The organism is Inquilinus ginsengisoli (genome assembly GCF_050434925.1).
Lineage (GTDB): Bacteria > Pseudomonadota > Alphaproteobacteria > DSM-16000 > Inquilinaceae > Inquilinus > Inquilinus ginsengisoli_B.
The window spans coordinates 4,751,235-4,864,469 of the sequence record NZ_JBNDJK010000001.1 but is presented as its reverse complement, the minus strand read 5'-3'; the positions used below and the strand labels follow the sequence as shown (position 1 = coordinate 4,864,469).

Here is a 113,235-nt window from a genome sequence, read left to right as displayed (position 1 = left end):
TTCATAGAGGATCGTGGTCGTGCCGGGGGTCATCGAGGCCCACTGGATATTGACGACCATCGGTGGTGTGTCGCCGGCGCCGACGCTTCGGATGGACAGCAATTGTCCTGTCGGCGGCGAGACCGGCTGGATGAACCACTGCATCAGGCCCGACGGCCCGCCGGCAGGCATGTCCTGGGTGAAGACAGGCTGCCAACTCCAGGGATTGCCCGCGGCCAGATATTGCTGGTTTCCCTTATTGCACAGCGTGCCCATCATCACGCCCTGACTGTCCTGGACCCACTTGAACTCCCATTGCTGACTGGCGTCGCCAGGCGAGCGCTGCACCAGGACGGCATTGGTTCCGTTGAGACCGAGGACGTAGTTGGGATTGAAGGCGCTGACGATCGAGCCGTCGCCGGCCAATTGCCACATTTGGTACATGCTCTGCAGCGAATACTGGACGCCATTTGTGCTGTCCATCATCATGTAGATGGGGGCGTTGTTCAGCCCAGAGTCATTCGTGCCTGGATTGGTATGGAAGTCGACCGAGAGGGCCTGTTGGGCGGCGACATCATCACCGGTAAGAATGCAAAACCACTGTGTCATAAAATTACCTTCCTCGCAGAATGATAGAATTAGCAATACTGACCAGAATCAATATTACTGAGATTCATCAGGCCACGGTTCTCTCACGAATCAAAATAAAAGAACTTTTCTTAAATTGACCCGAATTCAGATCTGAATACCGGCACGAATGGACCTCCCTACAGCCCCACCGCCCCCGGCGGGGCCAGGGACAGGCGGCGGGCGGCGGCGAGCAGGGTGTCGAGCAGCGCGCCCTGCCGCTCCGCCGGCGTGTCCAGCGGCGTGACCAGGCACAAGGTTGCCACCGCCCGCCCGTCGCGGTCCACCACCGGGGCCGCCAGGCAGCGGGTGAAGCGGTCGACCAGCTCCTGCGTCACCGCGTAGCCGCGCGCCCACGCCGCCCCGGTCTCGGCGACGAAGGTGGCCGGATCGATCCGCTCGCCCGAGGGCAGCGTGAAATCCTCGTACGGGATGAACTCGGCGATCCCGGCCGCGTCGAGATGCGCCACCAGCAGCCGGCCGGAGGCGGTCCAGGGGATCGGCAGCCGGATCCCGACTTCCGAGGTGATGCGGAAGGTGCGGCGCCCGGGCTCGTTCAGCATCACCACGTATTTGTCGCCGTCGAGCATGCAGAACTGCGCCGTCTCGCCGGTCTCGGTGGCCAGGCCCAGCACCTCGCGCCGGGCCCGGCTCAACAGGTCGACGCCGGCGACATAGGTCTGGGCGTAGTAATGCACGGCGCGGCCGAAGAACACCGCCCCGCCGTCGCCCACCGGCTCCAGGATCCCGGCCGCGGTCAGCCGGCCGACGATCTCGTAGAGAGTCGAGCGCGGGGCGCCGATCGCCTTCGCCAGCTCGCCCATCCGCACCGGCCCGCGCCGCGCCTGCAGATGCTCCAGGATCGCCACCGCCCGGTCGATGCCCCGCTCCCGGCTGGTTGCCATGACCGCCCCTTCGCTGCGTTCGATTGCATTCGCCTCAAGCCGAGCCTATCGTACCGGTTGTCCGACATACAAGATCATTGTCCAATATACCGGACGATAACATGGAGGCTGAGATGCGCATCGTGACCCGGACACTGCTCTCCGTCAGCGCCGCCGCCCTGCTGCTGGGCACCGCCGGCGGCGCCCTGGCGGCCGACAAGCTCCAGGAGGTGCTGAGCCGCGGCAAGCTGATCGTCGGCACCGGCAGCACCAACCCGCCCTGGCATTTCAAGACCGAGCAGGGCGACCTCGCCGGCTTCGACATCGACATGGCCAAGATCATCGCCAAGGGCCTGTTCAACGACCCGACCAAGGTCGAGTTCGTGGTCCAGTCCTCCGACGCCCGCATCCCGAACCTGACCACCGACAAGGTCGACATCACCTGCCAGTTCATCACCGTCACGGCCGCGCGGGCGCAGCAGGTGAACTTCACCATCCCCTACTATCGCGAGGGCGTCGGCCTGCTGCTGCTGAAGGATGGCCAGCGCAAGAGCTATGACGAGCTGAAGGCCGCCGGCAGCGGCGTCACCGTCGCGGTGCTGCAGAACGTCTATGCCGAGGACATGGTGCATGCGGCGCTGCCGGAGGCGGCGGTCGACCAGTATGAGAGCACCGACCTGATGTACGAGGCGCTGAACTCCGGCCGGGCCGAGGCCGCCGCCACCGACATGTCGTCGCTGCGCTGGTTCATGAAGCAGAACCCGGACCGCTATCTCGACGCCGGCTACGGCTGGAACCCGCAGACCTATTCCTGCGCCGTGAAGAAGGGCGACCAGGACTGGCTGAACTTCGTCAACACCGCGCTGCACGAGGCGATGACCGGGGTCGAGTACGACACCTACGCCGCCTCCTTCGAGCAGTGGTTCGGCCAGCGCCCGCCGGCCCCGGCCATCGGCTTCCCGACCGAGATGCGCTGAGACTCGGATCTCGGAGGCCTGCGCCGGCCCCCTCACCCTCCCGGCCCAAGCGGGCCGGGCCCCTCCCTCTCCCCGAGGAGAGGGAAAGGGGCGGCTGCCCTAAACCTCTCCCTGGGAAGAGGTCGAAATCGCAACGCGATTTCGGGTGAGGGGGTGGCGCCGGCCTCGCCGCTGAGGCACCAACGGAGACGCGGGTGAACTACCAGTTCAATTTCGGCGCGGTGTGGGCCAGCCGCGACCTGCTGCTCAGCGGACTGGCGCTCGGGCTCGGCCTGGCGGTGGTGTCGATCCTGATCGGCTGCGTTCTCGGCCTGGTCGGCGCCTTCGCCGCCACCTCGCGCAGCCGGGTCGCCCGCGGCCTGGCCTCCGGCTACGTCACCTTCTTCCGCAACCTGCCGATCCTGGTGATCCTGCTGTTCGTGTTCTTCGCCCTGCCGCGGGTGGGGATCCGGCTCGACAAGATCGACAGCTTCGTCGCCTCGCTCTCGGTCTATGCCGGGGCCTATCTGGTCGAGGTGTTCCGCGCCGGCATCCAGTCGGTGCCCAAGGGCGTGATCGAGGCCGGCACCGCGCTCGGCCTCCGGCCGATGCAGATCCGCCGGCTGCTGGTGGCGCCGCTGATGCTGCGCAACATCCTGCCGGCGCTGGGCAGCAACTTCATCTCGCTGTTCAAGGACACCTCGCTGGCCGCCGCCATCGCGGTGCCGGAGCTGACCTTCTATGCCCGCAAGATCAACACCGAGAGCTTCCGCGTGATCGAGACCTGGATGGTCACCAGCCTGCTCTACGTCGCCACCTGCACCGTCATCGCCCTCCTGCTGCGCCGGCTCGAGGCGCGGCTGCGGTTGCCGGGAGCCCGGTGATGGACGCTTTCCTGCAGCAGGTCTGGGTGGCGCGCTGGGCCCTGCTCGACGGCGCCTGGCTGACGGTGCAGATCTCGGCCGTGTCGATCGTGGCCGGCACCGTCTTCGGCGTTCTGGTCGGCCTGGCCCTGACCTATGGCGGCCGAGCCCTGCGCTGGCCGACCCGGCTGTATGTCGACTTCATCCGCGGCACGCCGGTGCTGGTCCTGGTGCTGGCCGCCTTCTACATCCTCTCCGTCATCGGCATCCAGCTGACCGCGGTGCAGGCCGGAACCTTCGCGCTGGCCGTGTTCTGCAGCTCGCATGTCGGCGAGATCGTGCGCGGCGCGCTGCAGGCGATCCCGCTGGGCCAGACCGAGGCGGCGAAGTCGCTCGGCCTGACCTTCCGCCAGACCGTCATCCTGGTCCTGCTGCCGCAGGCGCTGCGCCAGATCCTGCCGAGCTGGGTCAACACCGGCACCGAGATGGTCAAGGCGTCGACCCTCTTGTCGGTGATCGGCGTGACCGAGCTGCTGCTGGCGACCAAGGAGGTGATCAGCCGCAACTATATGAGCCTGCAATTCTATCTGCTGGCCGCGGCGGTCTATTTCGTCGTCAACTTCGCCATCGAGCGCCTCGGCAAGGCCCTCAGCCGCCGCGCCGCGCTGCGGTAAGGGCGCAGGGCCGGCGCTCATCGCCAAGATTTTCGACATTCCCTCCGCAATTGCGTTAAATAAATATTACTGATTTATGCACCGCCCCGCCGAAAATCCGTTGCCCATCATTTTCTTTAATTCCGCTATATTAGGAAATAGATTTCGCCGGAAAGAATCCGCTCCACATCCTGGCATGATCGAGTCTAAATAGACTTCGAATCGGTCACGACGTCAGACAGAATCCGGCGAAACCTTTAACGGCTCTCCGGCTTCGCCAGATTTCGCGGCCGTCCGGGGCCCTGCCTTCGGCGGGGCCGCGTCCCGGCCGGGCGAGCGGCGGCCTCCGGGCCCTGCCCCGCGACGGGCACCGACTTCGGACATCGCGTGTGACATGCAAGGGGGACATGGACATGACTGCGACCAACACCGGCACCAACGGCCCTGACATCATCATCGGCACGCCCGGCGACGACACCATCGACGGCGGCAACGGCAATGATGTGGTGAGCGGCGGCGGCGGCGGCGACACCATCGACGGCGGCAATGGCTTCGACGTGATCACCGGCGGCGCCGGCGACGACATCATCGACGGCAGCGAAGGCCTGGACGTTATCGACGGCGGCGCCGATGCCGACTGGTTGCGCGGCGGCAATGGCGGCGACGTCATCACCGGCGGTGAGGGCCGCGACAAGATCGCCGGCGGCAGCGGCGCCGATGCGCTGGATGGCGGCGCCGGCAACGACCTGCTGCGCGGTGGCGCCGGCGCCGACATCCTCAGCGGCGGCGACGGCATCGACATCGCCAGCTATGCCGAAAGCGACGCTGCCGTCTCGATCAACCTGGCGACCCATGTCAACCAGGGCGGCAGCGCCAATGGCGACGTCATCGCCGGCGACATCGAGACCATCCACGGCAGCCGCTTCGGCGACACGCTGACCGGGAACGCCGGCGGCAATATCCTGCGCGGCCTGGGCGGCGACGACACCCTGACCGGGGCCGGCGGCGACGATCGGCTGGTCGGCGGCAATGGCGACGACCGGATCGAAGGCGGCGCCGGCGCCGACACGCTGATCGGCGGCAGCGGCGCCGACCGCTTCGTCTTCGCCGCGGCCGGCGACACCGGCACCGGCCTCGACACCCGCGACGTCATCGCCGACTTCGCCGGCGGCGACAGGATCGACCTGGCCGGGATCGATGCCGACGGCGATGCCGGCAACGGCGACACCGCCTTCAGCTTCATCGGCGGCGCCGCCTTCTCCGGCCAGGCCGGCGAGTTGCGCTTCGATGCCGCCGGCGGCCTCGCCGTGATCGGCGCCGACATCGATGGCGACGGCCAGGCCGACCTGTCGATCGCACTGCTCGGCGGTCATGAGCCGGTCGCCGACGACTTCGTGCTGTAACCCCGGCAACGAGGCGGGACGGAACAAAGCACGGCACCACGGGTTGCCTGACCCGTCCCGTCCTGCCTCGAGTGCCCGATGACCCGCCGCCTTCTGCCGATCGCCCTTGCCGCCGCCCTGCTCGCCGCCGGCTGCACCAATATGAGCCGCGAGGCCCAGGGCACGCTCAGCGGCGCCGGCATCGGCGCGGCCGGCGGTGTCGCCCTGACCGCCCTGACCGGCGGCAGCCTGCTGGCGGGCGGCGTGATCGGCGCCGCGGCCGGCGGCGTCGCCGGCAACCTGAAGAGCAAGGGCTACTGGTGACGATCGGGTCCGGCCGCCTGGCCGGGCCGCTTCCCGATGCAGGGCCAGGGATAGGATCGAACTCCATCCTGCTGAAACCTGCCCTTGACGCGAAGTCCCTCGACGGCGATACAGAAGCCATGTCCGTCATCGCGCCCCGCATGGTTGTCAGATGCAGCCGCATCGCCGTCGGCGGGACGCCCGGACTCTGTGTGCGCTGACCCCGGTCGGCGCTCCGAACCCACGCAGCCCCGCCGGAAACGGACGGGGCTTTTTCTTGGCCGCATTCCCGGCCTGCCGCGCACCCGTCCGCCCTCTTCAGATGGAGTCCGCAGCATGACCCAGAACATCTACGACAACCCCGCCTTCTTCGCCGAATACAGCCGGCTGCGCCGGTCGGTCGAAGGCCTTGACGGCGCCCCGGAATGGCCCTCTTTGCGCGCCCTGGTGCCGGATCTTAAGGGCCGCCGCGTGATCGATCTCGGCTGCGGCTTCGGCTGGTTCTGCCGCTGGGCTCGGCAGGCGGGCGCCGCCGAGGTGCTCGGCCTCGACGTCTCGGAGAACATGCTGGCCCGCGCCCGGGTGACCGACCCGGACGATGCCGTCACCTACCGCCGCGAGGATCTGGAGCGGCTGGCGCTGCCGCCCGCATCCTTCGACCTGGCCTACAGCTCGCTGGCGCTGCACTACATCGCCGACCTGGAGGGGCTGCTGGCGCGGCTGCACCGGGCGCTGGCGCCGGGCGGCCGGCTGGTGGCGTCGGTCGAGCACCCGATCTACTCCGCCCCGTCCGATCCGAAATGGGTGCGGGACGAGGCCGGACGCGATGTCTGGCCGGTCGACCGCTACCTCGACGAAGGGCCGCGCGTCACCGACTGGCTGGCCAAGGGCGTGGTCAAGCGGCACCGCACCATCGGCAGCTATGCCGGGCTGCTGCTGCGGGCCGGCTTCACCCTGTCGCATCTCGAGGAATGGGGCCCGACCGCGGCGCAGATCGCGGAACACCCGGAATACGCCATCGAACGCGAGCGCCCGGCCTTCCTGCTGTTTGCCGCCGACCGCTGAGGGCCTGAGCGAGCCTGACCCGGGCCTGCGATACCCGCTTGACCGATTGTTCTTCCTATGTTCTTCTTGCCCTCACAAGAACACAAGAGGAACATCATGAGCGACTGGACCTTCATCCGCGAGACCGTGACCCTCACCCTGCTGTTCGGCATGTGCTACGGCCTGGCCGTGTTCGGTTACGCCTGGGGACTCTGAGCCCACTCACCCGATCGCGGTCGGCTCCGGCGGCAGGGGCCGGGACTTGCCGTCCGCATCGATCGCGACATAGGTGAAGGTGCCGTCGGTGACCTTGACCACGCTATGGTCAGTGCGCCGCTGCACGAAGGTCTCGATCCGCACCTTCATCGAGCTGCGCCCGTTCGCCACCAGCTCGGCATAGCAGGAGACGGTGTCACCGATCCGCACCGGGGCCAGGAAGCTCATCGCGTCCACCGCCACCGTAGCCGTGCGGCCCCGCGCCCGCTCATGCGCCACCACCGCGCCGGCCAGATCCATCTGCGACAGCAGCCAGCCGCCGAAGATATCGCCGTTCGGATTGGCATCCTTCGGCATGGCGATGGTGCGGAGGGCCGGCATCCCGGATGGCAGCAGCAGAGTGGTCACGGACAGAATCCTAGATTTGGTTACGCAGAAGGCCGGAAGCGTCTATATGATGGAGGCAGCCCGCAATTCCACGAGAAGACCCCGAATCCGGATCATGGCAGATCTGTTCGAGCCCGGCACCAACTCCAACGGCCGCTACACCGCCAGCGACATCGAGGTCCTGGAAGGGCTGGAACCGGTGCGTCGCCGGCCCGGCATGTATATCGGCGGCACCGACGACCGCGCCCTGCACCATCTGGTGGCGGAGGTGCTGGACAACGCCATGGACGAGGCGGTGGCCGGCCACGCCAACACGATCGACCTGTCGCTCGACGCCGACGGCTTCGTCACCGTCCGCGACAACGGCCGCGGCATCCCGGTCGACGACCATCCGAAATACCCCGGCAAGTCGGCGCTGGAGGTGATCCTCACCACGCTGCATTCCGGCGGCAAGTTCTCGAACAAGGTCTATGCCACCTCCGGCGGCCTGCACGGCGTCGGCCTCTCCGTGGTCAACGCCCTGTCGGACGAGCTGCGGATCGAGGTCGCGCGGGATCGGCAGCTCTATCTCCAGCGCTACTCCCGCGGCCTGCCGCTGGGCCCGCTGGAGCGTGGCGGCTCGGTGCAGAACCGGCGCGGCACCACGATCAGCTTCCACCCGGACCCGGAGATCTTCGGCGCCGACGCCCGGATGCAGCCCGGCCGGCTGTACCGCCTGGCCCGGTCCAAGGCCTATCTGTTCCGCGGCGTCGAGATCCGCTGGCGCTGCGACCCCGCGCTGGTCGCCGGCGACGACCGCACCCCGGCCGAGGCGGTGCTGCACTTCCCCGGCGGCCTGTCCGACTACCTCAAGGCGGCGCTGAACGACCGGCCGATGCGGACGCCGACCGCCTTTGCCGGCACCGCCACCTTTCCGGAGGGCGGCGGCCAGATCGAATGGGCCGTGGCCTGGCCAGAGGACGATGACGAGGGCTTCGTCCACACCTATTGCAACACCATCCCGACGCCGCAGGGCGGCACCCATGAACAGGGCCTGCGCAGCGGCCTGCTGCGCAGCCTGCGCGGCTTCGCCGAGCTCGCCAATCACAAGCGCGCCGGCCAGATCACCGCCGACGACATGATGGGCGGCGTGGCGGTGCTGCTGTCGATCTTCATCCCCAACCCGCAGTTCCAGAGCCAGACCAAGGACCGGCTGTCCTCGCCCGAGGCGACCAAGCTGGTCGAGGGCGCGATCAAGGACCATTTCGACCATTGGCTGTCGGCCGACCCGAAATCGGCGGAGGGGCTGCTGGAGTTCCTGACCGAGCGGGCCGAGGAGCGGCTGCGCCGCAAGCAGGCCAAGGAGAACGGGCGCAAGACCCCGACCGCCCGCATCCGCCTGCCCGGCAAGCTTTCCGATTGCAGCCGCAACGCGCCGGAGGGCACGGAGATCTTCCTGGTCGAGGGCGACAGCGCCGGCGGCTCGGCCAAGGCGGCGCGCAGCCGTGAGACCCAGGCGATCCTGCCGCTGCGCGGCAAGATCCTGAACGTCGCCAGCGCCTCGGCCGACAAGCTGGCCGGCAATCAGGAGATCGCCGACCTGACCCTGGCCCTGGGCTGCGGCACCCGCACCCACTATGCCAGCGACAAGCTGCGCTACGAGCGGGTCATCATCATGACCGACGCCGATGTCGACGGCGCCCATATCGCGTCGCTGCTGATGACCTTCTTCTACAAGGAGATGCGCGGCCTGATCGCCGAAGGCCATCTGTTCCTGGCGCAGCCGCCGCTGTACCGGGTGCAGGCCGGCACCACCACCGTCTATTGCCGCGACGACGCGCACAAGGATGAGGTTCTGGCCGGCCAGTTCGCCGGCAAGAAGGTCGAGATCAGCCGCTTCAAGGGCCTCGGCGAGATGATGCCGGCGCAACTGCGCGACACCACCATGGACCCGGCCAAGCGGACGCTGCTGCGGGTCGATCTGGTGGACGATCCGGAGGACGAGATCGACGGCCGCCGCACCGCCGACCTGGTGGAGCAGCTGATGGGCCGCAAGCCGGAGCTGCGGCTGCGCTTCATCCAGCAGAACGCCGACAAGGCGACCGAACTCGACATCTGAGCCTGGGGCATGCGGCCGCAGGTTGTGACCTGCGGCACAAGCCGGGCCGAACGGTCGGCGTAGAACGATGGAGCTCGCCGATTGGCGAGCCCAGCGCAGAGCCCTATCATCGGGACACGCCGCCGCATCGAGAACGGATATGATCCTGCATCGCCTCCCCTCCCTCGCCGCCCTCACTCTTGCCGCCCCGATCCTGGCCAGCTGCGCCAGCGACCGGGTGGTGGTCGACGACATCGGCATCCGCTATTCCCGGGCCGAGTTCTCGGCCGCCGCGGACGGCCGTGACCTGCGCACCGTGATCCAGGGCAACCCCTTCGGCACGCCGGGCTTCGACCAGGCGGTGCTCGGGGTCATGAACCGGACCTATGTCGGGCCGAAGACCAATTTCACCGGCACCCCCGGCCCGACGGCCAAGCGCGACTATTTCGTCTCGGTGGTGTTCAACCCGTCCCCGGACGTCACGCCCTTCGCACTGTGCAACAGCGCCCCGATCCCGACCGCACCGCCGAACCCGGGCCCGATCACCGCCCGGGCCGCCTTCTGCATCACCGGCGGCGAGGCCACGGCCGTCACCGGCTATGTCAGCAACGTCAAGGGGCCGGACGACCCGAATTTCGTCAGCATGATCCAGCACATGATGCTGGCGATGTTCCCGTACTGATCGTGTGGGGGCGCCGGCCGGCCCGGCGTCCCTCCCCGCGAGATCTGAAGAGGAAGCGCCATGAAGCTGCCCCGACGCGCCCTCGCATTCGCCGTCGCCGCGCTGGCGCTGGCCGCCTGCTCCGGGCCGCGGATCGTGCGCAGCGATCTCGGCATGATGTATTCGACCGGCGAGCTGTTCGCTGCCGCCGACGGCCGCGACCTGCGCACCGTGATCCAGGGCAACCTCTTCGGCACGCCGGGTTTCGACCAGCGGGTGACCGAGATCATGACCGGCACCTATATCGGGCCGCGCACCCGCTTCACCACCACGCCGGGGCCGACCGAGAACCGCAACTATTCCGTCTCCGTGGTGTTCAACGCCCAGCCCGCGGTGAACCCGTTCAATCTGTGCGACAGGAAGACCTGGACCACGGCGCCGGCGATGCGGCCGATCGTGGTGCGCGCCGCCTTCTGTATCCTCGGCCGCGAGCAGTCGGCCGTGACGGGCTATCTCGCCCAGGCGACCGGGCTGGACGACCCGAACTTCACCGCTTTGGTCCACGACCTCACCGTCCAGCTCTTCCCCTATGTCCTGCCTGTGCCCTTCGGCCGGCCGGATTTCCCCTAGAACATGATTTGGGTTGAATCGCGCCGGTCCGTCCGGGCTGGAGAATGATGCCGGACGGGCTCCGCGCGATCGCTTCGGCGTGATCCGATCACGCATCATCCCGTTGTTAACACATTGTTCTCTTGTATTAATTTGCGATCTTGTTCATGCTGTGTTCTATGGACACCGCGCAGACCGATTCGAACTCGGAAGCCCCGGCCGCTCCGGCGGCAGAGGGGGATCTGCGCGTGCTGGCGGAGCTGGTCGAGCTCCAGATGTCGATCGCCCGGGCGACGCAGCGGGAAGCGCTGCACGTGCCACAGCCCGGCGCCGACTATTGCCAGCGGATCGCCACGGTCGCGCGCTCGGTGCGGCTGACCCTGCTGCTCAAGGACAAGCTGTCCCGGCAGGTCGACGAGCGTCGCAAGGCCGCGGCGAAGCGCGAGGCGGCGCAGGAGGACTTCCACGATCTGCGGGTGAAGCTGGCGATGCTGGCGGCGGCCTACGAGGTGTCGAAGGACAATGAGGAGATCCAGCGCCGCGTCGCCGAGGTGCGCGAGCAGCTGGAGCGGCCGGAGGTGGTGGAGCTGATCGAAGCCAGCCGGACCCCGGTCGCGGTGGCGGCCTTGTGCCGGCGCTGGGGCTTGCCGGTGCGGGTGGAGCGCTGGCTGGAGATGGCCGACGAGGCCATGGAGCAGCTGGGCTTCATCCCGTCGAAGGATGGCGAGGACGATCCGCCTGCGGACCCGCCCAAGCCTCGCCCGACCTCCGGCCGCAAGCCCAGGCCGCCGGACACCGGGTAGGCTCCTACGAACTCACCCACTTCACCAACCTTCAGCATCCGCAAGCGCAGCCTTCCACTCTCCCCCCCTTGCGGGAGGGGTTGGGGAGGGGTCTGCGCGCGTCCGCGCGCGAATGCGCGGAGGCCAGGCCTCGCCGTCATGGCCGAGGCGTCAGGGTTCAGGCTGGCATTGACGGCGCCAAACCCCTCCCCCTAGCCCCCTTCCGCGAGGGGCTAGCGTGAGCACACATCTTTCAGTTGCCAGGTGGCCGAGGCTGAGCGAGGGCGAAGCCGATGGCGATAGCGTCGAAGCGTTGGAAGCCGTTGTGCATGGTAATGGGTCCTGGGGGACGCTCGGAGGCATACCCCTTCCAGCCTCCGAGGCGAGCGATCAGCCAGGAGGCCCAGGCGAGGGTTTCGGGCGGGAACGGGTTTTTCTGCTTCAGGGTCTTGCCTTCGAGGGATCGGACCAAGGCCTTCAGGACAGGCATGTCGGCTGGTCGGAACACTCGCGCGGCCGGGATGAGGGCGCCGGCCTGTCCGCGGGCGTGGACGCATTGCATGACGCGGATGGCGGCGATCAAGGCGGTGGCGGCGAGGTTCTCAAGGGCATCGCCATCGGCGATGAAGCTGTCCTCGATGGCGATGCCCCGGGATTTGAGGGTGCGGAACACCTGCTCGACGATCCAGCGCCGGCGGTAGAGCTCGACCACGGCGACGGCCTGGTCGAGGGTGGTCACGACATGGCTGGTGTAGAGCCGCCAGAGGATCGGTGTCTGGCCGGGCGGCGGGTCGATCTCGCTGACCTCGACCAGGTTGAGGGTGAGGTCGCGCGGGTCTTTGGGATCGGCGCCGGTGGCGGGCTGGCGCAGACGGACGGAGCCGAAGCGGACCGCCAGGGAGACATGGCGCGCCGGGCGGCCGGGCCGGGCGTCGAGGTCGAAGCCGATCCGCCCGGCCTCGGGCCAGGCGGCGACGGTGTCGTGCAGGCGCGGCCGCTTGCGCCCCTGGCCGGCGAGCGCCCGGTCATGATGGCAGCGCACCAGCAGATGGGTGTGCAGACCATCGGGGCCGGCCTCGGGAAGGCGGGCGAAGAGTTCGTAGATGTCGGCTTCGCGGTCGGCGACGACGGTGGCCAGCGGGGTCTCGGCCAAGACGGCGCGGGCGGTCCTGACGGTCGCGATCCAGCGGTGGCTTTCCTTGGTTTCGATGGGCTGCGCCTGATAGTCCTCGGCCTTGGCCTTGTGGCGCCGCCAAAGGGTCGCTCCGGCCAGCCCCAGCAGGGTGCCGTCGGCGGCATCGACGGCGATGGCGGGATGGACGAACAGGCCGACGTCGCGGCCGTTGCCGACCCGCCCGAGGCCGCGCTTGCGGCCGGCCTTGCCCTCGAAGTTGATCTCGGACGTGTCCTCGATCAGCAGGACGTGCCGGCCGGCAGCCGCCACCGCGGTCTGCGCCGCGGCGGTGGCGACGATCTCGGCCGCAGTCACCTTGGGATTGCGGAAGAACCGCGTGGTCGCGACCATTTCGGCGCGGTTGTCGGCGAGTTGGCGCATGGTCGCGGTGAGGCGCATGCAAAGGCGCTCCAGGATCCACCCCCCCTTTGCTCCAGGCGGTGGTCCCTGAAGTATCCCAGCCCCTCGCTCGCCATCGCCGACCCCTCCCGAATCAACAACAGCAGGGATAGAATCACAGACGATTCAGAGCGTTCAAGCCCCCACCTCCAGCCAGCACAACGCCTCGCCTGCTGCAACAAAAAGATGTGTGCGCACGCTAGCCGCGAGGGGAGAGGGAGGATAGAAGGGCTGGATCGGCTCGGACGGGGCGGCATTCTGAAAAGGCCTCGCCATTTGTCGAGGCCAGGCCCCGCCCCTGCCCGCCGACGCCGGCGACGCTCGACATCGGCCCCCGCCTGGATGCACTGACCCGACCTCGCTTCGGTCCGCTCTAACCCTCCAGCCGCCCGAGCCAGGCGGTCAGCGCGGCGTTGACCACCTCCGGCTGCTCCATGGTCGAGAGGTGGCCGCTGTCCTCGATCACGACGAGATCGGCGCCGGGGATCAGCCCGGCCATCTCCTGCGACACCGGCAGCGGCGTCAGCTCGTCCTGCCGGCCGCACACCACCACCGCCGGGCAGCCGATGCGCGGCAGGTCCGGCCGGCTGTCCGGCCGCCCCAGGATCGCGGTCTGCTGCCGAAGGAAGGCGTCACGGCCGATCCGCGCGGCCATCGCCATCACCCGCCCGGTCAGCACCGGATCCTCGAGCCGGGCGGGATGCAGCAGCAGCGGCAGCAGCCGCGGCGTCACCCCCTTGAACTTGCCGGTCCGGGCCAGCGCGATCAGGCCGCGCCGGCGGCGGCTCTGCTCCTCCGTGTCCGACCGGGCCGAGGTGTCGAGCAGCGCCAGCCCGGCCACCCGCTCCGGCGCCCGGCGCATGATCTCGAGCGCGACATAGCCGCCCATCGACAGCCCGGCCAAGGCGAAGCGCGGCGGCGCCGCTTCCAGGGCGGCCTCGGCAAGCCCGGCCACCGAGTCGCTGCCGGTCAGACTGGCCACCGCCACCGGCCGTCCGGCCGAGAAGGCATTGAGCTGCGCCGTCCACAGGTCGGCGTCGCACAAGAGGCCGGGCAGGAACAGGACCGGCAGGGTCATCGCAGGAAGGCGCTGACTTTGCGGAACTCGTCGGTCGCGGCCTCGCCCAGCCATTCGAAGCAGACCATCTCGGCGGTCACGATCTCGATGCCGCCCTGCACCAGCCGCAGTTCCGCCACCGCCGTGCTGCGCGGCGCCCGCGCCGTGGTGGCGTCGATCGCCACCACCGGCCGGAAGCCGGCATCGTGCAGGTCGAAGGCGGTCTGCAGCACGCAGACATGGCTCTCCAGCCCGCAGATCACGATGGTGCGACGGCCGATGCCCTCGAGATGGTCCAGCAGCGCCGGCTCGCCCACCGCGGAGAACCGGACCTTCGGCACCACCGGCGCGTCGGGCGCCAGCGCCACCAGGTCGGGCAGCGTCGGGCCCAGCCCCTTCGGATACTGCTCGGCGAACAGCACCGGCACGTCGAGCGCCACGGCGCTGCGGACCAGCGTCTCGATTCCCTTCCGCGCCGCCGCGAAATCATGCATCGCCGGCACCAGCTTCTCCTGCACGTCGACCACCAGGAGGACGCCATCATTCCGGTCGAGCAGCATTCGTCACCTCGCTTCATTCATCGCCGCGGCCGCATGACTCGCGCCGCGCTAGGGTGAGCCATGCCCGCATGTCTCGATAGTTTCAATTGACTTGACGAGGGTTTTTCCCATTTAAAGGGCCTGCGGCGGGCCGCTCGGCGCGCCCCCATTAGTAAAGATTCCTGTACGATGCTCTTTTCGGATCTTGGGCTGAAGCCCGAAATCCTGCGCGCCGTGGACGATGTCGGCTACACCACGCCGACCCCGATCCAGGCCCAGGCCATACCTTACGTGTTGATGGGCCGCGACGTCCTCGGCATCGCGCAGACCGGTACCGGCAAGACCGCCGGCTTCACCCTGCCGATGCTGGAGATCCTCGCTTCCGGCCGGGCTCGGGCGCGCATGCCGCGCTCGCTGATCCTGGAGCCGACTCGCGAGCTGGCCGCCCAGGTGGCCGAAAATTTCGAGCTGTACGGCAAGTACGAGAAGCTGTCCTACGCCCTCCTGATCGGCGGCGAGAGCTTCGAGGACCAGATCAAGAAGCTGGACCGCGGCGTCGACGTGCTGATCGCCACGCCCGGCCGCATGCTCGACCTGTTCGAGCGCGGCAAGGTCCTGCTGGCCGACGTCAAGATCCTGGTGATCGACGAGGCCGACCGCATGCTCGACATGGGCTTCATCCCGGACATCGAGCGTATCGTCGGCCTGCTGCCGCCGCTGCGGCAGACCCTGTTCTTCTCGGCCACCATGCCGCCGGAGATCCGGCGCCTGTCGGAGGCCTTCCTCAGCAACCCGAAGCAGATCTCGGTGGCGCCGCCGGCGACCACCGGCGAGTTGCTCGAGCAGAACATCGTCATCGTCGAGGCCGAGGACAAGCGCAAGGCGCTGCGTCACCTGCTGCGGGCGGAGGACGTCAAGAGCGCCTTCGTGTTCTGCAACCGCAAGCGCGACGTCTCGGTGGTGTTCAAATCGCTGCAGAGCCACGGCTTCAACGCCGCGCAGATGCATGGCGACCTGGTCCAGTCGATGCGTAACGAGACGCTGGACCGGTTTCGGCGTGGCGAGATCACCACGCTGGTGTGCAGCGATGTCGCCGCCCGCGGCCTCGATGTCAGCGACATCGGCCACGTCTTCAACTTCGACGTGCCGATCCATGCCGACGACTATGTCCACCGCGTCGGGCGCACCGGCCGGGCCGGCAAGACCGGCAAGGCCTATTCGATAGCGACGCCCGAAGAGGGCCGCTTCGTCAAGGCGATCGAAGGCCTGATCAAGAAGCAGATCCCCGTGCTGGTGCTGCCCGAGATCGGGATCGAGGGCTTCCTGTCCGAGGACGAAATCAAGCAGCGCGGCAAGGCCCGCCGGCGCGGCGAGCGTGCCGAGGCACCGAAGCGCAGAGGCCGCGACTCGGCGCCCGAACCGCGCCGTACGGAAGAGCCCCAGGCTGTCGCCGAGGAGGTCCGCGCTCCGGTCGAGGACCGGCCGCGCCGTGGCAGGCCGCGCCCCGCCGCCCCCCGTCAGGCCGACTCCCGTCGCGACGAGCTGCACCAGGCGGAGCCCGCTCCGGTCGCATCCCACCGCGGCGAAGACCGTCCACGGTCGGTGCCGGACCGTCCGCGCCGCGACGATCGCAGCGAGGATCGGGGCCGCGATCGGCGCCATTCGCCGCGCGAAGATCACGACGATACGCCGGTGCTCGGCCTCGGCGACCACGTCCCGGCCTTCCTGCTGCGCCCCGTGCCGCAGCGCAAGCGCAGTGCGGCGGAGGTCACTGAAACCGCCGCCTAGGTTCGCACTGCCGTGACCGGCGTTGACTTCGCCCCTTCGCTTTCGGCACAAGGGGCGACAGCTCGCGTCGGAGCATGGAAGCGGCAGTGAAGCGAATCAATCGGTTATCGACCTTTCTCGGCGCCGTTTCCGTGACCGCTATGCTCACGTCGATCGGCGCCTCCGCCCAGGACCAGGGCCAGCAGCAGCCGGCCACACCGGCCGCGGAGCAGCAGACGCAGCCTGCCGCACCGGCCGCGGAGATACCCTCGCGGCCCGATACGCCGGCCGGGCAGCAGCAGCCCCCGGTGATCAGCGCCGATGAGCTGATCTACGACCAGACCCTCGGTCTCGTCACCGCCCGCGGCAAGGTCGAGATTCACCAGAATCACCAGATCGTCCGGGCCGACCAGGTCACCTACAACCAGAAGACCCAGGTGGTCGCCGCCAGCGGCCACGTCACCATGGTGCAGCCGGGCGGCGAGGTCCTGTTCGGCGACTATGCCGAGCTGACCGACGACCTGAAGGACGGCTTCATCCAGCAGGTGTCGCTGATCCTGTCCGACAATTCGCGCATGGTCGGCAACAGCGCGGTGCGCGAGCGCGGCGAGATCACCACCATCGACCGCGCCGTCTATTCGCCCTGCAACCTGTGCAAGGACGATCCCACGGCGCCGCCGCTGTGGCAGATCCGCGCCGTGCGGGTGACCAACGACGCGGTGGCGAAGGACATCATCTACCACGACGCCTTCATCGACCTGTTCGGCGTGCCGCTGTTCTACACGCCGTATTTCTCGATGCCCGACCCCTCGGTCGACCGGCGTCAGGGCTTCCTGTTCCCGACCTTCGGCGCGACCTCAGATGTCGGGCCGTTCTTCGGGCTGCAGTACTATTTCGACATCTCGCCGGACCAGGACGCCACGGTCGGCACCATGGTCACGCGCGATGCCGGCACGCTGTTCAGCGGCGAGTACCGCAAGCGCTTCGACAAGGGCCTCGTCACCCTCAACGGCAGCATCAACCAGAGCGGCTACGACAAGATCCTGAACGACAATTCAGGCTTCAACGGCAGCAACCTGAACTTCCGCTCGCAACAGGTCCGCTGGCACCTCTTCGGCTCCGCCCGCTACGACTTCGACCAGAATTGGCGGTTCGGGACCGATATCCAGCGCACCTCGGACCGGACCTATCTCGACAACTTCGGCATCTCCGGCTCCGACGTGCTGCAGAGCCGCGCCTATGCCGAGGGCTTCTACGGACTGAGCTACATCTCGGTCGAGGCGCTGGACTGGCAGGACCTGCGCACCCCCGGCACCGGGATCGGCAGCAAGGGCTTCTCGCCCACCATCCTGCCCTGGGCCCAGGCCAACTACGTCAGCGAGCCGAACACCGTGTTCGGCGGCCAATGGTTCGTCAACGCCAGCGCCATCAGCCTGCTGCGCGACTATGATCCGGTGACCAGCGATCCTACCCGCGGCCTCGACACCCGCCGCCTGTCCAGCCAGGTCGGCTGGCAGCGCGACTTCTACACCGACAGCGGCATCGTGCTGAACGCACGCGGCTATCTGCGCGGCGACCTGTACCAGTCGAGCGACATGCCGGACGGGACCAAGGTGGTCGATGGCGGGCCCGACGAGGTGCTGACCCGGGACGCCAGCGCCGCCCGGCTCTTCCCGGTCGCCACGCTGACCGCGCGCTACCCCTTCGTCGGCCAGATCGGCACCTACCAGCAGCTGCTGGAGCCGATCGTCAGCTTCAGCGTCGCGCCGGAGATCAGCAACGGCAACAAGATCCCGAACAACGACAGCGCCGACATCGAGTTCGACGAGATCAACCTGTTCAGCGAGAATCGCTTCCCCGGCCTCGACCGGGTCGAGGGCGGCCAGCACGTCTCCTACGGCTTCCGCTACGGCCTCTACGCGCCGGACGGCGCCAACGCCACCTTCTTCCTGGGCCAGAGCTACCGGTTCGAGAAGGATGACGACTTCCCGGAGAGCTCCGGCCTGCGCGACAAGGTGTCGGATTATGTCGGCCGCGTCACCCTGCATCCGGCGCCGTATCTGAACCTCGACTGGCGGTTCCGGCTGGACAAGGACAATTTCTACAGCCGCCGGCAATTCGTCCAGGCCAGCACGACTCCCTTGGACTGGCTGAACCTGAACGTCAACTACAGCCTGCTGGACGACAAGGGCCCGGACGACGACGGCAACATCTTCAACCAGCAGCAGCTCGGCGCCGGCGGCACCGCCAAGGTCTCGGACTACTGGTCGGTGTCGACCGGGATGACCTACGACATCCAGAACATGCGGCCGTTTACCTACAATGTCGGCGCGCAGTACCAGGACGAATGCTTCACCTTCGGCGTCACCGCGCAACGCCGGTTCACCACCGCAGAGGATCAGAAGGAGGGCTATTCCTTCTTCCTGACGCTGAGTCTGAAGAATCTCGGCGAGGTGCCGGTGAAGCTGAGCGGCGAGCAGAGCCGCGCCGCGGGCACTTAGCGTCCCTGCTCCGGTGTCGCGATGCGGGTCCAGGGCAGGACATAGCCGATCCCGTCACGCTCGCCGCGCTGCACTTCCACCGCATAGGCGCGGCGCAGATGGTCGTCGATCAGCACCGCGTCCGGCGCGCCGTCGGCCAGCACGCGGCCGTCCTGCAGCAGCACCAGCCGGTCGCAGAACCGGCCGGCCAGCGCCAGGTCGTGCAGCACCACCAGCACGCCCGCCCCGGCCCGCGCCCGGGCCTGCAGCAGCTCCATGATCTGCAGCTGGTGAAACGGGGTCCAGCGCCGCCACCGGCTCGTCAGCGAACAGCATCGGTGCCTCGACCGCCAGCGCCCGGGCGAACAGCACCCGCATCCGCTCGCCGGCCGACAACGTGGCGACCGTGCGCAGCCGCAGATGCGCCGCATCCGCCGCTTCGAGGGCCCGCGCTACCGCGTCGTGATCCGTCGCCGACATGCCGCCCAGCGCCCGGCGATGCGGCAGCCGCCCCAGCGCCACCAGATGATCGGCCCGCAGCGGCCACTGCACCTCGTCGCCCTGCATCAGCACCGCCAGGGCCCGCGCCAGCCGGTCGTGACCGAGCTGTCGTGCCGCCAGGCCGTCATAACTTACCGTTCCCGAATCCGGCACCTGCAGCGCGGCCAGCACGCGCAGCAGCGTGGTCTTGCCGGCACCGTTCGGCCCGATCAGCCCGACCAGCTCGCCCGGCCCTAGCGCCAGATCGATCCCGGCGAGCACCGGGCGGCCGCCGAGCGCGAGGTGGAGCCCTGTGGCATCGATCCGCATCAGGCGCTCCGCCGCAGCCGCCAGATCAGGCTGAACAGGAAGGGCGCGCCGATCACCGCGGTGACGACGCCCAGCTTCAGCTCCGGCTGCACCCGCACCAGCCGCAGCCCGATGTCGGCCAGCAGCAGCAACACCGAACCGCCAAGGCCACTGACCAGCAGCAGCAGCCCCGGCCGGTGCCCGACCAGCGGCCGCAGCAGATGCGGCACCACCAGGCCGACGAAGCCGATCGCCCCGGTCACCGCCACGGCGCTGCCGACCGCCAGCGCCGTGCCGGCGATCAGCTGCAACCGCAGCCGGCCGAGGTCGAAGCCCAGGCTGGACGCGGTGTCCTCGCCCAGGGTCAGCGCATCCAGCGCCCGCGCCCCGGCCAGGATCAGGGCCCAGCCGATCGCCATCGGCGGCAGCACCAGCCAGACATGCTGCAGGCTGCGGTCGGCCAGCGATCCCATCAGCCAGAACACGATCTCCAGCGCCGCATAGGGGTTCGGCGACAGGTTCAGCGCCAGCGCGGTCAGGGCGCCGGCAGCGCTGCTGATGGCGACGCCGGCCAGGATCACCGTCATGGTGCCGGCGCCGCGCCGGGCCAGGGCCAGCAGCATCAGCGTCGCCAGCACCGCCCCGGCGATGCCGCCCAGCGGCAGAGCCAAAGCGAAGCTGCCGGCGAGGCCGGTGTAGAATACCAGCACGGCGCCGAGCGCCGCCGCGGCCGAGACGCCGATCACCCCCGGCTCGGCCAGTGGGTTGCGCAGCAGCCCCTGCATCGCGGCGCCGCCGAGACCGAGGCTGAACCCGACCAGCAGGCCCAGCAGCGCCCGCGGCAGCCGCAGCTCCAGCAGCACCAGCACCGGCAGGCTCTGCCGCCCGGCCAGCAGGTCGCCGGCCGCGGATGCGAGGTCCAGCGGCGCGTAGCCGATGGCGATCGACCCTGCCAAGCAGGCCAGAGCGGCCAGGGCGAGGCCGGCGACCAGGACCGCGTAGGGCGGCGCCGCGGCTTGGCGGGGTGTGGCGCCCAAGGTCACGGCCCCTCCTCCGCCCCGCGGGCGGCGGCGGCGATCAGGGCGGCGGCGTCAGCCACCTCCGGACCGCCGCAGGTCCACAGGCGTGCCGGCACCCGGACCAGGCGCAGCTCCGGCAGCGCGGACAGGATCGGATGGTCCAGCATCGCCTCGCCCAGCGACGGCGCCCGGTTCTCCGGCTGGTTCAGGATCAAGAGGCGTACCCCGGACAGCGCCACGCGCTCCAGCGGGATCTCACCATAATTCTCCAACCCCTGCTCGGCGGCGAAGTTGCGCACGCCGGCCCGGCGCAGGATCTCGTCGACCAGCGAGCCGCGACCGGCGGTGAAGCCGTTCGGGCGCAGCACCACCGCCAACGGCGGCGATGCCGGGCTGCGGATGGCCGCCAGCCGCTCGTCCATCGCCGCGATCATCCGCTCACCCCGCTCTGCCTGGCCCAGCGCCAACGCCACCTGGCGAATCTGGGCGCGGACGGCGTCCAGGTCCTTCGGCACGCCGAGCTCCAGGATCGGCATGTTCAGGCGGCGCAGCAGCGCCACCGTGCGGCGGGCGGTAAAGGCGCCGACCACGACCAGATCCGGCCGCAGTGCCGCCACCTCCTCCGCCTGCCCGTGATTGACCGGCACCGCGGCCGCCTCGGCCGCCACCACCGAATTCTCCGGGTCGCGCGCCAGCCAGCTCACCGACTGCACATCGGCACGGTCGGCAAGGCGCAGCACCAGCGCATCGGCGCAGAGGTTGAGCGAGACGACTCGATGCGGCCGGGCCATCGCGGGCATGGCTGCGAGGGCGATCACCAGAAGGAGCAGGACGGATCGGATCAGCCGCAAATCCAGGCCCCGGAATTGAACCTCGCTCTGCCCCGCGGCAGGGGCGACGCATTGCGGCGACGCTAGTGGGGCGCCGGCCGGGCGGTCAACAGCGCATCGAGGCCGAGCGCGGCGGCGTTGGCGCCGGAATCGGCGTAGGGCGGCAGCCGGTCCTCCTCGCGCAGCTGGCTGTCGCAGATCGCCACCATCCGCGGCACCCAGCGGACGACATGGTCGACCAAGGCCCGCACCGCCGGCACCAGGCCGCGGCGCGAGGCGAACACCGCCTGCACCTCGCCCTCCGGCACGCGCCAGTCCCACAGCACATGCTGCAGCAGTCCGGCCTCGATCGCCGGCCGGCAGATGTAGTCCGGCAGCAGCGCGGCGCCGAGCCCGTCGATCGCGGCCTGGCGCAGGGTGAACATGTCGTCGCTGGCCAGCCGCGGCACATGCGGCACCGATTGCGGCGCCCCCGCCGCGTCGAGCAGGGTCCAGACATGGCGGCCGTCGGCATGGTGCAGGTCGAGCGTGCCGAGCCGGATCAGGTCGACCGGCTCCATCGGGCGGCCGATGCGGTCCAGCAGCGCCGGGGCGGCGACCACCACGGCCCGGGTCTGGGACAGCACCCGCACCACGACGTCGGAGGGCTCGGTCGGCGGCCTGCGCACGCGGAAGGCCAGATCGACCCGCTCGTCGATCACGTCGACGCGGCGGCCGGTCAGCTCCATGGCGATGCGCACCGCCGGATGGGCGGCCAGGAAGCTGTTGATCAGCGGCGCGATCATGGTCTGCGCCAGGATTTGCGGGCAGGTGACGCGGATCAGCCCGCTCGGCTCCGACCGCGCCTGCGCCACCGCCTGCTCTGCCGCCTCGGCCTCGGCCAGCATGGTCTCGCAGTGGCGCAAGAAGGTCTCGCCGACATCGGTCAGCGACAGCCGGCGGGTAGAGCGCTGCAGCAGCCGGACGCCCAGCCCTTCCTCCAGCGCCGCGATCCGGCGGCTGAGCCGCGACTTGGGCAGGCCCAGCGCCCGGCCGGCGGCGGTGAAGCCGCCCAGCTGCGCCACCTTGGCGAAGAGGCGGAGGTCGTTGAGGTCGAGCATGGCCGTCACCCGGAATGAATTGTCTCACAGATAGAACGATCCATCGTGAAAATCCAGACTACAGGCGGATTGCCTCCATCCGTACATGCAATGGCACTGTCATTCGCACCCATGGAGGGGTCCATGAAGATTCTGCAGATCGATTCCAGCCCGCTCGGCGACGCCTCGGTATCGCGCCAACTGACGAAGGCGACCGTCGAGGCCTGGCGCGCCCGCTACCCGCAGGCCGAGCTAGTGTACCGCGACCTCGTCGCCGACGCGCCGGAGCACCTGACCGCCGAGCGCCTGGCGGTGATCAAGTTCGGCAAGGACAGCGAGCTGACGCCGGTTCAGGCCGAGGAACGGGCGCTGATCGACGCGATCGTCGGGGAGTTCCTGTCGGCCGATGTCGTGGTGATCGGCGCGCCGATGTACAATTTTGCGGTCCCGACCCAGCTGAAGGCCTGGATCGACCGGCTGGCCCAGGCCGGCCGCACCTTCCGCTACACCGAAACCGGCCCGGTCGGCCTGGCCGGCGGCCGGAAGGTGATCGTCGCCTCCTCGCGCGGCGGCATCTACACCGCGGGCCTGGAGGCGCTGGACCACCAGGAGGCCTATCTGCGCACCATCCTCGGCTTCATCGGCGTCACCGACATCGACTTCGTCCGCGCCGAGGGCCTGGGCTACGGGCCGGAGCACCGCGACCGCGCCGTCGCCGAGGCGCACCAGCAGGCCAAGGCGTCGCCAGGCTTGGCCGTCGCGGCCTGAGGCACCACCCCTGCCTGCAACGCAACGAGGCGAGCTTAGGCCCGCCTCGCCGCTTTGCTCGGAGCCATCTACCCCTTCCTGTCAAGCCTGGCGATGACAGGAAAATGGGTGGCGCCCGTTCAATCCTCAGGCCTCAGCGCATTACCGGCATGGTGAACTCGGCGCCGCCCTTGATGCCGGTTGGCCAGCGCTCGGTCACCGTCTTCAGCTTGGTGTAGAAGCGCACTCCGTCCGGCCCGTACATGCCGAGGTCGCCGAAGGCCGAGCGCTTCCAGCCGCCGAAGCTGTGGAACGCCATCGGCACCGGGATCGGCACGTTGACGCCGACCATGCCGACATTGCAGTTGCTGACGAAGGTCCGCGCCGCGTCGCCGTCGCGGGTGAAGATGGCGGTGCCGTTGCCGTATTCGTGCTTGTTCACGAGGTCCAGCGCGGTCGCGAAATCCGGCGTCCGCACCACCGACAGCACCGGGCCAAAGATCTCCTCCTGGTAGATCCTCATGTTCGGCTCGACATTGTCGAACAGGCAGCCGCCGACGAAATAGCCGTTCTCGTAGCCCTGCAGCTTCAGGCCGCGGCCGTCGACCACCAGCTTAGCGCCCTCCTGGACCCCGATGTCGACATAGCCGCGCACCTTGTCGTAGTGCTGCCTGGTCACCAGCGGCCCCAGCTCGGCCTCGGGGTCGGTGCCGGGGCCGACCTTCAGCGCCCGCACCTTCGGCTCCAGCTTGGCGATCAGCTTGTCGCCGACATCCCCGACCGCGACCGCCACCGAGATCGCCATGCAGCGCTCGCCGGCCGAGCCGTAGCCCGCGCCCATCAGCGCGTCGACCGCCTTGTCCAGGTCGGCGTCCGGCATCACCACCATGTGGTTCTTGGCGCCGCACAGCGCCTGCACCCGCTTCCCGTGGGCCGCCGCGGTCGCATAGATGTACTCGCCGATCGCGGTCGAGCCGACGAAGCTGACCGCCGCGACGCCCGGATGGGTCAGCAGCGTGTCGACCGCGACCTTGTCGCCATGCACCACGTTCAGTACGCCCGGAGGTGCGCCGGCCTCGAGCAGCTTGGCGGCCAGCCAGTTGGCGGCGGACGGATCCTTCTCCGACGGCTTCAGCACGAAGGTGTTGCCGCAGGCGATGGCGACCGAGAACATCCACAGCGGCACCATCACCGGGAAGTTGAACGGCGTGATGCCGGCGCAGACGCCGACCGGCTGGCGGATCGAGAAGCTGTCGATCTCGCGCCCGACATTCTCGCTGAACTCGCCCTTCAAGAGATGCGGGATGCCGCAGGCGAACTCGACCACTTCGAGGCCGCGCTGGATTGAGCCCTTGGCGTCGGACAGCACCTTGCCGTGCTCCGCCGTCACCAGCCGCGCCAGTTCCTCGATGTTCTCCTCGATCAGCTGCTTAAAGCGGAACATGACGCGGGCGCGGATCACCGTCGGCGTCGCCGCCCAGCCGGGCAGCGCCTTGCGGGCGGAGTCGATGGCGGCGGCGACCTCCTCGGCCGAGGCGAAGTCGACGCGGCCCGAGACCTCGCCGGTTGCCGGGTTGCACACGTCCCCGGCCCGGCCGCTGCGGCCGGGCGCGGCCTTGCCGTCGATGAAGTGATGGATCGAATCCACGCTGCGCTCCTCCAGAATTCTCTCTCGTCGACAGGTCGGACAGCCCACCGATTTGCCGCGCCCGTTGCGACGGGCTTGGCGGCCGGGGGCTCGCTGTCGTAACAGTCGGGCCATGCTACGGCGGCGGCGTCCGCCGGCAAAGGGTCAGGATAGGGTTCATGGGTCTCGGTCTCTACGATCCGGAGAGTCGCTACCGGCGGCGCGTCTGGGGCGCGATCATCCGCGTCTTCTTCTCGATCACCGTGCTGGTGGTGGTGGCGGCCTTCGCCTACCAGATCGGGGTCGAGCGGACTCGCGGCCAGATCGCGACGCTGCAAGGCCAGGTCGGCACGCTGTCCCAGGACAAGACTGGGCTGGAGCAGGATCGGGTGCGGCTGCAGGCGGCGGCGCAGACGGCACAGATCCAGTACCGCGAGCTGATGGCCCGATTCGAGCGCGAGGTGCCGACCGGCACCTATCGCGAGCTGGCCGATAAGGTGGCGCAGCGGCTGCAGACCGGGCTCGACCCGCAGCGCCTGGCCTTCTACATCGACCAGGCTGCGGCGCCGCGCGACTGTAAGCCGGGCGAGAGCAAGCGCTTCATCCTGCCGACCCAGAACGCCGCCGGATCCAACAGCTCGGTCGCCTTCGCCAACAACACCATCGCCGTGACCGGCCGCGGCGAAAGCGCGGTGGACGACAACGGCAAGGCGCAGTCCTGGTTCGACCCGGCCAAGAGCGTGACCGTCAACTTCCGCGGCATCGACGGCAAGCAGGCCACCGCCACCGGCGTGCTGCCGCTGTTCCAGACCATCGTGGCCGGCGACAAGGAGTACCGCTTCAGCCTGGTCGAGGGCGAGCGCAGCTTCGTCCGCGTCACCAACGAGGTCTGCGCCTTCCCCTGACCTCGAGGGGCCGGCTTCAGACGGCCTTCGCCCGATCCAGCAATGCCCGGCCGGCGTCGACGTAGAACCGCTGGTGCACCGCTGCATGCTGGGCGGCGGCATGCAGGTCGCGCAGCCGCCGCTGCAGGGGCGAGCTGTCATACAGCGCGGCGCCGCCGGCCAGGGCGAAGCAGGTGTCGGCGGCGTGGACGCAGGTGCTGGCGATCCAGATCCCGGCCTGTGTGCCCTCGGCGTGCAGGGCATCGTCCTTCAGCGTGCCGGCCAGGGCATGGCGCCAGTGGCTCTCCACCTGCGCCCGGTGATAGGCCCGCGCCGCCCCCACCTCGGCGGCGATGCGGCCGAGGTCGCTATGGAACACCTCCGAATCGCGCATCGGCACCGGCGCGCGCAGCTGCTGCCGGCCGGTGCCGGCGAGCGCGATCAGCTCAGCCAGCGCGGCCTCCGCCATGCCGACGCTGAAGGCGCCATGCAGCAGCGGCAGCAGTTGCCGCACCGCTTGGTACAGCGGGCCCGGCACGCAGGGTCGGCCATCCAGGAAGTCGAAGAACTGCTCCTCCGGCACCAGCGCGTCCTGCAGTGACACGTGGTGGCTACCGGTGCCCCTGAGCCCGGCGACATGCCAGGTGTCCTCGATCCGCCAGTCACGCGCCGGCAGCACGAAGCCGCGGATCAGCGGCGGCCCGGCCTCGCCGCCCCGCCCGGGGATCGGCCGCCCGTCGCGGATCATGACGCAGAAGCCGAGGATCCAGTCGGCGTGCTGGCAGCCGCTGGCGAAGGGCCAGCGGCCGCTGACCCGCCAGCCGCCGCCCGGCGCCGGCTCGGCCGTGCCGACGGGCGCGATCGAGCCGGCGCAGATCACATCCGGTCCGTCCCGGAGGATGCGGTCGTAGGTCTCGCCCGGCAGCAGTGGCAGGAACAGGCCGGAGGCGCCGCCGATCATCGCGTCCCAGCCGACCGAGCCGTCGATCCGGCTGAGCGCGGTGATGACATCCAGCGCCTTCGGCAGTTCCAATTCCAGGCCGCCATGGCTGCGGGGCGTGAAGATGCGGAAGACGCCGATCGACCGCAGCGTCTCCACCAGCTCCGGCGGAATTCGGCGCGCGTCCTCGAACTCCGCCGCCTGCGCGGTGATCTCCGGGGCTAGGTCGCGGATGTCGGCGAGCATCCGCTCGACCGCAGCGGCAGAGGCGAGACCGAAGGGGTTGGCGTCTCGAAGCGAGATCTGGGACCGCATGGCCGTCTCCCGGGTTGTTGACCCTTCGACGCTGCGGCGCACGGGTTGCGGCGGGATGTCGGATGCGGGAAATGAGGTTACGCTTGCAACCCTGCCCCGGCCTTCGGACCCCGCCCATGCCCCCCTTTCCACTCCGTCGCGTGGTCATCACCTATGAACCCGAGGCGGGGTGCCGCGCCCGGCTGGAGGCCGCCGGCTTCGATCCCGCCGCCGCTGCGGAAATCGCCTGCTATCTGGCTCAGGCGACGGACCTGGCCGCGATCCGGCCGGAGCTGACGGCAACGCTGGCCGAGGCCGGGCTGGAGGCCGAGTTCGTCGAGCTCGACGGGCTGATCGGCGCCCTGCCCGGCTTGGTCGCCCGGCGTGACGACACCATCCTGTGGTGCCAGACTGACGGCATCGCCTATTACCGCGGCAGCGCCGTCAGCGCTCTGGCGCGGCTGGCCGGGATCCCGACCTACGGCAGCCCGCCCCAGGCCCAGCACCTGTGCCAGGACAAGTTCAAATGCACCGCCCTGGCCGCGGCGGCGGCCGGCCTGCCGGTGCCGCCGACCGCCCTGGCCGAGGGGCGGCGGGTGATCGCCGGCGCCGCGGTGCTGGACGGGGCGGGACCGTTCTTCGTCAAGCCGAACACGCTCGGCGCCAAGATCGGCATCTTCGCCGATTCCGGGACCCCGGATGCAGCGACAGCGCTGGAACTCGCGGCGCGGCTGTGGGACCGCTACCGCGACTGGGCCGTGATCCAGCCCTTCCTGCCGGGCCACGATATCCGGGTCAGCTACATGGATGTCGGCCGCTCCCTGGCCGCGTCGCTGGGCATCGCCCGGCTCGGCAAGGATCCGGACAGCGAGACCGGCGGGGCCTTCATGACCATGCGCGACAATGCCAGCCTGTCCGGCAGCCGCGACACCGAGGGCGGCCGCACCGGCTTCGGCGGAGGGCAGCAGCGCGCCTTCATCCCGCAGCTGTCGGATCTGCGCGCCGAGGCTGGCCCGGCAGCGGCAAGGATCGTCGCCGCAGCCGAGATCCTGGTGCCCCGTCTGGCCGAGATCTTCGGCCTGCGCGACTACTTCTCGGTCGACCTCCGCGCCGGCGAGGACGGCAGCGTCCACATCCTCGAGTTCGAGACCTGCCCGGCGGTGACGATCTACGACTTCCAGACCTATTTGCGCGACGCCCACGGCCTCTGGGCGCCGCCCTCGCCCGCTCCCTGGCGCTGGCGCATCGCCGGCCGGCGGAGCCTTGAGCCGCCGGCTTTGACCGCCGCCGCGTCTGATTCAGGACGGGTCGGTGCCTGATCGCAGAAGGGGAGCAGACACATGGCCAACGAGACCGCCGCGCCGGCCAAGCCCATCTCGTCCAACGACGTGCCGTGGGAGGAATGGTCCGACATCCCGCGCTTCACCACGCGCTACCGGCACCTGACCCGCGCCGTGCTCGGCGACGACTACCATGTCGGCGTCGCCATCGAGGAGCTGGGGCCGGGCAAGCAGAGCGTGCCGGCGCACTACCACATCTTCGAGGAGGAGCATGTCTACATCCTCGAAGGCACGGTCACCGCGCGCCTCGGCGCCGACAGCTACGAGATGAAGGCCGGCGACTATATCTGCTACCCGGCCGGGCAGAAGGCCGGGCACTGCCTGGTCAACACCGGCGATGCCGTCTGCCGCTACGTCGTGGTGGGCGAGCGCAACCCGAACGAGATCTGCGTCTACACCGACACCAACAAGGTGCTGGTGCGGCCCCTGGGACGTCGGTTGATTCTCGACCTGGCGGCGACGCGCGCCTATTGGGACGGCGAGGATACCGGCCTGCCGCGCGGCGTCGCCCCGCCCGCCGATGCCGTGGCGCCCGAACCGCCCGCAGCGCCGAAGGGGCCGATCTCCTCGCATCAGTTGACATGGCGTGATGAGGGCCAGCCTGGAAGCACGCGGTTCGGCGGTCGCTCGAAGCATCTCACCGAGGCTGCCGTCGGACCGAATTATCACGTCGGCATGCTGATCGAAGCGCCGGCGCCGGGAATGCGCCTGTGCCCCAAGCACTACCACATGCTGGAGGAGGAACACGCCCTGATCCTCGAAGGCCAGGTGACACTCATCCTCGGCGATGAGCGATACGAGCTGACGGCGGGCGATTACGTCTGCTTCCCCGCCGGCCGGAAGGTCGGCCATTCCTTCCTGAACAGCGGCCAGGCCCCCTGCAGCTACCTAATGATCGGCGAGCACAACCCGTACGAGGTCTGCGTCTACCCGAATTCGAACAAGATGGCGGTCGGCGCTCTGCGCACGCGGGACGACATCTTCGACATGTCGGGGCTGCGGCGGTACTGGGACGGCGAGGAAACGACCGGCTAAGCTGTCTGCCCCCGGGCCGCGACGCCGAATGTAATTTGACCGCCGCAACCGAGGGCTACCGAGTCTGGGCAAGCCGCCTACAGATCCTCTCTACCCAGCGTCCCGCTCTCGTACCGTCACTGCTCGCAGACGGTGTGGCCTGCCGGCAACAACTCGCCACCACAAGGAAATATACATTTTTGTATGTATGTTACTTTTTTGCGCCCGCTTACGGTCCCTTTGTCTCAGGCACCGAGCAAGCGGCCACCCAGCCCCATCAGTGTGCCTTCGACGCCACAGTGCCCGGCCGTCAGGCGGGTATCTCGAGTGAATCGCCCCGCATCTGTGCGGGTAGAGGGAGGCAGAATGAAGCAGGTATTGCTGGGGGGCACGGCACTGGCCGCTGCCGCGTTGATCGGAGCGATGCCGGCATCGGCGGCCGACACGAATGTGACGTCCGGTCTGCAGCTGAAGATCAGCGGATTCATCGCCGCGCAGTCGGCGCTGGTGCTGACCGACACCGACCATTCGCAGTTCGACCGCGACTACGACTTCCAGACCAATGCGCGGTTGATCTTCGACGTCAAGAACGTCACCGATTCCGGCCTCGAATACGGCGGTCGCATCCGCTTCGACTCGATCAGCCGGCGGGACGGCGTCGACGTCACACGCGTCTACACCTATGTGAAGGGCAGCTTCGGCACGATCACCTTCGGCGACGCGCCGACGATCGCCGACGACTTCGGCTACGTCTACGCACATGACGAGCTGGCCGGAAACATCGGCGCCGGCGGCGGCGATTTCGGCGACCTTCTGGACGGCGATTTCCCGCTCGGCGGCGGAAACTTCTACTCGATCGATCCGACCTATCTTGGCGGCCTGACCAACCAGGACACCCGCATCAAATACACCTCGCCGACGATCGACGGCTTCAGCTTCGGCGCCGACTTCACCCCAGTGGTGGGCGGCGCGACTCATGCCGGCAACGGCGGCCGCAACGACCTGGTCAACGATGCCAGCACCCTGTACGAGAACGTCGTCACCGGCGGCGCGAACTGGGAGGGCGATATCGGCGGCGGCGTCGACCTGCGGGTCGCCGGCACGGCCGCCTACGGCAACGGCGTATCCACCGACAACAACCCGCAGCATCACGACCTCGAGGCCTATACCCTCGGCGCCCGGGTCAAGTCGGGCGGCATCGCCGCCAGCGTGGACTGGACCCACTATTCCACGTTGTTCCTGACCAGCAAGCCGGTGGACTCGATCGTCGGCGATGTGAGCTACACCTGGGGGCCGTTCCTGGCTTCAGTGTCCTATGCCTATACGTGGGCCGGCAACAACAACGACCTGACGCAGCCCAACACAGGCGCGACCGACCTCGAGGACAACCACATCGCCGGCGCGAACCTGACCTACACGATCGCACCGGGCCTGAACACCTATGCGGAAGTCATCTACGAGAAGCAGAACTTCCGCGAGGGCAAGGATTTCGAGAACGCCAACCTGCTGACCGGCATCAATCTGGCCTTCTGAGGCATCAGGTCGATCCGTCTCGGCGGTTCGCCCGAGAAGCCGGACCGCGACAGACCGCTCCTAACGGCCACTGTCTTGTCCCCTCCTAGACTGAAAGATCGCGTCCGGTGATGGGGATGCGCGGCGCTGCCGGCCGCGCATCCCTTTATCTTCTGAAGGCTCCATATCGCGTCACGGATCTTCCAGACCATCCGAGCGATTTCGGATCGGTCGACAGCCGCTGATCGGCCGTACCGATCATCGGGCCAGTTCGCAGGCCTCGACGACGATCGCCGCGGCGCCCGTCCAGAGCGCGGCGATGATGGACAGCAGGGCGATGGCGCGGGCGACCAGGATCAGATGCCGCGGATCGTCATCCCGCCGGTCGAGCCCGGCGAGCGCGGCCGGCCGGGCCGGCGCCCACGCCACCGGCAGGATCGCGGCCACCGCGGCGGCGGTGAGGATCGCGGCGAGCGCGGTGGTCGTCCCCGGGGAGGCGCCGAGGGCGCAGAACCAGGTGTGGCCGAAATAGATCGCGGTGAATTGCAGGCCCCACACGATCGGCCCCCACAGGAGGCAGACCAGGGTACCGGGAGTCGAGGGTTCGCGCCGTCGCATCATCCCGCCACCCTGGGGAAGCCGTGCACGAGCAGGAGGCCGAACAGGATCTGCCCGGCGGTGTAGGCGGAGAGCAGTGCGGCGACCTCGAAGCCGACCCTCCGCTCGCGGTCGAGGCGCCCGGTCGCGTGCCGGGCGATGGCGAAGCCGAAGAGCATGACCACGGCGACCGCCAGCTGGGCGTCGAGCACGCCCGCCATGTAGACCATCGCGCCATAGGCGTTGTCGCCAGGGCGCAGCCCGGTCTGCCAGTGGCTCCAGAGGGTGAGCGCGACCGCGCCGGCGAGGCAGGCGGCGGCCAGCGCGAACAGGATGGGGGCGCCGAACCCGCGACGGCCGGGGACGGGAAGCAGCCGGCCGGCGAAGAAGATCGCGGCCGCGCCTGCCAAAGCGAGACCGGCGGCGGCGAAGGCCCAGCCTGGGTGCGGCAGGTCCGGCGAGCCCCGCGGCGCCCAGACCTCGGGCGAGACGATCCAGAGGTACAGGTACGAGAAGACGAAGGCGAGGTAGAGCGAGCCGGCGACGAGGATCAGCACCACCGTCGCCCACCAGGGATGCGAGACCGGGCCGGTGCTGGTGGTCGGCAGCCGGATGCCGCCGCCGATGTCGGCCGGCGGGCCCGGCTTCTTGTCGAGCTCCCAGGCCCAGACCAGGCAGGCGCCGACGGCGACGACGCCGCAGGCGATCGCGATGGTGACCAGCTTGACGGTCAGCAGCAGGAAGAACGCCGCGGTGAACACGGCGGCGATCACATGGGCGAAGCCCGGCCCGGGCATGCGGATGACATATTGCGGCCGACCCTCGACGGCGCTGGTGACGATGGTCTCGCGACCGCCGGTCGGCGCGCTGGGCAGGAAGTGCCGGCCCCGCCGCACCTCCTCGGGCAGGTCCGGCTGGTCCCACAACGGCTCGCGGCCGGTCACCAGCGGGATGCTGCGGGTCGAGTAGACGTCGTTGGGCAGCCACTCCAGCGTGCCCGCGTCCCAGGGGTTTTCGGGACCGCCGAAGCCAGGCCGGAAATTGCGGCAGAGATCGATCACGAACAGCAGCACGCCGGCGGCGAGGATATAGGCGCCGACGGTGGAGACGAGGTTCAGCGTGTTCCAGCCGAGGTCGCCGGGATACGTCCAGACCCGCCGCGGCATGCCCAGCAGCCCGGCCAGATGCATCGGGAAGAAGGCGATGTGGAAGCCGGCGAACATCAGCCCGAAGACCCAGCGCCCGAGGCGCTCGGACAGCATCCTCCGGCTGACCATCGGCGCCCAGTGGTAGAAGGTCGCGAACAGCGGGAACACCATGCCGCCGATCAGGACGTAGTGGAGATGGGCGACGACGAAATAGGTGTCGTGCACCTGGAAGTCGACCGGCACCAGGGCGACCATGACGCCGGTCAGCCCGCCCATGGTGAAGATGACGAGGACGCCGAGCACGAACAGCGACGGCGTGGTGATCCGGAATCGGCCCCGGCTCGCTGCGATCGTCGCGATCCAGGCGAAGACCTGGATGCCCGACGGGACCGCCACCGCCATGCTGGCGGCGGAGAAGAAGGCGAGGCTGAGCGACGGGATGCCCGTGGTGAACATGTGGTGGACCCACAGGCCGAAGGAGAAGAAGCCGGTCCCGATCAGCGCGACCACGATCAGGTCGTGCCCCACCAGCGGCCGCCGGGCCATGGTCGACACGATCATCGACACCAGCCCCGCCGCGGGCAGGAAGATGATGTAGACTTCCGGATGGCCGAAGAACCAGAACAGATGCTGCCACAGCAGCGGGTCGCCGCCCTTGGCCGCGGTGAAGAACGGCCAGCCGAAGGATCGCTCGATCTCCAGCAGAATGGTGCCCAGGATCACGGCCGGGAAGGCGAAGATGATCATCGCGGCGAAGATCAGCATCGCCCAGGCGAAGATCGGCATCTTGGCCAGCGACATGCCCGGCGGCCGCGTCTTCAGCGTGCCGACGACGATCTCGACCGCGCCGGCGATCGCCGAGATCTCGATGAAGCCGATGCCGAGCAGCCAGAAATCGGCATTGTCGCCCGGCGAGAACTCCTTGAGCGTCAGCGGCGTGTACATGAACCAGCCGCCCGACGGCGCGAGATCGTAGAGGATGGTCGAAAAGAAGACCAGGCCGCCGACGACATAGGCCCAGATGGCGAAGGCGCTGAGCCGCGGAAACGGCAAGTCGCGGGCGGCGAGCATCTGCGGCAGCAGCATCACCCCCAGCGCCTCGACCGCCGGCACGGCGAACAGGAACATCATCGTCGTGCCGTGCACGGTGAAAATCTGGTTGTAGAGGTCCTGGCCGACAACATCGTTCCCGGGCACGGCGAGCTGGGTCCGGATCAGCAGCCCGAGAACACCGGCCAACAGGAAGAACAGGAAGGCCGCGCCCAGATAGGCGATGCCGACGACGGTGTTGTTGACGTCGGACAGGATCCGCCAGCCCCGGGGGCTCGCCCAGATCCGGATCAGTTCCTCCTCCTCGCCGGACGGACGCGGCGCTGGGTTCGGCAGCTGGGTTCGGGCGTTGTCGTCCACCTAGTCCAGCCCCTCCAGATAGGCGGCAATCGCGGCGAGCTCGTCGCGCGACAGGTTGCGGTAGGGCGGCATCAGGTTGCCCGGCTTCACGTGCTGGTTGTCGGCGATCCAGCGTGCGAAGGCGTCGGCATCGTTCGGCAGCGCCGCGGCACCCAAGGAGAGGCGGCCACCGACATGGGTCAGGTCGGGGCCGATCGTGCCGTCCGCCTCCGTCCCGCGCACGGCATGGCAGGCGCCGCAGCCATTTTGCAGGAACAACGCCATGCCGCGCCTCGCCGGCTCCGATGCAGGCTCCGAGGCCGGCGCGGCCTCCGCGGCCAGCCAGGCTTCATAGGCGTCCGGTTCGAGGGCGACGACATACATCGACATCAGCGCGTGGGCGCCGCCGCAATACTCGGCACATTGCGCCCGGCTGACGCCGGCTTCCGTGGCTTCGAGCGTCAGGGTGTTGCTGCGGCCGGGGATCATGTCGAGCTTGCCGCCCAGCTGCGGCGCCCAGAAGCTGTGGATCACGTCATCGGTCTCGAGCCGGATCGCGACCGGCCGGCCGACCGGAAGGCGCAGTTCGTTGGCGCTGACGATCTCGCGCCCGTCGCGATCCTCATAGACGACCTGCCACCACCAGCGCTTGCCGGTGATCGTCACCCCCAGGCCCTCGGCGTCCCGGGACCGGGCTGCGCCCACCTGCATCACCAGCAGGCCGTAGACCAGAAGGATGCTGAGCACCACGACCGGCAGGACGATGCCGCCGCCGACCACCATCCGGTCCGTCGCCAGAACCCGGCACCAGCCGTCCGGGCCGCGCAGGGCGATGGCGGTGACGACGAGGACGAGGATCGTCACCGCAGCCGAGACGCCGGTGACGGTCCAGAACAGCGCACCGATCTCCTGCGCCTCCGTCCCGCGCGGGGCGAGTGCGGACTGGATGCCGGCGCAGCCGCCGAGCGGCGCGGCGATCGCCGGAGCGGATGCCACCCTGCGGCTCATCGCGCCGCCTCGTCGGCATCGGCTGCTATCCCCGGTCCGACGCGGCTAGAGAAATAGGCCGCGGCGTCCTCGATCTGCCGGTCGGTCAGACGCCCGGCGATCGGCGCCATGATCGAGCCGTAGGGGGTGCCGCCCCGGACCCCGTCGCGGAACAGCCGCAGCTGGTTGCCGATGTATCCGGCGGACAGGCCCTCCAGCCGGGGGAATTGCGGCGACTTCCGCCCGGAATGGCAGGCGAGGCATGGCGGGACATTCTGCCGGGCCACGCCCTTGGCGGCGATCGTCGCTCCCCTCTCGACGGCGCCGGGATCCCGCTGCGCGGCGTCACCGGCGGCCGGGGGCGGCATGGCCGCGAAGTCGCGGGCGAGCCGTTCCCGCTCGGCGGGCAAAAGCCCTGCGGCGATCGCCTCCATCATGCCGCTCTGGCGCGTGCCGGAGGCATATTCCGCCAAGACACGCAGCAGATAGGCCTGGTTCTGGCCCTGCAGCGCCGGCGCCGGATCCGCCACCGGGGCCTGGCCGGCATCGCCGTCGCCGTGGCACAGGGCGCAGCCGGCGGCCACGGTCTGGGCGCCCTCGCGCCCGGTCAGCTCGGCATACTCGCCGGACGACATGCCGGGAAGGCGGCGGAGAAAGGCGACGACCGGCCAGACCTCGTCGTCCCGGCCGGCGCCGGGCCATTGCGGCATGCCGGTGAACTTGAAGCCGTGGCGCACGATCCAGAACAGCTCTTTCGCCTCCCAGCCCGCGACCCGGCCATCGAGTGGTGGGGGGGCCGGATACATCGCGGCGGCGACCGGGCTCTGGCGGAGTCCGGGGCCGGCATGGCATGGCTCGCAGCCGGCGGCGAAATGCCGGGCGCCGAGACGGGCAAGTCCGGGATCGTCGAGTTCCGGCACCTCGATGCCGGCGCTGTGCGTGTCGACGGAGCGCCGGAGCACCAGCTTGAGCAGCCGGTCGGTGATGGGAATATGCTCGACCGACGCGGCGACATTGTACACCCCCGAGAGCACGATTGCGGCGCCCAGCGCGGCCGCACCGGCCAAGGCGATCCCAACACCGAGCGCGAAGCCACGCCGGCGCCATATCGCCGGGAGCCTCATCTAGCCGGCCCTCTGGCCGAAGCTCCAGCCGCCGTCGCGGGCCAGCGCGGCGAGCCGGCGGCGCGCGATCGCGATCGCCGCAGTCACGTAGACCAGCGGGCAGGCAGCCAGCATCAGAAGCCCGGCAAGCTGCTGGTCCTCGACTAGCGGCCGCGGCGAGGCCGGATCGAAGCAGATCGGTGCCAGCGATCCGTAGATCGTCCGCGGCGAGAAGGTGAGGAGAACGCCGAAAAGGCAGAACAGCTTGCCGGTGGCCAGCAGCGCCGCCAGCGGCGTCCAGCTGCAGCGCCGGGCCCCGCGGATCACCGCGGACCAGAACCAGAAGGCGGACAGGAACAGCGAGGCATGCATCGCGGCCGTCAGTGTCGGGCTTCGGCAGGCGGCCGCGAACACGGCCGGGAGATGCCAACCCCAGATCAGTGCCACCTGGACAGCGGTTGCGGGAAGAACCCGGACGGCATTCGCCGCCGCCCGGCCGCCGGCGAAGCGATCCCATGCGGCCGCGCCGAGTGGTGCAAGCAAATTCATCGCGACGATATGCGCCGCCATATGTTCCGTCAGATCACCATCGGAAATGAACATGGAACGGGAACACGATCATCCGGATGACCGTTCCTGGAGCCCTGATCGTCTATGGCGTCCCCGTCCGAGCTTCGCCGCGCCTAAGGCAGCGCCGCCGGGTTCTTGCCGACCACCTTCTGCAGCTCGCGGTCGACCTGGACCTTGACGTCCTGCTCGACGCGGACGTTGAGGTTGATCTCGATCGGCTTGTCCGGCGCCTCGACCCGGATCACCGGCGAGCAGGCGCCGAGCAGCACGCAGAGGCCGGCGCAGACGGCGCGGGATCGGTCGGTCATCGGGCCCCTTCCCTTCAACACGACGGCTCGGTGCGGCGCCTCAGCCGCTCCACGTAATAGTCCCGGATGCGGTCGCCGATCCGTGCCAGCGCCAGACTGCGGCGGGCGATGACGTAGAGCTCGCCCGACAGGTTGACGTTGAGCGCGATCGGGAAGCCGCCATAGAGGTCGGGGTTGGAGCCGCGCACCGCCAGCCTGACATTGGCCTCGCCGTCGCTGCGGCCGTCCAGCGTCGCCCGCAGCGACTGATACTGGAAGTTGCGCAGCGCCGCCATCAGCGTGTCCATGCCCGGTTCGGCAGCCGCAGCCGCCTTGATCTCGTCCGGCGCCGCCGTGCCGCCATAGCGGATCTCGCCCGGGCCGCGCGTCGCCAGCACACCGTTCTCGACCACGATCGTGTCGCGGTCGAGGCGGAACGGGATGGTGCCGTCGACGATGCCGGTGGCCCGCACGTCGTCCAGCCCGGCCGCGGCCACGACGCGGGCGAGGTCGAGCCCCTCGATCTTCAGCACCGAAGGCCGGCGCCGGCCGGAGCCGCCCTCGACCCTGACCTTCGCCCCGGTCCAGTCCAGCGCCACCCGCCGCAGATCGACGCCGCCGGCCTGGCTCCAGCCGAAGCGGGCGTCGACATCGGTCAGGGGTGGCATCTCGCCGTCCAGGACGAACCGGCCGATCCGGACCCGCTGCCCGGCCGGCAGCCGCAGCGGCGCGAATTGGTCCAGCCGCAACTGGGCCGTCGCGCCCTCAGCCTGGCCCCAAGGCGTCTTGAAGGCGGCGTTGCGCAGCCGCAGATCCAGTGCCGTCTCCGCCGCGCTGCCCCAGGCGATCCGGCCGCTGCCTTCCATCCGGCCGTCGACGCAGGACAGCGGCAGCCCGGCCAGGGCCGGCACCACATCCTTCGGCTGCAGCCCGCGGCGGCGGAATCGCACCGGGTCCAGCACCAGGTCGAGGCCGCCATCGCCGGTCGTCAGGTCATGCTGGCCGGTTCCGGCGGCGCGGGCCCGGCCCTCCGGATCGGTCAGCTCGGCCTCCAGCGACAGGATGTCGGTGGCGGCGTCGAGCCGGCTGCGCAGCACCGCCTTCATCGGCACCACCGGATTGCCCTCGATCGCCAGCCGCGCGGCGGTGAGATTGGCGTCGAACGGAACCGCGGCGCCGGGGACGACCGCGACGTCGGCATCGACGTCCTCCACGGTCAGCCTCGCCCCCGGCAGCGCCAGCTTGCCGTCCGCCGCGGTCAGGCGGTAGCTGCCCTCGGGCTGCGCCGCCGGGGCGATGGCCAGGACCGGCGTAGTCGCGAGCAGCCGTGTCGCGCCGGCGCCGGCGCCGATCGACAGGTCCAGCGCCAGGGCCGGCACGGAGGCCCGCACCAGCGGCGGCCGGTCGCTTCCGAGATCGGTTTCCAGCAACGGCCGGCCTTCGGCATCCGGGCACAGCTGCGCCGCCGCCGGCTCGGCCAGGCGCAGCCGCGGCGTGAAATCCTGCGCCGGCACGGTCAGCGACAGGCATTCGCCATGCACCGGCCGCACCGTCAGATGCTGGCCGACGGTGTCGACCCGGACCGTGCCCTGAGCCGTGGCGTTGCCGCCCGTCTTGCCCGGCAGGCCGATCGCCGAGCTGCCAGACAGCGTCACCGTCCAGCCGCCGTCGGTGGTCTCGCCCGACGCCGTCATCGGGCCGGGGTCGATGGTCAGGCCGATCGCCTCGAACGGGTCGAGGTCCAGCACCGCCTTCGGCACCCGCACCTTGGCCTGGCCGGCATCGTTCAGCCCGAGCTCGGCGTCGACCGAGCCGGCCACGTCGTAACCGGCGACATTGCCCTTGGTGGCGCCGGCCAGCCGGGTCCACCAGGTGTCGGCCTCGCGGCTGAACTCCAGGCGCTGCGGCCCGCCGTCGCCGGGCAGCCAGTCGAGATCGACCGCCAGCTTGCCGGAGGCGAAGCGGCCCGCCACCTTCCACGGTTGGCTGCCGGCCAGGGTCAACGTGCCGCCGGAGAGGTCGATGGCGGCGCTGAGCTGGCCGGTCTGCAGCGCCACGCCGCTGCCGGCCTGGACACCGTCGGTCGAGACCCGGATGAAGCCGTCGGCCAGCAACTGCGGCAGCTCATCGAGGCTGGGCAGGCCGGGGGTGCGCAGGGTCAGCCAGGCGTTGAGATTGGCCTTGCCGGTCACGCCGCCCTCGAAGCCCAGGGCCGGCACCACCGCGGCAAGGTTGTTGGCGGCGACCTGCACCGCCACATCGGTGCCCTCGCCCTGCTTCGCCCCCTGCAACTGCAGGCCGAAGGTGCCCTCGCCGGTGCCGATCTTGGCGCCGATGATCAGTTGCTGCAGCCGCTGCAGCGTGCCATTGCCCTGCACGCCGAAATCGCGGAACCGCGCCGTGCCCCGCACGACCTCGGCGACCGTCAGCGCGCCCTGGATCTCGCCGCTGGCGTTGCGTTCGCCGCCATAGGCGATCCAGCCGCTGACTCCGTCCAGCGACAACTGGTCCGACCGGAAGCTGGCCCGCTCCAGCTGCACGCCGCCGAAGATCTGGCCCTCGGGCGTGTTGGTCAGGTCGAACTTGGCCTGGGCCGCGCCGCCGGCACCGGCCGCACGCAACTGCCCCTTCCACACCAGCCGGCCTTCCTCGTTCACCGCGCCTTTGGCCTCGACCGGGCTGCGAATCCGGCCCCAGGGGGTATCGAGCACGATCGTGCTGTCGCTGACCGAGATGGTCCGGAATGGAATGGCGCCCAGACTGCCACTGCCGCCACCGCCCTCCAGCGCCTCCATCCGCGGCAGGTCCAGCGCGCCGGAGCGGTCGACGCCGAGGCGGATCGAGACGCCGGACAGCGCGATCGAGGACAGGTGACCCTCGCGGATCAGGGTCCAGGGGTTGAAGCCGAGAGAGATGCGGTCGACCGTGATCCGCCCGTCCGCCACGGCAATGCCGCCGATCTCGGCCGAACCGAGATCGACGCTGGACACCGTCAGCCGCTCGACCGGCACGCCTTCGGCCCTCAGCCGGGAGATCGCCTCCGCCTCGACCCAGCCGGGCAGCACGCCACGCGCCGCGATCGCGAGCCCGACCAGGGTCACGAGCAGGGCGGAGAGGCCGATCGTCCAGCGGCGACGGGGAAGGAAACGCGCCATCCTGCCAGTCTAACCGAGCCGGAGCGCCAAAGCAGCGCGCGCGTTGGGGGCGCCGGCGCGAACCCGGCTACGGCCGCAACTCTTTCAACATGTAGCTGGTGTCCTCCAGCACGCCCGTCGGAGAACAGGCATGGCCGGGGACGATGCCGAACAGGCGGAAGCCGAGGCTCTGATACAGCGCCTCGCCGCCGTCCCCGCGCCGGGTGTCGAGCAGCAGCAGGGTGCGGCCGTGCCGGCGCGCCAGATCCTCGGCCGCCAGCATCAACGCCCGGGCGATGCCACGGCGCCGCGCGGCCGGATGCACCAGCAGCTTGGCGATCTCGGCCCGGTGGATGCCGTTGGCCGGCATGCCGAGCACCAGTTGCACCGTGCCGACCGTGCGCCCGTCCAGCCGCGCCACGATCAGCCGCCGGGCGCCGCTGCGGAAGGCGGGCTCCAGCCCCAGCCAGAACTCCCGCGCCGCCGCGACCGTGAAGGGCAGCACGAAGCCGACGCTGGCGCCGTCCAGCACACAGCCATGGAGCACCTCGGCGAGGTCGTCGAGAAGCCCGGCGAGGCCATCTGGGGTGACTTCCGACAGAGTGACGGGAGACAGGGCGGCGGTGTCGGGCATGGCGGCGCTCAGAGATCGTTTGGAAATGCGCTGGCGTGAGTCGGCTGGCGGTGGTGTCGAGAACCGGCGCGCAGCGGACGTTTGGGTCCGTGAGCACCGGAAGCTTCGAGTCCGCCGTCAGACGGCCGCGCCAGTAGCGTTTCCAAGCGGTCTCTCACGGCTTGCACAGGGCGATGACGTAGTGGGCCGGCCGCGGGCCGGGGCAATGGAAGCGGGTGGGCCCGAACAGCCGGTAGCGCAGGCAGTCCCCCGGGCCGAGCCGGTGGACGACATCGTCGACCATCAGGTCCAGCACCCCGTCCAGCATCCAGACATGCTGCTCGAGGCCGTGGATCGGCGGCGTGTCGTAGCTGACGACGGCGCCGGCCGGCAGCACGCCCTCGACCAGCTCGCCGCGGAAGCCGTTGGCGGGCGGCGAGACGCTGCGGCGGCGGAAGCCGGTTTCAGGATCGGTCCAGCCCGGCTGCTCTTCCCGGCGCAGCAGCTGCGGCGGGTCGGTCTCGACCTCGGCGATCAGGCCGGACATGGTGCGGCCGTAGGCGGTGCAGAGTCGGCCGAGCAGCGAGGCGGTCGGGCTGGTCTCACCCCGCTCCAGCCGCGACAGCGTCGCCCGGCTGACCCCGCTGCGCTCGGCCAGCACGTCCAGCGACCACCCCTGCTCCGCCCGCAGCGCCGCCAGGCGCGCGGCCAGCCGGGCGTCCACCGGCTCCAGTTCGTTGGCGAGACCACTTCTCATGATCGGGAGGCTATCCCGATCATGAGAAGTCGGCAAGAGTTGTTACGGTGTGGGCGGCGGTGCGAAGCGCAGGTCGCGCGGCGCGTCGTCCGGGAACGGCCGGGGCGATGACGTGATGACCTCGTTCGCCGGGTCGTCCAGCGTGAACAGCGCCACGCCGATGACGCCGATGTTGCGCGGGTCGCCCTGCGGCGTGTTCGCGGCATAGGCGTCGTCCGGCGCGGAGAAGCGGAAGGCCGCGACCTCGTCCTCGCTTTTGCGGAAGCCCTCGATCACCAGCCGCTCGCCCGGGCGCACCACATAGCCGCGGTTGGCGATGGTGCCGGGGCGGCCGTTCAGCACGTCGAGCCCGTCGACCGTGGCCACCACCTCGACCGTCCGGCGGCCCCGATTGCTGAAGGCCAGCCGGTAGAGGTCGCCGGACCGGCCCTGCAGGCGCAGGTCGCCGCCGCTGGTCGGCGTCAGCCGCAGCGGCGTGCCCCTGGCGCCGAGCACCGAGAATTCGACGGCGCCGTCCGCGACCGGCAGGCTGCGGATGGTACTGACCGGCCCCATCGCACTGCGGCGGCCATCATAGCGGATCGTCACCTGCGTCTCCGGCCGGTCCGGCCAGAAGCGGGGCAAGCTGACGAAGCGGATCGACGACCGGATCTCCTCCCCCCAGCGCGTGCCGAGCCGAGGTTCCGGTGCCGACTGGAGGCCTTGAGTGATATCGATCCTTTGGCCACCCCCGGGTGCAACCAGATGATTGGCCTGGGGAGACAATGTCTCCTGCCGCATCGTCACAGTCTCGGCCACCACGAGTGGTGGTGGCCGCGATGACACGCAGGCGACCAGGGTCAGCAGCAGCCCGGCCGTCAGGATCTTCGACAGAATGCGCATGATCTCTCCCCCGAGACGCCCAGCGCCGCATCATCGGTCCCGCTCTGCGGCGAAGCCGTGGCCGGGCGGAGGTGAATCGAAGGCCCGAGCAATCCCGGTACAATGGCGGGCCGGCGTCACTGCTACGGATCGGCGACACGCCTGCCCGCCCCCAGACGGAGACGACCATGCCGCTTCGCCGCGCCCTGCCCCTGCTCGCCCTGCTCGCCTCTCCCGCCACGGCCGCGGACGCGCCACCCGATTGCCGCACGCCAAAAATGCTGGACGATGGCTGGGCCGTCGCCGCGCCGGGGGACGAGGGCTTCGACCCCTTGCAGCTCTGCGCCCTCGGACCGGCGCTGGAGGCCTGGCCGGAGGGCAACGCCCATGCCGTGCTGGTCGTGCGGCATGGCCGGCTGGTCTATGAGCGCTACTTCGCCGGAGAGGACTCGCTGCTGGTCGGCATCGCCGTCGACTACGGGTGGATAAGGGACATCGACGCGCCGGTGCTGTCGCTGCTGCCGCAATACGCCGATCTGCGCTCGCCCGAGACCGACCGCATCACTCTGCAGCACCTGCTGACCATGTCGAGTGGCCTGGCCTGGAGCGAGGACCTGCCCTACAGCGACCCGCGCAACAGCGAGCGGCTGATGTCGGACGCGCCGGACCCGTATCGCTATGTGCTGGAGCAGCCCTTCGCCGTGGCGCCGGGCGAGCGCTGGACCTACAGCGGCGGGTCGACCGCCCTGCTCTCCGCCGTGCTGAAGCAGGTCTCCGGCCGGCCGCTCGACGTTCTGACGCAGGAGGTGCTGTTCGCGCCGCTCGGCATCGCCGATGTCGAATGGGTGCGCTACCCGAATGGCGACCCGGTCGCCGCCTCCGGCCTGCGGCTGCGGCCGCGCGACATCGCCAAGCTCGGCCAATTGGTGCTCGACCGCGGCATCTGGCAGGGCAAGCAGATCGTCTCGCCCGGCTGGATCGAGCAGTCCACGGCATCGCAGATCGCCGTCGAGGATCAGGTCGCGTACGGCTTCCAATGGTGGCTCGGCCGGTCGCTGATCGACGGCCGGGAGATCCGCTGGGCCGCCGGAATCGGCTGGGGCGGCCAGCGGCTGTTCCTGATGCCCGACCGCGACCTGCTGGTGGTGGTCACCGCCGGGCTCTATGACCGGCCCGATCTGCAGGACCAGCTCGGTCGGACCGTGCTGGACCGCTATGTCCTGCCGGCGCTGGCGCAGCCTTAGGGCGATGCCTGCGAGTGGTAGAAGGCGGCCGCATCGGCGGTGAAGGCGCTGCGGGACGATCCGTCGAAATAGAACATGTGCCCGCCTTTATAGAGCCTGATCGCCACGCGCTCCTCGCGCCCCAGTGGCGGCAGGTGATCGATCAGGTAGCGGCTGACCGAATAGGGCGTGACGATGTCGCTCCGGCCATGGGCCACCAGCACGTCGAGGTCGGGGTTGAGCGCCAGCAGCTCGCGCAGATCCGAATCGACGCTGGCAAGAAGGATGCCTCCGGCTTGCCATTTCCATTTCCGGGCGATCTCTCGGTTCAGCAGGTTGAACGTCAGCAAGGACTTGTAGCCAAGCGCATCGTGCGCATGGCCGACGAACAGCCCGCCGAGGGTCTGGGTATAGCCGTCGAGCACCGGGTCGGGGCCATCATCCGCGGCGGAATCCGGGAACGGGTCGGGCGACAGGAAGGCGGCGTCGTAAGCGCTGGCGACGCCGTCCGCGCCGGCCCGATCGAGATAGGCGTCTCCGATGAAGCCGCGCGACCGGGCCACGACATCGGTCGACACCCCGGTCAACTGGGCCACGCGGGCGTAGAAGGCATCCGCCGCCTCGCCTTCGGGCGGGCGGCCCGCCAGGGTCGTCAGGTAGTCGGTCAGGGCGAAGCGCTCGGCCGCCGCCAGCGCTTCGGGCGTGAAGGCATCGCGGCGGTCGAGCTCGGCGGCGGCGAGCGAGGGCAGCCGCAGCGCCGCCACCAGCGCGAAGCGGCCGGCGCCGAACATCAGGCGGCCTTCCACGAAGGGCGAAACCATGACGATGCCGTTGACCAGGACGCCCTGCTCCCGCTGCAGCGCGCGCGCCACCTTCACGCTGCGGTAGCCGCCATAGCTTTCGCCCAGGATGAATTTCGGCGAGCCGCTGCGCCGATTCTGCGCCAGGTAGAGCGCAATGATCTTGGCCAGCGATTGGGCATCGGCGCGTTCACTCCAGAAGTCCTCCGACTTGTCGGCCCAGACCGTGCGGCTCCATCCAGTTCCTACCGGGTCGATGAAGACCAGGTCGGTGAAGGCCAGCCAAGCGTCGGGATTGTCTTGCAGGCGGGCGTTGGCGGGATCCCGTGCGAAGTCTGGCCCGACAACCCGCGGCCCCGCCAGGCCGAGCTGCAGATAGGCCGAGGCCGCACCGGGCCCGCCATTGAACACGAAGGTGACCGGGCGGGTCTCGGCCGAGGCATCGTCGAGGACATAGGCGGTGTAGAAGACCGCGGCCGAGCGCTCGCCATTCCGGTCGAACAGCGGGATGGTCCCGGCGGTGGCGGTGTAGGCCAACGCGCGGCCGCCGAGCGTCAGCGTGTGATGGGTAACCGAATCGTCCGGCAGCAACGCCAGCACGCCGCCGGCCGGCTGCTGCGCCTGGGCGGCGGCGATCAGCAGCAGGACGACCAGTCCGGCGAGGAACGATCGGAACGAAATCCGGCGCAGCATGATCACCCATCCGGCTGAACATTCATCCGACTTTACCACCTCAATATCCCGATGAAATTCCACACAACCTCTGTTATAAATACATGAGCGGAACAAAGATAATCGAGCGTTTCTTGTTCTCTGCCATTGCGATTGTGCAGATCCGATGTCCGCGCGTTTCCTGCTTGCCGCCGCCCTGCTCCTGATCTCGGGATGCGATCGGCCGCCTCCCCCAAGCTCCACGGGGCCCGAAGCGGCGTCCATCGGATCGGCCGGCGAGGTCGCCCGCCTGCAGGCGGCGCTGGCGCGGGATGTGCCTGGCGGGATCACCGATGCGCCCGACGGCGAACAACGATGGGCGGCGCTGGCGCAAGCCGAGATCAAGGCCCGCGGCCACTCCATCAGCCGCCCGCAGCTGGTGGTGGTGGTCGACCGGAACCCCGCCGTTCAGGAGATGCGCATCCTGCTGGCACAGCCCTCCGATGGCTGGCGGAGCATCGGCGGCGTCAAGGTCTCGACCGGGCAGGAAGGCCGGAACGGCTATTTCATCACCCCGACCGGCGTGTTCCTGCACACCGACGAGATCCTCGACTGGCGCGCCGAAGGCACCTTCAACGCCAACGGCATCCGGGGCCTCGGCCTCGCGGGCATGCGGGTGTGGGATTTCGGCTGGCAGACCGCCGAGCGGGGCTGGGAGGCGGAAGGCCGGGAATCGACCATCCGGCTGCTGCTGCACGCCACCGATCCGGACGTCCTGGAGCAGCGCCTCGGCCGGCCGGCCTCGAAGGGCTGCATCCGCGTGCCGGGTCCGATGAACGTCTTCCTCGACCGCAACGGCGTCCTCGACGTCGATTACGAGGCGGCGGCGAAGTCCGACCCCCGCTACGACGCCGTGCTGCGCCCCGACCGCACCCCGACACCGCTGGCCGGCAACATGCTGGTGATCGTGGATTCGGGCCCCGGGGCCATGGCGCAGGCCCGGTAGCGACCTATCGATCCTGGAACGGATGCCTGCTCAGGATCTCGGCGAGCCTGGCCTCCTCCTTCTCGGCCCATGCCGGCGAAAGAACGTTCAGGAGCTCGAGCCGCCGGGAGAACATCTGACGTCGAACATCCTCGCCATGCCGCCGGTTCCGCAGCTCGAACCGGCCCGCCATCTCGCTCGCGACGCCCGAAAAGACCCAGTACAGCAGCTCGTCCAGATCCTCCGTGCTGGACCTGCGCAGCTCCGAACCACGCTCCACGACGACGTAATGATACTGGCTTCCCACCTCGATATGAGGCCTGGCGCCGTCCTCGGACCGGCCAAAGGTCGGGAGATCGGCAGGCGGCGCGTCGATCCGCCTGGCGAGATCCTCGAGGCGGCTTTGGATGTCCGCCAGGGAAAGGAGCATGTCGCGGACCAGTGATCTACTCGGTCTGCACCCCGCGCTCGCGCAGCATCGTCACCAGGGCGTCGCGCTGCGGCAGGTAGTCGTCGCGCAGCAGCCCCAGCAGATGGGCGTCGAGGAACTGCCCACCCTTGCGCACATGCTGGCGCAGCAGCCCCTCCTCCTGGAAGCCGAAGCGCCGGTGCATCCGCACCACGCCCGGATTGCTGGTCAGCACCTCGCAGCACAGCTTGTTCAGCTTCAGCTCGAGGAAGACGTGATCCAGCACCTTGAGCTCGACCCAGCTGCCGATACCCTTGCCGCGCAGGTCGCTGGCGCCGAGGTAGAACGCCCAGGAACACTTGCTGTTCTGCTGGTCGATGTCGACCAGGTTGGCGAGGCCGATCGGCTCGTCGTCGTCCTGGATGATCCAGTAGACCCGGCGCGGATCGGCGATGGCGCGGGCGAACCAGGCATCATGCTCCGGCCGCGTGATCTCGTGGTCGGTGTATTGGTGGACCGCGACATGCGGCAGGTTCCGCCAGGTGAACAGCCGGTCGGAATCCCCCGGCTCCACCCGCCTCAGGCTCAGCATTCCCGTGGTCCCCCGATCATTTTTTCCGTGCTGTGATAGGCCGGGCCACTCGCCGCTGCCAAGGGCCGCGGCGAGTGATCGGACCGACCGTCTCAGCCTAGGCCGCCAAAGCCCGCCGGCGCTCCTCCACCACCTGCTCGGCGATCCGCCCCATCAACTCCTGCAGATGGTCGAAGCGGGCGGTGAAGCTGCCGACGCCGAGCGTGACCGAGCGCAGCTCGACCGCCAGCCCGTGCATCTCCGATTCCGGCAGCTGGCAGTCGATCAGGTCCCAGCCGGTCCAGCCCTCGCGCGCGGTCATGCCGAGGATCTGGCCGCGCCGGCTGGAGACGATGGCATGCACCTTGGCGGTGTATTCCGCCGGCACCGCGATCGTCACCGCCTGGATCGGCTCCAGCAGCACCGGGTCGCAATTTGCCAGCCCCTCGGCCATCGCCATCTGCGCCACGGTGCGGAAAGCCTGGTCGGAGCTGTCGACCGCATGGTGCTGGCCGTCGGTCAGGGCCACCGCAAGATCGACCACCGGGAAGCCCAGCGGGCCGCGGTTCATCGCCTCGCGCGACCCCGCCTCCACCGCCGGGATGTAGTTCTTCGGCACCGACCCGCCGACCACCTTGTTCTCGAACACGAAGCCGGTGCCGCGCGGCATCGGCCGGATCTCCACCTGGATGTCGGCGAACTGGCCATGGCCGCCGGTCTGGCGCTTGAAGCGGGAATGCTGCTTGGTCGGCCGCCGGATCGTCTCGCGATAGGCGGTGCGGGTCGGCACCGTGGTCACCGAAACGTTGAACCGGCTCTTCAGTCGCTCCACCGCGATCTGCAGCTGGATGTCGCCCTGCCCGGCCAGCGTCAGCTCGCCGGTCGCGTCGATGTGATGCACCGACAGGGCCGTGTCCTCCTCGCACAGCTTGGCCAGCGAGGTGGTCAGCTTGACGTCGTCCTTGCGGTCCGACAGCGACAGCGCCACGGCGTGGACCGGCTCCGCCGGCTTCGGCCAGTTCCAGGTCGCCTCGGACGTGCCGTCGGCGCGCAGCGTCTGGCCGGTGGCGAGGTCGTCGAGCCGGGCGATGCCGACGATCTCGCCGGCCCAGGCCTCGGCCAGCTTCTGGTTCTCGCCGCCCTTCAGCCGGTACACGCCGGAGATGCGGCGGCTGCCGAGATTGCTGTTGTCGGACAGCCGGCCGCTCCACAGCCGCGCCAGGCTGAGCTTGCCGGTGTGCGGCTGATGCAGGGTCTTGAACACGGTGGCGGCGAAGCCGCCATGGGCGTCGTAGCCGAGCCGGGTGGCCGCCACCTCATGCGACGGGGCTTCGTGGCGCAGCGCCTTCCACAGCCGGGTGACGCCGTTGCCGTGCTCCGCCGAGCCGAAGAACACCGGCACGATCAGGTCTTGCTGCAGGTCGCGGGTGAGCTGGGTGTAGATCTCCTTCGGCGCCGGGATCTTATCCTCGAGCAGTTGCTCCAGCAGCGCATCGTCGAAATCGGCCAGGGATTCGAGCAGGGTCTGCCGCGCCTCGTCCTGGCGCGGCTTGATGTCGCCGGGCGCCTCGATCAGGTCGGATGACTGGTTCTCGCGCCATTTATAGGCACGGCCGCTGACCAGGTCGACATAGCCCGAGACGCTGTCGCCGTCGCGGATCGGAACCTCGCGCAGCAGCAGCGGGCGGGCCGAGACCTGCTGCAGCGCGGCCAGCAGGTCGCGCATGCGGATGCCGGACCGGTCCATCTTGTTGATGAACAGGACGTGCGGGATCTCGTGCTCGTCCAGGAAGCGCAGCAGCGGCGCCAGGATCACGGCGCGGTCCGGATCGGCCTCGGCCACCACCACGGCGATGTCGGTGACCATCAGCGCGGCCATCGCGTCCTGCGCCAGCTCGACCGAGCCGGAGCAGTCGATCAGGGTCCAGTCCTCGTCCAGATAGCGGCAGGAGGCCAGGTTCGGCTCGATCGTCATCTGCCGGGCGCGGGATTCGGGCGAGGCGTCGCCCACGGTATTGCCCTGGGCCACGCTGCCCTTGCGCGGGATCGCGCCGGCGCTGTGCAGCAGCGCCTCCATCAGCGTGGTCTTGCCGCTCGAATACGGCCCGACCAGGGCCGCGCTACGGAATCTGGGGGCAGGGCGTTCCTGCGGCATGCGCATCCTCCCTTGTGCACGGGCCTGCCATGCCGACCGGGACGATGCCCGATCACGCGGGCCCTTTTGGAGGGTCAGCATGACACTTCCGCGACGATCGGCACAGCCCCGATCTGAGGGTCTAGGAGTGTCGGGCGTCGCCGCTCAGTTCGTCGAAGAATCGCTTATCCGCCACGAGACAAGTCGCCGGACGGGACAAAACCTCGGCCCGCAGTTTGGCGATCCGGTCCTGCAACGGAACCGCCTCGTCCTCTCGGCACAATTCGTTTCGGACCGCCAGCTTCACCGCCTCGGTCAGGCCGATCTGCCGGCGGCGGGCCAACTCTCGAACCAACTCGTCCGTCTCGGCGTCTCGAGTGTGAAAGGGCATCTCCGCCTCCATGCATCCAGATGGATCGGCTGCCTGTAACACTGATCCGTCATGGCGAGCGAAGCGTGGCCATCCAGTCCTTCAGCTGTAGCACACGATGGCGGCAGTCTGGATGGCCACGCCCCTTCGGGGCTCGCCATGACGGATCCATATTTCGGCCTCAGCGATGCGATAACGTCAGCGCTATAGGCCACACGGCTTGGAAACGGCATCGGTCCACCGCATGATGCGAGTATGCGCATCGTACGGAGCACAGTCTCAACCTACTCCCTCGACACCCTTGAGGGTCTTATCGCTCTGTTTCGCGCCATCCCCGGTATCCACGAAAGGGGCCCGGGGATTTTCGCCGGCTCTGGCAAGCCGTGGCTTCAGATCCGTCAGGATACTGAAGGCCTCGTCACCGAGGTCCGCAGCGGCAAGGACTGGCAACGCTTCCGTATGTCGGAGCCCGAGGAGCGGGAGGCCTTCATGGCTCGGATCGGCCGCGTATTCTAGTCGCCGGCAAAGCCCTTAGCTGATCGACCCCGGCGTGAAGGTCGGAACCACCGTGACCGGGCGGCCCGGCAGGTCCAGCGCGGTCACCCGCTCCGGCGTGCGGGCGATCATCCGGCCGGCGCGCAGCACCAGGAGGCGGGTCGCCTTCAACCGCACCGCCTCGAACGGATCGGCGGCCTGCAGCAGCACCAGATCCGCCCGGCAGCCGGGCGCCAGGCCGTAGCCGTCGAGTTCCAGCACTTTCGCCGCCTCGGTGGTCACCGCGGCGAAGCAGCGGCCAATGGCGTCGAGCGACGTCATCTGCCCGACATGCACCGCCATATGCGCCACCTCCAGCATGTCGGCCGACCCCATCGAGTACCACGGGTCCATGACGCAGTCCTGGCCGAGGGCGACGGTGATGCCGGCCGCCATCAGCTCCGGCACCCGAGTCATGCCGCGGCGCTTCGGATAGCTGTCGTGCCGGCCCTGCAGGGTGATGTTGATCAGCGGGTTGGCGATCGCCGCCACGCCGGCCTCGCGCATCAGCGGGATCAGCTTCGAGACGTAGTAGTTGTCCATCGAATGCATCGAGGTCAGGTGCGACCCCGTCACCCGGCCACCGAGGCCGAGGCGATGGGTCTCCGCCGCCAGCGTCTCGATGTGGCGGGACTGCGGGTCGTCGCTCTCGTCGCAATGCAGGTCGACCGGCAGCCCCCGCTGCGCCGCGATCTCGCAGAGCCGCCGCACCGAGGCGGCGCCGTCGGCCATGGTTCGCTCGAAATGCGGGATGCCGCCGACCACGTCGACGCCGAGGTCGAGCGCGCGCAGCAGGTTCCGCTCGGCGGTGGCGGAACGGTACAGCCCGTCCTGCGGGAAGGCGACCAGTTGCAGGTCGAGATAGGGCGCAACCCGGCGTTTGACCTCGAGCAGCGCCTCGACCGCCAGCAGCCGGTCGTCGCAGACATCGACATGGCTGCGGATCGCCAGCAGCCCCTGCGCCACCGCCAGGTCGCAATAGGCCAGGGCCCGGGCGATCACCGCGTCCTGAGTCAGCTGCGGCTTCAGCTCGCCCCACAGCGCGATGCCCTCGAGCAGCGTGCCGGAGCGGTTCAGCCGCGGCAGGCCGAGCGACAGCGTGGCGTCGAGATGGAAATGGGAGTCGATGAAGGGCGGCGTCACCAGCCGGCCGCCGGCGTCGATCTCGTCGTCTGCCTGCGCCGCCAGATGCGGCTCGACCGCGACGATGCGGCCGTCCTTGACGCCGATGTCGATGCCGGTGCGGCCGTCCGGCAGGTTGGCATTGCGCAGGACAAGGTCCATGGCGGGTCTGGCCTTCGGGAATTTCAGTGAGAGAACGGCGCCCGGGACGATAGCATGCGGCCGTTGCATGGAAAGACGGGAGAGCACCCATGTTCCACACGACATGGGGCGAGATCCGCCGGGCGCGGCCCGACGAGGCCGAGGTGATCCGGACCCTGGTCCGGCGTGCCTATGCGAAATGGATCATCAGCGTCGGCGTCGAGCCGAAGCCGATGCGGGCCGACTATGTCCGCGCCCTGGTCGAGCATGAGATCTGGGCGATCGACGGCATCCATGGCTGCATCGCGTTGATCGAGCTGAAGCCCGAGCCAGACCACCTGCTGATCGTCAATGTCGCGGTCGATCCCGGCCATCAGGGCCGCGGCCTCGGCGGCCGGCTGCTGGATTTCGCCGAGCGCGAGGCGCGGCGCCGCAGCATCACCGAGCTGCGGCTCTACACCAACATCCGGATGTCGGAGAACCGCGCCCTCTACGCCGCCCGAGGCTACAGCGAGACGCATCAGGAGCAGCGGGGCGAGCACACCATCGTGCACATGGCGAAACCCGTCCCCGCCGTCTGATGCTCCTGCCGCCTACAGCACGAAATCGGCGGCGACGAGGCTGATCGCGCCGGTCAGCTGGATGTGGAAGTCCGAGGTGCCGTCGCCATTGACGTCGCCGGCGACGGTGGTGACCCCGGGAGCGGAGAGGGCGAAGCGCAGTTGGCCCGCCACGCCGGTGAAGAGAGCATTGCCGATGAAGCTGAAGGCTTGGTTGCCGGCAGCCATGGTGTTGGCATCGATCGCCGCCAGGTCGATGCGATCGGCCTGGGCGTGGCTGAAGTCGGTGATCAGATCGGCATTGGCCCCGACCACGCTGTCGCCGAGGGCGGTGTAGACGAAGCGATCGGCTCCGGCGCCCCCGGCGAGCGCATCCTTGCCGCCGGCCCCGGTGAGGACATCGTTGCCGCCCCAGCCCTGCAGCGTGTTCGCGCCGGCACTGCCGGTGAGGGTGTCGCTGCCCAGATTGCTGCCGGAGAGGGTCTCGATCCCGGCCAGGGTATCGCCCTGCGCGTCGCCGCCGATGCCGGTGCCGGCGGCGAGGCTGACCGTCACCCCGACCGCGCCGTCGTAGTAGCTGGCGGTGTCGATGCCGGCGCCGCCGTCCAGCGCGTCGGCCCCTGCCCCGCCGCGGAGCACGTCATTGCCGTTCCAGCCCTGCAGGTTGTTCGCGCCGGCGTTCCCGACCAGGGTGTCGCTGCCTTGGCTGCCATTGATGTTCTCGATCCCGATCAGGGTGTCGCCCTGGGCGTCGCCGCCGACGCCGGCGCCGCCGGCGAGGCTGACCGTGATCCCGATTGCGCCGTCGTAGTAGCTGGCGGTGTCGGTGCCGGCGCCGCCGTCCAGCGCGTCGGCCCCTGCCCCGCCGCGGAGCACGTCGTTGCCGTTCCAGCCCTGCAGCGTGTTGGCCCCGGCAGTCCCGGTGAGGCTGTCATTGCCCTGGCTGCCGGAGAGGTTCTCGATCTCGGTCAGGGTGTCGCCCTGGGCGTCGCCGCCGAGACCGGTGCCGGTGACCAGGCTGACCGTGACCCCGATTGCGCCGTCGTAGTAGCTGGCGGTGTCGGTGCCGGCGCCGCCCTCGAGGTCGTCGACTCCGGCGCCGCCCCGAAGCACGTCATTGCCGTTCAAGCCCCGCAGCGTGTTGGCTCCTGCGTTCCCGACCAGGGTATCGTTGAGCTGAGTGCCGATGATATTCTCGATCCCGATCAGGATATCGCCCTGGGCGTCGCCGCCGCTGCCGATGCCGGTGGCGAGGCTGACCGTGATCCCAGCCGCGCTGTCGGAATAGATCGCGGTATCGATGCCGGCGCCGCCGTCCAGCGTGTCGGCCCCGACCCCGCCGCGGAGCACGTCGACGCCGGCCAGGCCTTCGAGCCTGTCGTTGCCGGCCATGCCGATGAGCGTATCGGCGCCGCCATAGCCGGACAGCTCATTGGCCGCGGCCGAGCCGGTCAGGACGTCGTTGAAGCCGTCGGTGCCGGCGACATTCTCGACGTCGGCACCGATGACATCGCCCTGGGCGTCGCCGCCGGATGCCGTCAGGGTGGTCAGGTTGATCGTCACCCCGGCCGAGCCGTCATAGCTGATGGTGTCGATGCCGGCGCCACCGAACAGGTTGTCCGCACCGGCGCCGCCGGTGAGGAAATCGTTGCCGTCGCCGCCGCTGAGCGTGTCGTTCCCGTCCAGTCCGGCCAGCTCGTCGGCGCCGGCCAGTCCGGTCAGCTCATTGGCGACGGCGGAGCCGGTCAGCGTGTCGTTGAAGCCGGTGCCGCGGACGTTCTCGATATCGGTGCCGAAGATGTCGCCCTCGGCGTCCCCGCCCAGGGCGGTGAAGTCGCTCAGATCGATGGTGACCGCGGTCGAGCCGCCATAGGCGATGGTGTCGCTGCCGGCCCCGCCGAGCAGCCGGTCCGCCCCGATCCCGCCCTGGAGCACATCGTCGCCGGAGCCGCCGTCGAGCTGGTCGTCGCCGTCCAGGCCGCTGAGCGTGTCGTTGCCGGCGAGGCCGAACAGGAGGTTGCCCTGGACCGACCCGGTCAGGACGTCGTTGAACCCGTTCGTGCCCTGGATGTTCTCGATGTCGGTGCCGATGCTGTCGCCCTGGGCGTCGCCGCCGACGCCGGCCCCGCCGATGGTCACCGTCACCCCGGCCGGGCCGTTATAGACGATGGTGTCGACGCCAGCGCCGCCGTTCAGCGTGTCGGCGCCGGCGCCGCCTTCGAGCATGTCGTCGCCGCTGGCGCCGGTCAGGTCGCTGATCCCGCCATGGAGCACGTCGTTCCCGGCCCCTCCGAAGACGAAATCGTTGCCGGCGCCGCCATTGATGTTGTCGTCGCCGCCCAGGCCATCGATCGTGTCGCGGCCGCCCAGGCCGCGCATGACGTTGGCCCCGGCCGACCCGGTCAGGCCGTCGATTTGGTTCGAGCCTTCGACGTTCTCGATGTCCGCACCGATCACATCGCCCTGCGCGTCGCCCCCGGCCGCCGTCAGCGTCGAAAGGTCGATCGCCACGCCGTCCGTGCTGGAAGCATAGGTGATCTGGTCCGTGCCGGCGCCGCCGTTCAGCGTGTCCGCGCCGGCACCGCCCTGGAGGATGTCGTTCCCGCTGCCGCCGGTCAGGCTATCCGTGCCGTCGCCGGCGATGAGGGTGTCGTTGCCGGCGCCGCCGTCGAGCGTGTCATTGCCCTGGCCGGCGACATTGCCCGCGGTCAGCGTGTCGTCGCCGTCGAGGCCGAAGAGCGTGTTGTTGCCGGCCCCGCCGACCAGCCGGTTGGCGGACGCCGAGCCAGTCAGCGTGTCGTCGAAATCCGACCCGTCGATGTTCTCCACATCGGCGCCGACCGCGTCCCCCTCGGCGTCGCCGCCGCTGCCGATGCCGCCGATCGCGACCGTCACCCCGGCGGCGCTGTCGCGATAGTCGGCGGTGTCGACCCCGGCCCCGCCGTTCAGGAAATCCGCCCCGACCCCGCCGATGAGCCGGTCGTTCCCGTCGCCGCCGTTCAGGGTGTCCCGGCCGCCGAGACCGGTGAGCGTGTCGTTTCCGCCGAGGCCGTTGATGGTGTCGTTGAAGGTCGTGCCGTCGAGGAAATCGATGAACTCGGTGCCGTTGATGACCGCCATGATGAATCCCTGATCGGAAAACGAGATTTTCTGGGCCGATCCTGCCGGAAAAGGATGCTAATGACGGTTCGTTTTTCAGTTATTTTGTTGCGCGATGTTCGTCCGATCAGCCGCTGATCGCACCGCGGAGCAGCGCCACGGCGACCGCCTCGGCACGGCTGCCCGCCCCCAGCTTGCGCATGGCCGAGGCGACATACTCGTTGACGGTGTAGACCGACAGCGACAGCCGGCGCGCGGCCTCCTTGCTCGATGCGCCGCGGGCGATCCAGGTCAGGCAGTCGCATTCGCGCGGGGTCAGCAGCGACCGGGACGCTGGGGCCGTGGGCAGCGCCCTGGCGGGCGCGGATGTCCCCGCCGTAGCGAGCCCACGCTCGATCCGCAACGCCCGGCTGAGATGCGGCCCGATCGCGCGCAGCACCCGGACCTGCTCGTCATCCCAGTCGGGCCGGCGCCGCGGCCGCCAGACCGACAGCATCGCCGACAGGTTGCGCCGGTCGAAATCCACCCAGTACAGGCCGTGGTCCTTGCCCTGCGGCCGCATGAAGTCGTTGTAGAACTCGGTGCGGTGATAGTCCCGGTTCGGGATCAGCGCCGAATGGGCGAAGGTCGAGCCGGATTCCAGCCTGGGCAGCAGCGGCAACAGCGGCAGCAGCTTGTGGAAATGCGCCTGGTAGCGCTCGACATAATCGGGGTCGGTCTCGGACGCCATGGTCGCGGGGCACGACGCGGCCGGGCTGATCCGGCGCAGCACCACCGCCTCGCCGCCCAACGCCGCGCCGAGCACGCGCAGGACCGAGAGCCAGTCTTCGTCGCCGATGCCGGCGTCATAGATCTGGTCGATCAGCCCGAGGACCAAGTGGTCGTCCGCCCGGGCGAAGGACGGCGAAACATCGACCGCCGGCCGAGCCGCCGACCTGCCGATGGAACGGCCTTGCATGGTATCCCCTCTCTCTCGCACGCCGGGCGGGGCCTGGCGCTGCACATGCCGTGCATAAGACAATACTGGATCCGGCCGGATCTTGTCGCGCTGATGCAGCGCACAGCCTCGGAGTTCGACTCGAAAACCCTCCTTTTGGCGTGCCGGACTGCCGATTCAAACCTGCCTGACGATGCGTCCGATCACATTGACGAGAAGGCGCGCAGCCGTGAGCGCCGTGATGCCGTCGATATCGGCAGGCGTGTGGAATTCGATGAGGTCGAAGCCGGCAAGGCGTGCGCGCCGGCTCACCCCCTCGATCAGTCCGATCGCCTGCTGATAGGTCAGCCCGCCGGGCGTGCGGCCGGCCACGCCCGGCATCACACTGGGATCGAGCCCGTCGCAGTCGAGGGTCACGACGACGCGCGCGTCCGCGGGTATGTGCTTGAGGGCGGCTCCGATGCCGTCGGTGTGGATCTCCCGCGCCGTGACGAGGTGCGCGCCCCAGCGCCTGGCAGTCTCGACCTCCAGGGGCCGGGCACTGCCCACGCCCCGGATGCCCGCCTGCACGATGCCGGCGACATGCGGCATCTCGCTCGCCCGGCGCATGGTGCTGGAATAGCCCATGGGCTCGCCATGGCGCTCGTCGCGCCAGTCGATATGGGCATCGATCTGCAGGATCCAGATCGGGCCATGATCGGCAAAGCCGGCGATGAAGGGAATGGGCACGGAATCATCGCCGCCGATCATCAGCGGTACGGCGCCGGCGGCGAGGATGGCGCGCGTCTTCTGTTGGATCAGCTTGCGATTTCCGGACTTGTCGAGGGCCGAGGTCGGCAGGTCGCCGGCATCGACACAGCAGGGCTCGCGGCCTTCGAAGAGGGGGCCGCCAAGGTCGAAGTCCCAGCTGTCGAGGAATTGCGCGTCATCCCGGCTGGCGGCGCGGATGGCGGCCGCCGCGCCGGCGAAGCCCGAAGAATCGGCGCCGGGATAGGTCGTGCCATGTGGCGCGCCGAACAGCACGATGCGCGGTTGCACGCCGCCGGGCAGATGTGCGGGGAAATCGAGAAAGCCGGGATGCGGGGACATGTCGGAGGCCCTCGTTGCAGAGTTCGGCAGCGGCTCACGACGAATGAAGGTTCCCCGCGTCAGCCGATTCACAGCAATCGGCGCGCGAGATCCGCCGTCAGGCCAGAGTACAAGCGCCGCATCGCCGCCTCTTGCGCCCGGGATCCCGTCCGGGGGTATCGTTCTGACGTCGGGACTCGATGGCCGTCGTGGCGCCCGCATGGGCGGGGCCTCACGATAGACCGTGATGGCGAGAGACGGAATTCCGGAGCGGATGATGGATGTGACGATGCGCGCCGCCGAAGCGGCCGACCTGCCGGCGATCCTGCGGCTGCTGGCGGACGACCCGCTGGGCAAGAATCGCGAGACCGCGGTCGATGCGCCCTACCAGGCCGCCTTCGCCGCAATCACCGCCGACCCGAACCAGGAGGTGATGGTGGCCGAGCTGGACGGCCGGGTGGTCGGCTGCTTTCAGCTCAGCTTCATCCCCGGCCTGTCGCGCCGCGGCGCCTGGCGGGCGCAGATCGAATCCGTGCGCATCGATTCGGCGCTGCGCGGCCGCGGCGCGGGCCAGGCGATGATGGACTGGGCGATCGCCAGGGCCCGGGCGCGCGGCTGCGCCCTGGTCCAGCTGACCACCGACAAGCGCCGGCCCGACGCCCACCGCTTCTATGCCCGGCTCGGCTTCGTCGCCAGCCATGAAGGCATGAAGCTGGAGCTGTAGGTCAGGGCATGCCCTGCGCCGTTGCACCCTGCTGATAGGCGGCCTGGAAAGCCTGCAGCTCGGACAGGTCGATATCGGCCACCGCCCAGAACTCCAGCCCCGACCGCACCCAGTGCAGCAGGCGGTACCCCTCCTCCGTCTCCGTCGTCACCGCGGCGTCCGCGGCGCCCGGCTGCGGCCAGACGAACAGGTTGACGACGTGCCCGCCGCCATGCCGGTAGACCAGCGCCGCCACCACCCGGCGGTCGAGATAGTCGAGCCGCCCGCCCACCAGCGGGAAGCCCTGCGCCGCGAGATCGACCACCGGCGGGGCCGCGTCGATTTTGCCGACGAACCACGGCTTCACCGTGTGCCGGTCGGAGGACGGCACGTCGACCAGGTGCTCGGCCAGCAGCGACCGCACATGGCTGTCGACCAGCTGTCGGGTGAGGTCGTCGCCGCCGCGCGGCAGGACCAGGATCAGCATCAACGCCATGGCCAGCGCCGCCGCCCCGGCCCCGCCCCAGCGCCAGCCGGAGGCCAGGCGCCGCCACCACGGCTCGGTCGCAGGCTGCAGCGCCGCTTCGAGTTTCCGGCGCAGCGCGTCGGGCGCGCGGTCGCGCAGCTCCGGCCGGCGCAGCGCCGCCCGGATCGCCTGCTGCCGCCGGTATTCCGCGGCACAGGCCGGGCAGTCCTTGAGATGTGCCTCGAAGGCCAGGGCGCCGACGACATCGAGCTCGCCGTCGAGCATGCCGTGCAGCAGCACCGATTTGTCCGGGCAGCTCATCGCGCCTCCTCCGCCTGGCGGGCCAGCCAGGCGCGCTTGACCAGCAGCCGGGCCCGGGCCAGCCGCGACATCACCGTGCCGATCGGCACCTCCGTCACCTCGGCGATCTGCTGATAGGACAGGTCGTTCATCTCACGCAGCACCAGCACCTCGCGGAATGGCTCCGGCAGCGCCTCGACCAGCGCCCGCACCCCTTCCGCCTCGTCGATCCGGATCAGCGTCGCCTCCGGATCCTCCGGCGCCTGGCCCCAGGGATCCATCGTCGCCTCGGCCACCGCCTCCTCCGGGTCCGGCAGCGGCTCGCCCTGCTGCGCCCGCCGCGCCCGCAGCCAGGCGTAGAAGCAGTTGCGCAGGATCGCCAGCAGCCAGGGCCGCGGGTCACCGCCGGCGAAGCCGTCGAAATAGCGCAGGGCCCGGGCAAAGGCCTCCTGCACCAGATCGTCGGCATCCGTCGGGCTGCGGGTGAGATAGCGGGCGAGCATGTAGGCATCGTCCAGGCAGGGCAGGACGGTCTCCCGGAACCACTTCGCCGTATCCGTCCCGCGCATCGGCCGTCCCCCCGGGGGGCGGGCCGCGCGGTGCGGCCCGTCCCGGATTTCAGCATCCTCCCGCCCGGCTTCGGCGTCGAGCGGCCTGACGAGAGTGGGACGGGTCACGGCGTCACGGTGATCCGGCCCGTCATATGCGGATGCAGGCCGCAGAAATAGGCGAAGGTGCCGGGCTTCGCCAGGGCCGCGGTGAAGCTGTCGCCGGTGTCGAGAGCCTTGGAGCGGAAGCTCTTGTCCACCGCCACCACCGTATGCGGGATGTCGTCGCCATTGGTCCAGGTAACGGCGGTTCCGACGGGCACGGTGATGTCAGCCGGACTGAAGGTGAAGTTGTCGATCTTGATGGCGACCGGCTGCGGCGCCGCGGCCTGGGCACCGCCCAGGCCAAGCAGCAGGGCGATGGCGACCCCGGCGGCGGAGCGCCGGGCGGAAAGGAAGCTCATTCTCGGTCTCCGAATGTCGGGCATGTGCGCTCAGGACGCGGCGAGCGGCATGTCGGTGAGCGCGAGATGCTTGTCACCGTGCCGGATCTCGATGCTGGTGGTGCCGAGCAGCTTGCGCAGTTGGTCGTCCGGCACCTTCATCGGGCCGGCCGACGGTGCGGTGCCGGGTGCCGGCTGCGGGAAGGCGGTCGACATGGCGGTGTGGAAGGTGAGGTTGCCCTCGACCTTCTGCATGATCTGGTGGATATGCCCGTTCAGCACGGTGACCGAGCCGAAGCGCTTGAGGTAGGACAGGGCCTGGGCGCCGTCCTCCGTCCCCCAGCCCCAATCCTGGTAGACGAGCCAGAGCGGAATATGGGCGAAGACCACGATCGGTGTGCTGGCCGACTTGCCGCGCAGGTCGTCCTCGAGCCATTCCAGCTGGTCGTGGCCGAGATTGCCCAGGCCGCCGGCCTTGAGGTCCACGACATTCACCAGCCCGATGAAATGCACGCCGTTGGAGTCGAAGCTGTACCAGCCGGCGCCCTTGCTGCCGCGGCCGTAACGGTCGAGATAGGCTTGGCCCGTCCCGTCGTCGAGCAGGTCGTGCTCGCCGGGGACGTAGTGCACCGGCAGGCCGGCGCCGCCGATCACCTGGTCGGCGTCGTCGAACTCCTTCGGCTTGGACAGGTGGCTGATGTCGCCGGTGTGGATCAGGAATTGCGGCTTCTTCTGCAGCGTGCCGATGCGCGTCACCGCGTCCTGCAGGGTGCCCAGCGCGTTCGGGTTGGCCGGCTTGTCGAAGCCGACATGGCTGTCGCTGAGCTGCAGGAAGGTGAAGCCGGACGGCTCCGCCGCCATGGCGTCGCCGACCATGCCGAGCGAGCGCGGCACGCCGCCGCTCGACCCCCACAGCACGCCCATGCCGGCCCACAGCATGCATGTCAGGGCGCCGCGGCGGTCCATGCCGCCCGGCCGGTCGCCCTTGTCGCCATCGTTCATGACGGAATCTCCTGTGCGGACGGGATCGTCCGCTGGTGGAGATCGCGGGCCGGTCGGATTTATTCCCAGGTTACGCCGAATCGGAGTTCGGCCAGGATGTGCGCGGAGGGACTCACCATGACGTCGCCCAAGCTCGTGCCGGAGCTCTATGTCTCGGATATCGGCCGCAGCCGTCGGTTCTACACCGAGGTGCTGGGCTTCGCCGTGCTGTATGATCGACCGGAGGAGCGCTTCGCCTATCTGGTGCGCGAGGGCGCGGCGCTGATGCTGGACCAGCCGGCCGATCCCGGGCGCACCTGGCTGGCCGGGCCGCTGGAACACCCCTATGGCCGCGGCGTCAACTTGCAGATCGAGGTCGGGGACATCGACCCGCTGCACGCGGCAGTGCTGGCGGCGGAGGCGCTGCTGCTGCCGCTGGAGGAGCGCTGGTACCGCCGCAGCGATGCGCAGCTCGGCCAGCGCCAGTTCGTGGTCCAGGACCCGGACGGCTATCTCCTGCGCTTCTGCCAAGATCTCGGGTCGCGGCCCCTGCCGCGGGGCGGGGGCTGATGCTGTTCAAGCGCCCGGTGCTGGACCGCATCGCGGCCGGCACGGTCACCCTCGCCTTCCGCCGCTGGCGTCGGCCGACGGTGCGGGCCGGCGGGACCCTGACCACGCCGGCCGGAGTGCTGGCGATCGAGGCGGTCGATGTCGTCGCCGCCGGCCGGATCACCGAGGCGGAGGCCCGCTCGGCCGGCTTCACCGGGCGCGACGACCTGCTGGCCGGCCTGGGCGCGGCGGAGGGCGAGTCATACCGCATCGCCTTCCGGCTGCAGGGCGAGGCCCCACGCGCGGCGCTGAGGCAGCAGGACGATCTGGCGCCCGACGAGGTCGCAGCGCTGCAGGGGCGGCTGGACCGGCTCGACCGCTCGGCCCGCCACGGCGCCTGGACCCGTGCGGTGCTGCGGCTGTTCCTCGCCCTCGCCGGCATCGCTCACGACTATGTCGCGCTCGACCTCGCCGTGCCGCGGGCCGAGCGGCCGGAGCCGTTCCGCCGAGCCAGCCGGTTCGGCGAAGTGCCGGTGCTGGTCACGGACAGCGGAACGCTGTGCCAGTCCGACGCGATTCTGATCCATCTGGCCGAATGCAGCGGCCGCTTCGGCGCCGACAGCCCGGCCGGCTGGGACGAGATCCGGCAATGGCTGTTCTGGGAAGCGAACCGGATCGGCTTCTCGGTACCCAATCTGCGTTTCGCCCGGCGCGTCGCGTCCAACACGCCGGCCGACGTGCTGCGCTGGCTGGAGGCCCGGGCCCGGGGCGATCTCGACCGGCTCGAGGAAGAGCTGGCCCGGCGGGCCTTCCTCGCCGGCGAGTCGCCCAGCATCGCCGACATCGCCTGTGCCGCCTATCTCTGGTGGCTCGACGAAGCCGGTCTCGACCCCTTCGGCTGGCCCGCGGTGCAGGCCTGGCTGGGCCGCCTCGCCGCCATCCCCGGCTGGCGCCACCCGTCCGAGCTGATGGCGGGCTGAGTCGCCATCGGCCTCAGGCCACGGCCTTGACGCCCAAGTCTTGACGCCCTGGGGCCCCGCCCGCATGGTCGCGCCACTTCGGACGGAATCGGCAGGCCGCCTTGGACGACGCCAGCCCAGACACGGATCGGTCAGCCGGGCTGACGCTGCGGCCGGCCACGGATGCCGATGCCGGCACGCTGGCGGCGATCCACCGCAGGGCCCGCGAGTCGGCGGCCATCCCCAACCCGCACAGCCGCACCGCGATCCGCCGCTTCCTGCTGCGCACCATCCGGAATTCCCAGGTGATGATCGCCTGCCGCGACGGCGCGCCGGTGGGTTATGCCGCGCTCCACAACGGCTGGCTCGACCAGCTCTACATCCACCCCGAGCACCACCGCCGCGGCATCGGCACGGCCCTGCTGGGCTGGGCCCGGCGCGACACCCCCGGGCTGCGCCTCTACTGCTTCGCCCACAACGCCCGCGCCCTCGCCTTCTATCGGTCGCATGGCGGCGTGATTCTCAGCGAGGGCGACGGCTCCGACAACGAGGAAGGGTTGCCCGACCTGCTCCTCGGTTTCCCTGAAACCTAAGGATTCTCCGGCAACCCCGTGATTCCCATGCCGAATCCACATGCGGAACGCCCCCAGGCTGCGCAATTCGGCGCTTGCGCACGCCACCAAACTGACACAATATGTGGGGCCCTGATACGGGGAACCACCCACGGGTAGGGTCAGCCACAAGAATCGGATCAGTGGCGATTCTCTCGCGGACGGAACCGGATCGGGGTCCGGAAAGCCGCAGGCTGCTGCGGCTCACGGAAAATAACCACCGCTTCTTCACTGGGTATTCACTGGTCTATCCACCGGGTTATCCACAGAGAGAGCAAAATTTCCAATTTCAATACTTGTTTTCGACTTATGATGAAGGTTCTTTGACTGATCTGTGGCGGCTTGCTGACGCGAGTCGCTATTGGAGCTTCGGCGCGGGGATGTGGTCCCCGCTGGGTATCAGGCGGGGGTCGCGGGCAGCGCGACGGATGAAGGAGGATCGGGGACCATGCGGATCGAACGGCGCTTCACGGCCGAAGGGCACGACGCCTATGAGGGGATCGAGTTCCGGTCGGCGACCAGCGAGATCCGCAATCCGGACGGCTCGGTGGTGTTCCGCCAGACCGACATCGAGGTGCCGGCCGATTGGAGCCAGGTCGCGTCCGACATCCTGGCGCAGAAGTATTTCCGCAAGGCCGGCATCCCGGCCCGGCTGAAGCGCGTCCGCGAGAAGGGCGTGCCCGACTTCCTGTGGCGCAGCGTCCCCGACGAGAAGGCCCTGGCCGAGCTGCCCGAGGCCGAGCGCGTCGGCGCCGAGCGCACCGCGACCCAGGTGTTCGACCGCCTGGCCGGCACCTGGGCCTACTGGGGCTGGAAGGGCGGGCTGTTCGATTCGGCGGCCGACGCCCGCGCCTATTTCGACGAGATGCGCTACATGCTGGCGCAGCAGATGGCGGCGCCGAACAGCCCGCAATGGTTCAACACCGGCCTGCACTGGGCCTATGGCATCGACGGCCCGGCCCAGGGCCACTGGTATGTCGACGAGAAGACCGGCGAGCCGCGCCTGTCCGACAGCGCCTATGAGCGGCCGCAGCCGCATGCCTGCTTCATCCAGTCGGTGGCCGACGACCTGGTGAACGAGGGCGGCATCATGGACCTGTGGGTCCGCGAGGCGCGCCTGTTCAAATATGGCTCCGGCACCGGCTCGAACTTCTCCAAGCTGCGCGGCGAGGGCGAGAAGCTCTCCGGCGGCGGCCGCTCCTCCGGCCTGATGAGCTTCCTCAAGATCGGCGACCGCGCCGCCGGCGCCATCAAGTCGGGCGGCACCACCCGCCGCGCCGCCAAGATGGTGACGGTCGACATCGACCATCCGGATATCGAGACCTATATCGACTGGAAGGTGGTCGAGGAGCAGAAGGTCGCGGCCCTGGTCGCCGGCTCGAAGCTGGCGCGCAAGCACCTGAACGAGGTGATGGAGGCGTGCCACGGCACCTCCGACGCCGAGACGGGCGACCGCTTCGACCCGAAGCAGAACAAGGCGCTGAAGCGCGCCGTCATCGGCGCCCGCAAGGCGATGCTGCCGGAGAACTACGTCCAGCGCGTCATCCACTTCGCGCGCCAGGGCTATACCGGCATCGAGTTCCGGGTCTACGACACCGATTGGGATTCGGACGCCTACCTCACCGTCTCCGGCCAGAACTCGAACAACTCGGTCCGCCTGACCAACACCTTCCTCGAGGCGGTGCAGCAGGACGGCGAGTGGCAGTTGATCCGCCGCATCGACGGCAAGGTCTCCAAGACCCTCAAGGCCCGCGACCTGTGGGAAAAGATCGGCCACGCCGCCTGGGCCTCGGCCGACCCCGGGCTGCAGTTCGACACCACCATCAACGAGTGGCACACCTGCCCGGAATCGGGGCGGATCAACGCCTCGAACCCGTGCTCGGAATACATGTTCCTGGACGACACGGCGTGCAACCTGGCGTCCCTGAACCTGATGACCTTCCGCCGGGCGGACGGCTCCTTCGACATACCGGCCTTCGAGCATGGCTGCCGGCTGTGGACCATCACGCTGGAGATCGCGGTGATGATGGCGCAGTTCCCGAGCCGCGAGATCGCGCGCCTGTCCTACGAGTTCCGCACCCTCGGCCTGGGCTACGCCAATATCGGCGGCCTGCTGATGGCGTCCGGCATCCCCTATGACAGCGTCGACGGCCGCGAGCTGTGCGGCGCCATCACCGCCCTGATGACCGGCGTCGCCTATGCCACCTCGGCCGAGATGGCCAAGGCGGTCGGCCCCTTCCCTGGCTACGCCAAGAACGCGGCCGCGATGCTGCGGGTGATCCGCAACCACCGCCGCGCCGCCTATGGCGAGGCCGACGGCTATGAGGGCCTGTCGATCGCCCCGGTGCCGCTGGAGGCCGATGCCTGCCCGGACCAGGAGCTGGTCGCGGCCGCCCGCCGCGCCTGGGACCGCGCGCTCGGCCTCGGCGAGGCGCATGGCTACCGCAACGCCCAGGCGACGGTGATCGCGCCGACCGGCACGATCGGCCTGGTGATGGATTGCGACACCACCGGCATCGAGCCGGACTTCGCCCTGGTGAAGTTCAAGAAGCTGGCCGGTGGCGGCTACTTCAAGATCATCAACCGGGTGGTGCCGGAGGCGCTGCGCGTCCTCGGCTATGACGATGCCCAAATCGAGGCGATCATCCGCTACGCCGTCGGCCACGGCACGCTGGAGAATTCGCCGGCGATCGGCTGGGCCGCGCTGAAGGCCAAGGGCTTCACCCAGGCGGCGATCGACGCGGTCGAGCTCGGGCTGAAATCGGCCTTCGACATCAAGTTCGTGTTCAACCGCTACAGCCTCGGCGACGATTTCCTGACCGGGACGCTGAAGGTACCGGCGGCGGCGCTGGACGACGTCACCTTCGACCTGCTCGCCTTCCTCGGCTTCTCCAGGGCCGAGATCGAGGCCGCGAACACCTTCTGCTGCGGCGCCATGACCCTCGAAGGCGCGCCGGAGCTGAAGGACGAGCACCTGCCGGTGTTCGACTGCGCCAATCCGTGCGGTCGCATCGGCAAGCGCTTCCTGTCGGTCGAGAGCCACATCCGGATGATGGCGGCGGCGCAGCCCTTCATCTCGGGCGCGATCTCCAAGACCATCAACATGCCGAATGCGGCGACGGTCGAGGACTGCAAGGACGCCTATCTCCTGTCCTGGCAGCTCTGCCTCAAGGCCAACGCCCTCTACCGCGACGGCTCGAAGCTGAGCCAGCCGCTCAACGCCTCGCTGCTCGACGACGACGCCGAGGACGAGGAAGAGAGCTTGGTCGAGCGCATCATCGAGGCGCCGGCCGGGGCCCGCGCGCCGATGGTGGCGGAGCGGATCGTCGAGCGGGTGATCGAGCGGATCGTCGACAAGACCGGCATCCGGGGCAAGCTGCCACACCGCCGCAAGGGCTACACCCAGAAGGCGATCGTCGGCGGCCACAAGGTCTATCTCCGCACCGGCGAATACGATGACGGGCGGCTGGGAGAGATCTTCATCGACATGCACAAGGAAGGCGCCGCCTTCCGCAGCCTGATGAACAACTTCGCCATCGCCGTCTCGATCGGGCTGCAATACGGCGTGCCGCTGGAGGAGTTCGTCGAGGCCTTCACCTTCACCCGGTTCGAACCCTCGGGCCCGGTGCAGGGCAACGACGCCATCAAGATGGCGACCTCGATCATCGACTACATCTTCCGCGAGCTGGCGGTCTCCTATCTCGACCGCAGCGACCTGGCCCATGCCACGCCGGAGGACCTGACGCCGGACACGGTCGGCAAGGGCGTGACCTCGGACGACGGCAAGACCCCGGCGGTGGCCGAGGCGGCGACGCCGATCCGCAAGGTCGCCTCCACCGGCTTCGTCCGCGGCAACTTCCGGGTGTTCGAGGGCGGCAACGTCCGCGACGTCGCGGTCGCCCGGGTGGCCGAGATGCAGGAGCTGGTGAGCGGCGTGGCGACGGCGATGCACACCGAGGGCGCCACCGCGCTGGCGCCGGAGCCGGTCCAGCTGCGCAGCGCGGCCTTGAACGGTACGGCGGATGTCCGCCTGGCCAAGATCCGCGAGGCCCGGGCCAAGGGCTATGAGGGCGACCCCTGCCCCGAATGCCAGAACATGACCCTGGTGCGGAACGGTACCTGCCTTAAGTGCGAGACCTGCGGCGGGACCACCGGCTGCAGCTGAGGCCCGGAGGGGCGATAGGAAGCGAGAAGAAAAGACGCGAGGCCCGCCCCAGGCGGGCCTCGTTCCTTCTGAAGCCGTCAGCCCGGCTTCCGCCATTCCATGACGTAGCAGTACGGAGCGCGCCGATACCGCTCCTCCGTGGCCGGATCGGCGCCGGCCATCGGCTCCGGCTCGGCGAAGACGCTGAGGATCAGGCCCTGGGCGAGGAACGCCGCCATGTACCGGCCGAGCGGGCGGTGCCAGTTGTGGATGCGGATGCCGCGCCAGTCGGCCCAGTACATCCGCTCATCGAGATAGCGGTCGACCGGGAAGTGCAGCGGCCGGCCGGCATCGTCGCGGACCCAATGGGCGCGCTCGCCGGCAGCGGTGGTGAAGCCGGACAGGTTGGCGATCAGCAGCGTGCCGCCCGGGCGCAGCACCCGCGCCATCTCCGCTGCCGCGACGTCGAGGTCCGGGATGTCGATCAGGGTGAGGTAGCTGACCACCAGGTCGAAGGCGCCGGAGCCGAAGGGCAGTTGCTCGGCCCGGCCGTCGCGATAGTCCCCCTCGGGGTCCAGCTCACGCGCCCGCTGCAGCAGCGCCGCCGTCGGATCGATCCCGACCGGCCGGATCGCGTGGCCGCGCAGGATGCGGCAGAACCGGCCCTCGCCGCAGCCGACATCGAGCGCCGTGGCGAAGCCGCGCCCGGCGACCCGAGCGACCATCACCGGGTCGAGCACGAAGCGCCGCGTGAAGTCGCCATGCTCGCCCATATCGGCGATCCAGGCCTCCGCCGAATCGTCCCAGCCGTTGCTCATGCCGAAATCCCCTCTCCTCGCACGCCGCGACTTACCGCCGGGCGGGATCGGACTTTATGTCCGGCCGGAACCGCACAGTTCCACCGTCGGGCACCCTGCCCCGTTGCGCGAATGCTGGCGAGCCCGACTGTCTCGGGCGGAAACAGGAAGCCGAGGGAGCGGCCCGAACTGGATACACCATATTCGAAAGACAACGGCGCGTTCGCTGACCAGACTGAACACGTTCCCGCGGTTCGCCAAGCTACTCCGGCAATCCGGCGTCCCGCAGCGCGCCGCCGAGAGCGTCCGCGAGCGCTGACGCACAATTCACGCCGGCAAACTGGCGGCTGTAGCGAAAGGCCGGCTGAAGCTCGAGCACACGCGCGGCGGCCGCCCTCGCCTCGTCCACCCGGCCGAGTCTGGCCAGCGCAGCGGCCAATTGCACATAAGTGATGCGGTGTGCCGGATTGGCTTGAACGGACCTGTAGGCCGCTCGGCACGCTTCTTCGTAACGCCCGCGTAGCAAATGGCTCATGGCCTGCGCGTCAAACGCGGCCCAGGTCCATGAATCGAATGGGCTCAGCCGCAGACCCTGCTCGCTCCATTCGATCGCGCGCTCCGCTTCGCCGCCCCATCCGAGAATGACGCTGCCGAGAATGTAGGTCAGCGCCGATGACGGGCTGATGGCGAGGGCGGCCTCCAATGCCGTGAATGCAGCGGCGCGATCGTGCGCATCCATGCCGATGGAAAATCCCGCCCAGGTCAGGGCGAGCGCATCGTCCTGTCCATGGATGATGGCCGATCGGGCGTGGCGGATCGAAGCGGCACGGTTGACCTCCTGCAGTCCGGCGCGAAGGAACAGGCAATGGTGACACATCGCGGCGTTGCCATGCGCCAGCGCGTAAGCAGGCTCGAGGGCGATCGCACGCTCGAGCAGCGCCAGCGCTCTCGTCACTTGCACCGGCATCCCTGAATCGACGTCAGGCTGGGCTTGCAGCACGAGATCGTAGGCATCGAGACTGTCGGGGCGCTTCCGCCTGACACGTTCGATTTCCGCCTTCCGCACGCTCGGCGCGATCGCGCCCACCGCTGACAGCGCGATCTCGTCCTGGAGCGCGAATATGCTCTCGGAGCTGCGGTCATAGCGCTCGGCCCACACATGCGCGCCGGTAGATGCGTCGATCAACTGCCCGGTCACACGCACGCAGCCGCCGGCCTTGCGCACGCTGCCTTCGAGGACATAGCGCACGCCAAGCTCGCGGCCGACCTGCTTCACGTCCACGGCGCGGCCCTTATAGGCGAAGGTCGAGTTCCGCGCGATGACGAACAGCCACTTGATGCGTGCAAGGCCGTTGATGATGTCGTCGACCATCCCGTCGGCGAAATACTCCTGCTGCGGGTCGCCGCTCAGGTTCGAGAACGGCAGCACCGCGACCGAGGGCTTCTCAGGCAAGATCGGTGCCGACACGGCGCGGGCGGCGGCCGAACCATCGGGAACAGTCGTGGCAACAGCCGGTCCGACATAGCGATAGCCGCGGCGCGGCAGTGTTTCGATCCAGCTCTCGGCATCCGCCGCGTCGGCCAGTACCCGGCGCAAGGCGGCGATCTGTACCGTCAGATTGTTATCGGCAACCGCCAATCCGCCCCAGCCGGCCTCGACCAGGGCGTCCTTGGACACGAGGACGCCCGCGTTCTGGAGCAGCAGGCGCAGCAGCGCGACGGCGCGTTGCCCGAGCATGGTCGGCTCGGCCCCGTGGTAGAGTATGCGTCCCGCCGGATCGAGGCGGAACGGGCCGAACTGGTAGAGCTCGCCCCCGACAGTCATTCGGGCATTTTAGCAAATTTTTGGGAACGGTTTCACGACTTCCCGGCGCTGACGGCCGATGCTGCACGGGTGCTTGCGGGAGCAGACACCTGATGATGGATGGAGGGATCACATGAGCGCCGATGCCGTCATTCGCATGCCCCAGGAGAAGATGGGGGTCATGCTGCGCGGTCACCCTATGGTCTTCCTCGTCACCGACGAACATACCAAGCACACGAGCATGTTCGACTGGACGATCCCGGCGGGGTTCGCCACCGGGCGCCACGTTCACCGGGTGCAGGAGGAGACGTTCTACGTCCTCGAGGGTGAATGCGAGTGGCATGTCGGCGACAGGACGATCCGCGCCACGCCGGGAACCTATCTGTTCATCCCGCCGGGGGTGCCACACAACATCACGAATGTCAGCGAGACACCGGCCCGCGTGCTGATGACCGTCTCTCCGCCCGGCCACGAGCACTATTTCGAAGAGCTCGCGAAACTCGCAGCGCAAGGCGCGCCGGATCCTGCGGCGCTCGCCGATCTCAGAAACCGCTACGACACCGATCAGCTCTCAACTTTGACAACGCGCTCGTAAGCACCCGCCCAGCGTCTGCGAGAACGATGCCGCACCTGTCACCGCTCCGGGGCGGCACCGGCCCGCGCGCAGGTCACCGATGGTCTGCCGCGGCAGCCCAGTCTCACATGCGCGCGATGATCTCCACCTCCGGCGGGCGGGTGCTGCTCGGAGAGACCACGACCTGGTCGCCGATGCGCCGGAAGGTCAGGGTGACCTGCCGCTCGCCGACCGGCAACGCCTCGACCGTCAGGGTCTCGATGCCGATCGGCAGGCGCGGGCGGTCGATGCGGATGCGGTTGCGGGCGCCGTCGATCTTGAGGCCGAGACAGGCCTGCAGCATCATGAACACCGAGCCGGAGGCCCAGGCCTGCGGCAGGCAGGCGACCGGATAGGCGATCGGCCCCTCGCCGCGCACCCGCGGGAAGCCGCAGAACAGCTCCGGCAGTCGCATGTCGAAATGCACCGCCGTCTCGAACAGCTCGCTGAGCAGCCGGACCACGCCGGCGCGCTCGCCGTAGCGGGCCAGGCCGGCGGCGCTGAGCGCCCCGTCATGCGGCCAGACCGAGCCGTTGTGGTAGGACATCGGGTTGAAATTGGCCTCGCCGCGGGCCAGGGTGCGGATGCCCCAGCCCGAGTTGAACGGCGTGTCGAGCAGCTGCCGCGCGACGCTCGCCGCACGGTCCGGCGACGGCAGGCCGCAATACAGCAGGTGGCCGGCATTGGAGGCGCGGATCCGACAGGGCTGGCCGTGACCATCCAGCGCCAGGGCGTAGAAGCCCTTATCCTCCATCCAGAACCGGCTTTCGACCGCGACGCGCAGCGCCTCGGCCCGCACCCGCCACCGCGTCGCCTCGTCGTCCAGCCCGCGCTGGGCAGCCAGATCGCCCATGGTGCGCAGGGCGGCGAAGGCGTAGCCCTGCACCTCGACCAGCGCGATCGGCCCGTCCGGGAACCGGCCGTCGGCGTGGAAGACGGAATCGTGGCTGTCCTTCCAGCCCTGGTTCGACAGCCCCTTCTCCGAACTGCGGGCGTAATCGAGGAAGCCGCCGCTGTTGCCGTCAGCCACCCGCTCGACCCAGCCGATGGCGCGCAGCAGCGCCGGCCACAGCTCGTCGATCAGCGCCATGTCGCCGGTGCGGCTGGCATAGGCGCCGGCCAGCATGACGAACAGCGGCGTGGTGTCGACCCCGCCATAGTATTCGGCGAAGGGCAGCTCGCCGAGCGCGACCATCTCGCCCCGGCGCGCCTCGTGCATGATCTTGCCGGGCTGGGCGTCCTTGAAGGCGGACGCCTCGAGCGCCTGGCGCGACGCCAGGAACCGCAGCACGCCCCGGGCCAGCGCCGGGCTAAGCCACAGCGTCTGCAGCGCGGTGATGATCGCGTCGCGGCCGAAGGTGGTCGAGAACCAGGGGATGCCGGCATAAGGGTAAGGCCCGGTCGGCAGCTCGGTCACCAGCAGCGACAGGTCGGCCCGCGACTTGTCGATCCAGTCGTTGAACAGCCGGCCGGAGGTGCGCAGGACCGTGCCGTAGCGCGACAGCGCCCGCATCCGCCGCCTGGCCTGGGCGCAGGCGTGGCGGAACCGAGCCCGGCCGGGAGCCTCGGCCGCTTCTTCCGCCCCGACCTCGACAAACAGGTCGAAGGCACCGTGGCCCGGCAGGCGGAACAGGAACTCCGCCGTCTCGCCGTCGAGGCGCTGCGGCGCCTCCGAGAAGCGGATCACCGCCTGGCGCCCGACCTTGTCCAGCCCCTGGTAGCGCAGCACCGCAGTGTCGCCGCGCTGCTCCGGCGCGGCCAGCCGGCCACGCCGCAGCCGGGTGGCGCCGCGCACCTCGAACATGTCGTGGAAATCCGCGCCGAAGCGGATCGCGAGCGGGACCCGCACCTCGGCCTGGCCGAAATTCTCCACCCGGATCTGCTCGTACAGCCGGTCGTTCCACAGCAGCATCGAGCGCTGCAGATGGATCGCCCCGTTCGGCAGCCCCTCGTCGCCCAGCGGCGACGGGGTCCGGTTGGTCGAGTGGGTGGTGAAGATGGCGTTGTCCTGGCTCAGCCCGGCGCCGAGCAGCGACGGCAGCTCGCCGCCGAGCAGGACGATGAAGCGGGACAGGATCCGGGTGTCGTTGTGGAACAGCCCGTCATCGTCGCCGGCGATGTTGCCGAGGGCGTCGGCGACCAGGAAGGTGTCGCCATGCTTCAGCGAATACATCCGCAGCGGCACGCGCCGGGCCGAGAGGTCGGGCGGCGGGGCCTGGTCCGGAACTGGCTCCTCCGGAATCAGCTCGGGCCGGCTCACTCGGCGGCCAGCAGGGCTGGGGTCAGGCCGCTTTTGCCGACCAGGCGACCGTACAGCTCGAGATAGCGCTCGGCCATCACCCGGCTGGAGAAGCGCCGCTCGAAGCTCCGGCGGATCTCGCCGCGATCCAGCTCAGGCAGCCGCTCGACCGCCTCCACCGCCTCATCCATCGACCGGACGATGAAGCCGCTCACGCCATCATCGATCACCTCCGGCACCGAGCCGCAGTTCCAGGCGATCGCCGGCGTGCCGCAGGCCATGGCTTCGATCATCACCAGGCCGAAGGGTTCGGGCCAGTCGATCGGGAACAGCAGCCCGGCGGCGTTGCCGAGGAACTCCGCCTTGGCGTCGTCGCCGATCTCGCCGATGAACTCGACCAGCGGGTCGGACAGCAGCGGCTCGATCGCCTCCTTGAAGTAGATCCGGTCGGCATCGTCGACCTTGGCCGCGATCCGAAGGTGGCGGCCCGAGCGGCGGGCGATCTCGATCGCCCGGTCCGGCCGCTTCTCCGGCGAGATCCGGCCGAGGAAGGCGAGATAGTCGCCCCGCGGCGCGGGCGGCGGATGGAACAGGTCCTCCGCCAGGCCGTGATGCACCGTCGCCACCCAATTGGCGTCGGCCAGCGGCAGGCGCTGGGAGTCCGAGATCGAGACCAGCGGATAGTCCGGCCAGCGCCGGTACACCTCCGGCAGGTCCTTCAGGTCCAGCCTGCCGTGCAGGGTGGTCACGGTGCGCGAGGCGATCTTCTCGAACAGCGGGAAATGGATCAGGTCGACATGGAAATGGATGATGTCGAACTCGTCGGCCCGCCGCCGCAACTCGTGCAGCATCGACAGATGCGCGGCGTAGTCGGATTTCAGCGGGCTGGGGTCCAGCCGGAACGCCTGGTCGCGCACCGGCACCAGCCGGGCCATGGTTTGCGCATCGGCGCTGGAGAACAGCGTGACGTCATGGCCGAGATCGACCAGCGCGTCGGAGAGATGGGCGACGATCCGTTCGGTGCCCCCGTAGAGCTTGGGCGGCACGGCTTCATAGAGGGGAGCGATCTGGGCGATCTTCATCGTCGAACCTGTCCAAAATGCGCGTAGCCGATAGTGGCCGCAGAGCCCGCCTGCGGCCACGCCACCAGAAGAAGGCTATGAGTGCGGGCCGGCGCCGATCCCGGTCGAAGGCATGGCGCGCCGGAGCGCCGAGGCCGGCACCGATGGGCGCGCGACGCGATCGGGCGGATAGGCCTCCCGCAGCGCCTCGGAGACGAAGGTGTTGGCGAAATCGGCGGAGGCATCCGGGTGAACCCGGCGAAACACATCGAGCGCCTTCTCGCACGCGGTCCACTCGTCCGCCCCCGCCTCGCGGCTGGAGCGATAGGCAGCGACCACTCTTGCGCTGATGGATGATGCAGAACCGCTCATGCTGGTCCTTTCTCTTCCAGGGGCGGCCCCGTCACCGGGGCATGCTGATCGCGAGCGTCGCCGGGCGCCTTGACCGTGAGGGTCCGGGGCCTGCCGTCCCGCTCGCATGGATGAGGTCGACGCGCTTTCCAACCGGCGTGGGGCCGATCTTGTTCCGGCGTTCCGGCGAATTTCTCACCGGCGCCCCGTCGATGGCGGCGACGGGATCGTTCGCCTGCAGCCCGGCCCGCGCCCGGAACCGTCCTGAGCGGATGGTACGAACCATCGATGCCTCCGAAGCGATATCCATAGAATCGAAGGGAACCGACCGCCGATCGGCGGGGAGGTCCGCTGCCTCCCCGCCACCGGCTTGGCCTCAGTAGTCCATGCCCGCGCCGGGCGCCGGGGTCTCGGCCGCCTTCTTCGGCAGCTCGGCCACCATCGCCTCGGTGGTGATCAGGAGGCCGGCGACCGACGCCGCGTCCTGCAGGGCGGTGCGCACCACCTTGGCCGGGTCGATGATGCCCTTGGCGTACATGTCGCCGTATTCGCCGGCCTGGGCGTCGAAGCCGAAGGCATGCTCTCCGGACTCCAGCACCTTGCCGACGATCAGCGACCCGTCCTCGCCGGCGTTGAGCGCGATCTGCCGCGCCGGGGCCTGCAGCGCGCGGCGGACGATGTCGATGCCGGTGCGCTGGTCGTCATTGTCCCAGGTCAGGGTTTCCAGCGCCTTGGCCGCGCGCAGCAGGGCGACGCCGCCGCCGGGCAGGATGCCCTCCTCCACCGCGGCCTTGGTGGCGTGCATCGCGTCGTCGACGCGGTCCTTTCGCTCCTTCACCTCGACCTCGGTGGCGCCGCCGACGCGGATCACCGCGACGCCGCCCGCCAGCTTGGCCAGACGCTCCTGCAGCTTCTCGCGGTCGTAGTCGGAGGTGGTCTCCTCGATCTGCGCCCGGATCTGGGTGCAGCGGGCGTCGATCTGCTCCTTGGCGCCGGCGCCGTCGATGACCGTGGTGTTCTCCTTCTCGATCACCACCCGCTTGGCCCGGCCCAGCATGTCGAGCGTGACGTTCTCGAGCTTGATGCCGAGATCCTCGGAGATCGTGGTGCCGCCCGTGAGGACCGCGATGTCCTCGAGCATCGCCTTGCGGCGATCGCCGAAGCCCGGGGCCTTGACCGCCGCGACCTTCAGGCCGCCGCGCAGCTTGTTGACCACCAGCGTCGCCAGCGCCTCGCCCTCGACATCCTCGGCGATGACCAGCAGCGGCCGTCCGCTCTGCACCACGGATTCGAGCAGCGGCACCAGCGCCTGCAGCGACGCCAGCTTCTTCTCGTGGATCAGGATATAGGGGTCCTCGAGCTCGACCCGCATCTTCTCCGGATTGGTGACGAAGTAGGGCGAGACGTAGCCGCGGTCGAACTGCATGCCCTCGACCACTTCGAGCTCGGTGTCGAGGCTCTTCGCCTCCTCGACCGTGATCACGCCCTCATTGCCGACCTTCTCCATCGCCTCGGCCAGGAACCGGCCGATCTCGGCGTCGCCATTGGCCGAGATGGTGCCGACCTGGGCGATCTCGTCGTTGCGGGTGATCTTCCGCGCATTGCTCCTGAGCTCGGCGACCACCGCCTCGACGGCCTTGTCGATGCCGCGCTTCAGGTCCATCGGGTTCAGCCCGGCGGCGACGGCCTTGGCGCCCTCCTTGACGATCGCCGAGGCCAGGATGGTGGCGGTGGTGGTGCCGTCACCGGCCAGGTCGTTGGTCTTCGACGCGACCTCGCGCACCATCTGCGCGCCCATGTTCTCGAACTTGTCGGACAGCTCGATCTCCTTGGCGACGGTGACGCCATCCTTGGTGATCCGCGGCGCGCCGAACGACTTGTCGATCACGACGTTGCGGCCCTTGGGGCCGAGCGTGACCTTGACCGCGTCGGCCAGGATCTCGACGCCGCGCAGCATCCGCTCCCGCGCGTCGCCGGCGAATTTCACATCCTTGGCAGCCATGCTCATTCCTCCTCAACCAAACACGACCACGCGGCGCATCAGGCGGCCTGGCGCAGGGCGGCACCTTCCAGCACGCCCATGATGTCGTTTTCCTTCATGATCAGGATCTCCTCCCCGTCGATCTTGACCTCGGTGCCCGACCACTTGCCGAACAGCACGCGGTCGCCGACCTTCACATCGAGCGGCACGAGCTCGCCGCGCTCATCCCGCGCGCCGGGGCCGACGGCGATCACCTCGCCCTCCTGCGGCTTCTCCTTGGCGATGTCGGGGATGATGATGCCGCCCCGGGTCTTCTCCTCCTGGTCGAGGCGCCGGACGGCCACGCGATCGTGCAGCGGACGGAATGTCATTGCGGACTCCTGTCTTGCCAATGGCGTCATGTGATCACGGGCGGCGCCGTTGAAATGCAGGGGTCGCCGGCCCGACGGATGCCGACATAGGAAGGCCGAAAAACGGCTTCAAGAACCTTCCTGAAAAATTTTGGCACTCTCGACCAGAGAGTGCCAAGCCCCTGGATTCGTGCATAAAATCGACCGACTCGGCACGACGGCCGCGGCGGCGTAGGATGGCGGGGTCCGTATCGGAGAATAAATCCGCGGCGCTGTCGGATCGCGGCGCCGCGCTTCGTCCTTGGGTCAGCACCGGCATTTGCCGGTCCGGAATCACAGGAGAGGAACGCCGCCATGCAGAACCAGTCCGCTTCCCAGGCGATCAAGCCGTACCTGTTCTTCGACGGGCGTTGCGACGAGGCGCTCGAATTCTACACCCGCACCCTCGGCGCTAAGGTCGAGCAGCTGTTCCGCTTCAAGGACGCGCCGCCGCAAGGCGACGCACCGCCGCAGGAAGGCTGCGGCCCGATGACCGCCGACATGGCCGAGAAGGTGATGCATGCCTGCGTCACCATCCGCGGCACGACGCTGTTCGTCTCCGACGGCATGTGCCAGGGCAAGTCGGAGTTCAAAGGCGTCTCCCTGGCACTCGAGATGCCGACCGACGCCGAGGCGGAGACGGTGTTCGCTGCCCTGGGCGATGGCGGCCAGGTGCAGATGCCGATGGCCCCGACCTTCTTCGCCTCGCGCTTCGGCATGGTGGCCGACCGCTTCGGCGTGTCCTGGATGGTTACCTCGCCGCCCCCCGCGGCGGCCTGACAGGATGGCTTGGGGGCGGCGCGACAGCGCCCTCCCCTTCCTTCGCGATTCCACCGACGCGGGCGGCAGGGTTGCCGTCATCGAACATTGACGCCTCATCCGAGCCGGTCTAGTCCGGGCGGCCGCGGCTCCGGTTGCCCTTGTGCGGCGCCGGGCCATGTCTTTCCGAACCAGAACGCTTGGAGTGTCTCATGAGCCAGGAATCGGATGGCGATCCCGGCCTGCTGCTGTTCACCTCCCTCTGCATCGGCCTGCGCGATTGGGCGCAGACCGGCTCGGGCCCGGGCCCACGGCAGCGGCTCAACTGGAAGCACGCCACGGAGCTGCTGCGGCGCGGCGAGGATGCGATGGCCGAGGCGGAGATGCGCCGCGCCGACCCGCTGACCGCCGCCGAGGAGGAGGAGGTCCGCCGCTTCGACCTCCGCGCCTTCGACAAGGCGCTGGTCGCGGCCAACGACGTGCGCGGCTGGATCGAGTAGCGGCTTTCCGGCTGCGCAAGCGGCCGCCTGCCCGCTAGACTGCCCGGCAAACGGCAGGCGGATCGGGAGGCGCGCCATGGTCGGCGGACCAAGCTATCTCAGCGGCATCTCCGACGCGCCGCTGCTGGGCGAGACCATCGGCCGGGCGCTGGACCGCGCCGCCGCGCGCTGGCCCGACCGGCCGGCGCTGATCGACCGGGCCCAGGGCATCCGCTGGAGCTGGCGTGACCTCGCCGAGCGGGCCGATTCCTTCGCCGCCGGGCTGCTGGCGCTGGGCCTGCAGCCCGGCGACCGCATCGGCATCTGGTCGCTCAACCGGGCGGAATGGGCGCTCACGCAATTCGCTGCCGCCAAGGCCGGGCTGATCCTGGTCACGGTCAACCCGGCCTACCGGCTGCATGAGCTGGAATACGCCCTGAACCTGGTCGGCTGCGCCGCGCTGGTCACCGCCACCGCCTTCAAGACCAGCGACTATCTCGGCATGCTGACCACCCTGGCGCCAGAGCTGGCGACGGCCGAGCCGGGCCAGCTGCAGGCCGCCAAGCTGCCGGCATTGCGCGCCGTGATCCAGATCGGCGGTTCCGCCCTCGGCACCATCCCCTTCGACAGCGTTGCCGGCCTCGGTGGCGCTTCGGAAAGCGACCGGCTGGCGCAGCTGGCCGGCACGCTGCAATTCGACGACCCGGCCAACATCCAGTTCACCAGCGGCACCACCGGCTCGCCCAAGGGCGTGACCCTCAGCCACCACAACATCCTGAACAACGGCTATTTCGTCGGCCGCGGCCTGACGCTGGGCGAGCAGGACCGGATCTGCATCCCGGTGCCGCTGTACCATTGCTTCGGCATGGTCATGGGCAACCTCGCTGCCGTCACCCACGGCGCGGCCATGGTCTATCCCGGCGAGGGCTTCGACCCCCTGGCGACCCTGGCCACGGTGGCGGAGGAGCGCTGCACCGCGCTTTACGGCGTGCCGACCATGTTCATCGCCATGCTCGACCACCCGCGCTTCGGCGAGCTCGACCTCGGCAGCCTGCGCACCGGCATCATGGCCGGTTCCCCCTGCCCGATCGAGGTGATGAAGCGGGTGGTCGGCCAGATGAACATCCGCGAGATCACCATCTGCTACGGCATGACCGAGACCAGCCCGGTCAGCTTCCAGAGCGCGGTCGACGACACGCTGGAGCGACGGGTGTCGACCGTCGGCCGGGTCCATCCCCATCTCGAAGTCAAGATCGTCGACCCGGAGGGCCGGATCCTGCCGCGCGGCGAGCGCGGCGAGCTGTGCACCCGCGGCTATTCGGTGATGCGCGGCTACTGGGACCAGCCGGACAAGACGGCGGAGGTGGTGGATGCCGCCGGCTGGATGCATTCCGGCGACCTGGCGGTGCTCGACGCCGAGGGCTTCTGCAACATCGTCGGCCGGATCAAGGACCTGGTGATCCGCGGCGGCGAGAACGTCTATCCGCGCGAGGTCGAGGAGTTCCTGTACCGCCACCCGAAGATCCAGGACGTGCAGGTGTTCGGCGTGCCCGACCCGAAATACGGCGAGGAGCTGTGCGCCTGGGTCCGCATCCGCGAGGGCGAGACCCTTACGACCGAGGAGGTGCGCGGCTTCTGCGACGGCCAGATCGCCCATCAGAAGATCCCGCGCTACATCCGCTTCGTCGACGCCTTCCCGATGACCGTGACCGGCAAGATCCAGAAGTTCCGCATGCGAGAGGCGATGGAGGAGGAGCTGGGGATCAAGGCGGCGGAGACGGCGTGAGGCCGCTCGCAAATCCAGGCACCGCCTCGTTTATCCTCCCCCTCCCCTTGCGGGCTAGCGTGCGCACACATCTTTTTGTTGCAGCAGGCGAGGCGTTGTGCTGGCTGGAGGTGGGGGCTTGAACGCTCTGAATCGTCTGTGATTCTATCCCTGCTGTTGTTGATTCGGGAGGGGTCGGCGATGGCGAGCGAGGGGCTGGGATACTTCAGGGACCACCGCCTGGAGCAAAGGGGGGGTGGATCCTGGAGCGCCTTTGCATGCGCCTCACCGCGACCATGCGCCAACTCGCCGACAACCGCGCCGAAATGGTCGCGACCACGCGGTTCTTCCGCAATCCCAAGGTGACTGCGGCCGAGATCGTCGCCACCGCCGCGGCGCAGACCGCGGTGGCGGCTGCCGGCCGGCACGTCCTGCTGATCGAGGACACGTCCGAGATCAACTTCGAGGGCAAGGCCGGCCGCAAGCGCGGCCTCGGGCGGGTCGGCAACGGCCGCGACGTCGGCCTGTTCGTCCATCCCGCCATCGCCGTCGATGCCGCCGACGGCACCCTGCTGGGGCTGGCCGGAGCGACCCTTTGGCGGCGCCACAAGGCCAAGGCCGAGGACTATCAGGCGCAGCCCATCGAAACCAAGGAAAGCCACCGCTGGATCGCGACCGTCAGGACCGCCCGCGCCGTCTTGGCCGAGACCCCGCTGGCCACCGTCGTCGCCGACCGCGAAGCCGACATCTACGAACTCTTCGCCCGCCTTCCCGAGGCCGGCCCCGATGGTCTGCACACCCATCTGCTGGTGCGCTGCCATCATGACCGGGCGCTCGCCGGCCAGGGGCGCAAGCGGCCGCGCCTGCACGACACCGTCGCCGCCTGGCCCGAGGCCGGGCGGATCGGCTTCGACCTCGACGCCCGGCCCGGCCGCCCGGCGCGCCATGTCTCCCTGGCGGTCCGCTTCGGCTCCGTCCGTCTGCGCCAGCCCGCCACCGGCGCCGATCCCAAAGACCCGCGCGACCTCACCCTCAACCTGGTCGAGGTCAGCGAGATCGACCCGCCGCCCGGCCAGACACCGATCCTCTGGCGGCTCTACACCAGCCATGTCGTGACCACCCTCGACCAGGCCGTCGCCGTGGTCGAGCTCTACCGCCGGCGCTGGATCGTCGAGCAGGTGTTCCGCACCCTCAAATCCCGGGGCATCGCCATCGAGGACAGCTTCATCGCCGATGGCGATGCCCTTGAGAACCTCGCCGCCACCGCCTTGATCGCCGCCATCCGCGTCATGCAATGCGTCCACGCCCGCGGACAGGCCGGCGCCCTCATCCCGGCCGCGCGAGTGTTCCGACCAGCCGACATGCCTGTCCTGAAGGCCTTGGTCCGATCCCTCGAAGGCAAGACCCTGAAGCAGAAAAACCCGTTCCCGCCCGAAACCCTCGCCTGGGCCTCCTGGCTGATCGCTCGCCTCGGAGGCTGGAAGGGGTATGCCTCCGAGCGTCCCCCAGGACCCATTACCATGCACAACGGCTTCCAACGCTTCGACGCTATCGCCATCGGCTTCGCCCTCGCTCAGCCTCGGCCACCTGGCAACTGAAAGATGTGTGCTCACGCTAGCCTTGCGGGAGGGGGGTAGGGGGAGGGGTCTGCGCGCGTCGGCGCGCGAAAGGTGAGAAACCGCAGTTACTTCGCTGCCCGAAGACCACCGCCGGCTCTCTTCGATCGACACCTCCTCCCCCTACCCCACCCGCGGCACCCGGCCTTCGATCGGGTAGGCCGGGTCGTTGTAACCCGGGCTCGACGGGTGGCCGGTGACCACCAGACGGTTCACCAGCGCCTCGTCCTCCGCCGTGAAGGCGTAGTCCAGCGTGCCGAGATAATCGGCCCATTGCGCCTGGGTCCGCGGCCCGGCGATCGGGGCGGTGACGATGCGGTTGTTCAAGAGCCAGGCCACCGCGAACTGGCCCGGCGTGATGCCTCGTCCCTGCGCGTGCTCCGCCAGCTCGGCCGCGATCGCCAGGCTCTCCGGCCGCCATTCCGTCTCCAGGATGCGCTTGTCCGCGCGGCCGGCGCGGGTGTCTTCGCCCGGCGCCGCGCCCGGCGCGTATTTGCCGGTCAGCACGCCGCGGGCCAGCGGGCTGTAGGGCACCACGCCGAGCCCGAAAGCCGCGCAGGCCGGCAGGTGCTCGGCCTCGGGCATCCGGTTCAGCAGGTTGTAGTAGGGCTGGCTGACCACCGGTCGCTCGATCCCGGCCTGGTCGCACAGCCGGCAGATCTCCGCCACCCGCCAGGACCGGTAGTTCGACACGCCGAAATAGCGGATCTTGCCCTGGCGGATCAGGTCGGCCAGCGCCGACACCGTCTCCGCCAGCGGCGTGGTCGCATCCTCCTTGTGCAGATAGAGGATGTCGATCGTGCCGGTGCCGAGGCGGCGCAGGCTGTCCTCCACCGCCAGGAAGGCGCGGCGGCGCGACAGGCCGCGGTCGTTCGGACCGTCGCCGGTCGGGTTGGCCAGCTTGGTCGCCAGCACCCACCAGTTGCGATGGGTGGCGATGGCGCGGCCGACGATCTCCTCCGACCGGCCGCCGGTGTAGACGTCGGCGGTGTCGATGAAGTTGATCCCCGCCTCCCGCGCCTGTTCCACGATGCGGGTTGCGGTCGGCTCGTCGGTCGGACCGCCGAACATCATGGTGCCGAGGCACAGCGGCGACACCTTCAGCCCGCTGCGCCCGAGGTTCCGGTAGTCCATCCGCCTTCTCCTTCCGCCTGAGGCCAGGATCATGGCCCGAAACGGCGGGCAGGCGCATCCCGTCGATCGCAGGGCAGCCGTGCCCTCGCGCCGCAGCCGATCGGCCGCCGCACAAGCTATCCTGCATGGGCATAATGCGGGAGGAGCGCGAAGACGGGCGGCCCACGGCCGAGATGGAGACAGCGATGAGCAGCCTTCCCCGGGTTCCCAGGCATTGCCGCGGATGAACCGCACCGCGGCGGCCCAGCGCCCCTCCCTGATCCGCGCCGCCATCGCCGTCTCGCCGCGCAGCCTCAGCCCCGGCGAAGGCCTGCGCGCCGCCGCCTCCTGCGCCGTGGTGGTCGCGGCCGCCGGCCTGCTGCACACGCCGATCCTGGCCTGGGCGGCGATCGCCGCGTTCTGGACCTGCCTGGCCGACCCCGGCGGGCCGAACCGCGACCGGGTGCGGGCGCTGGCCGGCTTCACCCTGCTGTCCGGCGCCTTCGCGGTCGCCGGCGCCGCGGCCGCCGCCCAGGGCTGGCCCTGGGCCACGGCCGTCGTCTTCCTCTGCGCCCTGATCGGCAGCGCGGTCCGGGTCTACGGCGCCGCGGCGCGGCAGATCGGCACCCTGGCGGTGGTGGCCTGCGTCGTCGCGGTCGACCATCACACCCCCACCCTGGCGGCGCTGGGCGAGTTCGCCGCCGCCTATCTCGGCGGCTGCGCCTGGGCGATGCTGCTGGCCCTGTCGATCTGGCGCATCCACCCGTTCCGGCCGGCCCGCACGGGGGTCGCCACCGTGTATCGCAGCCTCGCCGCCATGGCCGCCGGCCTCGCCCGGCTCGATGCCGGCGCCGCCCCGCGCGACTGGGTGCTGCACGCCCAGCGCTATCGCCACGCCGTGCGCAGCGCGATCGAGACCGGGCGGGCGACGCTGGACCGCACCCTGCGCGGCCGCGGCCTGGCCGCCCCGCTGGAGCGGCTGCTGCTCGGGCTCGACCGGGCGGAGCGGGTGTTCGCCCGGCTAATCGCGCTGAGCGACCTGCGCCAGCACGCGTCCGCGTCCGGACCGCAGGAGCGGCTGGCGCTGCGCCGCCTGGCGATGGTGCTGTACCGCCAGGCCCATGCCTTCGCCGCCGGAAACGAGGAAGGCGCCCCGTGGCGGCGCTCGCTGGACCGGCTGGACGGCCTGATCGGAACCCTGGGCGGCACTCAGGTCGCGGCCGGTCTGCGGGCGATCGTCGATCAGTTGCGCTCAGCCGGCGAGACGCCCGATATCCAGCCCGCCGCGCGCCGGTCCTGGCTGGCGCCGCTGCGGGCACAGCTGAGCTGGCGGTCGGAGGTGCTGCGCCACGCTTTGCGCTGCGCCGTCGCCACCGCCGGGGCGGTGATGCTGAGCCACATCCTGGGCCTGCCCTATGCCTATTGGATGGCGATGGCCGTGGTCCTGGTGCTGCAGCCCTCGGTGGCGACGACCTGGCCGCGGGCGCTGGAGCGGGCGGTCGGCAGCGTGCTCGGCGGCGCGCTGGCGGCCCTGCTCGGCCTCGTGCTGCACACGCCCCTCGCCCTCACTGCCGCGGTGTTCCCGCTGGCGATCGCGACCATGGCGGTGCGCCCGGTCAATTACGGCCTGTTCGTCTTCTTCCTGACCCCACTCTTCGTGCTGGTGATCGAGCTGTCGCAGCCGGGGGCGAGCGAGCCGGCCCTGGCCTGGATGCGGGCCCTCTACAACGTGCTGGGCAGCGCCATCGGCGTGCTCGGCGGGCTGCTGCTGTGGCCGAGCCGCGAGGGCCGGCAACTGCGGCCGGCCCTGGCCGCGGCGATCGAGGCCAATGGCCGCTATGCCGCCCTGGCCTTCGCGCCGGACCGGGACGAGGCGGCGATCGACGCCGCCCGCCGCGCCGCCGGCCTGGCCAGCGGCAATGCCGAGGCGGTGCATGGCCGGACCTTGCTGGAGGCCTGGTGGCAGCGCGACGCGCTGGATGCGGCGCTGAGCATCGTCATCCTGGCACGCCAGCTGGCCGGCGCCGCCGCGGCCGCCTGGCTGCATCACCCGGACGGTGCGGAGGACGCGGCGTTCGGCCGGTGGATCGGCGCCGAGACCGCGGCCCTGGCCGAGGCGTTGCGCCGCGGCACCGCTCTGCCTACCGCCGTCCCGCCGCCGGACGGCGCGGCCGGAGATCCGGAGCGGTCGCGCCTGATGCAGGAAGTCGTGCTGCTGCGCGCGGCAGCCGAGCATCTGGTGCCGGGATAACCGGACGCGTCCGCCGCCTATTTGTAGCTGGGATCGCGATACACTTCCCGACCGCCGACATAGGTCGCCAGCGCTTTCATGGCCTGGATCTTCTCGATCGGGACGGTCAGGAAATCATCGGTCAGGATCGCGAAGTCGGCCAGCTTGCCCGGCTCGATCGAGCCGCGATGGCCATCCTCGCCGATCAGCGTCGCGAAGTTGATCGTGTCCAGGCGCAGCAGTAGGGCGCGCGACGCGATCTTCTGGTCGGCGCCGTACACACCGTCGGACATCGTGTCCCGGCTGGCGAAATGGTACAGCTCCAAGTACGGATTGAACGGGATGGCCGGCGAATCCGTGCCGCCCGCCACCAGCAGGCCGACATCGAGATAGGTCTTCAGCGGCGTCACTTCGCTGGCGATGTCCCAGCCCCGGTATCGCTTCAGCACCAGGGCGGCCAGGTACAGATGGCCCTGGGCGGAAACCATCAGGTTCATCGCCTTCATGCGGTCCACCAGGTCGGGCCGCACGACGAAGGCATGCTCGATGGCCCAGCGCTTGCCGACGATGGGCTTGTCGGCATCGACCTTCTCATAGGCGGTCAGCACCTGGTCGACCGCCGCATCGCCCACCGCACGGGTGGTGGGGCGCCAGCCCTGGCGGTTGATCTCCCGCACCACCGCCTCATAGGCCGAGGGCGGGGACACCGTCAGGCCCGAATACGTCCCGCCCTGGCCATAGGGCTCCTGATAGGGCCTGGACAGATGGCCGCCCTCGAAACCGCCATCGACGATCAGCTTGATGCCGCCGATGCGCACGAAATCGTCGCCCTCGTCCTGCGTCACCCCCCATTGGGCGATGGCGTCGTCGACCTGCCGGGCCGTGCGGAGCCCGAAGCCCGGCATGTAGACGGTGTAGCGCAGCGTCAGGGTGTGGTCCGCGGCGGCCTGGCGCCACAGGCGCAGGGCGTCGAGCATGCCGCCCTTGTAGGAGCCCGGTATGCGCACGGCGGTGATGCCATAGGCGTTCAGCGCCTGCTGGGTGGCGACGATATCGTCCATCGCCAGCGGCTTCGGGGCAGGCAGCGGCACCAGCACCTTGGCGGTGTCGAAGAGCTCGCCGGTCAGGGCGCCGTCCTTGTCGCGGCTGATCTGGCCGCCGGCGGGCACCGGCGTGTCGGGCGTGATGTTGAACTTTTTCAGCGCCGAGGCGCTGAGGATGCTGGAGTGCCCGCCGCGCACCAGCACGACGGGGTTGTCGGGCGCCGCCTGGTCGAGCTCGTCGGCAGGCGCTGCTCCTTGAGCTGGGCTTCATGCCAGTCCGAATTGGACACCAGCAGCGCGCCGGACGGCGCCGCGGCGGCAGCATTGGCGACGATCGTCAGAAGCTCCTGCAGGCTGCGCGCATGCGACAGGTCGATGCCGCCTCCCCCGCCTTCGTTGTGGAAATGGCCGTCGGCCTGGCCGGGGCTGACGAAATGGCCCTGGAGGTCCACCAGCCGCGTGCCCTCTCCGACATACTGGCGGAGCTCGGCATCGCTGCCGACCGCCACGAAACGGCCGCCCGAGATCGCAAAGCCCTGGACCACCGAGTCGCGGGCATCGGCCGTGTAGACCTTGCCGTTGACGTAGACCGTGTCCGCCGTCATGGCGGCCCGGGCAGACAGGGGCAGCGCCGCCGCCAGACAGAACACCATTCCGAGGAGTCTCAGGCGCACGGCAATCCCTTTCGGCTATTTGTTTTATACTTAAAGCATTTGCCCGTTCCCTGCCCTGTCAAGCCCCGCTCCGGCATCGGGCCCGGCCCCTGGCGTCACGGTCGCGCCCCGACAAAGATGGGACGTCGTGCCCATCCGGCGATGAGCGGGCCAAGCGGCCGTGCTAATCTTCGCCGTGGCGTGGCCTGCGGCCCGGTGCTCCATCGCCGGGCGGGCGGTGGCCGATGGTTCCGCAGGCAATGCCGGCCCCTATTCCTTTCACGTCCCCTTTTTCAAACCGATGGCGGGAAGCATGGCTGCAAAAACCATTCGATTTACTGTCGAGGTCAAGAACGTCGCCATCACCTCGGGCACTTATGAGATCCTGAGCGCCGTCGATGGGCCTGCAGGACCCGTCACTTACAAAAGCACATTCCAGGGAAACAGCTTTCACGTCGAACTCGTGGTCGGCGCATCCGAATATTTCGCGGTTACGGTTCTGATCCAGGGATACTCGATCGGGGGCAGCGCCTTCTCGACACAGGGGAAGTCGATCAACCTGCTGGCGACCTTCCACCTGCCGAGCGTCGACCAGGTGAAGATCTGCCCGGAATCATCCATCGCGTCCGTCTATACCTTCGCGAGAATGATGACCGTCGGGACCGACGGCTTCGTCGCCCTCGGCGGATCCGAGCGGAGCATGAAGATCGCCTATGGCATGAAGCAGAACATCTTCCGGACGGAAGGCGCTGTCGCGGAGATGATCCGGCAATCGCCCAACGGATTCGAAACCAACAGCTATCCGATGTTCAATTCGTTGTGCAACCTGTTCTATTACTGCCTGACGAACCCGATGACCGAGACCGGCAAGCTCTTTTATGATCAGTTTCTGGACTATGCCTGGCATGACGGCGATGCGCCCAACACCAGCTTCCTGGGCGCCGTCAGGAACATGCTGCATGATCCGTTCACCAATGCCGGCGCCATCTACCGGATGCTCGCCGGACAGGAGGAGGTCTACGCGGAGTCCCTCACCTCGATGACGGTGGCGGACGATCAGAAGGCCCCCAACCAGTGGACGCTGACCCTGAAAAGCAACGCCTCGGGAGCAAGGAATTTCATCCCCGCCGGCACCGCCTTTGCCGTGTTCGATGCCGACGACAATGTGTGGGTGGCCAACAATTTCAGGGCCGGCTCCGCGTCCTCGGGAACGCATTGCCTGGTCTACAGGCATGACGCCACCCCGGCGAGCTTCTCCCCGGTCCAGGGGGGAGGATTGCTGGGCGTCGGCTTCGGGCTGGCCATCGACCCGAGCAGACAGTTCGTCTCTTTCGGCAACTTCGGCTGGGGCCCGGAGTTCAACAATCCCCAGGAAGGCGGCATCTCCCGGTTCTTCTACAAGGACGGGAAACCTGTCAGCCCGCCCAACGGCTATACGCCCGGGCTTTCGCGCGTGCAGGGCATGAACTACGACGCCTCCGGCAATCTCTGGATGGCGTCGGTCGGCTGCCAGGATCCTTTCGCTCCTGCCCCCGAAGGGGCCTACCCCTTCGAGAGCGCGCCCAGCGCCGTCGTGGTCTACCTGAACGGCGACCCAGCCAGGATGCTGATCTGCGACGAGTTTCCGGTCAAACGATCGGCGGATGCGGCGGCGATATCCTTGAGAACCCCCTATCTCAAGATTTTCGATGTCGTGCCCGACAACCGGGGAAGCGCCTATGTGTCCTGCATCGGCAATTATGACGGGCAGGTCGAGGACAATTGCGCGCTGTCCGCCGTCTACAAGGTGGCCCTGGAAGGCCAGAGTCTCGTCGTGAAAAACAGCTGGTACAGCGACTATTCCAGCCCGATCAACAAGCAGACCGGCTTTGAATCCCTCCGCCAGCTGGCCATCAACGGCGATGGAGACGTGGTGGTGGTGGGCGTGGCCAGCGGCCGGGCCACGGTGCTGACCAGCGACCTGGTGTTCAAGGGATACTACGACACCAACACCTATGCGCCCTGGGGCATCAAGATCGATGGCAAGCAGACTGTCTTCCTGGCCAATTTCGGGCACGACACCGGCAAGGTCAGGGACGGCACCCTGGACCTGCAGGCCCCGTTCGGGGTCACGATGCTGCGCAACCCGTCCGACCCCGCATCGGCGCAGCTGCTGACACTCCCGACAGGAGGTTCGGAGGTGATGCTGGCGAATGGCCATCCGCTTTACGGCACGCAGACCATCCCCGTCATGCCGGATGGCAAGCATGACCCCGTTCGCCTGAAATCTTACCAGCCGATCATGCGACTCACATCCACCAATATCGATGGCGCCGGCAATCTGTGGTGCATGAACAACTGGAAGCCTTCTGCTCTGGTCGACGTCAAAGACAATCCTGGTGGGGATGGCGTGGTCATCTTTCTTGGGATCGCCGAGCCTGAATGACCGTCGAAGGACCGGCTTGATATCGCGTTCTCTGCCGCGACCCATCCGGGGATCCGGCCTCTCCCGCGTCCCGCGGGAGAGGCAACGCGCCGATCCCGAAGCGCGAACGATCACGCCGCCGCGTCGGCCTTTCCGGTCGCCAGGAAGGCGTCCAGCGCGGCGATGTCCCGCTTCTCGCCCGCGACATCGGCGGCCAGGCGTTCATACAGCCCGGCCATGCCTTCATAGATCAGCCGGGCCGGGTCGTCGGGGCCGAGGAAGTCGGCAATCTCGCGCATCTCGGCGACCCAGCGATAGGCCTTGGCATACATGTCCGGCACCGACCGCTCGAATTTGGCCAGCAGCTGCGGCTGGCTGTCCGCCAGCTCGGCATGTAGCGCCGGGCCGGCGCCGGCCCGCTCGGCCGCCAGGATCATGGCGGCGGCCAGTCCGGTCAGGCCCTTGGTGATGCCGGCATAGCTCATCTTCAGCGCCGAAGCGGCGCCGACCGGCCCGTCCAGCACGCGGATGCGCAGGCCGAGATCGCCGAGCACGCCGAGACGCGCCGCCTCCGGCCCGGCCAGGTACAGCACCGGCCCGGACCCTCGGGGTCCGCCGGGCGCGGGCGGCCCGCCGATGATACCGCCATCGGCGAAGCCGGCGCCGGTCGGCGCGATCACCGCGGCAATCGCCTGCACGGTCTCGACATTGACCGCGTTGCAGTCGACATAGACCGGCTTTCGCGGCGTGGCGCGCAGGGCCGGAGCCAGCCGCTCGGCCAGCGCCATTGCCTCGCCGGGCGGCACGATCGACAGGATGATGTCGGCGGCGACGATCAGTCTCTCGTCGGCCCCGTGCATGCCGGCCGCCTGGGCCCTGGCCCGGGTCGCGGCGCTGCGGCCGTCGAGCAGGGTCGGCACGGTGGCGCCGCCCTCGGCCAGGCGTCGGGCGACGCCGCTGCCCATCGCCCCCGGGGCGATGACGGCAATGGTCGGTTTCATAGGATCTCCTCGGTCTGCCGGCTGCCGCCCCTTCCGGGCCCCGACCCGAGGATCATGGCGCGATCCGCAAGCTCCGTGAACCCGTCTGCGTCAATCGGACGGGACGACCAGCGGCAGGACCTGCTCGACGGAGAGCGGCGTCATGCCCAGGGTCGAGAACCCGGGCAGGTTCGGATCGGCGACATTGTCAGCCCGCATGACCTCGACCTGGTTCCGAGCGATCGGCGGCCGCGGCAGCCGTTCCGCGACCAGAGCCAGCGCCTGCCAGGCTGGGAACGGCACCGGCAGCAGCAGCGGCTGCCGTCCGACATGGCGGGCGATCAGCCCGATCAGCTTGCGATAGCTGTATACGGCACCGCCGCCGAGCTCGTAGGTGACGCCGCCCTGCCCCGCCATCGCCCGCACGATCGCCAGCGCGACATCGTCGACATGGACCGGCTGCAGCCGGGTGCGGCCGCGGTCGAACAGCGGAAACACCGGCACCCGGCGCAGCATCCGGGCCACCGGAACCAGGAGCGCATCGTCGGGCCCGACGATGGCGGAAGGCCGGATCAGAATCGTCGCCGGGAAGGCCGCGCCCACAGCCTGCTCACCCTCGCCGCGGCTGCGGATATAGGGAGAGCGCGAGGCGGGATCCGCGCCGATGCCGGAGAGATGCACCAGAGTCGCCACGCCGGCCCGCTGCGCTTCCCGCGCGACCCGGGCGGCGGCGTCGACATGAATGGATCGGAAGGTCACCCCGCCACGCTCGACATAGAGGCTGACGGCATTGACCACAGCCTGGGCGCCGGCAACGGCCGCTGCCACCGAACGGTCGTCGGTCACATCCGCCTGGACCGGCTCGACCGCGCGGTCCCCGGCTCGCGGTGGGTCTCGACCGGGGTGCCGCGAGGCGGCTCGGACAGGGAAGCCCTGGTCGGCCAGATGCCGCACCACGCGCCGACCGAGGAAGCCGGTGCCGCCGAACACCGTGACCGGCAACCGCGCCATGGGATGCCCAGCCGCCAATCTTCACCGCGGGGTGCCGCCGAGATAGGAGCGCACGCGGGGCCGGCTGCGCTCCGGGTCGCGGCGCCAGACCGTGTCGTCCTCATTGGCCGCGGTCAGCGGCACCGCCGGGCCGGACCAGCCGCCGGCGCGCCAGCGATCTTCGCGCGCATCCATGTCGACCGTGCCCTCATCGTCGAGGATGTCGAGTGCGCGATCGTGCTCGGCATCCGTCACCTCGACGGAAACGAGATAGCAGCCGCGGCGGAGATGCTCGCCATAGGTGAAGCGCTCGTCGTCGGGAAAGAACAGGCCGCGCAGGGACTCCAGCACTCCCATCCGCTGCTGCGGCGTGGGCACCTCTTCGTCCCAGACGTCGGGATCGCCCTTTGGGTCGATCTCGTTGCCGGGCGCCAAGCGGACCCGCTCCTTCGGGATGCGCATCGCGATCAGCCGCTCGACCGCATCCTCCGCATCCTTCCGCGAATCGAACAGCGCGGTGACGTTCCATCGACGGGCTTGCTGCATCACATCGTCTCCTCGGCAGCCCCTCCGCCCAGGAAACGGGACGCGACGCCCCGCCGTTCCGCGCGCTCAGCCCCGCCGGAAGCGCAGCACCCGGCTGCGGTTGAGCACCAGCCGGACAGTGTCGCCGTCGAAGGCCAGCCCGATCCGCTTCGGCCAGGGCTCGTCGCGGCCCTCGGCCAGCAGCCGGCCGCCGCCCAGCGGCACCAGCGCCGCCGAGGACCGGATCGGTCCGGCGCCCATCTCCATCCGCTCGCCGGCGATGGTGAAGCCGGCATGGAACTCGGGGCACAGCCATTCGCCCTGCACCCGGTCGAGCACGCCGTCCGGCGCGATCGGGCGGAAGCGGCGCGCGGCATGGCCGATCTCGCCCTCCACCGCCTCGCCCGTCCAGCGCAGCCGCATCGGCAGGTGGGCGGACAGCGAGACCGACCAGCCATCCTCGCTGCGATAGAGAGTCTCGCCGGTACCGAGGAAGCTGGCGACGCCATCCTTCAGCTCCAGCCAGTCCGGCCCCTGTTCCGCCACATAGAGCCCATCCGGGATCGCGGTGCCGCGCTGCGGCAGCTCCTCGCCCAGCAGCGCCGCCATCAGCGTCATCGCCGTGCCGTGCGAGATCGTGTCCTCGCGGTTGGACACCACGGCGGCGCCGACGCCCTGCTGCGGGTCCAGCAGGAAGTAGGTCTTGTAGCCGAGCAGCGAGCCGCCATGCCCGACCAGCCGGCGTGACTCGAGCCGCGACCAGGCGAGGCCGAGGCTGTAGCCGGTCGGCCGACCGTCGGCGAGGTGACGCGGCGCGCCGAGCCGGGCCAGCACGCCCTGCCCCGGCCCGCGATCCGCCAGCACCGCCTGCTGCCAGCGTACCAGGTCGTGCAAGCTGCCGGTCAGGCAGCCGGAGGCGGAGAGATGCTGGCCCGAAGACGCGAGCTGCCAGGCGCCGCCGGCGTCCTTCCAGTAGCCGGGGCCGAGACCGCGGATCGGGTCGAACCAGGTCTCCGGGACGCGAAAGCCGATGCCGAGCGGCTCGGCGATGCGGTCGCGCACCAGATCGGCGAAGGCGGTGCCGCGTCGCAGCAGCGCCGCGTCGACCAGACGGTAGCCGGTGTTGGAGTAGGAGATCTCGTGCCCGGACGGGAAGTTCAGCTCGGTCAGGCGGTACAGGAAGTCGAGGCTCTCCTCCCGGCTCACCGCAGCGCCCTGCGGCACGCCGAGCAGCGACAGCGTCTCGCGCAGGTCCGGCAGGCCGCCGGTCATGTCGAGGGCGCGGCCGACCGTGACCGCGGCCAGGTCGCCGCGCAGCCCCGGCAGCAACCGGCCGAGCCGATCGTCCAGGCCGATGCCGTCGCCCATAGCTCCATGGGGGCACAGCGCCAGCGCGGCGAAGACATGCTTGGTGACCGAGGCGTAGCGCACCACGGTGTCGCCGGAGAAGGCGTTGCCGCCGGCCAGGCTGTCGACCCCGCCGCAGGCCTCGGCCCGGATCTCGCGGGCGTCGAACACGGCGACGCCGCCGCCCGGCTCGCCCGGTCCCCAGGCCGCGGCGATCCCGGCCGCCGCCTCCGCCGCCGCCGACCAGCGCAGCTCCCCCATCATCGCCTCCCGTCCGTTTCCCCCGGATCACACCCCGTTATAGGCAGGATCACCGGTTTTGGCTTCCGTCATCGGCGATCCATTCCTACCCTCGCCGGCGAGTCACGGGGAAAGGGGACCGACGTGCCGGATGCCGATCGCGAGGCGCTGTACCGCAAGGTCAGCCTGCGCCTGATTCCGTTCATGATCCTCCTCTACCTGGTCAGCTTCCTCGACCGGGTGAATGTCGGCTTCGCCGCCCTGACCATGAACGCCGACCTCGGCATCACGCCCTACGTCTTCGGCTGGGGCGCCGGGATCTTCTTCTTCGGCTATTTCCTGTTCGAGGTGCCGAGCAACGTGATCCTGGAGAAGGTCGGGGCGCGGCTGTGGATCTGCCGGATCATGGTCACCTGGGGGCTAATCTCGGCCGCCATGGCCTTCGTCGAGGGGATCTGGAGCTACACCATCCTGCGCTTCCTGCTGGGCGCGGCCGAGGCCGGGTTCCTGCCGGGCATGATCCTGTACCTGACCTACTGGTTCCCGGCGGCACGGCGGGCCCGCTTCGTCGCCCTGTTCATGGCCGCGGTGCCGCTGGCCAGCGCCATCGGCGCGCCGGTCTCCGGCCTGATCCTCGACGCCACCCACCTGTGGTTCGGGCTGAAGGGCTGGCAGTGGCTGTTCATCATCGAAGGGCTGCCGGCCTGCGTGCTCGGCCTGCTGGTCTTGGCGTGGCTGCCGGACGGGCCGGCGAAGGCGCCCTGGCTCGACGAGCCCGAGCGCGCCGCCATCGCCGCCGACCTGACCCGCGACCGCGCCGCCGCGCCGCACCCGCCGCTGCACGACCTGTGGCCGGCCCTGGCCGATCCGCGGGTGATCCTGCTGGGCCTGGTCTATTTCGGCATCGTCATCGGCCTCTACGGCATCGGCCTGTGGCTGCCGCAGATCGTCAAGGGCATGGGCTTCACCACGCTGGAGACCGGCTGGATCATCGCCCTGCCCTATCTGGTCAGCGCCGGCGCCATGCTGCTCTGGGGCCGGCACAGCGACCGCACCGGCGAGCGCGTGCTGCATGTCGCGCTGCCGGCCCTGGTCAGCGCCATCGGCTTCGCCGGCAGCATCACCACCTCCTCGAACATGCTGTCGCTGGTCTTCCTCGGCGTCGCCGCGGTCGGCATCTACGCCACGCTCGGGCCGTTCTGGACCATGCCGCCGGTGTTCCTCGGCGGCATCGCCGCGGCCGGCGGCATCGCCCTGATCAACTCGATCGGCAATCTCGGCGGCTTCGTCGGGCCCTATGCGGTCGGCTGGATCAGGGACTCGACCGGCAGCTTCACCGCCGGCATGGCCGTGCTGGCCGCCAGCCTGGCCGCCGCCGCCATCATCGCCCTGGTCGTCGGCCGGTATGTCCGCGGCGCCGCGGCGCCTTCGCTGCCGGGCTGAGCCGGCGGCTTGCCATTTCCCGACCCAGCCTCTATTCCCATCGAGGAGATTTCAGAGAGCCATTGTTCCAGGCCAAAATGAACGCCGCCGATCACATCGATTACCTGAAGACGATCAACCAGACCTTCCACGAGCAGATCAAGAGCGCCGATCAGAAGGCGGCCTATATCTTCACCTTCCTGATCGCGCTGGTGGCGTGGTCGCCGGAGATGCGGGCGGTCTTCACCTGGACCCGAACCGTCCCCTTCCCTTCGGTGCAATGGGGCCTGTGCCTGGCCCTGGTCGTCGCGCTGGCCGGTGGGCTGGTCTGCGTGGCGCTGGTGCTGCTGCCGCGCAAGCGCAACGGCGGCGTCTGCCTGTACTGGGCGGCCTGGCCCCATGCCGGCGAGCGTCTGGAGCACGCGGCCCGCCGCACGGAGCCCGACTTCATCGCCGCGGAATACACCGCCAATGCCCGCAACCTGGCGGCGATCTGCCAGGCCAAGTACCGCTATGTCGGCTACGCCTTCCGGTGCCTGGCCGTGGTCATCCTCTGCTACGTGCTGCTGATGGCGATCGGCTAGAGATACGTCCCGTTTCAGCCTAAGCTTCGGCATCTCTCGCCGCCCCCGCCGATGCCGAACCGAGATCGCCTTCGCCGTGCCTGCCTGTCGACGCTGATGGCCGGGCTGTTCTGGGCAGCAGCGGTCCAGGCCGCGACGGCCGGTGCCATGACGTTCAGCCGCCAGGGACCGGCGGAGGACTGCGCCACCTGCTTCTGGATTCTAGCCGAAGGCGAGATCGACAGCAGCACCCCGGGGCGGTTCGACGACTTCCTGGCGCAACATCCCGATCCGCCGCGGCTGGTCCGGCTCAATTCCCATGGTGGGCTGATCGTCTTCGCCATGCGGCTGGGCCAGATGATCCGCGAGGGCGGCTTCGACACCGTGGTCGGCCGGGCGAGCATGCACCATGCCGATGGCCGCATCGAGATCCAGTTCTCCAACTGCTATTCCGCCTGCACCCTGGCCTTTCTCAGCGGGCTCCGGCGCCGGGTCGACCGCGGCGATTTCGGCATTCATCGTCCCGCATTCGATCGGGCCCGGATCGGCCGCACGGTCGACCAGGAACAGATCGAGCGGGCGATGCGGCTGTCGGGCTACGTCTTTGCCGCCTATGTGGTGCAGATGGGAGTCGACGCCGAGTTCATCACCCGAAGCTTCGCCGACCCGGAGATCCATCTGCTCGACCATGACGACTTGGTCCGTCTGAGGATCGTGATCGACTAGAGATACTTCCCATCCATGATCGCCAGCGTGTAGTCGCGATAGCTCATGCCGAGTTCCTCGGCCCGGGCCAGGCGGCGCAGCGCCACCTCCCGCGGCGGCGTCTTCCACGCGGCGGCATGGGCCTTCTTCCAGCAGAAATGCCGCCAGGACGGCGCGGAATCCGGATCCCCCTCCTCCAGCGGCGGTCCGCCATTGTGACCGAGGCCGGCGAGGAGCTGCGATGACATCGAATATCTCATATCAGGGATAATATCTCTAAAAGGAGAACAGGCCAGCCCATTCCGCATCATGGCGAGCCCCTTAAGGGCGTGGTCATCCAACGGCACCGAACAGTGGATGGCCACGGCGCTGCGCTCCTCGCCATGACGGCAGGGTGGTCAGCTCCAGACGCAATGTTGCATCGCAATTGACAGAAACCCGCCGGGCCGTATCCTGTAGTCGACAACTCGACATTCTTCTTGCCCGACGGGCAGGAGCGGCAATGAAGCCCCATCCGCAAGCCGGCAACGGCAGGCGATGGGGTTTTGTGCGTTTCAGGGGACAGGCGTGCGGGCGAGCTACGCGATCGGTCTGCTCTATTCGACCACAGGCCCCTATGGCGCGATCGGGCGCGAGGCGCTGGACGGCGCCATGATGGCGCTGGCGGAGGTCAACGCCGACGACGCGTTCGGCTTCACCCTGGCCCCCGTCGCCGCCAACCCCGAAGGCGTGATCGACCGCTATCACACGCTGTGCGAGGCGGCGATCCGCGAGGGCGGCTGCCGCCAGATCGTCGGCACCATCACTTCGCTGTCGCGCAAGGAGGTTCTGCCGACCATCGAGAAGCACGACGCGCTGCTGTGGTACATCTGCCCGTATGAGGGCTTCGAGAGCAGCGAGGCCGTGATCTATACCGGCGCCGCCCCGAACCAACACATCGTGCCGCTGTTCCAGCATGTGCTGCCGCGCTGGGGCACCCGCGCCGTCCTGCTGGGCTCCAACTACATCTGGGGCTGGGAGGTCAACCGCGTGGCGCGCGAGCTGATCGGCGCCTGCGGCGGCGAGGCTCTGGCCGAGCGCTATCTGCCGATCGGCAGCGAGGATGTCGGCCGGCTGGTCCAGGAGGTGCGGGAGAAGCGGCCGGACTTCATCCTGAACAACCTGATCGGCCCGTCGAGCTATGCCTTCTTCCGGGCCTACCGCGAGCTGGCCGACAGCGACCCCGCCTTCGGGCCGGACCGCTGCCCGATCGTCAGCTGCAACCTGACCGAATGCGAGCTGGGGCTGATCGGCCCTGCCGGCACCGGCCATCTCAGCAGTGCGATCTACTTCGAGGGCGTGGACACCGCCGAGAACCGCGCCTTCCGCGACCGGGTGCGGCAGCGCTTCGGCACCGGCCGGCGCAGCTCGGCCTTCCTCGCCGGCGGCTATGCCGCGGTGCGGATGCTGGCCGAGGCGATCCGCGAGGCCGGCACCGATGCGCCGGAGGCGCTGCGGCCGGTGCTGCACGCCCGCCGCTTCGCCACGCCGCTGGGACCGCTGGGCATCGACCCGCGCACCAACCACGCGGCGCTGACACCCTGCCTGGGCCGGATCGGAGCCGATGGCGGCTTCGAGATCCTGGGCCGCGCCGCCGCGCCGGTGGCGCCGGACCCGTATCTGGTCGAGTTCGACGCCGCAGCCCTGGCCCGGCGCGTGCTCAAGCCCGGCGCGGGGCCGCGGCTGAAGCGGGTGAAGTGAGCATGCGCCGCGTCCCCACCCCCAACTTCCGCGGCCGCAGCGCCGTGGTGCTGCACCGGCCGCATACCGCCGCCGATGCGGTGCTGCGCCAGCTCGAGCGGCTGGGCATCGCCGCCCGGCCAGCCTGGCCGGCGCTGGCCGCAGCCGACCTGACCGCCGACTTCGTGCTGTTCGACGCCGACACCGCGCATGACGGCCAGTTCCCCTGGGCCGCCGGTTCGCCGCCGATGCCGCTGGTCGCCCTGATCGGGTCGGAAGCACCGGGCCGGCTGGATTGGGTCCTGGCCCAGGGCGCCACCGGCCATCTGCTGAAGCCGGTGGCCTCGGGCGGCGTGTTCAGCGCCCTGGTGATCGCCGAGCACGGCTTCGCCGAGCGCCGCGACCGCGAAGCCCGGATCGCCGATCTGGAGACCCGGCTGCGCCTGCGGCCCGTGGTGGTGCGCGCCATCCTGACCCTGATGGCTCAGCACGGGCTGAACGAGGCCGACGCCTTCCGCGAGATCCGCAGCGCCGCGATGCAGCGCCAGTGCAGCATCGAGGAGCATTGCCTCGACCTCGCGGCCGGCACGGCGGACCCGGCCGCCGGCCGGCGCGGAGGCTGAGCCGTGGCGATCCTGAGCCAGCTCCTGCGCCGCAAGCTCGCCTTGTTCGGGCTCGTTGTCATCCTGGTGGTGGTGGCCGCAGCCCTGCTCGCGCCCTGGATCGTGCCCTTTTCGCCGGACGAGCAGCTGTTCGACGGGCTGACGCTGGAGGGTGCCCCCCTGGCCCCGGATGGCCGCTTCTGGCTGGGCACCGACCTCTTGGGCCGGGACATGTTCTCGCGCCTGGTCTACGGCGCCCAGACCTCGCTGATCATCGGCGTGGTCGCGAACGGCGCCGCGGTGCTGATCGGCACCTTCTTCGGCGTCGTCGCAGGCTTCGTTGGCGGGTGGCTGGGCGCCGTGATGATGCGCTTCACCGACCTGATGATGGCCTTCCCCGCCCTGCTGCTGGCGATCGTGCTGGCCGCGATCTTCAAGCCGTCACTGTGGATCGTGGCCCTGGTCATCGCCATGGTGAACTGGGTGCAGATCGCCCGCATCATCTACACCGAGACCCGGTCGATCGCGGAGCGCGACTTCATCGAGGCGGAATGGGGCCTCGGCGCCTCCCGCGCCCGCATCCTGCTGCGCCATGTGCTGCCGCACCTGCTGTCCACCACCATCGTCTGGGGCACGCTCGGCATCGCCACCACGGTGCTGCTGGAGGCCACCCTGTCCTTCCTCGGCATCGGGGTGCAGCCGCCGACACCGAGCTGGGGCAACATCATCTTCGAGAACCAGACCTATTTCTCGACCGCGCCCTGGCTGGTGTTCATTCCCGGCGCCGCCATCATCCTGCTGGCCCTGGCCTTCAACCTGGTCGGCGACGCGCTGCGCGACATCCTCGACCCGACGCAGAAGGGCCGGCACTGATGGGCGCCTATCTGCTCCGCCGCCTGGCCCAGGCCGTGCTGATCCTGCTCGGGGTCAGCCTGGTCACCTTCGTGCTGCTGTATCTGCTGCCGGCCGATCCGGCGCGGCAGATCGCCGGACGCAGCGCGACGCCGGAGGTTGTAGCGAACATCCGCGCCCAGCTCGGCCTCGACCGGCCGTTTCACGAGCAGTATCTGCGCTATCTCGGCGCGTTGCTGCAGGGGGACCTCGGCCGCTCCTACCTGCAACGGACCGAGGTGGCGACGCTGATCATGAGCCGCCTGCCGGCCAGCCTGCTGCTGATGGCCGGTGCCATCGTCTGCGAGCTGGCGCTGGGCCTGACCATGGGTGTGATCGCGGCGCTGCGGCGGAACACCGGCACCGACCACGCGCTGATGCTGACCTCCTTCATCGGCGTCTCGGCGCCGCAATTCGTGGTCGGCATGCTGCTGCTCTACGTCTTCGCCTGGCAGTTGGCCTGGTTCCCGCTCGGCGGCTACGGCACCTTCGCGCATCTGGTGTTGCCCTCGCTGACGCTCGGGCTGCTCGGCGCCGGCTGGTACTCGCGGATGATGCGCTCCGCGATGCTGGACGTGCTGCGCCAGGATTACATGCGCACCGCCCGGGCCAAGGGCCTGGGCGCCTGGCGCGTGGTGCTGGCGCATGCACTGCCCAATGCGCTGCTGCCGATCATCGCCATGATCGGCATCGACATCGGCCTGTTCATGAGCGGCATCGTCGTCGTCGAATCCGTGTTCGGCTGGCCCGGCATCGGCCAGCTGACCTGGCAGGCGATCCAGCGCGTCGACATCCCGATCATCATGGGGGTGACGCTGGTCTCCGCCGTCGCCATCGTGCTGGGCAACCTGCTGGCCGACCTGATCGCCCCGTTCATCGACCCGAGGATCAAGCTGCGGTGACGAATAATCGCACCGAACAAACACAGGAGGTTTCATGCTGAAGTCCATGCTGCTCGCCGGTGCCGCGGCCCTGACGCTGGCCCTGGCGACGCCCGCCATGTCCCAGGACATCAAGCAGGGCGGCACCATGACGGTCACCTACAAGGACGACGTCACCACCCTCGACCCCGCCATCGGCTACGACTGGCAGAACTGGTCGATGATCAAAAGCCTGTTCGACGGGCTGATGGACTACAAGCCCGGCACCACCGAGCTGGTGCCCGACCTGGCCGAAAGCTTCGAGGTCTCGGCCGACGGCCTGACCTACACCTTCAGGCTGCGCCACGGGGTCAAGTTCCACAACGGCCGCGAGCTGAAGGCCGTCGACGTCAAATACTCGCTCGACCGCGTGGTGCAGCCGGAGACGCAGAGCCCCGGCGCCGGCTTCTTCGATTCGATCGAGGGCTTCGCCGACGTCTCCGGCGGCAAGGCCAAGGAGCTGAGCGGCGTCACCACGCCGGACGACTACACCGTCGTCTTCCGCCTGACCCGGCCGGACGCGCCCTTCCTGCACAAGATGGCGCTGAACTTCTCGCACGTCGTGCCCAAGGAGGAGGTCGAGAAGTACGGCGCCGACTTCGGCAAGCACCCGGTCGGCACCGGCGCCTTCAAGATGACCGAGTGGACACTGGGCCAGCGCATCGTGTTCGAGCGCAACCCGGACTACTTCCAGAAGGGGCTGCCGCATCTCGACAAGATCGTGTTCGAGGTCGGGCAGGAGCCGGTGGTGGCGCTGCTGCGGCTGCAGCGCGGCGAGGTCGACATCGCCGGCGACGGCATCCCGCCGGCCAAGTTCCTCGAGGTCACCCAGGACCCGGCCTACAAGGACCTGATCATCCAGGGCAACCAGTTGCACACCGGCTACATCACCATGAACGTCAAGGCCAAGCCGTTCGACGATGTGCGGGTGCGCCAGGCCGTCAACATGGCGATCAACAAGGACCGGATCATCCGCATCATCAACGGTCGCGCCAAGCCGGCGAACCAGCCGCTGCCGCCGTCGATGCCGGGCTACGCCGCCGACTACAAGGGCTATACCTATGATGTCGAGGGCGCCAAGAAGCTGATGGCCGATGCCGGCCAGGGTGCCGGCTTCACCACCGACCTCTACGTCGCCAACACCGACCCGCAGCCGCGCATCGCCCAGGCGATCCAGCAGGACCTGGCCCAGATCGGCATCAAGGCCGAGATCAAGGCTCTGGCGCAAGCCAACGTCATCGCCGCCGGCGGCGACGAGAAGCAGTCGACCATGATCTGGTCGGGCGGCATGGCCTGGATCGCCGACTTCCCGGACCCGTCGAACTTCTACGGCCCGATCCTGGGCTGCGGTGGCGCGGTGCCCGGCGGCTGGAACTGGTCCTGGTACTGCAACGCGGACCTCGACAAGCGCGCGGCCGAGGCGGATGCGATCGCCGACCCGGCCAAGGCGGCGGAGCGCGAAGCCAAGTGGCGCGACATCTTTCTCGACGTCATGAAGGACGCGCCCTGGGCCCCGGTGTTCAACGAGCAGCGCTACACCATCCGCTCCGAACGGATGGGCGGCGACGACGCCCTGTTCGTCGACCCCGTCCACATCCCGGTCAACTACGATAACGTGTACGCCAAAGATGCCCAGTAAGCCGCACCACCACCACACCATCCACGGCGCGCACCACCATTTCGGCTGGAACCGCGACTTCCCGCCGGTGGCCACGGTGGCGCCGGGGACGACGCTGGAGTTCGACTGCCTGGACGCCGCGGGCGGTCAGCTCAGCGCCTCCAGCACCGTCGCCGACGTGGCGACGCTCGACTTCAGCCAGGTCAACCCGGTCACCGGGCCGATCCTGGTCGACGGGGCCGAGCCCGGCGACGCGCTGAAGATCACGCTCGACCACTACGCACCATCGGGCTTCGGCTGGACCGCCAACATCCCCGGCTTCGGCCTGCTGGCGGACCAGTTCACCGACCCGGCGCTGCATCTCTGGCGCTATCAGTCCGACACGCCGGCCCTGTTCTCGACCCTGGCGAAGGTGCCGCTGAAACCCTTCGCCGGGACCATCGGAGTGGCCCCGGCCGAGCCCGGGCTGCACTCCGTGGTGCCGCCGCGGCGGGTCGGCGGCAATCTCGACATCCGCGACCTGGCGGCCGGGGCGACGCTGTGGCTGCCGGTCGAGGTGGCGGGGGCGCTGTTCTCGATCGGCGACACCCATGCCGCCCAGGGCGACGGCGAAGTCTGCGGCACCGCCATCGAGAGCCCGATGAAGGTGACGCTGACGCTCGACCTGGTGAAGGGCGCCAATCTGAAGATGCCACGCTTCACCACAGCCGGCCCGGTGACGCGCCATCTCGACGCCAAGGGCTATGAGGTGACGACCGGGATCGGCCCCGACCTGATGGAGGGGGCGCGCATCGCCGTCGCCGAGATGGTCGAGCTGCTGTGCCGCACCCGCGGCATGGCGGCGGTCGACGCCTATATGCTGTGCTCGGTCTGCGGCGACCTCAGGATCAGCGAGATCGTCGACCAGCCGAACTGGGTGGTGTCGTTCTACTTCCCGCGCATCGTCTTCGAATGATGCCGGTACGAGACGCAGCGCAGTTGTCGTGGCTCTCCCGCTTGCGGGAGTGGTCGGAGCCGCGTTGGCCGCTCCGGGTGAGGGTGTTTGTCGAGGCCCGGACCAGCCCTCACCCGGTCGTCCTGCGGACGCCCGACCTCTTCCGCCAGGCGGGAGAGGCGACGCAGCAAACCGGCAAGCCATCGTGACAGCGTCCAGTTCCCCCCTCCTCCAGGTCCGCAACCTCAGCACTCAGGTCGCGACGCCGGCGGGGCCGAAGCTGGTGGTCGAGGATCTGAGCTTCGACCTGAACCCCGGCGAGACGCTGTGCATCGCCGGGGAATCGGGCAGCGGCAAGTCGATGACCTCGCTGTCGATCATGGGGCTGCTGCCGCAGCCCATGGCCCGGGTCGCCGGCGGGCAGGTGCTGCTGGAGGGCCGGGATCTGCTGGCGCTGCCCGAGCGGCAGATGCGGCGGGTGCGCGGCGGCGAGATCGCGATGATCTTCCAGGAGCCGATGACCAGCCTGAACCCTGTGATGTCGGTCGGCCGGCAGATCGCCGAGGCGATCCGCGCCCATCGCCGGGTGGACGGTGCCGGGGCCCGGCGGCTGGCCCTGGAGGCGCTGGAGGCGGTGCGCATCTCCGAGCCCGAGCGGCGGCTGCGGCAGCATCCGCACGAGCTGTCCGGCGGCATGCGCCAGCGGGTGATGATCGCCATGGCGCTGGCCTGCCGGCCCAAGCTGCTGATCGCCGACGAGCCGACCACGGCACTGGACGTCACCATCCAGGCCCAGATCCTGGAGCTGATGCGCGACCTGCGGCGCCAGTTCGGCACCGCCCTGATCCTGATCACCCACGACATGGGCGTGGTCGCCGAGATGGCCGACCGGGTGGTGGTGATGCACCAGGGTCGGGTGGTCGAGAGCGGCCCGGTGGTGCCGCTGTTCGAGGCGCCGCGCCAGGACTACACGCGACAGCTGCTGGTCGCGGTGCCGAAGCTGGGGCAGCTGGCCGGCCGCGATGCGCCGCTGCGCGCCGAGACCCCTGCCCTGCCCGCGGCGAACGAGCCGGTGGTGGCGGTGAAGGACCTGACCGTCCGCTTCGACATCGCCGGCGGTCTGCTGCAGCGCACGGTCAGGCGCGTGCATGCGGTCGAAAACCTCTCCTTCACGTTGAACCCAGGCGAGACGCTGGCGCTGGTCGGCGAGAGCGGCTGCGGCAAGTCGACCACCGGCAAGGCGCTGATGGGGCTGGTGCCCTGGCGCGGCTCGATCCGCATCGCCGGGGCCGAGGCCGCCGGGCTGGGGCCGGCCGCGCTGAAGCCGCTGCGCCGGAACATCCAGATGGTGTTCCAGGATCCCTACGCCTCGCTCGACCCGCGCATGACGGTGGCCGAGCTGGTGGCCGAGCCGCTGGTCATCCACGGCCTGGCCAAGGGGGCTGAGCTGGCCGACCGGGTCGAATGGCTGTTCCGCCGGGTCGGGCTGGAGCCGGAGCTGCGCCATCGCCACCCGCATGAATTCTCCGGCGGCCAGCGCCAGCGCATCTGCATTGCCCGGGCGCTGAGCCTGTCACCCAAGGCGATCGTCGCCGACGAATCCGTCTCCGCGCTCGACGTCTCGGTCCAGGCCCGGGTGCTGGACCTGCTGCACGAGCTGCAGGCCGATCTCGGCCTCACCTATCTGTTCATCTCGCACGACATGGCGGTGGTGGAGCAGATCAGCCACCGGGTGGCGGTGATGTATCTCGGCCAGATCGTCGAGACCGGCACCCGCCGTCAGATCTTCGAGGACCCGCGCCACCCCTACACCCGCAATCTGATGCAGGCCGTGCCGATCGCCGATCCGCGCCGCCGCCGCGACCATTTCCAGCGCCTGTCCGGCGAGGTGCCGAGCCCGGTGCGGCCGGTCGATCACAAGCCGGTGCTGGTCGACCTGGCCGATATCGGCGGTGGGCATCTGGTGGCGCGCGAGGCGGCGTAAGACCCGTTTTCAAGCGGAGGGCTCGTCGTTGGTGTCCGGTTGATGAGAAAGGACGAGCAGCAAGAGAATGAGAGCGACGTCCCACCTTACTTGTCATCCTCGGGCTTGACCCGAGAATCCAGGGGCGGCCAGAACGGCTCTTCGTGGCCCTGGATTGCCGGGTCAAGCCCGGCAATGACAAAAAAGGGAGAGGAGCATACCCGAACGCACGTCACGGCAGTGCCGCCCAGCCGAGCCCATTGCACTCACTTCAAACGAATTATAATATAAAGTCTGAATATTTTCGTTCGGTTGCCTTCTTCATCTCACAATAGAGGACTGAATTATGGTTCTCGACGATCATATCGGCGACCTGAGTTTCACGCCCGCACATGAAGTTGAAAACCGCCCTTCTGTCGCCGATCTGTTCAAAAAATCAAGAAGATGCGGAATATATATTATGGAGCTCCAGAATAATGAACTCTACGTCGGGAAAGCCACGGACGTGGTTCGGCGATATGGGCAGCACCGAAAAATTCATCAGGACATCAGGACGATCCGATTTCAAAAACTCAAAAGGTCGGAGCTCGATCAATGTGGCGCTCGTTGATCTATCGACTTGAGCGTGCCGGCTTCGGCCTGAGAAACGTTACTTTCACGAGCATTCCGCAGCCTGGGTCCGACTTTGAAGGGATCATGCCGATAGACCAGCAGAACCTCGGGCTGGCCATGATGCTCAAGGAAGATAGAAGGGTCGACCGCGCCCAAGATTCAGCAATCGACGCACGGTCTCTTCGATCGTTCGATAGGCTTCTGAAGGTATGCTCGATCGATCCGCATCTATCATTCCTGAGATACTATATAGAAAACCTCATCCCGTCTCCAAGGAGCTCGGAGATCTCCTTCTGGTCACTCACAGCTCTTGGAGCAGGCACAAGGGAACGGCCGGGGGCCCTCTACCGGCTCAACATGTTTTGGCAGGAAGTATTGTCGGTCTTCGGCGACGGCGAGGACGCGGAAATCCGGCTCCAATGCGCGAAGTCGCCCTTGGAGGCGGCCCCTGGTGGCCTCTCGCGAGTTGCTGGGCGCATAGGGGCAAAGTTTGATGAATTTCATTACAAACCGGGCGGATCCGATCAAATATCGCTCTTTGCTCCCTGGAGTGAGGATCCGCTGCGAATTCTCCGAGACGAGGAGGTCGCCAAGAGCATCCGCCTGTTCAATCTTCGGCTGATGAACAAGGGGCCGAGCAACTTCAGCAGAGCGCATTGCTCCGCCCTCGTCACCGCCGCCTACGAAGCACCGGATTCCGAGACTCGGGAGGCGCTATTCTGGAGCCGGTTCTGGAAGTCACGCGATAGGCGTTGATCAGCCATATCGCGGGAACTGACCTGTGGCCAGCCCCCGCCATCGGGCCGGGATCACACCGTCCACGAGAGGTGCATGTGGTCGATGCGCCGGATGCCGGTGTAGCCCCGAATCGTCGGCGCCGTCTCCAGCCGGAGGTGAGGGATCGCGGTGGTCAGGGCGCCCAGGCTCTCCTCCAGCTCGATCCGCGCCAGCGCCTCGCCGATGCAGCGATGGGCTCCCGCACCGAAAACCGGGTGGAGGCGCGTCGCCGTGGTCCGGTGGATGTCGAAGACATCGGGATTCGCATGGACCCGCTCGTCGCGCATCGCCGACATCGTGGACAATGTGCAGAGCGTCCCGGCGGGGATCACGAAACCGTGGAGGTCGATATCCTCGGTCGTCACCCGTCCGATCGACGCTACGCTGGGCTCGTATCGGAGGGCCTCCGCCACGGCGGCGGGGATCAGCGCGGGATCGAGGCAGACCTCATCCCACTGCTCCCGGTGCTGCAGCAGAAGGCAGACCTGCATCACGGCCGCCACCCGGGTCGTGTCCGTGCCGCCGATGATCAGGATGATGATCTGAAACAGCATCTCGATCGGCGAAAGCTCCCCGGCTTGATCCGCCGCGGCCAGGAACACCGACAGGAAGTCGCCGCGGGGCTGCCGGCGCCTCTCGTCGAGCACGGTCTCCACATAGCCCAGCAGGTGCCGCATGGCGTCCTCAGCCACGGGGATCTCCTCGGGCCGGACGCTGATATTGATGAAGCGGGTCACGTCGTAGACATGCCGGGTGAAGGCGGGGATGTCCCCCTGCGGCAGCCCCAGCAGATCGCTGATCACGACAGCGGGAAGCCGCGCCGCGAACTGCTCCACGAACTCGACATGCCCGGCCGCATGCCACTCCTCGATCAATCTCTCCACCGTTCTTCGGATCACCGGGCGGAGCTCAGCCATGGCGCGTGCCGCGAAGGTTCGTGAGAACGGCGCCCGCCGCCGGCGGTGAACGTCGCCATTGGCCGTCAGCATCCCGTATTCGAACGCGTCGAACAGCGATCCATCGGTGACGCCGAGCATCTTCGGGAACGCGGTCCCGCCCGCCAGCAGCCGGGGATCCCTGCTGAGCCGTTCGATATCCGCCTGGCGGAGCACGAAGCGGCTCCCGGCCTGATGCGCGACGACGGGGTAGTCTGCGCGATAGCGCCGGAACGTCGCATGGGGATCTTCGGCGAACTGCTCCTCCGTGAGGACCGGCAGATCGCAGCGTGCGGACATGGGGATCGCAGGGGACTGAACCGGATCGGCTTGCATCGGTACCTCCAAGACCTGGAGGCACCGTTGCAGGACCGGATTACAGGGCGATGTCCGGGATGCGCTTTTATGTTGCCGTTGTCATCGATCGATGGCGACGGGATCGCGGCCCGGCTCCAGTGCACAGGCCGGGTCCCGCTTCGGCGAGCGGCGGGACCCGGGCGGCTTGCTACTCTTTCTTCCCCTGCCAGAAGAAGTCGTTCTCCGTGCCCGGGCCCCAGACCAGGCCCTGGACGTTCTTGCGCGCGGCCACCGCCTCGACCTGCTGGAACATGAAGGCGTAGGGCCCGGTCTCACGGATCTTGTGCTGCAGGTCCGCATACATCGCCTGGCGCTTGGCGGTGTCGGTCTCCAGCACCGCGGCCTCGGTCTCGCGGGTCAGCTCGGGGATGTCCCAGGCCGTGCGCCAGGCGGTCGTCTTCATCGGCGGGTTCTCGCCGTTGTCGACATTCATGCCGAAGTTCTGGGCGTTGGTGTGCGGGTCCTGGTAGTCCGGGCCCCAGCGGCCGATCGCGGTCTGGTATTTGCGGGAGCGGATCTTGCTGGTCTGCTGCTTGTCGTCGGAGGCGATGATCTGCAGTTCCACCCCGGCCTTGGCGAAGGTCGCCTGGATCGACTGCGCCATCTCCAGATAGGGCGACCCGTTCGGCACGTCGATGGTGATCTTGAAACCGTCCGGATAGCCGCCCTGAGCCAGCAGCTGCTTGGCCTTGTCGACGTCGAGCTTGAACGGCATGTCGTCGAGGGCGCCGAGGAACCCCTTGGGCAGGAAGTTCTCATGCGGAACCGCCAGGCCCTTCATGAAGCTGTCGGCCATTCCCTGGTAGTCGATCAGGGACTTCAGCGCCTGGCGCACCTCGACCTTCTTCAGCGGCTCGGTCTGGGTGTTCATCGACAGGTACCAGAGGGTGCCGCGCGGCACCTCCTGCACCGTCACATCCGGGTTCGACTTCAGCGATTCGAGCTGCTCGCCGGTCAGGCCGCGGGCGATGTCGACATCACCCTTCTGCAGCAGCAGCATCTGCGAGGTCGGGTCGAGGACATGGCGGAAGAAGATCCGCTTGAAGCCCGGCTTGCCGCGCCAGTAGTCGTCGAACCGGTTCATCACCAGGCTCTCATTCGGCTTCCAGCCGCCGAGCTCGTAGGGGCCGGAGCCGGCGGAGTGGGTGTTCAGCCACTCATGGCCGAAATCGCCGTTCTTGGCGTTCGCCTCCACGATCTTGGAGTCGACCACCGAGGAGACCGTGGCGCTGAGGCAGTTCAGCACGAAGCTGGGCGCATAGGCCTTGTCGGTCTTGAACACCAGCGTCCGCGCATCCGGCGCCGTGACCATGTCGTCGACATTGTCGGCGGTCAGGCCGAACTGGCCGACGATGAAGGCGGGAGACAGGTTCAGCTTGATGGCGCGGCGGATCGAATAGGCCGCATCCGCCGCCGTCAGCGGGTTGCCGGAGTGGAACTTGACCTCGTCGCGGATCTTGAAGCTGTAGCTGGTGCCGTCATCGGCGACGGTCCAGCTCTCGGCGATGCCGGGCAGGAAGTTCGCCGGGTCCTGGGCGTTGTAGTAGATCAGCCGATCATAGACCTGGTTGATGTATTCGGTGGTCGAGAACTCGAACACCTCGGCCGGGTCGAGCGTGATGATGTCGTCGATGCGGTAGGCCTGGACCAGCGTGTCCTTCGGCGTCTCGGCCCGGGCCGGCAAGGCCGCGCAACCGAGCAGGATCGCGGCGATGGCGCCGCGAAGGATTGTTCTCATTTGGATGCACCCCCTGTTTGCTGGGCAGGGGCGATGGTAGGCCCGCCCCGCGGCGCCGACTAGGCGGATTCGCTCATGATTTCGCGCATCCGCCTATTTTCCGGGCGTGGGAGCTACGCGTCTCACATATGTCCAACCATGTTCACAGAAGAGTTCAAGTAAATTCCGTATCATTTTGATAAATCACATTACCTCAAGAACACGATCGGGACCTCTATCCGGCACTCCCGCCAGTGCGGCCGGCGTCGCGGCGGCGAAGGGGCCGGTCGAGAGGCCGGCGAAGGTCTGCATCATGCGGCGCTTCAGCCAGGGCAGCCGTGCGACCGGATGGAAGGTCAGGTCGCGCAGGCCGGCGAGCCAGCTTCTGTCGGACTGGAAGGCCGGGGTCAGAAGGGCGCTCATGCCCTGGTAGAAGCGGACATGCCGGCGCCGACGCGCGGCATAGGCGCGCAGCGCCTCCGGGATCGTCGTGGCCCCGGCCAGCGCATCCGCCAGGGCCGCGCCGTCCAGCATCGCCATCGTCACCCCGGCGCCGAGCTGCGGGCTGGTGGAATGGGCAGCGTCGCCGATGAAGGCGATGCGCTCCCCATAGGGACGCCGCAACGTGGCCTGGGCATAGCGGGCCAGCGTCAGCTGGGCCGGGTCGGTGATGCCGGCGATGACCGGCGCGATCTCCGGCCACAGGTCCAGCACCCGCCGCCGCCACGGCTCGATCCCGGCGGCCAGGAGCGCCGGATGCTCCGCCACCTTCAGGCTCCAGAACAGGATCGCCTTCGGCGTGTCGTCGCCGGGCACGCGGCCGACCGGCAGCAGGCCGATCATCTCCCGCGCGCTGCGGAAGCGCTGCTCCAACCGGTCCGGCCGCAGCTCGGCCGCCGGGACCGTGGCCCAGACCGCACCATAGGCATAGGGGCGCGGCCGCACCGGAGCGCCGCAGAGCGGCCGCAGCGCCGAGCCGGCCCCGGTGGCGTCGACCACGAGGTCGACTGCGTCGAGGCGGCGGCCGTCCCTGGCGACCGGGCACGGCCGATCGCGAGCGCCGGTCGCCAGGGCCGTGATCTCAAGGCCGGTCTCGATCGGGATCCGCCGAACGGCCACGGCCTGCCACAGCGCGTGGAAGATCGCGGCGCGGTGGATCGCCAGGCCGTGCAGGGCCGGATCGACCGTGGCATAGCTGAGGTCGAACACCACCCGGCCCGACGGTTCCGAGCGGCCATACAGCCCGTCGATCCGCTGGCCGTAGGCAAGGACGGCGTCGAGTGCGCCGATCCGGCCCAGCGCGGCCAGGCCCGCGGGCTGCAGCATCAGCCCGGCGCCGATCGGCCGCGGCTCGGCGAAACGCTCGAGCAGCCGCACCCGGTGCCCGGCATCGTGCAGGAAGCAGGCGGCGGCCAGACCGGCCGGGCCGCAGCCGCAGACGGCGATCGACAGCGGGCCGGTCACGACAGGGCTATTCGCTTTCCAGCGCCGCCCGGGCGGCCTGCAGCTTGTCGCCCTGCTCCGGCTCGACCTTGGGATAGGCGAGGTCCAGCCCCTCCATCGCGTCGACGATGGCGGCGGCGACCGCCAGGCGGGTGAACCATTTGCTGTCGGCCGGCACCACATGCCAGGGCGCGTGCGGCGTGGCGGTGGCCCGGATCATCTCCTCATAGGCCTTCATGTAGTCGGACCACAGCTGGCGCTCCGCCACGTCCGAGGGCTGGAACTTCCAGTGCTTCTCCGGCTCGTCCAGCCGCGCCAGGAAGCGCTTCTTCTGCTCCTCCTTCGAGACGTTGAGGAAGAACTTCAGCACCAGCGTGCCGTTGCGGGCCAGGTAGCGCTCGAAGGCGTTGATGTCCTCGAACCGCTCCTTCCAGATCTTCTTGGTCACCAGCTTCGGCGGCAGATGCTGGTTGCCCAGGATGTTCGGATGCACCCGGACCACCAGCACCTCTTCGTAATAGGAGCGGTTGAAGATGCCGATCCGCCCGCGCTCCGGCAGGTGCCGGTTGGTGCGCCACATGAAATCGTGGTCCAGTTCCTCCGCCGAGGGCTGCTTGAAGGACGTGACCTGGCAGCCTTGCGGGTTGATCCCGGACATCACGTGCTTGATGGTGCTGTCCTTGCCGGCCGCGTCCATCGCCTGGAAGATCAGCAGCACCGACCAGTGGTCCTGGGCATAGAGCTTGTCCTGCATCTCCGCCAGCTTGGCGACGCTCTGGGCCAGAGCGTCCTTCGCCACCGTCTTGTCGTCCAGCCAGGCGGTGTCCGTCGGGTCCCAGTCCTTCAGGCGGAAGCCGTCGCCGTCCTCGATCCGGTACCGCTTCGCCAGCTTGTCCAGCTCGACCATTCGTCCCTCCCGCGCCGATGCAGGACGATCGATGCAGGAATTTCGTCGGTCTGGCAAATCGGAGATGATGCCGCGCCTTCCGCCGCGAGGACCGCATGACCCGCCACGTCCACTTCATCACCCATCCCGACGTGCTGATCGACCCGGCGGTGCCGGTGCCGGACTGGCCGCTGTCGGAGCGCGGCCGGATCCGCATGCGGGCGGTGCTGGACCAGCCCTGGGCGCCACGGCTGCGCAGCCTGTTCTGCAGCACCGAGCGCAAGGCCCGGGACGGCGCGGCCATCCTGGCCGAGGCGCTCGGCCTGCCGGTCACCGAGCTTGAGAAACTCGGCGAAAACGACCGTTCTTCAACCGGTTACCTGCCGAAACTCGAGTTCGAGGCCATGGCCGATGCCTTCTTCGCAAGGCCACAGGAGAGCGTGCGCGGCTGGGAACGCGCAGCCGACGCCCAGAGCCGCATCGTTGCCGCAGTGGACGAGGTCCTGCGCCGGGCGCCGGCCGAAGGCGACATCGCCATCGTCTCGCATGGCGGCGTCGGGGCGTTGCTGCTGTGCCATCTGCAGGGCCGGTCGATCAGCCGCGATGCCGACCAGCCCGCCGGCCAGGGCGGCCACCACTACGCCTTCGCAGTGGAGGACCGCCGGCTGCTGCACGCATGGAGCAGCATCGACCGACCGTAGCCGGGCGCGACGGAACCCGGCACTCCCGGCGTGAAGTGTTCATGCCAGTCAGGCATGACTTCGCACACAGGCTTCAAATGATTTCGAAGTTCACGCGTACCGCCTTGCTCGCGACCGCCATGATCATCGCTGTGCCGGCGACCTTCACCTCGGCGCAGGCGGCTCCGTATCACGACAATCACGGGCGCCGGGAGACGTTGCAGCACCGGCAACATGCCGCCTGCGGCCATATCCATTCCCGCCACGCGCGCAACAGCTGCGAGGCCCGCGTGGCGCATGATTGGCGGCGGGACCGGCACCATCACTGACCGCTGATCTGAAGCGAGCCCCCGCCACTTGTGTGGCGGGGGCGCTCTATTATAGTGATATCAAAACGTTAGCAAACAAACCTAAAGTCAGTTGTTACCTTCAATCCAACCTGCTGTTGCCTTCGGGCCGCCCCGGTGCGATGACGCCGGCATGATCGCCGTCCTGATCCCAGCCTTGACCGACGCCGAGATCCTGGCCCGCCTGCTGTACCGCGACGGGCTGATGCTGATCCTCGACAAGCCGGCCGGCCTGCCGGTGCATGCCGGGCCGAAAGGCGGGCCCGTGCTGGACCACCATCTCGGTGCGTTGCGCTTCGGCCTGCCGCATCCGCCCGCCCTCGCCCACCGCCTGGACAAGGACACCAGCGGCTGCCTGGTGCTGGGCCGGCACCGCAAGGCCACGGCGATGCTGGGCCAGCTGTTCGCCTCCGGCCGGGTGGCGAAGACCTACTGGGCCGTGGTCGAGGGCGGCCCGGCCGAGGATGAGGGCCGCATCGACCTGCCGCTGGCCAAGCGGTCGGCGGAACGCGGCTGGTGGATGAAGGTCGACCCTGCCGGCCAGCCGGCGCAGAGCGAGTTCCGCGTGCTCGGCCGCGACGGCGGCCTCGCCTGGCTGGAGCTGCGGCCGCTGACCGGCCGCACCCACCAGCTGCGGCTGCACTGCTCCGCCTCGGGCTTCCCGATCCTGGGCGACGCGATCTACGGCACTGCCGGCCGCGGCCCGGAGGCGCCGCCGCTGCATCTGCACGCCCGCGCCGTGTCGGTGCCGCTGTACCCGCAGAAGCCGCCGGTCGCCGCCGAGGCGCCGCCACCGCCCCATCTCGCCGAGACCCTGCGCCGCTTCGACGCCGGCACGGCCGCCTGACCCTCCACTGCGATTGCGGCCGACACATCGCCCGTCGGCTCCGAGTCGCCCGGCGCTCCCGCTGACTTGCTGCCTCCCGAGGATCTCCGCGCTGGGACTCGGCGAGGCGACTCGGCCGGCGGCCAGAGCGGCGAAAGCTTTGCAAACCGGGCGGGATGGAAAGGACCATGACACAACACATGGCGGCTCGGGCCGCTGGGAACCACAACCTGTTGCATATCCGGATCGAACCGGGTTGAATGGTCGCGAACCCCTTTGTTGACGGCCGGATCGCGCCCGGCTACGCCCCTGACCGTGACAACAGCAGCCCGCACCACCCGCCCCGCCATCCGCTTCCGTGGTCGCTCCTTCATGGCGCTCGTCCTGGCGCCGGAGCCGCCGATTACGGACTGGCTCACCGAGCTCGACGCCCAGATCCAGCGCTCGCCGGCCTTCTTCCAGGGCCGACCGGTGGTGGTCGACCTGTCGGCCCTGCCGATGCGCAAGCAGGACCTGGCGGCGCTGATCGACGACCTGCAGCAGCGCGACATCCGCCTGATCGGGATCGAGGGCGCCGACCCGGCCTGGCTCGGCTCCGAGGCCTGGGGCCTGCCGCCGCTGATGACCGGCAGCCGACCCGCCGGGATGATCGAGGTGCCGGACGGCGCCCAGGCCGCGGCGCCGTCCACCGAGGCGCGGCCCGCCGCCTCGCTGCTGCTGGACCGGCCGGTGCGCTCCGGCCAGTCGGTGATCTTCCCGGAGGGCGACGTCACGGTCGTCGGGTCGGTCGCCTCGGGCGCCGAGATCATCGCCGGCGGGTCGATCCATGTGTACGGCACGCTGCGCGGCCGGGCGATCGCGGGGTCCACCGGCAATGGCCAGGCCCGGATCTTCTGCCACAGGCTGGAGGCCGAGCTGCTGGCCATCGACGGTCTCTACAAGACCGCGGACGACATGGAGCCGAAGCTGCGCGGCAGGGCGGTGCAGGCTTGGCTCGACGGCGACGCCATGGTTCTGGCAGCCCTGGACTGAGACAAAAGAGGAGAGCGGCAAGTATGGCCAAGGTCTTGGTCGTGACATCCGGAAAAGGCGGCGTCGGCAAGACGACCTCCACCGCGGCGCTGGGCGCGGCCTTGGCCCAGAGCGGGCAGAACGTCGTCGTCGTCGACTTCGATGTCGGCCTGCGCAATCTCGATTTGGTGATGGGGTCGGAGCGGCGGGTCGTGTTCGACCTGATCAACGTGGTCCAGGGCGACGCCAAGCTGTCGCAG

103 protein-coding genes and 2 pseudogenes (2 of these 105 running past the window's edge) are annotated in these 113,235 nt (G+C 69.1%); 50 read left to right on the top strand and 55 right to left on the bottom strand.

Annotation, left to right across the window (positions count from 1 at the left end):
* Both QFZ27_RS23235 and QFZ27_RS23230 read right to left on the bottom strand, forming a co-directional pair.
* Positions 1–588, bottom strand: partial view of an RICIN domain-containing protein gene (locus tag QFZ27_RS23235; protein ID WP_429228842.1) — the beginning only. 1,920 nt of this gene lie to the left of the window's left edge; 588 of the gene's 2,508 nt are visible here — the first part of the coding sequence; it begins with the start codon at positions 586–588; the stop codon falls past the left edge of the window.
* A gap of 158 nt (positions 589–746) precedes the next feature.
* On the bottom strand, positions 747–1,511 hold the full coding sequence (locus tag QFZ27_RS23230; RefSeq protein ID WP_429228841.1) for an IclR family transcriptional regulator: 765 nt from the start codon (positions 1,509–1,511) through the stop codon (positions 747–749).
* A gap of 113 nt (positions 1,512–1,624) precedes the next feature.
* Between QFZ27_RS23230 and QFZ27_RS23225 the strand changes: the two genes are divergently transcribed.
* From QFZ27_RS23225 to QFZ27_RS23200, 6 genes are all read left to right on the top strand, one after another.
* On the top strand, positions 1,625–2,467 hold the full coding sequence (locus QFZ27_RS23225; protein WP_429228840.1) for a transporter substrate-binding protein: 843 nt from the start codon (positions 1,625–1,627) through the stop codon (positions 2,465–2,467).
* 194 nt (positions 2,468–2,661) lie between these two features.
* Positions 2,662–3,330, top strand: coding sequence for an amino acid ABC transporter permease (locus QFZ27_RS23220; protein WP_429228839.1), 669 nt, complete (start codon positions 2,662–2,664; stop codon positions 3,328–3,330).
* Entirely contained in the window at positions 3,330–3,983 is a 654-nt protein-coding gene (locus QFZ27_RS23215; protein WP_429228838.1) for an amino acid ABC transporter permease, read from the top strand. Before QFZ27_RS23220 ends, QFZ27_RS23215 begins: the two co-directional genes overlap by 1 nt.
* Before the next feature lie 392 nt (positions 3,984–4,375).
* A complete protein-coding gene (locus tag QFZ27_RS23210) occupies positions 4,376–5,365 on the top strand; it encodes a calcium-binding protein (RefSeq protein WP_429228836.1) in 990 nt (329 codons plus the stop codon).
* A 78-nt stretch (positions 5,366–5,443) separates the two neighbouring features.
* Complete coding sequence (locus QFZ27_RS23205; protein ID WP_225766854.1) at positions 5,444–5,668, top strand: YMGG-like glycine zipper-containing protein; 225 nt, start codon at positions 5,444–5,446, stop codon at positions 5,666–5,668.
* A 315-nt stretch (positions 5,669–5,983) separates the two neighbouring features.
* Positions 5,984–6,712 (top strand): class I SAM-dependent methyltransferase, encoded by a 729-nt coding sequence (locus tag QFZ27_RS23200; RefSeq protein ID WP_429228833.1) that lies wholly within the window; start codon positions 5,984–5,986, stop codon positions 6,710–6,712.
* 201 nt (positions 6,713–6,913) lie between these two features.
* On the opposite strand, the gene QFZ27_RS23195 is transcribed toward QFZ27_RS23200, so the two are convergent.
* Complete coding sequence (locus tag QFZ27_RS23195; protein WP_342241551.1) at positions 6,914–7,315, bottom strand: acyl-CoA thioesterase; 402 nt, start codon at positions 7,313–7,315, stop codon at positions 6,914–6,916.
* 94 nt (positions 7,316–7,409) lie between these two features.
* On the opposite strand from QFZ27_RS23195, the gene parE reads away from it, so the two are divergent.
* The 4 genes from parE to QFZ27_RS23175 all read left to right on the top strand — a co-directional run bounded on the left by parE (position 7,410) and on the right by QFZ27_RS23175 (position 11,444).
* Complete coding sequence (gene parE / locus QFZ27_RS23190) at positions 7,410–9,392, top strand: DNA topoisomerase IV subunit B (protein WP_429228831.1); 1,983 nt, start codon at positions 7,410–7,412, stop codon at positions 9,390–9,392.
* A 139-nt stretch (positions 9,393–9,531) separates the two neighbouring features.
* Positions 9,532–10,053, top strand: coding sequence for a hypothetical protein (locus QFZ27_RS23185; protein WP_429228829.1), 522 nt, complete (start codon positions 9,532–9,534; stop codon positions 10,051–10,053).
* A 60-nt stretch (positions 10,054–10,113) separates the two neighbouring features.
* On the top strand, positions 10,114–10,662 hold the full coding sequence (locus QFZ27_RS23180; RefSeq protein WP_429228828.1) for a hypothetical protein: 549 nt from the start codon (positions 10,114–10,116) through the stop codon (positions 10,660–10,662).
* 146 nt (positions 10,663–10,808) lie between these two features.
* Positions 10,809–11,444, top strand: coding sequence for a hypothetical protein (locus QFZ27_RS23175; RefSeq protein WP_429228827.1), 636 nt, complete (start codon positions 10,809–10,811; stop codon positions 11,442–11,444).
* A gap of 232 nt (positions 11,445–11,676) precedes the next feature.
* Here the strand turns inward: QFZ27_RS23175 and QFZ27_RS23170 are convergent, their stop codons facing one another.
* The 3 genes from QFZ27_RS23170 to QFZ27_RS23160 all read right to left on the bottom strand — a co-directional run bounded on the left by QFZ27_RS23170 (position 11,677) and on the right by QFZ27_RS23160 (position 14,613).
* Complete coding sequence (locus QFZ27_RS23170) at positions 11,677–12,996, bottom strand: IS4 family transposase (protein WP_429225272.1); 1,320 nt, start codon at positions 12,994–12,996, stop codon at positions 11,677–11,679.
* Positions 12,997–13,369: 373 nt separating this feature from the next.
* Positions 13,370–14,074 carry an alpha/beta fold hydrolase gene (locus tag QFZ27_RS23165; protein ID WP_429228825.1) on the bottom strand — a complete coding sequence of 235 codons (705 nt, stop codon included), beginning with the start codon at positions 14,072–14,074 and terminating at the stop codon, positions 13,370–13,372.
* A complete protein-coding gene (locus QFZ27_RS23160; protein ID WP_429228823.1) occupies positions 14,071–14,613 on the bottom strand; it encodes an isochorismatase family protein in 543 nt (180 codons plus the stop codon). Before QFZ27_RS23160 ends, QFZ27_RS23165 begins: the two co-directional genes overlap by 4 nt.
* A gap of 168 nt (positions 14,614–14,781) precedes the next feature.
* Here QFZ27_RS23160 and QFZ27_RS23155 point away from each other — a divergent pair, with 168 nt between their 5' ends.
* Together QFZ27_RS23155 and QFZ27_RS23150 are read left to right on the top strand one after the other, a co-directional pair.
* Positions 14,782–16,380 carry a DEAD/DEAH box helicase gene (locus QFZ27_RS23155; protein ID WP_429228821.1) on the top strand — a complete coding sequence of 533 codons (1,599 nt, stop codon included), beginning with the start codon at positions 14,782–14,784 and terminating at the stop codon, positions 16,378–16,380.
* A gap of 140 nt (positions 16,381–16,520) precedes the next feature.
* Complete coding sequence (locus tag QFZ27_RS23150) at positions 16,521–18,860, top strand: LPS-assembly protein LptD (RefSeq protein WP_429232484.1); 2,340 nt, start codon at positions 16,521–16,523, stop codon at positions 18,858–18,860.
* Here QFZ27_RS23150 and QFZ27_RS23145 read toward each other — a convergent pair.
* From QFZ27_RS23145 to QFZ27_RS23125, 5 genes and pseudogenes are all read right to left on the bottom strand, one after another.
* Positions 18,857–19,117 (bottom strand): ATP-binding cassette domain-containing protein, encoded by a 261-nt coding sequence (locus QFZ27_RS23145; protein ID WP_429232544.1) that lies wholly within the window; start codon positions 19,115–19,117, stop codon positions 18,857–18,859. The two genes, QFZ27_RS23150 and QFZ27_RS23145, sit on opposite strands and share 4 nt — an antisense overlap.
* Positions 19,118–19,208: 91 nt before the next feature.
* Positions 19,209–19,649: pseudogene (locus QFZ27_RS23140) on the bottom strand (ATP-binding cassette domain-containing protein); the annotation flags it as partial.
* On the bottom strand, positions 19,649–20,665 hold the full coding sequence (locus QFZ27_RS23135; protein ID WP_429232483.1) for a FecCD family ABC transporter permease: 1,017 nt from the start codon (positions 20,663–20,665) through the stop codon (positions 19,649–19,651). The gene QFZ27_RS23135 and the pseudogene QFZ27_RS23140, both read right to left, overlap by 1 nt.
* A 2-nt stretch (positions 20,666–20,667) precedes the next feature.
* Positions 20,668–21,498 (bottom strand): ABC transporter substrate-binding protein, encoded by an 831-nt coding sequence (locus QFZ27_RS23130; RefSeq protein WP_429228819.1) that lies wholly within the window; start codon positions 21,496–21,498, stop codon positions 20,668–20,670.
* Positions 21,499–21,560: 62 nt separating this feature from the next.
* Positions 21,561–22,577 (bottom strand): LysR substrate-binding domain-containing protein, encoded by a 1,017-nt coding sequence (locus QFZ27_RS23125; protein WP_429228818.1) that lies wholly within the window; start codon positions 22,575–22,577, stop codon positions 21,561–21,563.
* Positions 22,578–22,700: 123 nt separating this feature from the next.
* Here QFZ27_RS23125 and QFZ27_RS23120 point away from each other — a divergent pair, with 123 nt between their 5' ends.
* Positions 22,701–23,324: an FMN-dependent NADH-azoreductase gene (locus tag QFZ27_RS23120; RefSeq protein WP_429228817.1), complete on the top strand. Its 624-nt coding sequence runs from the start codon at positions 22,701–22,703 to the stop codon at positions 23,322–23,324.
* 133 nt (positions 23,325–23,457) lie between these two features.
* Here QFZ27_RS23120 and QFZ27_RS23115 read toward each other — a convergent pair whose 3' ends face one another.
* Positions 23,458–24,951: a CoA-acylating methylmalonate-semialdehyde dehydrogenase gene (locus QFZ27_RS23115; RefSeq protein ID WP_429228815.1), complete on the bottom strand. Its 1,494-nt coding sequence runs from the start codon at positions 24,949–24,951 to the stop codon at positions 23,458–23,460.
* A gap of 158 nt (positions 24,952–25,109) precedes the next feature.
* Here QFZ27_RS23115 and QFZ27_RS23110 point away from each other — a divergent pair, with 158 nt between their 5' ends.
* Positions 25,110–25,835 carry a hypothetical protein gene (locus tag QFZ27_RS23110; protein ID WP_429228814.1) on the top strand — a complete coding sequence of 242 codons (726 nt, stop codon included), beginning with the start codon at positions 25,110–25,112 and terminating at the stop codon, positions 25,833–25,835.
* 16 nt (positions 25,836–25,851) lie between these two features.
* Here the strand turns inward: QFZ27_RS23110 and QFZ27_RS23105 are convergent, their stop codons facing one another.
* On the bottom strand, positions 25,852–27,069 hold the full coding sequence (locus QFZ27_RS23105; RefSeq protein WP_429228812.1) for an acyl-CoA dehydrogenase family protein: 1,218 nt from the start codon (positions 27,067–27,069) through the stop codon (positions 25,852–25,854).
* A gap of 116 nt (positions 27,070–27,185) precedes the next feature.
* Between QFZ27_RS23105 and QFZ27_RS23100 the strand changes: the two genes are divergently transcribed.
* The 3 genes from QFZ27_RS23100 (at position 27,186) to QFZ27_RS23090 (ending at position 30,935) form a co-directional block, all read left to right on the top strand.
* Positions 27,186–28,367: an ATP-grasp domain-containing protein gene (locus QFZ27_RS23100; RefSeq protein WP_429228811.1), complete on the top strand. Its 1,182-nt coding sequence runs from the start codon at positions 27,186–27,188 to the stop codon at positions 28,365–28,367.
* Between the two features lie 21 nt (positions 28,368–28,388).
* Complete coding sequence (locus QFZ27_RS23095) at positions 28,389–29,423, top strand: cupin domain-containing protein (protein WP_429228810.1); 1,035 nt, start codon at positions 28,389–28,391, stop codon at positions 29,421–29,423.
* A 345-nt stretch (positions 29,424–29,768) separates the two neighbouring features.
* Entirely contained in the window at positions 29,769–30,935 is a 1,167-nt protein-coding gene (locus tag QFZ27_RS23090; protein ID WP_429228809.1) for a porin, read from the top strand.
* 237 nt (positions 30,936–31,172) lie between these two features.
* Here QFZ27_RS23090 and QFZ27_RS23085 read toward each other — a convergent pair whose 3' ends face one another.
* From QFZ27_RS23085 to QFZ27_RS23040, 10 genes are all read right to left on the bottom strand, one after another.
* Complete coding sequence (locus QFZ27_RS23085; protein WP_429228808.1) at positions 31,173–31,535, bottom strand: hypothetical protein; 363 nt, start codon at positions 31,533–31,535, stop codon at positions 31,173–31,175.
* Positions 31,532–34,069 carry a cytochrome c oxidase subunit I gene (ctaD, locus tag QFZ27_RS23080; protein ID WP_429228807.1) on the bottom strand — a complete coding sequence of 846 codons (2,538 nt, stop codon included), beginning with the start codon at positions 34,067–34,069 and terminating at the stop codon, positions 31,532–31,534. The genes QFZ27_RS23085 and ctaD overlap by 4 nt, the downstream gene beginning before the upstream one ends.
* A complete protein-coding gene (locus QFZ27_RS23075) occupies positions 34,070–35,056 on the bottom strand; it encodes a cytochrome c oxidase subunit II (RefSeq protein ID WP_429228806.1) in 987 nt (328 codons plus the stop codon).
* Complete coding sequence (locus tag QFZ27_RS23070; RefSeq protein ID WP_429228805.1) at positions 35,053–36,102, bottom strand: c-type cytochrome; 1,050 nt, start codon at positions 36,100–36,102, stop codon at positions 35,053–35,055. The genes QFZ27_RS23075 and QFZ27_RS23070 overlap by 4 nt, the downstream gene beginning before the upstream one ends.
* A gap of 57 nt (positions 36,103–36,159) precedes the next feature.
* Positions 36,160–36,687: a cytochrome c oxidase assembly protein gene (locus tag QFZ27_RS23065; protein ID WP_429232482.1), complete on the bottom strand. Its 528-nt coding sequence runs from the start codon at positions 36,685–36,687 to the stop codon at positions 36,160–36,162.
* A gap of 134 nt (positions 36,688–36,821) precedes the next feature.
* Positions 36,822–37,016 (bottom strand): YnbE family lipoprotein, encoded by a 195-nt coding sequence (locus QFZ27_RS23060; protein WP_429228803.1) that lies wholly within the window; start codon positions 37,014–37,016, stop codon positions 36,822–36,824.
* A gap of 14 nt (positions 37,017–37,030) precedes the next feature.
* On the bottom strand, positions 37,031–40,150 hold the full coding sequence (locus QFZ27_RS23055) for an intermembrane phospholipid transport protein YdbH family protein (RefSeq protein ID WP_429228802.1): 3,120 nt from the start codon (positions 40,148–40,150) through the stop codon (positions 37,031–37,033).
* A 67-nt stretch (positions 40,151–40,217) separates the two neighbouring features.
* Positions 40,218–40,763, bottom strand: a complete 546-nt coding sequence (locus QFZ27_RS23050) for a GNAT family N-acetyltransferase (protein ID WP_429228801.1) — start codon at positions 40,761–40,763, stop codon at positions 40,218–40,220.
* Positions 40,764–40,917: 154 nt separating this feature from the next.
* Complete coding sequence (locus tag QFZ27_RS23045) at positions 40,918–41,499, bottom strand: helix-turn-helix domain-containing protein (protein WP_429228800.1); 582 nt, start codon at positions 41,497–41,499, stop codon at positions 40,918–40,920.
* Positions 41,500–41,541: 42 nt separating this feature from the next.
* The gene (locus tag QFZ27_RS23040; protein ID WP_429228799.1) at positions 41,542–42,381 is read right to left on the bottom strand and encodes a hypothetical protein; all 840 of its coding nucleotides are present in this window, start codon (positions 42,379–42,381) and stop codon (positions 41,542–41,544) included.
* 167 nt (positions 42,382–42,548) lie between these two features.
* Here QFZ27_RS23040 and QFZ27_RS23035 point away from each other — a divergent pair, with 167 nt between their 5' ends.
* Positions 42,549–43,604: a serine hydrolase domain-containing protein gene (locus QFZ27_RS23035; protein WP_429228798.1), complete on the top strand. Its 1,056-nt coding sequence runs from the start codon at positions 42,549–42,551 to the stop codon at positions 43,602–43,604.
* On the opposite strand, the gene QFZ27_RS23030 is transcribed toward QFZ27_RS23035, so the two are convergent.
* Positions 43,601–45,076, bottom strand: coding sequence for a S10 family peptidase (locus tag QFZ27_RS23030; RefSeq protein WP_429228797.1), 1,476 nt, complete (start codon positions 45,074–45,076; stop codon positions 43,601–43,603). The genes QFZ27_RS23035 and QFZ27_RS23030 overlap by 4 nt on opposite strands.
* Before the next feature lie 145 nt (positions 45,077–45,221).
* Here QFZ27_RS23030 and QFZ27_RS23025 point away from each other — a divergent pair, with 145 nt between their 5' ends.
* A complete protein-coding gene (locus QFZ27_RS23025; RefSeq protein WP_429228796.1) occupies positions 45,222–46,040 on the top strand; it encodes a hypothetical protein in 819 nt (272 codons plus the stop codon).
* Positions 46,041–46,044: 4 nt separating this feature from the next.
* Here QFZ27_RS23025 and QFZ27_RS23020 read toward each other — a convergent pair whose 3' ends face one another.
* The 4 genes from QFZ27_RS23020 to QFZ27_RS23005 form a co-directional block, all read right to left on the bottom strand.
* Positions 46,045–46,449 carry an Imm63 family immunity protein gene (locus tag QFZ27_RS23020; RefSeq protein ID WP_429228795.1) on the bottom strand — a complete coding sequence of 135 codons (405 nt, stop codon included), beginning with the start codon at positions 46,447–46,449 and terminating at the stop codon, positions 46,045–46,047.
* Positions 46,450–46,465: 16 nt separating this feature from the next.
* Complete coding sequence (gene pseH / locus QFZ27_RS23015; RefSeq protein ID WP_429228794.1) at positions 46,466–47,020, bottom strand: UDP-4-amino-4,6-dideoxy-N-acetyl-beta-L-altrosamine N-acetyltransferase; 555 nt, start codon at positions 47,018–47,020, stop codon at positions 46,466–46,468.
* 97 nt (positions 47,021–47,117) lie between these two features.
* Positions 47,118–49,154, bottom strand: coding sequence for an elongation factor G (locus QFZ27_RS23010; protein WP_429228792.1), 2,037 nt, complete (start codon positions 49,152–49,154; stop codon positions 47,118–47,120).
* 121 nt (positions 49,155–49,275) lie between these two features.
* Positions 49,276–49,524 (bottom strand): type II toxin-antitoxin system VapB family antitoxin, encoded by a 249-nt coding sequence (locus QFZ27_RS23005; protein ID WP_429228791.1) that lies wholly within the window; start codon positions 49,522–49,524, stop codon positions 49,276–49,278.
* 234 nt (positions 49,525–49,758) lie between these two features.
* On the opposite strand from QFZ27_RS23005, the gene QFZ27_RS23000 reads away from it, so the two are divergent.
* Positions 49,759–50,019, top strand: coding sequence for a hypothetical protein (locus QFZ27_RS23000; RefSeq protein ID WP_429228790.1), 261 nt, complete (start codon positions 49,759–49,761; stop codon positions 50,017–50,019).
* A 15-nt stretch (positions 50,020–50,034) separates the two neighbouring features.
* Here QFZ27_RS23000 and QFZ27_RS22995 read toward each other — a convergent pair whose 3' ends face one another.
* Positions 50,035–51,321, bottom strand: a complete 1,287-nt coding sequence (locus tag QFZ27_RS22995; protein WP_429228789.1) for an amidohydrolase family protein — start codon at positions 51,319–51,321, stop codon at positions 50,035–50,037.
* A gap of 89 nt (positions 51,322–51,410) precedes the next feature.
* On the opposite strand from QFZ27_RS22995, the gene QFZ27_RS22990 reads away from it, so the two are divergent.
* Positions 51,411–51,881 carry a GNAT family N-acetyltransferase gene (locus QFZ27_RS22990; protein WP_429228788.1) on the top strand — a complete coding sequence of 157 codons (471 nt, stop codon included), beginning with the start codon at positions 51,411–51,413 and terminating at the stop codon, positions 51,879–51,881.
* A gap of 12 nt (positions 51,882–51,893) precedes the next feature.
* Here the strand turns inward: QFZ27_RS22990 and QFZ27_RS22985 are convergent, their stop codons facing one another.
* The 3 genes from QFZ27_RS22985 to QFZ27_RS22975 all read right to left on the bottom strand — a co-directional run bounded on the left by QFZ27_RS22985 (position 51,894) and on the right by QFZ27_RS22975 (position 56,985).
* Entirely contained in the window at positions 51,894–54,980 is a 3,087-nt protein-coding gene (locus tag QFZ27_RS22985; RefSeq protein ID WP_429228787.1) for a beta strand repeat-containing protein, read from the bottom strand.
* A gap of 106 nt (positions 54,981–55,086) precedes the next feature.
* Complete coding sequence (locus QFZ27_RS22980; RefSeq protein ID WP_429228786.1) at positions 55,087–55,917, bottom strand: response regulator transcription factor; 831 nt, start codon at positions 55,915–55,917, stop codon at positions 55,087–55,089.
* 156 nt (positions 55,918–56,073) lie between these two features.
* Complete coding sequence (locus QFZ27_RS22975) at positions 56,074–56,985, bottom strand: arginase family protein (protein ID WP_429228784.1); 912 nt, start codon at positions 56,983–56,985, stop codon at positions 56,074–56,076.
* Positions 56,986–57,211: 226 nt separating this feature from the next.
* On the opposite strand from QFZ27_RS22975, the gene QFZ27_RS22970 reads away from it, so the two are divergent.
* The gene (locus QFZ27_RS22970) at positions 57,212–57,688 is read left to right on the top strand and encodes a GNAT family N-acetyltransferase (RefSeq protein ID WP_429228783.1); all 477 of its coding nucleotides are present in this window, start codon (positions 57,212–57,214) and stop codon (positions 57,686–57,688) included.
* A gap of 1 nt (position 57,689) precedes the next feature.
* On the opposite strand, the gene QFZ27_RS22965 is transcribed toward QFZ27_RS22970, so the two are convergent.
* The 4 genes from QFZ27_RS22965 to QFZ27_RS22950 all read right to left on the bottom strand — a co-directional run bounded on the left by QFZ27_RS22965 (position 57,690) and on the right by QFZ27_RS22950 (position 60,426).
* Complete coding sequence (locus QFZ27_RS22965) at positions 57,690–58,454, bottom strand: anti-sigma factor family protein (protein ID WP_429228782.1); 765 nt, start codon at positions 58,452–58,454, stop codon at positions 57,690–57,692.
* Positions 58,451–59,002, bottom strand: coding sequence for a sigma-70 family RNA polymerase sigma factor (locus QFZ27_RS22960; protein WP_429228781.1), 552 nt, complete (start codon positions 59,000–59,002; stop codon positions 58,451–58,453). Before QFZ27_RS22960 ends, QFZ27_RS22965 begins: the two co-directional genes overlap by 4 nt.
* Positions 59,003–59,106: 104 nt before the next feature.
* Positions 59,107–59,445: a cupredoxin domain-containing protein gene (locus QFZ27_RS22955; RefSeq protein WP_429228780.1), complete on the bottom strand. Its 339-nt coding sequence runs from the start codon at positions 59,443–59,445 to the stop codon at positions 59,107–59,109.
* Between the two features lie 30 nt (positions 59,446–59,475).
* Positions 59,476–60,426 carry a metallophosphoesterase family protein gene (locus QFZ27_RS22950; RefSeq protein WP_429228779.1) on the bottom strand — a complete coding sequence of 317 codons (951 nt, stop codon included), beginning with the start codon at positions 60,424–60,426 and terminating at the stop codon, positions 59,476–59,478.
* Positions 60,427–60,543: 117 nt separating this feature from the next.
* Here QFZ27_RS22950 and QFZ27_RS22945 point away from each other — a divergent pair, with 117 nt between their 5' ends.
* From QFZ27_RS22945 to QFZ27_RS22930, 4 genes are all read left to right on the top strand, one after another.
* Positions 60,544–60,975, top strand: a complete 432-nt coding sequence (locus QFZ27_RS22945; RefSeq protein WP_429228778.1) for a bleomycin resistance protein — start codon at positions 60,544–60,546, stop codon at positions 60,973–60,975.
* Positions 60,975–61,934, top strand: a complete 960-nt coding sequence (locus QFZ27_RS22940; RefSeq protein ID WP_429228777.1) for a glutathione binding-like protein — start codon at positions 60,975–60,977, stop codon at positions 61,932–61,934. Before QFZ27_RS22945 ends, QFZ27_RS22940 begins: the two co-directional genes overlap by 1 nt.
* A 101-nt stretch (positions 61,935–62,035) precedes the next feature.
* Entirely contained in the window at positions 62,036–62,506 is a 471-nt protein-coding gene (locus QFZ27_RS22935) for a GNAT family N-acetyltransferase (protein ID WP_429228776.1), read from the top strand.
* A 466-nt stretch (positions 62,507–62,972) separates the two neighbouring features.
* Entirely contained in the window at positions 62,973–66,689 is a 3,717-nt protein-coding gene (locus tag QFZ27_RS22930; RefSeq protein WP_429228775.1) for a vitamin B12-dependent ribonucleotide reductase, read from the top strand.
* Positions 66,690–66,766: 77 nt separating this feature from the next.
* Here the strand turns inward: QFZ27_RS22930 and QFZ27_RS22925 are convergent, their stop codons facing one another.
* Together QFZ27_RS22925 and QFZ27_RS22920 are read right to left on the bottom strand one after the other, a co-directional pair.
* A complete protein-coding gene (locus QFZ27_RS22925) occupies positions 66,767–67,486 on the bottom strand; it encodes a class I SAM-dependent methyltransferase (protein ID WP_429228774.1) in 720 nt (239 codons plus the stop codon).
* Between the two features lie 241 nt (positions 67,487–67,727).
* Positions 67,728–69,290, bottom strand: coding sequence for a winged helix-turn-helix domain-containing protein (locus QFZ27_RS22920; protein WP_429228773.1), 1,563 nt, complete (start codon positions 69,288–69,290; stop codon positions 67,728–67,730).
* A gap of 112 nt (positions 69,291–69,402) precedes the next feature.
* Here QFZ27_RS22920 and QFZ27_RS22915 point away from each other — a divergent pair, with 112 nt between their 5' ends.
* The gene (locus QFZ27_RS22915; protein ID WP_429228772.1) at positions 69,403–69,864 is read left to right on the top strand and encodes a cupin domain-containing protein; all 462 of its coding nucleotides are present in this window, start codon (positions 69,403–69,405) and stop codon (positions 69,862–69,864) included.
* 103 nt (positions 69,865–69,967) lie between these two features.
* Here the strand turns inward: QFZ27_RS22915 and QFZ27_RS22910 are convergent, their stop codons facing one another.
* The 6 genes from QFZ27_RS22910 to QFZ27_RS22885 all read right to left on the bottom strand — a co-directional run bounded on the left by QFZ27_RS22910 (position 69,968) and on the right by QFZ27_RS22885 (position 75,885).
* The gene (locus tag QFZ27_RS22910; protein ID WP_429228771.1) at positions 69,968–72,142 is read right to left on the bottom strand and encodes an amylo-alpha-1,6-glucosidase; all 2,175 of its coding nucleotides are present in this window, start codon (positions 72,140–72,142) and stop codon (positions 69,968–69,970) included.
* Positions 72,139–73,203, bottom strand: coding sequence for a glycosyltransferase family 4 protein (locus tag QFZ27_RS22905; RefSeq protein ID WP_429228770.1), 1,065 nt, complete (start codon positions 73,201–73,203; stop codon positions 72,139–72,141). The genes QFZ27_RS22910 and QFZ27_RS22905 overlap by 4 nt, the downstream gene beginning before the upstream one ends.
* A 75-nt stretch (positions 73,204–73,278) precedes the next feature.
* Positions 73,279–73,554 carry a hypothetical protein gene (locus QFZ27_RS22900; RefSeq protein ID WP_429228768.1) on the bottom strand — a complete coding sequence of 92 codons (276 nt, stop codon included), beginning with the start codon at positions 73,552–73,554 and terminating at the stop codon, positions 73,279–73,281.
* Between the two features lie 31 nt (positions 73,555–73,585).
* Positions 73,586–73,819, bottom strand: coding sequence for a hypothetical protein (locus QFZ27_RS22895; protein WP_429228767.1), 234 nt, complete (start codon positions 73,817–73,819; stop codon positions 73,586–73,588).
* A 90-nt stretch (positions 73,820–73,909) separates the two neighbouring features.
* On the bottom strand, positions 73,910–75,535 hold the full coding sequence (gene groL / locus QFZ27_RS22890) for a chaperonin GroEL (protein ID WP_429228766.1): 1,626 nt from the start codon (positions 75,533–75,535) through the stop codon (positions 73,910–73,912).
* Positions 75,536–75,573: 38 nt separating this feature from the next.
* Positions 75,574–75,885, bottom strand: coding sequence for a co-chaperone GroES (locus tag QFZ27_RS22885; protein WP_429228765.1), 312 nt, complete (start codon positions 75,883–75,885; stop codon positions 75,574–75,576).
* Positions 75,886–76,218: 333 nt separating this feature from the next.
* On the opposite strand from QFZ27_RS22885, the gene QFZ27_RS22880 reads away from it, so the two are divergent.
* From QFZ27_RS22880 to QFZ27_RS22865, 4 genes are all read left to right on the top strand, one after another.
* The gene (locus QFZ27_RS22880; protein ID WP_429228764.1) at positions 76,219–76,683 is read left to right on the top strand and encodes a VOC family protein; all 465 of its coding nucleotides are present in this window, start codon (positions 76,219–76,221) and stop codon (positions 76,681–76,683) included.
* A gap of 191 nt (positions 76,684–76,874) precedes the next feature.
* Entirely contained in the window at positions 76,875–77,162 is a 288-nt protein-coding gene (locus QFZ27_RS22875) for a hypothetical protein (protein WP_429228763.1), read from the top strand.
* A gap of 76 nt (positions 77,163–77,238) precedes the next feature.
* Positions 77,239–78,927, top strand: coding sequence for an AMP-binding protein (locus QFZ27_RS22870; protein ID WP_429228762.1), 1,689 nt, complete (start codon positions 77,239–77,241; stop codon positions 78,925–78,927).
* A 257-nt stretch (positions 78,928–79,184) separates the two neighbouring features.
* A complete protein-coding gene (locus QFZ27_RS22865; protein WP_429225272.1) occupies positions 79,185–80,504 on the top strand; it encodes an IS4 family transposase in 1,320 nt (439 codons plus the stop codon).
* Positions 80,505–80,645: 141 nt separating this feature from the next.
* Here the strand turns inward: QFZ27_RS22865 and QFZ27_RS22860 are convergent, their stop codons facing one another.
* On the bottom strand, positions 80,646–81,656 hold the full coding sequence (locus QFZ27_RS22860) for an aldo/keto reductase (RefSeq protein WP_429228761.1): 1,011 nt from the start codon (positions 81,654–81,656) through the stop codon (positions 80,646–80,648).
* Positions 81,657–81,879: 223 nt separating this feature from the next.
* Between QFZ27_RS22860 and QFZ27_RS22855 the strand changes: the two genes are divergently transcribed.
* A complete protein-coding gene (locus QFZ27_RS22855) occupies positions 81,880–83,886 on the top strand; it encodes an FUSC family protein (RefSeq protein WP_429228760.1) in 2,007 nt (668 codons plus the stop codon).
* A 17-nt stretch (positions 83,887–83,903) separates the two neighbouring features.
* On the opposite strand, the pseudogene QFZ27_RS22850 reads toward QFZ27_RS22855, so the two are convergent.
* A pseudogene (locus QFZ27_RS22850) lies at positions 83,904–85,513 on the bottom strand (amidohydrolase).
* Positions 85,514–85,742: 229 nt separating this feature from the next.
* Between QFZ27_RS22850 and QFZ27_RS22845 the strand changes: the two are divergent.
* Positions 85,743–87,986, top strand: coding sequence for a hypothetical protein (locus QFZ27_RS22845; protein ID WP_429228759.1), 2,244 nt, complete (start codon positions 85,743–85,745; stop codon positions 87,984–87,986).
* Between the two features lie 110 nt (positions 87,987–88,096).
* On the opposite strand, the gene QFZ27_RS22840 is transcribed toward QFZ27_RS22845, so the two are convergent.
* From QFZ27_RS22840 to QFZ27_RS22825, 4 genes are all read right to left on the bottom strand, one after another.
* A complete protein-coding gene (locus QFZ27_RS22840; RefSeq protein ID WP_429228758.1) occupies positions 88,097–88,966 on the bottom strand; it encodes an NAD(P)-dependent oxidoreductase in 870 nt (289 codons plus the stop codon).
* A 90-nt stretch (positions 88,967–89,056) separates the two neighbouring features.
* Positions 89,057–89,956 carry a complex I NDUFA9 subunit family protein gene (locus QFZ27_RS22835; protein WP_429228757.1) on the bottom strand — a complete coding sequence of 300 codons (900 nt, stop codon included), beginning with the start codon at positions 89,954–89,956 and terminating at the stop codon, positions 89,057–89,059.
* Between the two features lie 21 nt (positions 89,957–89,977).
* The gene (locus QFZ27_RS22830) at positions 89,978–90,481 is read right to left on the bottom strand and encodes a hypothetical protein (protein ID WP_429228756.1); all 504 of its coding nucleotides are present in this window, start codon (positions 90,479–90,481) and stop codon (positions 89,978–89,980) included.
* Between the two features lie 66 nt (positions 90,482–90,547).
* Positions 90,548–92,071 carry a serine hydrolase domain-containing protein gene (locus tag QFZ27_RS22825; RefSeq protein ID WP_429228755.1) on the bottom strand — a complete coding sequence of 508 codons (1,524 nt, stop codon included), beginning with the start codon at positions 92,069–92,071 and terminating at the stop codon, positions 90,548–90,550.
* Between the two features lie 120 nt (positions 92,072–92,191).
* Here QFZ27_RS22825 and QFZ27_RS22820 point away from each other — a divergent pair, with 120 nt between their 5' ends.
* The 3 genes from QFZ27_RS22820 (at position 92,192) to QFZ27_RS22810 (ending at position 94,758) form a co-directional block, all read left to right on the top strand.
* A complete protein-coding gene (locus QFZ27_RS22820; RefSeq protein WP_429228754.1) occupies positions 92,192–93,490 on the top strand; it encodes an MFS transporter in 1,299 nt (432 codons plus the stop codon).
* Positions 93,491–93,567: 77 nt separating this feature from the next.
* Complete coding sequence (locus QFZ27_RS22815; protein ID WP_429228753.1) at positions 93,568–94,053, top strand: Pycsar system effector family protein; 486 nt, start codon at positions 93,568–93,570, stop codon at positions 94,051–94,053.
* A gap of 51 nt (positions 94,054–94,104) precedes the next feature.
* Entirely contained in the window at positions 94,105–94,758 is a 654-nt protein-coding gene (locus QFZ27_RS22810; RefSeq protein ID WP_429228752.1) for a COG3904 family protein, read from the top strand.
* On the opposite strand, the gene QFZ27_RS22805 is transcribed toward QFZ27_RS22810, so the two are convergent.
* Entirely contained in the window at positions 94,755–94,985 is a 231-nt protein-coding gene (locus tag QFZ27_RS22805; protein ID WP_429228751.1) for a hypothetical protein, read from the bottom strand. The genes QFZ27_RS22810 and QFZ27_RS22805 overlap by 4 nt on opposite strands.
* A 319-nt stretch (positions 94,986–95,304) precedes the next feature.
* On the opposite strand from QFZ27_RS22805, the gene QFZ27_RS22800 reads away from it, so the two are divergent.
* The 9 genes from QFZ27_RS22800 (at position 95,305) to QFZ27_RS22760 (ending at position 104,752) form a co-directional block, all read left to right on the top strand.
* Positions 95,305–96,477 carry a transporter substrate-binding domain-containing protein gene (locus tag QFZ27_RS22800; RefSeq protein ID WP_429228750.1) on the top strand — a complete coding sequence of 391 codons (1,173 nt, stop codon included), beginning with the start codon at positions 95,305–95,307 and terminating at the stop codon, positions 96,475–96,477.
* 2 nt (positions 96,478–96,479) lie between these two features.
* Positions 96,480–97,079, top strand: a complete 600-nt coding sequence (locus QFZ27_RS22795; RefSeq protein ID WP_429228749.1) for an ANTAR domain-containing response regulator — start codon at positions 96,480–96,482, stop codon at positions 97,077–97,079.
* A 3-nt stretch (positions 97,080–97,082) separates the two neighbouring features.
* Complete coding sequence (locus QFZ27_RS22790; RefSeq protein WP_429228748.1) at positions 97,083–97,931, top strand: ABC transporter permease; 849 nt, start codon at positions 97,083–97,085, stop codon at positions 97,929–97,931.
* Positions 97,931–98,851 (top strand): ABC transporter permease, encoded by a 921-nt coding sequence (locus QFZ27_RS22785; RefSeq protein ID WP_429228747.1) that lies wholly within the window; start codon positions 97,931–97,933, stop codon positions 98,849–98,851. The genes QFZ27_RS22790 and QFZ27_RS22785 overlap by 1 nt, the downstream gene beginning before the upstream one ends.
* 34 nt (positions 98,852–98,885) lie before the next feature.
* Positions 98,886–100,508, top strand: coding sequence for an ABC transporter substrate-binding protein (locus QFZ27_RS22780; RefSeq protein WP_429228746.1), 1,623 nt, complete (start codon positions 98,886–98,888; stop codon positions 100,506–100,508).
* Positions 100,498–101,442, top strand: a complete 945-nt coding sequence (locus QFZ27_RS22775; RefSeq protein ID WP_429228745.1) for an acetamidase/formamidase family protein — start codon at positions 100,498–100,500, stop codon at positions 101,440–101,442. The genes QFZ27_RS22780 and QFZ27_RS22775 overlap by 11 nt, the downstream gene beginning before the upstream one ends.
* Positions 101,443–101,626: 184 nt before the next feature.
* Positions 101,627–103,405 (top strand): ABC transporter ATP-binding protein, encoded by a 1,779-nt coding sequence (locus QFZ27_RS22770; protein ID WP_429228744.1) that lies wholly within the window; start codon positions 101,627–101,629, stop codon positions 103,403–103,405.
* Between the two features lie 325 nt (positions 103,406–103,730).
* Positions 103,731–103,994 (top strand): GIY-YIG nuclease family protein, encoded by a 264-nt coding sequence (locus QFZ27_RS22765; RefSeq protein ID WP_429228743.1) that lies wholly within the window; start codon positions 103,731–103,733, stop codon positions 103,992–103,994.
* Positions 103,995–104,080: 86 nt separating this feature from the next.
* A complete protein-coding gene (locus QFZ27_RS22760; RefSeq protein ID WP_429228741.1) occupies positions 104,081–104,752 on the top strand; it encodes a hypothetical protein in 672 nt (223 codons plus the stop codon).
* A gap of 53 nt (positions 104,753–104,805) precedes the next feature.
* Here QFZ27_RS22760 and QFZ27_RS22755 read toward each other — a convergent pair whose 3' ends face one another.
* The 4 genes from QFZ27_RS22755 to QFZ27_RS22740 form a co-directional block, all read right to left on the bottom strand.
* On the bottom strand, positions 104,806–106,044 hold the full coding sequence (locus tag QFZ27_RS22755; RefSeq protein WP_429228740.1) for a cytochrome P450: 1,239 nt from the start codon (positions 106,042–106,044) through the stop codon (positions 104,806–104,808).
* A 169-nt stretch (positions 106,045–106,213) separates the two neighbouring features.
* Complete coding sequence (locus tag QFZ27_RS22750; protein WP_429228739.1) at positions 106,214–107,803, bottom strand: ABC transporter substrate-binding protein; 1,590 nt, start codon at positions 107,801–107,803, stop codon at positions 106,214–106,216.
* Positions 107,804–107,986: 183 nt separating this feature from the next.
* Positions 107,987–109,246: an FAD-dependent oxidoreductase gene (locus QFZ27_RS22745; protein ID WP_429228737.1), complete on the bottom strand. Its 1,260-nt coding sequence runs from the start codon at positions 109,244–109,246 to the stop codon at positions 107,987–107,989.
* Positions 109,247–109,253: 7 nt separating this feature from the next.
* Positions 109,254–110,132 carry a polyphosphate kinase 2 family protein gene (locus QFZ27_RS22740; RefSeq protein WP_429228736.1) on the bottom strand — a complete coding sequence of 293 codons (879 nt, stop codon included), beginning with the start codon at positions 110,130–110,132 and terminating at the stop codon, positions 109,254–109,256.
* A gap of 95 nt (positions 110,133–110,227) precedes the next feature.
* Here QFZ27_RS22740 and QFZ27_RS22735 point away from each other — a divergent pair, with 95 nt between their 5' ends.
* The 5 genes from QFZ27_RS22735 to minD form a co-directional block, all read left to right on the top strand.
* Entirely contained in the window at positions 110,228–110,812 is a 585-nt protein-coding gene (locus QFZ27_RS22735; RefSeq protein ID WP_429228735.1) for a histidine phosphatase family protein, read from the top strand.
* Positions 110,813–110,931: 119 nt separating this feature from the next.
* Positions 110,932–111,120 (top strand): hypothetical protein, encoded by a 189-nt coding sequence (locus QFZ27_RS22730; protein ID WP_429228734.1) that lies wholly within the window; start codon positions 110,932–110,934, stop codon positions 111,118–111,120.
* 151 nt (positions 111,121–111,271) lie between these two features.
* Positions 111,272–111,985 (top strand): RluA family pseudouridine synthase, encoded by a 714-nt coding sequence (locus QFZ27_RS22725; protein WP_429228733.1) that lies wholly within the window; start codon positions 111,272–111,274, stop codon positions 111,983–111,985.
* 294 nt (positions 111,986–112,279) lie between these two features.
* Positions 112,280–112,996 (top strand): septum site-determining protein MinC, encoded by a 717-nt coding sequence (gene minC / locus QFZ27_RS22720; RefSeq protein ID WP_429228731.1) that lies wholly within the window; start codon positions 112,280–112,282, stop codon positions 112,994–112,996.
* 23 nt (positions 112,997–113,019) lie between these two features.
* Positions 113,020–113,235, top strand: the start of a protein-coding gene (minD, locus tag QFZ27_RS22715) for a septum site-determining protein MinD (RefSeq protein ID WP_429228729.1). The gene runs 600 nt beyond the window's last position; the window shows 216 of its 816 coding nt (coding positions 1–216); the start codon lies at positions 113,020–113,022; its stop codon lies beyond the right edge, outside the window.

Excerpts from the sequence above, each read along its gene's own strand:
- QFZ27_RS23230 (WP_429228841.1), bottom strand. The coding sequence starts at position 1,511 with ATGGCAACCAGCCGGGAGCGGGGCATCGACCGGGCGGTGGCGATCCTG.
- QFZ27_RS23225 (WP_429228840.1), top strand. The coding sequence starts at position 1,625 with ATGCGCATCGTGACCCGGACACTGCTCTCCGTCAGCGCCGCCGCCCTG.
- QFZ27_RS23215 (WP_429228838.1), top strand. The coding sequence starts at position 3,330 with ATGGACGCTTTCCTGCAGCAGGTCTGGGTGGCGCGCTGGGCCCTGCTC.
- QFZ27_RS23210 (WP_429228836.1), top strand. The coding sequence starts at position 4,376 with ATGACTGCGACCAACACCGGCACCAACGGCCCTGACATCATCATCGGC.
- QFZ27_RS23205 (WP_225766854.1), top strand. The coding sequence starts at position 5,444 with ATGACCCGCCGCCTTCTGCCGATCGCCCTTGCCGCCGCCCTGCTCGCC.
- QFZ27_RS23200 (WP_429228833.1), top strand. The coding sequence starts at position 5,984 with ATGACCCAGAACATCTACGACAACCCCGCCTTCTTCGCCGAATACAGC.
- parE (WP_429228831.1), top strand. The coding sequence starts at position 7,410 with ATGGCAGATCTGTTCGAGCCCGGCACCAACTCCAACGGCCGCTACACC.
- QFZ27_RS23185 (WP_429228829.1), top strand. The coding sequence starts at position 9,532 with ATGATCCTGCATCGCCTCCCCTCCCTCGCCGCCCTCACTCTTGCCGCC.
- QFZ27_RS23180 (WP_429228828.1), top strand. The coding sequence starts at position 10,114 with ATGAAGCTGCCCCGACGCGCCCTCGCATTCGCCGTCGCCGCGCTGGCG.
- QFZ27_RS23175 (WP_429228827.1), top strand. The coding sequence starts at position 10,809 with ATGCTGTGTTCTATGGACACCGCGCAGACCGATTCGAACTCGGAAGCC.
- QFZ27_RS23170 (WP_429225272.1), bottom strand. The coding sequence starts at position 12,996 with ATGCGCCTCACCGCGACCATGCGCCAACTCGCCGACAACCGCGCCGAA.
- QFZ27_RS23165 (WP_429228825.1), bottom strand. The coding sequence starts at position 14,074 with ATGACCCTGCCGGTCCTGTTCCTGCCCGGCCTCTTGTGCGACGCCGAC.
- QFZ27_RS23160 (WP_429228823.1), bottom strand. The coding sequence starts at position 14,613 with ATGCTGCTCGACCGGAATGATGGCGTCCTCCTGGTGGTCGACGTGCAG.
- QFZ27_RS23155 (WP_429228821.1), top strand. The coding sequence starts at position 14,782 with ATGCTCTTTTCGGATCTTGGGCTGAAGCCCGAAATCCTGCGCGCCGTG.
- QFZ27_RS23150 (WP_429232484.1), top strand. The coding sequence starts at position 16,521 with ATGCTCACGTCGATCGGCGCCTCCGCCCAGGACCAGGGCCAGCAGCAG.
- QFZ27_RS23145 (WP_429232544.1), bottom strand. The coding sequence starts at position 19,117 with ATGGAGCTGCTGCAGGCCCGGGCGCGGGCCGGGGCGGGCGTGCTGGTG.
- QFZ27_RS23125 (WP_429228818.1), bottom strand. The coding sequence starts at position 22,577 with ATGCTCGACCTCAACGACCTCCGCCTCTTCGCCAAGGTGGCGCAGCTG.
- QFZ27_RS23120 (WP_429228817.1), top strand. The coding sequence starts at position 22,701 with ATGAAGATTCTGCAGATCGATTCCAGCCCGCTCGGCGACGCCTCGGTA.
- QFZ27_RS23110 (WP_429228814.1), top strand. The coding sequence starts at position 25,110 with ATGGGTCTCGGTCTCTACGATCCGGAGAGTCGCTACCGGCGGCGCGTC.
- QFZ27_RS23105 (WP_429228812.1), bottom strand. The coding sequence starts at position 27,069 with ATGCGGTCCCAGATCTCGCTTCGAGACGCCAACCCCTTCGGTCTCGCC.
- QFZ27_RS23100 (WP_429228811.1), top strand. The coding sequence starts at position 27,186 with ATGCCCCCCTTTCCACTCCGTCGCGTGGTCATCACCTATGAACCCGAG.
- QFZ27_RS23095 (WP_429228810.1), top strand. The coding sequence starts at position 28,389 with ATGGCCAACGAGACCGCCGCGCCGGCCAAGCCCATCTCGTCCAACGAC.
- QFZ27_RS23090 (WP_429228809.1), top strand. The coding sequence starts at position 29,769 with ATGAAGCAGGTATTGCTGGGGGGCACGGCACTGGCCGCTGCCGCGTTG.
- QFZ27_RS23085 (WP_429228808.1), bottom strand. The coding sequence starts at position 31,535 with ATGATGCGACGGCGCGAACCCTCGACTCCCGGTACCCTGGTCTGCCTC.
- QFZ27_RS23075 (WP_429228806.1), bottom strand. The coding sequence starts at position 35,056 with ATGAGCCGCAGGGTGGCATCCGCTCCGGCGATCGCCGCGCCGCTCGGC.
- QFZ27_RS23065 (WP_429232482.1), bottom strand. The coding sequence starts at position 36,687 with ATGAATTTGCTTGCACCACTCGGCGCGGCCGCATGGGATCGCTTCGCC.
- QFZ27_RS23060 (WP_429228803.1), bottom strand. The coding sequence starts at position 37,016 with ATGACCGACCGATCCCGCGCCGTCTGCGCCGGCCTCTGCGTGCTGCTC.
- QFZ27_RS23055 (WP_429228802.1), bottom strand. The coding sequence starts at position 40,150 with ATGGCGCGTTTCCTTCCCCGTCGCCGCTGGACGATCGGCCTCTCCGCC.
- QFZ27_RS23050 (WP_429228801.1), bottom strand. The coding sequence starts at position 40,763 with ATGCCCGACACCGCCGCCCTGTCTCCCGTCACTCTGTCGGAAGTCACC.
- QFZ27_RS23045 (WP_429228800.1), bottom strand. The coding sequence starts at position 41,499 with ATGAGAAGTGGTCTCGCCAACGAACTGGAGCCGGTGGACGCCCGGCTG.
- QFZ27_RS23040 (WP_429228799.1), bottom strand. The coding sequence starts at position 42,381 with ATGCGCATTCTGTCGAAGATCCTGACGGCCGGGCTGCTGCTGACCCTG.
- QFZ27_RS23035 (WP_429228798.1), top strand. The coding sequence starts at position 42,549 with ATGCCGCTTCGCCGCGCCCTGCCCCTGCTCGCCCTGCTCGCCTCTCCC.
- QFZ27_RS23030 (WP_429228797.1), bottom strand. The coding sequence starts at position 45,076 with ATGCTGCGCCGGATTTCGTTCCGATCGTTCCTCGCCGGACTGGTCGTC.
- QFZ27_RS23025 (WP_429228796.1), top strand. The coding sequence starts at position 45,222 with ATGTCCGCGCGTTTCCTGCTTGCCGCCGCCCTGCTCCTGATCTCGGGA.
- QFZ27_RS23020 (WP_429228795.1), bottom strand. The coding sequence starts at position 46,449 with ATGCTCCTTTCCCTGGCGGACATCCAAAGCCGCCTCGAGGATCTCGCC.
- pseH (WP_429228794.1), bottom strand. The coding sequence starts at position 47,020 with ATGCTGAGCCTGAGGCGGGTGGAGCCGGGGGATTCCGACCGGCTGTTC.
- QFZ27_RS23010 (WP_429228792.1), bottom strand. The coding sequence starts at position 49,154 with ATGCCGCAGGAACGCCCTGCCCCCAGATTCCGTAGCGCGGCCCTGGTC.
- QFZ27_RS23005 (WP_429228791.1), bottom strand. The coding sequence starts at position 49,524 with ATGCCCTTTCACACTCGAGACGCCGAGACGGACGAGTTGGTTCGAGAG.
- QFZ27_RS23000 (WP_429228790.1), top strand. The coding sequence starts at position 49,759 with ATGCGCATCGTACGGAGCACAGTCTCAACCTACTCCCTCGACACCCTT.
- QFZ27_RS22995 (WP_429228789.1), bottom strand. The coding sequence starts at position 51,321 with ATGGACCTTGTCCTGCGCAATGCCAACCTGCCGGACGGCCGCACCGGC.
- QFZ27_RS22990 (WP_429228788.1), top strand. The coding sequence starts at position 51,411 with ATGTTCCACACGACATGGGGCGAGATCCGCCGGGCGCGGCCCGACGAG.
- QFZ27_RS22985 (WP_429228787.1), bottom strand. The coding sequence starts at position 54,980 with ATGGCGGTCATCAACGGCACCGAGTTCATCGATTTCCTCGACGGCACG.
- QFZ27_RS22980 (WP_429228786.1), bottom strand. The coding sequence starts at position 55,917 with ATGCAAGGCCGTTCCATCGGCAGGTCGGCGGCTCGGCCGGCGGTCGAT.
- QFZ27_RS22975 (WP_429228784.1), bottom strand. The coding sequence starts at position 56,985 with ATGTCCCCGCATCCCGGCTTTCTCGATTTCCCCGCACATCTGCCCGGC.
- QFZ27_RS22970 (WP_429228783.1), top strand. The coding sequence starts at position 57,212 with ATGGCGAGAGACGGAATTCCGGAGCGGATGATGGATGTGACGATGCGC.
- QFZ27_RS22965 (WP_429228782.1), bottom strand. The coding sequence starts at position 58,454 with ATGAGCTGCCCGGACAAATCGGTGCTGCTGCACGGCATGCTCGACGGC.
- QFZ27_RS22960 (WP_429228781.1), bottom strand. The coding sequence starts at position 59,002 with ATGCGCGGGACGGATACGGCGAAGTGGTTCCGGGAGACCGTCCTGCCC.
- QFZ27_RS22955 (WP_429228780.1), bottom strand. The coding sequence starts at position 59,445 with ATGAGCTTCCTTTCCGCCCGGCGCTCCGCCGCCGGGGTCGCCATCGCC.
- QFZ27_RS22950 (WP_429228779.1), bottom strand. The coding sequence starts at position 60,426 with ATGAACGATGGCGACAAGGGCGACCGGCCGGGCGGCATGGACCGCCGC.
- QFZ27_RS22945 (WP_429228778.1), top strand. The coding sequence starts at position 60,544 with ATGACGTCGCCCAAGCTCGTGCCGGAGCTCTATGTCTCGGATATCGGC.
- QFZ27_RS22940 (WP_429228777.1), top strand. The coding sequence starts at position 60,975 with ATGCTGTTCAAGCGCCCGGTGCTGGACCGCATCGCGGCCGGCACGGTC.
- QFZ27_RS22930 (WP_429228775.1), top strand. The coding sequence starts at position 62,973 with ATGCGGATCGAACGGCGCTTCACGGCCGAAGGGCACGACGCCTATGAG.
- QFZ27_RS22925 (WP_429228774.1), bottom strand. The coding sequence starts at position 67,486 with ATGAGCAACGGCTGGGACGATTCGGCGGAGGCCTGGATCGCCGATATG.
- QFZ27_RS22920 (WP_429228773.1), bottom strand. The coding sequence starts at position 69,290 with ATGACTGTCGGGGGCGAGCTCTACCAGTTCGGCCCGTTCCGCCTCGAT.
- QFZ27_RS22915 (WP_429228772.1), top strand. The coding sequence starts at position 69,403 with ATGAGCGCCGATGCCGTCATTCGCATGCCCCAGGAGAAGATGGGGGTC.
- QFZ27_RS22905 (WP_429228770.1), bottom strand. The coding sequence starts at position 73,203 with ATGAAGATCGCCCAGATCGCTCCCCTCTATGAAGCCGTGCCGCCCAAG.
- QFZ27_RS22900 (WP_429228768.1), bottom strand. The coding sequence starts at position 73,554 with ATGAGCGGTTCTGCATCATCCATCAGCGCAAGAGTGGTCGCTGCCTAT.
- QFZ27_RS22895 (WP_429228767.1), bottom strand. The coding sequence starts at position 73,819 with ATGGTTCGTACCATCCGCTCAGGACGGTTCCGGGCGCGGGCCGGGCTG.
- groL (WP_429228766.1), bottom strand. The coding sequence starts at position 75,535 with ATGGCTGCCAAGGATGTGAAATTCGCCGGCGACGCGCGGGAGCGGATG.
- QFZ27_RS22885 (WP_429228765.1), bottom strand. The coding sequence starts at position 75,885 with ATGACATTCCGTCCGCTGCACGATCGCGTGGCCGTCCGGCGCCTCGAC.
- QFZ27_RS22880 (WP_429228764.1), top strand. The coding sequence starts at position 76,219 with ATGCAGAACCAGTCCGCTTCCCAGGCGATCAAGCCGTACCTGTTCTTC.
- QFZ27_RS22875 (WP_429228763.1), top strand. The coding sequence starts at position 76,875 with ATGAGCCAGGAATCGGATGGCGATCCCGGCCTGCTGCTGTTCACCTCC.
- QFZ27_RS22870 (WP_429228762.1), top strand. The coding sequence starts at position 77,239 with ATGGTCGGCGGACCAAGCTATCTCAGCGGCATCTCCGACGCGCCGCTG.
- QFZ27_RS22865 (WP_429225272.1), top strand. The coding sequence starts at position 79,185 with ATGCGCCTCACCGCGACCATGCGCCAACTCGCCGACAACCGCGCCGAA.
- QFZ27_RS22860 (WP_429228761.1), bottom strand. The coding sequence starts at position 81,656 with ATGGACTACCGGAACCTCGGGCGCAGCGGGCTGAAGGTGTCGCCGCTG.
- QFZ27_RS22855 (WP_429228760.1), top strand. The coding sequence starts at position 81,880 with ATGAACCGCACCGCGGCGGCCCAGCGCCCCTCCCTGATCCGCGCCGCC.
- QFZ27_RS22840 (WP_429228758.1), bottom strand. The coding sequence starts at position 88,966 with ATGAAACCGACCATTGCCGTCATCGCCCCGGGGGCGATGGGCAGCGGC.
- QFZ27_RS22835 (WP_429228757.1), bottom strand. The coding sequence starts at position 89,956 with ATGGCGCGGTTGCCGGTCACGGTGTTCGGCGGCACCGGCTTCCTCGGT.
- QFZ27_RS22830 (WP_429228756.1), bottom strand. The coding sequence starts at position 90,481 with ATGCAGCAAGCCCGTCGATGGAACGTCACCGCGCTGTTCGATTCGCGG.
- QFZ27_RS22825 (WP_429228755.1), bottom strand. The coding sequence starts at position 92,071 with ATGATGGGGGAGCTGCGCTGGTCGGCGGCGGCGGAGGCGGCGGCCGGG.
- QFZ27_RS22815 (WP_429228753.1), top strand. The coding sequence starts at position 93,568 with ATGAACGCCGCCGATCACATCGATTACCTGAAGACGATCAACCAGACC.
- QFZ27_RS22810 (WP_429228752.1), top strand. The coding sequence starts at position 94,105 with ATGCCGAACCGAGATCGCCTTCGCCGTGCCTGCCTGTCGACGCTGATG.
- QFZ27_RS22805 (WP_429228751.1), bottom strand. The coding sequence starts at position 94,985 with ATGTCATCGCAGCTCCTCGCCGGCCTCGGTCACAATGGCGGACCGCCG.
- QFZ27_RS22795 (WP_429228749.1), top strand. The coding sequence starts at position 96,480 with ATGCGCCGCGTCCCCACCCCCAACTTCCGCGGCCGCAGCGCCGTGGTG.
- QFZ27_RS22785 (WP_429228747.1), top strand. The coding sequence starts at position 97,931 with ATGGGCGCCTATCTGCTCCGCCGCCTGGCCCAGGCCGTGCTGATCCTG.
- QFZ27_RS22780 (WP_429228746.1), top strand. The coding sequence starts at position 98,886 with ATGCTGAAGTCCATGCTGCTCGCCGGTGCCGCGGCCCTGACGCTGGCC.
- QFZ27_RS22775 (WP_429228745.1), top strand. The coding sequence starts at position 100,498 with ATGCCCAGTAAGCCGCACCACCACCACACCATCCACGGCGCGCACCAC.
- QFZ27_RS22765 (WP_429228743.1), top strand. The coding sequence starts at position 103,731 with ATGGTTCTCGACGATCATATCGGCGACCTGAGTTTCACGCCCGCACAT.
- QFZ27_RS22760 (WP_429228741.1), top strand. The coding sequence starts at position 104,081 with ATGCCGATAGACCAGCAGAACCTCGGGCTGGCCATGATGCTCAAGGAA.
- QFZ27_RS22755 (WP_429228740.1), bottom strand. The coding sequence starts at position 106,044 with ATGCAAGCCGATCCGGTTCAGTCCCCTGCGATCCCCATGTCCGCACGC.
- QFZ27_RS22750 (WP_429228739.1), bottom strand. The coding sequence starts at position 107,803 with ATGAGAACAATCCTTCGCGGCGCCATCGCCGCGATCCTGCTCGGTTGC.
- QFZ27_RS22740 (WP_429228736.1), bottom strand. The coding sequence starts at position 110,132 with ATGGTCGAGCTGGACAAGCTGGCGAAGCGGTACCGGATCGAGGACGGC.
- QFZ27_RS22735 (WP_429228735.1), top strand. The coding sequence starts at position 110,228 with ATGACCCGCCACGTCCACTTCATCACCCATCCCGACGTGCTGATCGAC.
- QFZ27_RS22730 (WP_429228734.1), top strand. The coding sequence starts at position 110,932 with ATGATCATCGCTGTGCCGGCGACCTTCACCTCGGCGCAGGCGGCTCCG.
- QFZ27_RS22725 (WP_429228733.1), top strand. The coding sequence starts at position 111,272 with ATGATCGCCGTCCTGATCCCAGCCTTGACCGACGCCGAGATCCTGGCC.